General features: G+C 72.7%; 96 protein-coding genes, 2 pseudogenes and 1 riboswitch (1 of these 99 running past the window's edge). Of the genes and pseudogenes, 59 read left to right on the top strand and 39 right to left on the bottom strand.

Annotated elements, in window-relative coordinates; translation table 11 throughout:
* Positions 1 to 95: 95 nt before the first annotated feature.
* Positions 96 to 758, bottom strand: a complete 663-nt coding sequence (locus tag ACIA8L_RS08110) for a GntR family transcriptional regulator (protein ID WP_395901820.1) — start codon at positions 756 to 758, stop codon at positions 96 to 98.
* On the opposite strand from ACIA8L_RS08110, the gene atzF reads away from it, so the two are divergent.
* Together atzF and ACIA8L_RS08120 are read left to right on the top strand one after the other, a co-directional pair.
* Positions 708 to 2450: an allophanate hydrolase gene (atzF, locus tag ACIA8L_RS08115; RefSeq protein WP_395901822.1), complete on the top strand. Its 1743-nt coding sequence runs from the start codon at positions 708 to 710 to the stop codon at positions 2448 to 2450. The genes ACIA8L_RS08110 and atzF overlap by 51 nt on opposite strands.
* Before the next feature lie 96 nt (positions 2451 to 2546).
* Entirely contained in the window at positions 2547 to 2684 is a 138-nt protein-coding gene (locus tag ACIA8L_RS08120; protein WP_395901824.1) for a hypothetical protein, read from the top strand.
* Here ACIA8L_RS08120 and ACIA8L_RS08125 read toward each other — a convergent pair.
* From ACIA8L_RS08125 to ACIA8L_RS08135, 3 genes are all read right to left on the bottom strand, one after another.
* Positions 2651 to 4129: an ankyrin repeat domain-containing protein gene (locus ACIA8L_RS08125; protein ID WP_395904139.1), complete on the bottom strand. Its 1479-nt coding sequence runs from the start codon at positions 4127 to 4129 to the stop codon at positions 2651 to 2653. The two genes, ACIA8L_RS08120 and ACIA8L_RS08125, sit on opposite strands and share 34 nt — an antisense overlap.
* A 135-nt stretch (positions 4130 to 4264) precedes the next feature.
* The gene (locus ACIA8L_RS08130) at positions 4265 to 4822 is read right to left on the bottom strand and encodes a hypothetical protein (RefSeq protein WP_395901825.1); all 558 of its coding nucleotides are present in this window, start codon (positions 4820 to 4822) and stop codon (positions 4265 to 4267) included.
* A gap of 4 nt (positions 4823 to 4826) precedes the next feature.
* Positions 4827 to 6170, bottom strand: a complete 1344-nt coding sequence (locus tag ACIA8L_RS08135) for a condensation domain-containing protein (RefSeq protein ID WP_395901827.1) — start codon at positions 6168 to 6170, stop codon at positions 4827 to 4829.
* A 124-nt stretch (positions 6171 to 6294) separates the two neighbouring features.
* On the opposite strand from ACIA8L_RS08135, the gene ACIA8L_RS08140 reads away from it, so the two are divergent.
* From ACIA8L_RS08140 to ACIA8L_RS08180, 9 genes are all read left to right on the top strand, one after another.
* Positions 6295 to 7008, top strand: coding sequence for a hypothetical protein (locus tag ACIA8L_RS08140; RefSeq protein WP_395901829.1), 714 nt, complete (start codon positions 6295 to 6297; stop codon positions 7006 to 7008).
* On the top strand, positions 7005 to 9974 hold the full coding sequence (locus ACIA8L_RS08145) for an amino acid adenylation domain-containing protein (protein ID WP_395901831.1): 2970 nt from the start codon (positions 7005 to 7007) through the stop codon (positions 9972 to 9974). The genes ACIA8L_RS08140 and ACIA8L_RS08145 overlap by 4 nt, the downstream gene beginning before the upstream one ends.
* Positions 9971 to 11641, top strand: a complete 1671-nt coding sequence (locus ACIA8L_RS08150) for an AMP-binding protein (RefSeq protein WP_395901833.1) — start codon at positions 9971 to 9973, stop codon at positions 11639 to 11641. The genes ACIA8L_RS08145 and ACIA8L_RS08150 overlap by 4 nt, the downstream gene beginning before the upstream one ends.
* Positions 11638 to 12138: a phosphopantetheine-binding protein gene (locus ACIA8L_RS08155; RefSeq protein ID WP_395901834.1), complete on the top strand. Its 501-nt coding sequence runs from the start codon at positions 11638 to 11640 to the stop codon at positions 12136 to 12138. The genes ACIA8L_RS08150 and ACIA8L_RS08155 overlap by 4 nt, the downstream gene beginning before the upstream one ends.
* A 34-nt stretch (positions 12139 to 12172) precedes the next feature.
* Complete coding sequence (locus tag ACIA8L_RS08160) at positions 12173 to 13384, top strand: AMP-binding protein (RefSeq protein ID WP_395901836.1); 1212 nt, start codon at positions 12173 to 12175, stop codon at positions 13382 to 13384.
* The gene (locus tag ACIA8L_RS08165) at positions 13365 to 14498 is read left to right on the top strand and encodes an iron-containing alcohol dehydrogenase (RefSeq protein ID WP_395901838.1); all 1134 of its coding nucleotides are present in this window, start codon (positions 13365 to 13367) and stop codon (positions 14496 to 14498) included. The genes ACIA8L_RS08160 and ACIA8L_RS08165 overlap by 20 nt, the downstream gene beginning before the upstream one ends.
* Entirely contained in the window at positions 14495 to 15562 is a 1068-nt protein-coding gene (locus tag ACIA8L_RS08170) for a glycosyltransferase family 2 protein (protein WP_395901840.1), read from the top strand. Before ACIA8L_RS08165 ends, ACIA8L_RS08170 begins: the two co-directional genes overlap by 4 nt.
* Positions 15562 to 16542: an LLM class flavin-dependent oxidoreductase gene (locus ACIA8L_RS08175; RefSeq protein ID WP_395901842.1), complete on the top strand. Its 981-nt coding sequence runs from the start codon at positions 15562 to 15564 to the stop codon at positions 16540 to 16542. Before ACIA8L_RS08170 ends, ACIA8L_RS08175 begins: the two co-directional genes overlap by 1 nt.
* 65 nt (positions 16543 to 16607) lie before the next feature.
* A complete protein-coding gene (locus ACIA8L_RS08180; protein WP_395901843.1) occupies positions 16608 to 17411 on the top strand; it encodes an SGNH/GDSL hydrolase family protein in 804 nt (267 codons plus the stop codon).
* On the opposite strand, the gene ACIA8L_RS08185 is transcribed toward ACIA8L_RS08180, so the two are convergent.
* From ACIA8L_RS08185 to ACIA8L_RS08195, 3 genes are all read right to left on the bottom strand, one after another.
* The gene (locus ACIA8L_RS08185) at positions 17381 to 18427 is read right to left on the bottom strand and encodes a cytochrome P450 (RefSeq protein ID WP_395901845.1); all 1047 of its coding nucleotides are present in this window, start codon (positions 18425 to 18427) and stop codon (positions 17381 to 17383) included. The genes ACIA8L_RS08180 and ACIA8L_RS08185 overlap by 31 nt on opposite strands.
* Complete coding sequence (locus ACIA8L_RS08190; RefSeq protein ID WP_395901847.1) at positions 18424 to 19518, bottom strand: AAA family ATPase; 1095 nt, start codon at positions 19516 to 19518, stop codon at positions 18424 to 18426. Before ACIA8L_RS08190 ends, ACIA8L_RS08185 begins: the two co-directional genes overlap by 4 nt.
* A 79-nt stretch (positions 19519 to 19597) precedes the next feature.
* The gene (locus tag ACIA8L_RS08195; protein WP_395901849.1) at positions 19598 to 20191 is read right to left on the bottom strand and encodes an NADPH-dependent FMN reductase; all 594 of its coding nucleotides are present in this window, start codon (positions 20189 to 20191) and stop codon (positions 19598 to 19600) included.
* A 114-nt stretch (positions 20192 to 20305) separates the two neighbouring features.
* A riboswitch (SAM riboswitch) is annotated at positions 20306 to 20421 on the top strand.
* Positions 20422 to 20436: 15 nt separating this feature from the next.
* On the opposite strand from ACIA8L_RS08195, the gene ACIA8L_RS08200 reads away from it, so the two are divergent.
* The 5 genes from ACIA8L_RS08200 (at position 20437) to ACIA8L_RS08220 (ending at position 24136) form a co-directional block, all read left to right on the top strand.
* Positions 20437 to 21009 (top strand): GNAT family N-acetyltransferase, encoded by a 573-nt coding sequence (locus ACIA8L_RS08200; protein ID WP_395901851.1) that lies wholly within the window; start codon positions 20437 to 20439, stop codon positions 21007 to 21009.
* 225 nt (positions 21010 to 21234) lie between these two features.
* Positions 21235 to 21936 carry a sensor histidine kinase gene (locus ACIA8L_RS08205; RefSeq protein WP_395901853.1) on the top strand — a complete coding sequence of 234 codons (702 nt, stop codon included), beginning with the start codon at positions 21235 to 21237 and terminating at the stop codon, positions 21934 to 21936.
* A 14-nt stretch (positions 21937 to 21950) separates the two neighbouring features.
* Positions 21951 to 22625 (top strand): response regulator, encoded by a 675-nt coding sequence (locus ACIA8L_RS08210; RefSeq protein WP_395904141.1) that lies wholly within the window; start codon positions 21951 to 21953, stop codon positions 22623 to 22625.
* A gap of 39 nt (positions 22626 to 22664) precedes the next feature.
* On the top strand, positions 22665 to 23378 hold the full coding sequence (locus ACIA8L_RS08215; protein ID WP_395901855.1) for an ABC transporter ATP-binding protein: 714 nt from the start codon (positions 22665 to 22667) through the stop codon (positions 23376 to 23378).
* Entirely contained in the window at positions 23375 to 24136 is a 762-nt protein-coding gene (locus ACIA8L_RS08220) for an ABC transporter permease (RefSeq protein WP_395901857.1), read from the top strand. Before ACIA8L_RS08215 ends, ACIA8L_RS08220 begins: the two co-directional genes overlap by 4 nt.
* On the opposite strand, the gene ACIA8L_RS08225 is transcribed toward ACIA8L_RS08220, so the two are convergent.
* The gene (locus ACIA8L_RS08225) at positions 24126 to 24668 is read right to left on the bottom strand and encodes a hypothetical protein (protein WP_395901859.1); all 543 of its coding nucleotides are present in this window, start codon (positions 24666 to 24668) and stop codon (positions 24126 to 24128) included. The two genes, ACIA8L_RS08220 and ACIA8L_RS08225, sit on opposite strands and share 11 nt — an antisense overlap.
* 306 nt (positions 24669 to 24974) lie before the next feature.
* On the opposite strand from ACIA8L_RS08225, the pseudogene ACIA8L_RS08230 reads away from it, so the two are divergent.
* From ACIA8L_RS08230 to ACIA8L_RS08255, 6 genes and pseudogenes are all read left to right on the top strand, one after another.
* Positions 24975 to 25268 (top strand): annotated as a pseudogene (locus ACIA8L_RS08230) (GAF domain-containing protein); the annotation flags it as partial.
* A gap of 124 nt (positions 25269 to 25392) precedes the next feature.
* Positions 25393 to 27231 carry a PAS domain-containing protein gene (locus ACIA8L_RS08235; RefSeq protein ID WP_395904143.1) on the top strand — a complete coding sequence of 613 codons (1839 nt, stop codon included), beginning with the start codon at positions 25393 to 25395 and terminating at the stop codon, positions 27229 to 27231.
* Between the two features lie 180 nt (positions 27232 to 27411).
* Positions 27412 to 28455, top strand: coding sequence for a hypothetical protein (locus ACIA8L_RS08240; RefSeq protein ID WP_395901861.1), 1044 nt, complete (start codon positions 27412 to 27414; stop codon positions 28453 to 28455).
* A complete protein-coding gene (locus ACIA8L_RS08245; protein WP_395901863.1) occupies positions 28452 to 31277 on the top strand; it encodes an ATP-binding protein in 2826 nt (941 codons plus the stop codon). Before ACIA8L_RS08240 ends, ACIA8L_RS08245 begins: the two co-directional genes overlap by 4 nt.
* Positions 31270 to 31701, top strand: coding sequence for a hypothetical protein (locus ACIA8L_RS08250; RefSeq protein WP_395901865.1), 432 nt, complete (start codon positions 31270 to 31272; stop codon positions 31699 to 31701). The genes ACIA8L_RS08245 and ACIA8L_RS08250 overlap by 8 nt, the downstream gene beginning before the upstream one ends.
* Positions 31702 to 31725: 24 nt before the next feature.
* Positions 31726 to 31896, top strand: a pseudogene (locus ACIA8L_RS08255) (DUF1905 domain-containing protein); the annotation flags it as partial.
* Positions 31897 to 32070: 174 nt separating this feature from the next.
* Here ACIA8L_RS08255 and ACIA8L_RS08260 read toward each other — a convergent pair.
* From ACIA8L_RS08260 to ACIA8L_RS08275, 4 genes are all read right to left on the bottom strand, one after another.
* Complete coding sequence (locus tag ACIA8L_RS08260) at positions 32071 to 36948, bottom strand: diguanylate cyclase (protein WP_395901867.1); 4878 nt, start codon at positions 36946 to 36948, stop codon at positions 32071 to 32073.
* A 113-nt stretch (positions 36949 to 37061) separates the two neighbouring features.
* The gene (locus ACIA8L_RS08265) at positions 37062 to 37877 is read right to left on the bottom strand and encodes an SDR family NAD(P)-dependent oxidoreductase (RefSeq protein ID WP_395901869.1); all 816 of its coding nucleotides are present in this window, start codon (positions 37875 to 37877) and stop codon (positions 37062 to 37064) included.
* On the bottom strand, positions 37868 to 39172 hold the full coding sequence (locus ACIA8L_RS08270; RefSeq protein WP_395901871.1) for a flavin-containing monooxygenase: 1305 nt from the start codon (positions 39170 to 39172) through the stop codon (positions 37868 to 37870). Before ACIA8L_RS08270 ends, ACIA8L_RS08265 begins: the two co-directional genes overlap by 10 nt.
* Before the next feature lie 33 nt (positions 39173 to 39205).
* Positions 39206 to 39856, bottom strand: coding sequence for a TetR/AcrR family transcriptional regulator (locus tag ACIA8L_RS08275; RefSeq protein ID WP_395901873.1), 651 nt, complete (start codon positions 39854 to 39856; stop codon positions 39206 to 39208).
* Positions 39857 to 39899: 43 nt separating this feature from the next.
* Here ACIA8L_RS08275 and ACIA8L_RS08280 point away from each other — a divergent pair, with 43 nt between their 5' ends.
* Positions 39900 to 41207 (top strand): MFS transporter, encoded by a 1308-nt coding sequence (locus ACIA8L_RS08280; RefSeq protein WP_395901875.1) that lies wholly within the window; start codon positions 39900 to 39902, stop codon positions 41205 to 41207.
* On the opposite strand, the gene ACIA8L_RS08285 is transcribed toward ACIA8L_RS08280, so the two are convergent.
* Positions 41188 to 42030 carry an alpha/beta fold hydrolase gene (locus ACIA8L_RS08285; RefSeq protein WP_395901877.1) on the bottom strand — a complete coding sequence of 281 codons (843 nt, stop codon included), beginning with the start codon at positions 42028 to 42030 and terminating at the stop codon, positions 41188 to 41190. The two genes, ACIA8L_RS08280 and ACIA8L_RS08285, sit on opposite strands and share 20 nt — an antisense overlap.
* A 99-nt stretch (positions 42031 to 42129) precedes the next feature.
* Positions 42130 to 44334, bottom strand: coding sequence for a catalase/peroxidase HPI (katG, locus tag ACIA8L_RS08290; protein WP_395901879.1), 2205 nt, complete (start codon positions 44332 to 44334; stop codon positions 42130 to 42132).
* A 296-nt stretch (positions 44335 to 44630) separates the two neighbouring features.
* Here katG and ACIA8L_RS08295 point away from each other — a divergent pair, with 296 nt between their 5' ends.
* On the top strand, positions 44631 to 45035 hold the full coding sequence (locus ACIA8L_RS08295; protein ID WP_395904145.1) for a nitroreductase family deazaflavin-dependent oxidoreductase: 405 nt from the start codon (positions 44631 to 44633) through the stop codon (positions 45033 to 45035).
* Between the two features lies 1 nt (position 45036).
* On the opposite strand, the gene ACIA8L_RS08300 is transcribed toward ACIA8L_RS08295, so the two are convergent.
* A complete protein-coding gene (locus ACIA8L_RS08300; protein ID WP_395901881.1) occupies positions 45037 to 45729 on the bottom strand; it encodes a hypothetical protein in 693 nt (230 codons plus the stop codon).
* 203 nt (positions 45730 to 45932) lie between these two features.
* On the opposite strand from ACIA8L_RS08300, the gene ACIA8L_RS08305 reads away from it, so the two are divergent.
* Entirely contained in the window at positions 45933 to 48764 is a 2832-nt protein-coding gene (locus tag ACIA8L_RS08305) for a GH92 family glycosyl hydrolase (protein ID WP_395901883.1), read from the top strand.
* Positions 48765 to 48771: 7 nt separating this feature from the next.
* Here the strand turns inward: ACIA8L_RS08305 and ACIA8L_RS08310 are convergent, their stop codons facing one another.
* On the bottom strand, positions 48772 to 49296 hold the full coding sequence (locus ACIA8L_RS08310) for a restriction endonuclease (protein WP_395901885.1): 525 nt from the start codon (positions 49294 to 49296) through the stop codon (positions 48772 to 48774).
* 24 nt (positions 49297 to 49320) lie between these two features.
* Here ACIA8L_RS08310 and ACIA8L_RS08315 point away from each other — a divergent pair, with 24 nt between their 5' ends.
* The 6 genes from ACIA8L_RS08315 to ACIA8L_RS08340 are packed head-to-tail and all read left to right on the top strand — an operon-like array spanning position 49321 to position 56739.
* A complete protein-coding gene (locus ACIA8L_RS08315) occupies positions 49321 to 52299 on the top strand; it encodes a CHAT domain-containing protein (protein WP_395901887.1) in 2979 nt (992 codons plus the stop codon).
* 15 nt (positions 52300 to 52314) lie between these two features.
* On the top strand, positions 52315 to 52881 hold the full coding sequence (gene pdxH / locus ACIA8L_RS08320) for a pyridoxamine 5'-phosphate oxidase (protein WP_395901889.1): 567 nt from the start codon (positions 52315 to 52317) through the stop codon (positions 52879 to 52881).
* 33 nt (positions 52882 to 52914) lie between these two features.
* The gene (locus tag ACIA8L_RS08325; RefSeq protein ID WP_395901891.1) at positions 52915 to 53208 is read left to right on the top strand and encodes a hypothetical protein; all 294 of its coding nucleotides are present in this window, start codon (positions 52915 to 52917) and stop codon (positions 53206 to 53208) included.
* Positions 53190 to 53606: a hypothetical protein gene (locus ACIA8L_RS08330; RefSeq protein WP_395901893.1), complete on the top strand. Its 417-nt coding sequence runs from the start codon at positions 53190 to 53192 to the stop codon at positions 53604 to 53606. Before ACIA8L_RS08325 ends, ACIA8L_RS08330 begins: the two co-directional genes overlap by 19 nt.
* Positions 53607 to 53661: 55 nt before the next feature.
* Positions 53662 to 56070, top strand: coding sequence for a SpoIIE family protein phosphatase (locus tag ACIA8L_RS08335; protein ID WP_395901895.1), 2409 nt, complete (start codon positions 53662 to 53664; stop codon positions 56068 to 56070).
* A 54-nt stretch (positions 56071 to 56124) separates the two neighbouring features.
* Positions 56125 to 56739, top strand: a complete 615-nt coding sequence (locus ACIA8L_RS08340) for a hypothetical protein (protein WP_395901897.1) — start codon at positions 56125 to 56127, stop codon at positions 56737 to 56739.
* Here the strand turns inward: ACIA8L_RS08340 and ACIA8L_RS08345 are convergent.
* Positions 56721 to 57230: a sigma factor-like helix-turn-helix DNA-binding protein gene (locus tag ACIA8L_RS08345; RefSeq protein WP_395901899.1), complete on the bottom strand. Its 510-nt coding sequence runs from the start codon at positions 57228 to 57230 to the stop codon at positions 56721 to 56723. The genes ACIA8L_RS08340 and ACIA8L_RS08345 overlap by 19 nt on opposite strands.
* Positions 57231 to 57313: 83 nt before the next feature.
* On the opposite strand from ACIA8L_RS08345, the gene ACIA8L_RS08350 reads away from it, so the two are divergent.
* Positions 57314 to 57568 (top strand): hypothetical protein, encoded by a 255-nt coding sequence (locus ACIA8L_RS08350; RefSeq protein WP_395901901.1) that lies wholly within the window; start codon positions 57314 to 57316, stop codon positions 57566 to 57568.
* Here ACIA8L_RS08350 and ACIA8L_RS08355 read toward each other — a convergent pair.
* The gene (locus ACIA8L_RS08355; protein ID WP_395901903.1) at positions 57529 to 58878 is read right to left on the bottom strand and encodes an FAD-dependent monooxygenase; all 1350 of its coding nucleotides are present in this window, start codon (positions 58876 to 58878) and stop codon (positions 57529 to 57531) included. The genes ACIA8L_RS08350 and ACIA8L_RS08355 overlap by 40 nt on opposite strands.
* 77 nt (positions 58879 to 58955) lie before the next feature.
* Here ACIA8L_RS08355 and ACIA8L_RS08360 point away from each other — a divergent pair, with 77 nt between their 5' ends.
* Genes ACIA8L_RS08360 through ACIA8L_RS08370 form a run of 3 tightly spaced genes read left to right on the top strand, consistent with a single transcriptional unit; the run spans position 58956 to position 60722 of the window.
* Positions 58956 to 59627 carry a TetR/AcrR family transcriptional regulator C-terminal domain-containing protein gene (locus tag ACIA8L_RS08360; protein ID WP_395901905.1) on the top strand — a complete coding sequence of 224 codons (672 nt, stop codon included), beginning with the start codon at positions 58956 to 58958 and terminating at the stop codon, positions 59625 to 59627.
* 34 nt (positions 59628 to 59661) lie between these two features.
* Positions 59662 to 60477: an SAM-dependent methyltransferase gene (locus ACIA8L_RS08365; protein ID WP_395901907.1), complete on the top strand. Its 816-nt coding sequence runs from the start codon at positions 59662 to 59664 to the stop codon at positions 60475 to 60477.
* 29 nt (positions 60478 to 60506) lie between these two features.
* A complete protein-coding gene (locus ACIA8L_RS08370) occupies positions 60507 to 60722 on the top strand; it encodes a hypothetical protein (protein WP_395901909.1) in 216 nt (71 codons plus the stop codon).
* A 28-nt stretch (positions 60723 to 60750) separates the two neighbouring features.
* On the opposite strand, the gene ACIA8L_RS08375 is transcribed toward ACIA8L_RS08370, so the two are convergent.
* A complete protein-coding gene (locus ACIA8L_RS08375; RefSeq protein ID WP_395901911.1) occupies positions 60751 to 61653 on the bottom strand; it encodes a Ppx/GppA phosphatase family protein in 903 nt (300 codons plus the stop codon).
* Positions 61654 to 61718: 65 nt separating this feature from the next.
* Positions 61719 to 63656 (bottom strand): elongation factor G, encoded by a 1938-nt coding sequence (locus ACIA8L_RS08380; RefSeq protein WP_395901913.1) that lies wholly within the window; start codon positions 63654 to 63656, stop codon positions 61719 to 61721.
* A 219-nt stretch (positions 63657 to 63875) separates the two neighbouring features.
* Here ACIA8L_RS08380 and ACIA8L_RS08385 point away from each other — a divergent pair, with 219 nt between their 5' ends.
* A complete protein-coding gene (locus tag ACIA8L_RS08385) occupies positions 63876 to 64547 on the top strand; it encodes an SDR family NAD(P)-dependent oxidoreductase (protein ID WP_395901915.1) in 672 nt (223 codons plus the stop codon).
* Here the strand turns inward: ACIA8L_RS08385 and ACIA8L_RS08390 are convergent.
* Entirely contained in the window at positions 64534 to 65094 is a 561-nt protein-coding gene (locus tag ACIA8L_RS08390) for a class I SAM-dependent methyltransferase (RefSeq protein ID WP_395901917.1), read from the bottom strand. The genes ACIA8L_RS08385 and ACIA8L_RS08390 overlap by 14 nt on opposite strands.
* 75 nt (positions 65095 to 65169) lie before the next feature.
* Here ACIA8L_RS08390 and ACIA8L_RS08395 point away from each other — a divergent pair, with 75 nt between their 5' ends.
* From ACIA8L_RS08395 to ACIA8L_RS08405, 3 genes are read left to right on the top strand one after another with little or no spacing between them, the layout of a single operon-like run.
* Positions 65170 to 65877, top strand: coding sequence for an AraC family transcriptional regulator (locus ACIA8L_RS08395; protein ID WP_395901919.1), 708 nt, complete (start codon positions 65170 to 65172; stop codon positions 65875 to 65877).
* Positions 65878 to 65916: 39 nt separating this feature from the next.
* A complete protein-coding gene (locus tag ACIA8L_RS08400) occupies positions 65917 to 67125 on the top strand; it encodes an LLM class flavin-dependent oxidoreductase (protein ID WP_395901921.1) in 1209 nt (402 codons plus the stop codon).
* Positions 67109 to 68746, top strand: a complete 1638-nt coding sequence (locus ACIA8L_RS08405) for an NAD(P)/FAD-dependent oxidoreductase (protein ID WP_395901923.1) — start codon at positions 67109 to 67111, stop codon at positions 68744 to 68746. Before ACIA8L_RS08400 ends, ACIA8L_RS08405 begins: the two co-directional genes overlap by 17 nt.
* Here ACIA8L_RS08405 and ACIA8L_RS08410 read toward each other — a convergent pair.
* Positions 68743 to 70620, bottom strand: coding sequence for a ricin-type beta-trefoil lectin domain protein (locus ACIA8L_RS08410; RefSeq protein ID WP_395901925.1), 1878 nt, complete (start codon positions 70618 to 70620; stop codon positions 68743 to 68745). The genes ACIA8L_RS08405 and ACIA8L_RS08410 overlap by 4 nt on opposite strands.
* 106 nt (positions 70621 to 70726) lie before the next feature.
* Here ACIA8L_RS08410 and ACIA8L_RS08415 point away from each other — a divergent pair, with 106 nt between their 5' ends.
* The 6 genes from ACIA8L_RS08415 (at position 70727) to ACIA8L_RS08440 (ending at position 80040) form a co-directional block, all read left to right on the top strand.
* The gene (locus ACIA8L_RS08415; protein ID WP_395901927.1) at positions 70727 to 71566 is read left to right on the top strand and encodes a DMT family transporter; all 840 of its coding nucleotides are present in this window, start codon (positions 70727 to 70729) and stop codon (positions 71564 to 71566) included.
* Complete coding sequence (locus tag ACIA8L_RS08420; RefSeq protein ID WP_395901929.1) at positions 71563 to 72141, top strand: hypothetical protein; 579 nt, start codon at positions 71563 to 71565, stop codon at positions 72139 to 72141. The genes ACIA8L_RS08415 and ACIA8L_RS08420 overlap by 4 nt, the downstream gene beginning before the upstream one ends.
* Positions 72142 to 72208: 67 nt before the next feature.
* Entirely contained in the window at positions 72209 to 74515 is a 2307-nt protein-coding gene (locus ACIA8L_RS08425) for a hypothetical protein (RefSeq protein WP_395901931.1), read from the top strand.
* Complete coding sequence (locus tag ACIA8L_RS08430) at positions 74515 to 76803, top strand: hypothetical protein (RefSeq protein WP_395901933.1); 2289 nt, start codon at positions 74515 to 74517, stop codon at positions 76801 to 76803. Before ACIA8L_RS08425 ends, ACIA8L_RS08430 begins: the two co-directional genes overlap by 1 nt.
* A gap of 85 nt (positions 76804 to 76888) precedes the next feature.
* Positions 76889 to 78253 carry a hypothetical protein gene (locus ACIA8L_RS08435; RefSeq protein ID WP_395901935.1) on the top strand — a complete coding sequence of 455 codons (1365 nt, stop codon included), beginning with the start codon at positions 76889 to 76891 and terminating at the stop codon, positions 78251 to 78253.
* Positions 78254 to 78255: 2 nt separating this feature from the next.
* Complete coding sequence (locus tag ACIA8L_RS08440) at positions 78256 to 80040, top strand: AAA family ATPase (protein ID WP_395901937.1); 1785 nt, start codon at positions 78256 to 78258, stop codon at positions 80038 to 80040.
* A gap of 157 nt (positions 80041 to 80197) precedes the next feature.
* On the opposite strand, the gene fliL is transcribed toward ACIA8L_RS08440, so the two are convergent.
* From fliL to ACIA8L_RS08455, 3 genes are all read right to left on the bottom strand, one after another.
* Positions 80198 to 80653 (bottom strand): flagellar basal body-associated protein FliL, encoded by a 456-nt coding sequence (gene fliL / locus ACIA8L_RS08445; RefSeq protein WP_395901939.1) that lies wholly within the window; start codon positions 80651 to 80653, stop codon positions 80198 to 80200.
* 10 nt (positions 80654 to 80663) lie between these two features.
* Positions 80664 to 81566 (bottom strand): flagellar motor protein MotB, encoded by a 903-nt coding sequence (locus ACIA8L_RS08450; protein WP_395901941.1) that lies wholly within the window; start codon positions 81564 to 81566, stop codon positions 80664 to 80666.
* A gap of 459 nt (positions 81567 to 82025) precedes the next feature.
* A complete protein-coding gene (locus tag ACIA8L_RS08455; protein ID WP_395901943.1) occupies positions 82026 to 83255 on the bottom strand; it encodes an MFS transporter in 1230 nt (409 codons plus the stop codon).
* Positions 83256 to 83412: 157 nt separating this feature from the next.
* On the opposite strand from ACIA8L_RS08455, the gene ACIA8L_RS08460 reads away from it, so the two are divergent.
* On the top strand, positions 83413 to 84720 hold the full coding sequence (locus tag ACIA8L_RS08460; RefSeq protein ID WP_395901945.1) for a polysaccharide lyase family 1 protein: 1308 nt from the start codon (positions 83413 to 83415) through the stop codon (positions 84718 to 84720).
* 32 nt (positions 84721 to 84752) lie between these two features.
* Here ACIA8L_RS08460 and ACIA8L_RS08465 read toward each other — a convergent pair whose 3' ends face one another.
* Positions 84753 to 85319 carry a TetR/AcrR family transcriptional regulator gene (locus tag ACIA8L_RS08465; RefSeq protein WP_395901947.1) on the bottom strand — a complete coding sequence of 189 codons (567 nt, stop codon included), beginning with the start codon at positions 85317 to 85319 and terminating at the stop codon, positions 84753 to 84755.
* Between the two features lie 332 nt (positions 85320 to 85651).
* Positions 85652 to 86365: an SDR family oxidoreductase gene (locus ACIA8L_RS08470; RefSeq protein WP_395901949.1), complete on the bottom strand. Its 714-nt coding sequence runs from the start codon at positions 86363 to 86365 to the stop codon at positions 85652 to 85654.
* Between the two features lie 64 nt (positions 86366 to 86429).
* On the opposite strand from ACIA8L_RS08470, the gene ACIA8L_RS08475 reads away from it, so the two are divergent.
* From ACIA8L_RS08475 to ACIA8L_RS08490, 4 genes are all read left to right on the top strand, one after another.
* Positions 86430 to 87116, top strand: a complete 687-nt coding sequence (locus ACIA8L_RS08475; RefSeq protein ID WP_395901951.1) for a TetR/AcrR family transcriptional regulator — start codon at positions 86430 to 86432, stop codon at positions 87114 to 87116.
* The gene (locus ACIA8L_RS08480) at positions 87113 to 87838 is read left to right on the top strand and encodes an aminoglycoside adenylyltransferase domain-containing protein (RefSeq protein WP_395901953.1); all 726 of its coding nucleotides are present in this window, start codon (positions 87113 to 87115) and stop codon (positions 87836 to 87838) included. Before ACIA8L_RS08475 ends, ACIA8L_RS08480 begins: the two co-directional genes overlap by 4 nt.
* 9 nt (positions 87839 to 87847) lie before the next feature.
* Positions 87848 to 90130, top strand: a complete 2283-nt coding sequence (locus ACIA8L_RS08485) for an ATP-binding cassette domain-containing protein (RefSeq protein WP_395901955.1) — start codon at positions 87848 to 87850, stop codon at positions 90128 to 90130.
* A 431-nt stretch (positions 90131 to 90561) separates the two neighbouring features.
* The gene (locus ACIA8L_RS08490; protein ID WP_395901957.1) at positions 90562 to 91323 is read left to right on the top strand and encodes a class I SAM-dependent methyltransferase; all 762 of its coding nucleotides are present in this window, start codon (positions 90562 to 90564) and stop codon (positions 91321 to 91323) included.
* A gap of 722 nt (positions 91324 to 92045) precedes the next feature.
* Here the strand turns inward: ACIA8L_RS08490 and ACIA8L_RS08495 are convergent.
* Positions 92046 to 93167: a sensor histidine kinase gene (locus ACIA8L_RS08495; protein ID WP_395901959.1), complete on the bottom strand. Its 1122-nt coding sequence runs from the start codon at positions 93165 to 93167 to the stop codon at positions 92046 to 92048.
* Positions 93164 to 93826, bottom strand: coding sequence for a response regulator transcription factor (locus ACIA8L_RS08500; RefSeq protein ID WP_395901961.1), 663 nt, complete (start codon positions 93824 to 93826; stop codon positions 93164 to 93166). Before ACIA8L_RS08500 ends, ACIA8L_RS08495 begins: the two co-directional genes overlap by 4 nt.
* Before the next feature lie 86 nt (positions 93827 to 93912).
* On the opposite strand from ACIA8L_RS08500, the gene ACIA8L_RS08505 reads away from it, so the two are divergent.
* The 3 genes from ACIA8L_RS08505 (at position 93913) to ACIA8L_RS08515 (ending at position 97611) form a co-directional block, all read left to right on the top strand.
* A complete protein-coding gene (locus tag ACIA8L_RS08505; protein ID WP_395901963.1) occupies positions 93913 to 94848 on the top strand; it encodes an ATP-binding cassette domain-containing protein in 936 nt (311 codons plus the stop codon).
* On the top strand, positions 94845 to 96389 hold the full coding sequence (locus ACIA8L_RS08510; RefSeq protein WP_395901965.1) for an ABC transporter permease subunit: 1545 nt from the start codon (positions 94845 to 94847) through the stop codon (positions 96387 to 96389). Before ACIA8L_RS08505 ends, ACIA8L_RS08510 begins: the two co-directional genes overlap by 4 nt.
* 493 nt (positions 96390 to 96882) lie before the next feature.
* A complete protein-coding gene (locus ACIA8L_RS08515) occupies positions 96883 to 97611 on the top strand; it encodes an ABC transporter permease (RefSeq protein ID WP_395901967.1) in 729 nt (242 codons plus the stop codon).
* An 80-nt stretch (positions 97612 to 97691) separates the two neighbouring features.
* Here ACIA8L_RS08515 and ACIA8L_RS08520 read toward each other — a convergent pair whose 3' ends face one another.
* Complete coding sequence (locus ACIA8L_RS08520; protein WP_395901969.1) at positions 97692 to 98528, bottom strand: helix-turn-helix transcriptional regulator; 837 nt, start codon at positions 98526 to 98528, stop codon at positions 97692 to 97694.
* A gap of 85 nt (positions 98529 to 98613) precedes the next feature.
* Between ACIA8L_RS08520 and ACIA8L_RS08525 the strand changes: the two genes are divergently transcribed.
* Both ACIA8L_RS08525 and ACIA8L_RS08530 read left to right on the top strand, forming a co-directional pair.
* Entirely contained in the window at positions 98614 to 99312 is a 699-nt protein-coding gene (locus ACIA8L_RS08525; RefSeq protein WP_395901971.1) for an SDR family NAD(P)-dependent oxidoreductase, read from the top strand.
* Positions 99313 to 99484: 172 nt separating this feature from the next.
* Positions 99485 to 100042, top strand: a complete 558-nt coding sequence (locus tag ACIA8L_RS08530; protein ID WP_395901973.1) for a GNAT family N-acetyltransferase — start codon at positions 99485 to 99487, stop codon at positions 100040 to 100042.
* Positions 100043 to 100203: 161 nt separating this feature from the next.
* Here the strand turns inward: ACIA8L_RS08530 and ACIA8L_RS08535 are convergent, their stop codons facing one another.
* Positions 100204 to 101085 carry an alpha/beta hydrolase gene (locus ACIA8L_RS08535; protein WP_395901975.1) on the bottom strand — a complete coding sequence of 294 codons (882 nt, stop codon included), beginning with the start codon at positions 101083 to 101085 and terminating at the stop codon, positions 100204 to 100206.
* A gap of 73 nt (positions 101086 to 101158) precedes the next feature.
* Between ACIA8L_RS08535 and ACIA8L_RS08540 the strand changes: the two genes are divergently transcribed.
* Positions 101159 to 101503 carry a winged helix-turn-helix transcriptional regulator gene (locus tag ACIA8L_RS08540; protein WP_395901977.1) on the top strand — a complete coding sequence of 115 codons (345 nt, stop codon included), beginning with the start codon at positions 101159 to 101161 and terminating at the stop codon, positions 101501 to 101503.
* Positions 101504 to 101571: 68 nt separating this feature from the next.
* Positions 101572 to 103992 carry a glycoside hydrolase family 3 N-terminal domain-containing protein gene (locus ACIA8L_RS08545; RefSeq protein WP_395901979.1) on the top strand — a complete coding sequence of 807 codons (2421 nt, stop codon included), beginning with the start codon at positions 101572 to 101574 and terminating at the stop codon, positions 103990 to 103992.
* A 158-nt stretch (positions 103993 to 104150) separates the two neighbouring features.
* On the opposite strand, the gene ACIA8L_RS08550 is transcribed toward ACIA8L_RS08545, so the two are convergent.
* Together ACIA8L_RS08550 and ACIA8L_RS08555 are read right to left on the bottom strand one after the other, a co-directional pair.
* The gene (locus tag ACIA8L_RS08550; RefSeq protein WP_395901981.1) at positions 104151 to 104684 is read right to left on the bottom strand and encodes a GNAT family N-acetyltransferase; all 534 of its coding nucleotides are present in this window, start codon (positions 104682 to 104684) and stop codon (positions 104151 to 104153) included.
* A gap of 144 nt (positions 104685 to 104828) precedes the next feature.
* Complete coding sequence (locus ACIA8L_RS08555) at positions 104829 to 105605, bottom strand: helix-turn-helix domain-containing protein (RefSeq protein ID WP_395901983.1); 777 nt, start codon at positions 105603 to 105605, stop codon at positions 104829 to 104831.
* 63 nt (positions 105606 to 105668) lie between these two features.
* Between ACIA8L_RS08555 and ACIA8L_RS08560 the strand changes: the two genes are divergently transcribed.
* Positions 105669 to 106490 (top strand): SDR family NAD(P)-dependent oxidoreductase, encoded by an 822-nt coding sequence (locus ACIA8L_RS08560; protein WP_395901985.1) that lies wholly within the window; start codon positions 105669 to 105671, stop codon positions 106488 to 106490.
* Between the two features lie 36 nt (positions 106491 to 106526).
* On the opposite strand, the gene ACIA8L_RS08565 is transcribed toward ACIA8L_RS08560, so the two are convergent.
* On the bottom strand, positions 106527 to 107372 hold the full coding sequence (locus ACIA8L_RS08565) for a tyrosine-protein phosphatase (RefSeq protein ID WP_395901987.1): 846 nt from the start codon (positions 107370 to 107372) through the stop codon (positions 106527 to 106529).
* Between the two features lie 305 nt (positions 107373 to 107677).
* On the opposite strand from ACIA8L_RS08565, the gene ACIA8L_RS08570 reads away from it, so the two are divergent.
* The gene (locus tag ACIA8L_RS08570; RefSeq protein WP_395904147.1) at positions 107678 to 108064 is read left to right on the top strand and encodes a VOC family protein; all 387 of its coding nucleotides are present in this window, start codon (positions 107678 to 107680) and stop codon (positions 108062 to 108064) included.
* Positions 108065 to 108147: 83 nt separating this feature from the next.
* On the opposite strand, the gene ACIA8L_RS08575 is transcribed toward ACIA8L_RS08570, so the two are convergent.
* The 5 genes in view from ACIA8L_RS08575 to ACIA8L_RS08595 are tightly spaced (at most 9 nt apart) and all read right to left on the bottom strand, a layout consistent with a single transcriptional unit that may run on beyond the window.
* Positions 108148 to 109845 (bottom strand): hypothetical protein, encoded by a 1698-nt coding sequence (locus tag ACIA8L_RS08575; protein WP_395901989.1) that lies wholly within the window; start codon positions 109843 to 109845, stop codon positions 108148 to 108150.
* 4 nt (positions 109846 to 109849) lie between these two features.
* Positions 109850 to 111748 (bottom strand): glycoside hydrolase family 127 protein, encoded by a 1899-nt coding sequence (locus tag ACIA8L_RS08580; protein WP_395901991.1) that lies wholly within the window; start codon positions 111746 to 111748, stop codon positions 109850 to 109852.
* Between the two features lie 9 nt (positions 111749 to 111757).
* Positions 111758 to 112561 carry a carbohydrate ABC transporter permease gene (locus tag ACIA8L_RS08585; RefSeq protein WP_395901993.1) on the bottom strand — a complete coding sequence of 268 codons (804 nt, stop codon included), beginning with the start codon at positions 112559 to 112561 and terminating at the stop codon, positions 111758 to 111760.
* A complete protein-coding gene (locus ACIA8L_RS08590; RefSeq protein WP_395901995.1) occupies positions 112558 to 113424 on the bottom strand; it encodes a carbohydrate ABC transporter permease in 867 nt (288 codons plus the stop codon). The genes ACIA8L_RS08585 and ACIA8L_RS08590 overlap by 4 nt, the downstream gene beginning before the upstream one ends.
* A gap of 2 nt (positions 113425 to 113426) precedes the next feature.
* Positions 113427 to 114197, bottom strand: partial view of an extracellular solute-binding protein gene (locus ACIA8L_RS08595; protein ID WP_395901997.1) — the 3' portion only. 480 nt of this gene lie beyond the right edge of the window; only the last 771 of its 1251 coding nucleotides appear in the window; its start codon lies beyond the right edge, outside the window; the stop codon is at positions 113427 to 113429.

Genomic DNA, 114197 nt, shown 5'->3' on the forward strand with positions numbered 1-114197 from the left:
GTTCAACCCGGCATCCCACGACCCGACCAGCTCAACATCGACCACAACCAGTCAACGAGCCAGCACGAGCGGAGCCACGACCTGCCGTTGCAGTATTAGCCGCGGAGCGCCTTCAGGACGTGGGTGCCGGTGCTGGTGACGTGGGCGCGGGCGATGCGGGTGGCGGCCGGGGCGTCGCGGCGGCGGATGGCGTCGACGAGGGCGGTGTGTTCGCGCAGCGACGGGTCGGCGCGGTCGGGGGCCACGGCGGAGCAGTAGAAGCGGGCCCGCAGGCTCAGGGTGCGCACGAAGCCGGTCATCAGGGCGTTCTGCGAGCACTCGGCGACCTGCACATGGAAGCGGGCGTCGAGCCGGGCCAGGGTCAGGGGGTCGGACGTGGCGGCCTGCTCGGCCAGGACCGCGTCGAGGGCGGCCAGTTGGGCGGCGGTGCGGCGGTCGGCGGCCAGCGCGGCCGACCGGGATTCGAGCAGCTGCCTGGCCTCGAACAGGTCGGCGAGCTCCTGCTCGTCGCGGGGGCGGACGAACGCGCCGGCGTGCGGGCGCAGCTCGATCCAGCCGTCGGCGGCCAGGGAGCGCAGCGCCTCGCGGACCGGGATGTGGCTGACGCCGAGCCGCTTGGCGAGGCTGTCGGCGTTGAGGTGGGTGCCGGGCGGGAGCAGCGACTCCAGGATCGCCTCCTGCAGCACGTGGCGGACGCGGTCGCCGGTGTGGCCGGTGCGCTCGCTGCGGGGCAGGGCCGGCAGGGCCTCGATCGTCACGGCGGCGATCCTATACGGACCTGGCGGCCGCGACCGTTACGAGCGATTCACACATGTGAAACAACGGAGTTATCCTATAGGACCATGATCTGGATCAGCCGGTTCGACGGGGACGAGGTCGCCGCGCGGCAGCGGGCGGCCGCCGACGGGCCGCTGCACGGGCGGGTCTTCGCCGTCAAGGACAACATCGACGTCGCCGGGCTGCCCACCACCGCCGCCTGCCCCGCCCTCGAAGGCCGGGTCGCGACCCGCTCGGCCACGGCCGTCCGGCTGCTGGAGGCGGCGGGTTCGGTACCGCTCGGCAAGACCAACATGGACCAGTTCGCGACCGGGCTCGTGGGGACCCGCAGCCCCTACGGCGCCTGCCACAGCGTCTTCAGCGACGAGCACGTCAGCGGCGGCAGCAGCTCCGGCAGCGCCGTCGCCGTCGCCGCCGGGCTCGTCCCGCTCGCCCTCGGCACCGACACCGCCGGCTCGGGCCGGGTGCCGGCCGCGTTCAACGGGATCGTCGGGCTCAAGCCGACCCGCGGCCTCGTCTCCACCGCGGGCGTCCTGCCGGCGTGCCGCTCGCTGGACTGCGTCACGGCTTTCACGCGGACCGTCGCCGAAGCCGCGACCGCCCTGGACATCCTCGCGGTGTTCGACCCGGCCGACCCGTGGTCGCGCCCGGCCCCGCCGCGGCCGCCGGCGCACGTCGCGGCCCGGCCCCGGGTCATCGGCGTCCCCGACGGCCCGCTCGACCTCGACCCGGAGCACGCCGTGGCCTGGAAGGCGGCCGTCGAGCACGCGGCCCGCCTCGGCCCCGTCGTACCCGTCCCGGTCGAGGACTTCCTGGCCGCGGCGGCGCTGCTCTACGGCGGCCCGTGGCTGGCCGAGCGGTGGGCCGGGTTCGGCGCGCTGCTCGACGCGGCCGGTCCGCACGCCGACCCGACGGTCCGGGCCGTGGTCACCCCGGGCCGGGACATCACCGGGGCGGAGGTGTTCGCGGGCCTGGACCGGCTGGCCGCGCTCCGGCGGACGACCGAACCGGTGTGGCTCGACATCGACGCGCTGCTGCTGCCGACGACGCCGGGGCACCCGCGGCTGGCCGACGTGGCGGCGGAGCCGGTCGTGGTGAATGCGCGGCTGGGGCAGTACACCAACTTCGTGAATCTTCTGGATTTGTGCGCGGTCGCCGTCCCGGCCGGTTTCCGGGCCGACGGGCTGCCGTTCGGGGTGCAGCTCATCGGGCCGGCGTTCGCGGACCACGCGCTGCTGGACCTGGCCGCACGCTGGACGGGCGAGGCGGCGGCCGCGGCGGACCCGGCGGGCACGACACTGCTCGCGGTGGCCGGGGCGCACCTGTCGGGCCTGCCGCTCAACGGCGAGCTCGTCCGGCTCGGGGCGGCGCTGGAGTTCCGGGCCCGGACCGCCGCCGGCTATCGGCTCTACCGGCTGCCGGGGCCGGGGGTGCCACGCCCCGGGCTGGTCGACACCGGCGACGGGCCGGCCGGCGGGATCGCGGTCGAGGTGTGGCGGCTGCCGCAGCACGCCGTGGGCGCACTGCTCGGCACCGTCCCGGCCCCGCTGGGGATGGGCCGGGTCCGCCTCGACGACGGCACCGAAGTCCTCGGTTTCCTCGCCGAGGCGCACCGGGTCCGCGACGCGACCGACGTCAGCTCGGCCGGCGGCTGGCGCCACGCGGCCGGCTGACCTGAGCCCATGCGCAGGATGCTGGTGACCGCGGCCTAGGTCTCCGCGGCATGAGACGACATCTCGGGCTGTGGCTCGCGGCCGTTCGTCGTGGTGGTGGAGGGTCTTGGCCTGGCCGACTGGGTGCCGTGGCCGGTGGCGCTGCTGGCCGGGGCCGGGTGGGCGGTGCTGATCGGGCCGGTGGCGTTCCGGCCCCGGTTTCAGGAGTCCAGCAGGGCCGCCGTCTCGGTTTGACCGAAGTGGTGGGCCCAGTCGAGCGGGGTGGCGTCGAAGCGGTGGTCGCGGAGGGTACGGTCGGCGCCGAGCGACAGCAGCAGCCGGGTCAGTTCGGTGTGGCCGTTCGCGGCCGCGTGGTGCAGCGCGGTCTCCCAGGGTGCTTCGACGGGGGCGTCGGTGCGGCCGTAGGCGTTGACGTCGAAGCCCACCTCGGCCAGCAGCGCGACCGTGGTGATCGGGGCGCGGGCGGCGGCCCATACGATGAGGCCGGGGCGGCGGCGCCGGGCCTCGGCGACCGTCTCCGCCGGGGTGGCACGCACGGCGTCGGCGTCGGCGCGGAAGGCGGCCGCGATGAAGTCGTCGACCGGGTCCGGGGCCGGTGGTTCGGCGCCGGCCGCCAGGAGGACGCCGGCGATCTCGGTGTCGCCGTTGAGCTGGGCGATCTCGATCGGGGTGCGGCCGTCGCGGGGGCTCCAGGCCGGGCCGTCGGCGGTGAACGGGGAGCGGAAGTCGACGCCGTGCTCGACCAGGAGCCGGACCCTGGCCGTCTGCTGGTGCTCGACCGCCCACCGCAGCAGCGTCCGCAGGGCCTGGGCCGGGTCGGGGAGGGTTTCGATCCGGCGCCGCCACGGGCCGCCGTCGCCGGTGCCGAGGCCGTATTCGAACAGCAGCTCCAGGTGGGAGTCGTCGGGTTCGAACATGCGGTTGTAGAGGGTCTGGGCGTCGTTCGGGTCGGCGCCCCGGTCGAGCAGGAGGCGGCCGAGGGCCCGCCAGTGCGGGTGGGGCGGCTGGCGGTGGCGGCCGAGTTCGCCGAGGCCGAACACGCCGGTGAGGAGCGTGAACGGGGACGGGAGGGCGTCGAAGAGGTAGCCGTCATCGGGGTCGGCGCCGGCGTCGAGGAGGAGGCGGGCGGAGTCCAGGACGCGGTCCTCGGGGATGTCGGGGTCGTAGCGGGAGTACACCAGGTAGAACAGCGGCCGCCAGCGCAGCGGGCCGCCCGGGTCCTGGGGCTGGGTGGCCAGGAGGTCGCGCACGTCGTCGGGGCGGGCGGCGGCCGCGGCCGCCCAGAGGCCGGCCTTCGTCAGGTCGGGGTGGCGGGCGAGCAGGTCGCGGGCCCGGGCCCAGCGGTCGGGGCCGTCGTCGCGGCCGTAGGACAGGCACGCCAGGCGGCAGAACTCGGCCGCCGGGTCCTGGGCCGCGACGGTGGCCAGGCCGGTGTCCCACTCGTGCTCGGCGATCGTGTTGACGTAGCGGACGAGCCGGGGCCAGCTGGCGAACCCGTATTCGCGGGCGACGACGAGCTGGGCCTCGTTGAGGCGGAGGTCGGCCTCGTCGGGGACCGGGCCGGGGTGGTCGCGGCGGATGCGCGCGAGGGCCTCGGGCTCGCCGGCGCGGGCGGCCCGCTGGAGGGCTCGGGCCTGGCGGCGGAGCTGGTCGAGGTCGGGACGGTCGGGCAGGCGCATGGTCGGCACGGCGGCCTCCTTTCGTGTGCCTGTGTCCGCGTCGCAGGCCGAAAGGAGAGCAGTGGTCGCGCATGGTGCCACCCCAGGTGGGCTGCGCCCATTCCCGCGGACCGGTGGCCGTCCTGGTGGCCGCGGTCAGTCTACCGCGAAGACGGCGGCGGCGATGGCCCCGGCGGTGCGGGTCCCGTCGACGGTGATGACCCGGTAGCCGAGGTCCCGGGCCTGGGCGGCCACGAGGCGGGCGAAGGTGGCGTCGCGGCGCATCCAGCGGTCGAAGGACCGCTCCGGCTCCGGGGTCTGCGCGACCAGGGCCTGAGCCCAGGGGCGGGTCGCGTACCAGTGGCGCTGGAACTGCTCGGTCGGGACCAGCCACACCGCGCGGTCGGCGGGGACGGCGATGCTGTGCAGGAGTTGCGGGAGCAGGGCGGCGCCCTCGGCCACGCCGTACGCGCCGGTGGCGAGGTCGGCGCGGATCAGCGGGAACTCCTCGCGGTAGAGCTCGAAGACGTCCTCGACCTGGACGTCGATCGGCTGGGCCAGGCGGTCGGCGACGCTCATCGCGGTCACTTTGCGCAGCGTCGGGCCGGCGTCGGCGTGGCGGTCGAAGGCATCGTCGCAGGAGTAGACCGCGACACCGAGCGCGGCCGCGACGGTGCTCTTGCCGGAGCAGGGCGAGCCGCCGATCCACCACACCCGATCAGGGTAGCTTCAAGTCACCCAGGCGCTGGTCGGGGTCGTCCAGGAGGGCGTGCAGGACGGCGGTGTAGCCGTCCAGGGTGTCCAGCATCGTCTGGCGTGGATAGATCGTCGGGTTGTAGTTCATGGAGGCGCCGCGGCGGTCGTGGCGGACGACGAGGCCGGGTTCGCCGCGTTTGGCCCACAGTTGGGTCGTGTGCTCGTCGAGGACCGTGCCGGCGGGTTTGCGGGCGCGGGAGCGGTGCTCGCGGCGGTCCGGGGGTGGGTCGTTGGTGGGGGCGGCGGACTGGAACCAGGAGTGGTACAGCAGCAGGAACGGCCACGGGCGCATCGTGTCGAAGGCGGGGTTCACGGCGCGGGCGATCTCCTGGAACGACGCCGTGTGCCGGACCGCCTCGTACATCGCCGAGCGGACCAGGCCGACGGCGTCGATGAGGCTGGTCGCCGGGTCGATGGTGGTGGCGATGTACACGTTGTGCGTGAACTGCCCCACGAGCTCCTCGGCGCCGGGCTCGTCCCGCCCGGCCGTCGCGGTGCCGAGGACGAGGCGGGGCCATCCGGTCCGGGCGCCGAGCAGGATCCGATACGCGGAGAGGTACACCAGGAACGGTGTGATGCGCTTCGACCGGGCGAAGGCGTGCAGCCGGCCGGCGAGGTCGCCGGTCATCGGCCGGCCCAGGGTCGCCTCCGCGGTCACGTCGGGGCGGGCCGGTGCCTGGTCGAACGGCCACCGCTGCGGCAGCGGGGTGAGGGTGCGCCGCCAGAACTCGTCCCGGCGGCGCCGATCCGCCGGGGCGAGGTCCGGGTCCGCCGTCGCCGCCGCGTAGGACAGCGGCAGCGGCGGCAGTGCCGGGCCGGTGCCGATCCGGGCCCGGTACGCGGCCCGCAGGTCGCGCAGCAGCACGCCGGTCGACCAGCCGTCGGCGATCAGGTGGAACAGGCTGACCGCGACGGTGTGCCGGTCCGCCGCCTCCCGCAGCAGCACGACACTCCACAGTGGACCGGTGCCGAGGTCGAAGGAGCGGCCGCGTTCGTACCCGAGGATGCTGCCCCGCAGCAGATCGCGCCGGGCCTGCGGGTGGGCCGTCAGGTCGGTGAATGCCAGCGGTGGCTCGAAATCGTCGGAAAAGCGAATCGACGGATCGTTCGCGACCGAATCAAATACGATTCTCAGTGCGTCGTGGCGCGCGCCGACATCCGCCACGGCATCGCGAAACACATTGACGTCAATGGACTCGTGCCACGTATTGGTTTCGAAAACGTTGTAGCCGAGCGCGCCCGGATCGGTTGGCGCGAAGCAGGTCACGAACTCCCAGAGCGTCTCCTGGCTGCGCGCCAGCCTCATGGGGAGTGAGGATCGTCGCGCCCGCCGCGCATTGTCAACCCCCGGCCCGAACATAGACGTTTCGAAAAACTTGGCTTCTCGGCAGCCCTCGACGATCACGGAAGAGTGAATTACCGTCGGCCCCGTGGCGATCGGGGGATGGCGCCTGCTGAGCAGCAGTGCGTCCAATGCACGGGCCGTGGTGGCGGTCGACTTCACGCTGGCCAAGGTCCGGGCCCAGGCCAACTTCGGGGACCTGGCCACGCACCTCCCGGCCGCCGTGACGCTGTGGGCGAGCGACGAAACCGGGTGGCCCGCGGAGCCCGGCGATCCCCGCGCGCACCTCGCCGCGTGGCGATCCCGGGCGGCCGCGCTGGGAAACTTTCACGCCGCCCTCGGATTCTGCGCCGGCGGTGCGCTCGCCGGCGCCCTCGCCCCGGCGGGCGCGCGGCTGGTCCTCTTCGACCCGGTCCTCGTCAGTGCCCGAACGATCGTCGAGCACTACGCCGACGCCGTGCGCCGCACCGGCGCCGAGCCCGACCCGGTCCCGGACGGTGACGCGGACGCCGACGACCTGGCCGCCCGCTACGCCGTCGTGGCCCGCAAGTTCCTCGCCGGGCAGGGCATCCCGGACGCCATCGTGGACCAGCTGTGCGGGCGGGTCGCGGTCAACCTGCGATACCTGGCGATGAGCAGGGCCGCCGGCCTCGAGGGACTGCGCCCCGACCGGCTCGTCGTGTCCCGCGACCACGAGGTCCCCGCACCCTTGGCGGACGTGCCGTGCGTGCGGCTCGACGTGTCCCAGGACGAGCTTCTCGCCACCCCGGCGGCCGCGGACGCCGTGGTGTCCGGGTCATGACCGCGCTGAGCCGCAAGGAGGAGGCGTTATGGCTGTTCCAGCGCCTCGCACCGGGCGTCGCCGTCGACAACCAGCCCCTCGCCGTGCGGACTTCGGCACCCCTCGACCCGGCCGCGCTGGAGTCCGCGACCGCTGAGATCCTGCGCCGGTACCCCACGCTGCGCACCCGATTCCCCGAGCGCGCCGGCCTTCCCCATCGCGAGACCGCCGAACCGGACGCGGCAACGGCCCTGGTCACCGTGCTCACCGCGCCCGCCGCGAAGCTCGGGACCGTCCTCACCGAGCTCGCCCTGCGCCCGTTCGACCTGACCACCGAGCTGCCGCTGCGCGTCTACGGCATCGCCCTCGACGAGGGCGGCAGCGTTATCTGCCTCGTCTCGCACCACATCGTCTTCGACGGCGCGTCCGGCGGCGTGGTCCTGCCCGGCCTCGCCACCGCCTACCACCGCATCATCCACGGGCTCCCGCTCGAGGCCCCGGCGGTGACGACGGTGTTCGAGGAGCCGCCGCCGACCGAGACGAGCCGGCGGTACTGGCTGCGGCGCCTCGACGGCGTCGACCCCACCCGCCTCGCGCTGCCGTCGGCCCGCCCGGAGCCGGCCCGGCCCACATTCGCCGGGGCCCGCTTCGAACGCGACCTCGACCCGGCCCCCGTGGCCCGGCTGCGGACCCGGCTGCGGGTCACCGACAACATGGTGCTCCTCGCCGCCTACGCGGCCCTGCTCGCCCGCCACGGCGCCGGCCCCGACCTCGTCATCGGCGTCCCCGCCAACCGCCGCCGCCCCGGCGCCCCGGCCGCCGTCGGCTACCACATCAGCACTCTGCCGCTGCGCCTCACCGTCGAGCTGACCCGCGGCTTCGCCGACCTCGCGGCCCAGGTCCGGGACCGCCTGGTCGAAGCCCTCGAACACGCCGACGTGTCGTTCGAGCACCTCCTCGGCGACCTGCCGAACGGCAGCTGGCGCTCGCCGCTGTTCCGGCACATGTTCAACTTCCTGCCCCCGGCCCAGAACGCCGCCCCCGGTGAGCTGCCCGACGCCGAGTGGGTGACCGTCGACCTGGGTGCCGACCGGCACGACGTGCAGTTCGTCGTGCTGCCCGCCCCGGGCCGGGTCGCGCTGCAGGCCGTGTACAGCACCGAGGTCCACGACGAGGACACGGTTCGCGCCCTCGCCGACCGGTTCGAGCTGCTCCTGGCGGCGGCCGCGGCGGACCCTTCGCAGCCCCTCGCCGAGCTTCCCTTGTGGACCGAGGCCGAGCGGCGGGTGATGTTCACTGCCGTTTCGATGGTACCGTCGCCGCCGGTCGCCGGTGTCATCGCCGAGCGCCACGAGGAGTCCCCGGACGCCCCCGCCCTCATCGACCCCGACGGCACCGTCCACACGCGACGGTCCCTGGCCGGCCGCGCGGCCGCCGTCCGGGCTCGGCTCGTCGCCGGCGGTGTCGGCCGCGGCGACGTGGTCGCGGTGGCCCGGCCGCGCGGGCTCGACCTGGCCGCGGCCGTCCTCGCCGTCTGGTCGCTCGGCGCCGCCTACCTGCCGATCGACCCCGGCCAGCCGGCCGCCCGGATCGCCGACCAGCTCGCCCGGGCCGGTGCGAAAGCGACAGTGGACCACGTCGAGGAGTCCACAGTGGACCCGGCCGGGCTGACCGCGGGTCTCCGGGCGGTCGAGCCGGACGACCTCGCCTACGTCATCTTCACCTCCGGCTCCACCGGGCGGCCCAAGGGCGTCGAGATCCCGCACCGGGCCCTGGCCAACCTGGTCCGGCACTTCGCGGACGCCCTCGACGTGCGGGCGACGGACCGGGTGCTCTGGCTGACGACGTTCGGGTTCGACATCTCCGCCCTCGAGGTGTTCCTGCCCCTCGCGCACGGCGGTGGTGCGGTCGTCGCACCCGACGCCGCCCAGACCCGCCCGGCGCTGATGCTCGACCTCGTCGCCCGCCACGACGTGGCCGTCGTCCAGGCCACCCCGACGATCTGGCGCCTCGCCGCCGGGGCGGTCGACGGGGAGCTGCGCGGCCGGCGCGTGCTGTGCGGCGGGGAGCCGCTCAACGCCGCCCTCGCCGAGCGGCTGCTGCGGAGCGGGTGCCGGCTGTACAACGTCTACGGCCCGACCGAGACCACGATCTGGTCCAGCTGCGCGCCGATCGCGGCCGGGGTCGCCGACCCGGTGGGCATCGGCACCCCGATCGCCGGGACCGTCTTGCACATCATCGACGAGCACGGCCAGGACGCCCTGCCGGGCCTGGTCGGTGAGCTGTGCATCGGCGGCACCGGCCTGGCCCGCGGCTACACCGGCGCCCCCGACCTGACCGCGCGGCGCTTCCCCGAGGACCCGGTCCGGGGCCGCCTGTACCGCACCGGCGACCTCGCCACCTGGCGCGCCGACGGCACCGTGACCCTCCTCGGCCGGGCCGACCGCCAGGTGAAGCTCCGCGGCCGCCGGATCGAGCCCGGCGAGGTCGAGGCCGTCCTGGAGCGCCACCCGCGGGTCACCGCCGCGGCCGTGGTCCTCGCCGGTGACCCGCAGGGCGACGGCCGGCTCGTCGGCTACCTGCAGGGCACCGGGGCCGACCCGGCCGAGGTGCGCCGGTTCGCGGCCGAGCACCTGCCGTACTACCTGGTCCCGGCCGACCTGATCGTCCTCGACGCGCTGCCGCGCAACGCCAACGGCAAGGTCGACCACCGGGCCCTGCCCGCACCACCGGCCCCGGACGTCCCCGAAGCCGCGCCGGATGCCACCGCGGGACCGGTCACGGCCCTGTTCAACGAGGTCCTCGGCCGCACCGACCTCGGCCCGGGCAGCAACTTCTTCACCAGCGGCGGGCACTCCCTCCTCGCGGCCATCCTGGCCGCCCGCCTCGGCGACGCCCTCGGCCGCGAGGTGTCGCTCCTGGACGTGTTCGACGCGCCGACCCCGGCGGAGCTGGCGGCCCGGCTGTCCTTGGAGGTGGACGCATGAGAACCGTCCCGGACCTGCTGCGGCAGGCGGCCCGGCTGGTCCCGGACCGGCCCGCCGTCGTCCTCGACGGCGGCGAACGGCTGACCTTCGCCGAGCTCGACGCCCGCTCCGACGCGTTCGCCCACGGCCTGCGCGAGCACGGGGTCGGCCACGGCGACCGGGTCGCGCTCGCGCTCGGCGGGGAGGCCTGGCCGCAGTACGCCGTCGCCTACTTCGGGACCCTGAAGCTCGGCGCCGTCGCGCTGCTCGTCGGCACCCGGTTCGGCCCCGACGAGCTGCGGCGGATCGTGGCCGGCTACAACGTGGCCCGTGTCGTGCGGGCCGGGGACGGCCTCGGCGCCGGCCACCCGCGCGAGCCGCTCCTCGCGGCCGTCGCCCCCGGTGACGCGGCCGAGGTGGTGTTCACCTCCGGCACCACCGACCGGCCCCGCGGCGTCGTGGCCACCCACGCCAACCTGCTGCGGGCCCAGGTCGCCTGGCCGAGCGCGGCCCGGGCCAACCAGCCGTGCGCGCACGCCCTGCCGGTCGGGTCGGTCGCGGCCCAGGCCGTGCTCCTCAACTGCGTCGGCGGCCAGCACACGCTCCTGGCCGCGCCCACGTTCACCGTCGCCGGGTTCACCGCCATGGCCGCGCGGGAGCGGGCCGTCACCGTCTGCCTGGTCCCGGCGATGGGGCACTGGCTGGTCCGGGCCGCGCCGGGGGAGACGACACCGATGCCGTCGGTCAAGGGCGTCAGCTTCTCCGGGGCGCCGCTGCCGGTGTCCATCATGGCCGACCTCACCGCCGTGTTCCCCAACGCGGCGTTCCACAACTTCTACACGTCCACCGAGACCTACCCGGCCCGCGTCGCCACCCGCTTCGACCCGGCCCGCCCGGACGCCGTCGGCCGCCCCGTCGGCTCCAGCGCCGTCCGCGTCACCGGCCCCGACGGCGCCGAGGTCCCGGCCGGGGCGAGCGGTGACGTGTGGCTGCGCGCCGGCGGAGCACCGCCCCGCCGCCTCCTCGACGCCGGGGAGGTCGACGTCCGCGACGGCTGGACCCGCACCGGCGACCTCGGCTACGTCGACGCCGGCGGCACCCTGTTCCTCACCGGCCGGGCCAGCGACATCGTCATCGTCGGCGGGTTCAACGTCTCCACCGCCCGCGTCGAACAGGTCCTGACCCGCCACCCGGCCGTCGCCGAGGCCGCCGTCTGCGGGGCCGACCACCCGGTGCTGGGCGAGATCGTCGCCGCGTTCGTCGTGCGCAAACGGGGCCACGACGAGGCCACGGCCCGGGACCTGCGCCGGCACGCCGCCGCCGAGCTGACGCGGGCCGAGGTGCCGGCCGTCGTCCGGCTCGTCGACGACCTGCCCCGCAACGAGGCCGGCAAGGTCGTCAAACGGGACCTGCCGGCCCTGCTCGACACCCCCGGCGCGGCCGCGTTCGTCGCGCCCGGCACCGACCTGGAGCGGGACCTGGCCGCCGTCTGGTCGGAAGTGCTGGAGACCGGCGCGGTCGGCGCGGCCGACAACTTCTTCGAGATCGGCGGCGACTCCCTCGCGGCCACCCGTATCGCCGCCACCGTCCGCGACCGGCTCGGCGTCGACGTCGACACCATCGCCGTCCTCGAAGCCCCGAGCGTGGCCGAGCTGGCGCAGTACATCCTGGAAAGGGACCACCGATGAGCGCACCACTTGCCGACCTCGACACCGCCGTCAAGGTGCTGCGGGAGCACCCCGGCGCGACCGGCGTCGCCGCGCTGCCCGCCCCGGACGGCCGCCGCGTCCTCGCCGTCGTGCCCGACCTGGCCACCGCCCCCGTCGACCTGCGCGACCACCTGTGGGAGGCCCTGGACCCGGCCGACCGCCCCGACGTCCTCGTCGCCGTCGACGCGCTGCCGGCCGGCACCACCGGCCTGGACCTCGAGGGCCCGGGCAGCCACACGTTCCGGGCCCCGTCCACCCCGACCGAGCAGGACCTGGCCGAGATCTGGGCCGAGACCCTCGGCCGGCCCCGGATCGCCGCCGACGACAACTTCCTCGACCTCGGCGGCGACTCGATGACGGCCGCGCTGCTGCTGGACCTGACGAACGAGCGCCTCGACGCCGACCTGACCCTCGGCGACCTCCTGTCGGCCCCGTCCCTGGCCGCGATCGCCACCCTGATTGACGAACGCCGGTGACCGAGCGGCGCCGGTGGCGTGCGGTGGCGGGGCCATGACCGAGCTCATCGGGCCGGGTGCGCGGATCGTCGACGCGGTCACCGGTGAGACGTGGAGCGGTGACCGGCTCGCCGCGGTCGTGGCGGGGTCCGGCGTCCAGGTCGTGCCGCTGCGGGCGGACGGCCGGTCGGTGCGCGGTTATCTCGGGGCCCTCGCGGCCGGGCGGCCCGCGCTGGTGTGCGACCCGGCCGCCGCCGCCGACCTCGCCGCCCGGTTCGGCGCCGCGCCGGACGTCCACCCCGACCTCGCGCTGCTGCTGGCCACGTCCGGATCGACCGGGCGGCCCCGGCTCGTGCGGCACTCCCGGGCCGGCGTCGTGGCGGCGGCCACCGCCATCGTCAAGGCCCTGCACATCGGCGCCGACGACGTCGCCATCACCAGCCTGCCGCTGTTTCACATCCTCGGGCTCAGCGTGCTGCACAGCCACCTGCTGGCCGGGGCCACCGTCGTCCTGGAGCCGCGGGGTGTGCTCGACCCGGGGTTCTGGGCCAGCGTCGAGCGGTACCGGGTCACCGCCATCACGGGCGTCCCGCACACCTTCGAGCTGCTCGCCCGCCTGCCGTGGACGCCCGCGGCCAGCCCGAGCGTCCGCAGCCTCGCGGTCTCCGGCGGCCGGCTCCGCGACGAGCTCGTGACCCGCTTCGCCGCCGGGGCGGCCTTCTACCCGATGTACGGCCAGACCGAGGCCGGGTCCCGGATCTGCGTCCTGCCGCCCGAGCACCTCCCGGCCAAGGTCGGCTGCGTCGGCCCGCCCGTCGACGGCATGGACCTGGAGATCGGAGCCGCCGGTGAGGTCGTCTGCCGGTCGGGGGCGGTGATGCTCGGCTACGCCGAGACCGCGGCCGACCTCGCCCGCGGCGACGACCTCGGCGGGGTCCTGCCCACCGGTGACCGGGGCCGGCTCGACGCCGACGGGCACCTGTGGCTGTCGGGGCGGCTCAACCGGATCGGCAAGGCCTACGGCGTGCGGGTCGACCTCGACGCGGTCGAGCTGGTCGCCGGCGCCGTGGCCCCCGCGGCCGCCGTGGCCGGGGACGACCGGGTGCTCGTCTGGTGCGAGGGCCTGGCCGCCGCCCAGGCCGGCGAGGTCGTCCGGCGCATCGCAGACCAGCTCGGCATTCACCGCACCGCGGTGCGGGTCACGGCGGTCGAGCGGCTGCCGCGCCGGGCCAACGGGAAGGTGGACTATGACGCGCTGCCCGTATGAGGAGCTGAGCCTCGCGTTCGGCGACGCCGCGGTACCGTACCTCTACGGCTCCGGCTGCACCCCCGCGCTCGCCGACGCGATCGTCGACCGGCTCGCCGCGGGGCCGGGCGGCGTCGACGCGGTGCTGCTCGTCGCCGATGCCGGGGTGCGCGGGCCCGCCGCCGTGGTCGCCGCCGAGCTCGGGCGCAACGTGCGGGTGGCGACGGTACCCCTGCAGCCCGAAGAGCGGCACAAGACGCTCCCGACGGTGCAGCACCTGCTCGAGACCGCGGTCGCGGAAGGGCTCACCCGGCGCTCGGCGATCGTGGCCATGGGCGGCGGCACCGTCGGCAACATCGCCGGCCTCGCCGCGGCCCTGCTGTTCCGCGGCACCCGGCTCGTCCACCTGCCGACGACCCCGGTCGCGGCGTTCGACGCGACCGTCTCCCTCAAACAGGGCGTCAACCTCAGCGCCGGGAAGAACCTGGCCGGGACGTACTTCGTGCCCGCCCTCATCGCCTGCGACCTGGCCTGGCTGGCGACGGTGCCGCGGCACGACCTGCTCACCGGGCTGGCCGAGATGGTGAAGAACGTCCTCGTCGCCGCCCCCGAGCTGGAGAAGAAGCTGGTCGTCGCCCTGGACGGGGTGCCGGCCGACCTGCGGGCGCTGCTCGAGGTCGGCGTGGAGGCGAAGGCCCCGTTCGTCGCCGCCGACCCGCGGGAGCGCGGCGGGGCCCTCATCTTCGAGTACGGGCACACCGCCGGGCACGCCATCGAGTTCGTCAGCGGCGGGGCGATCCGCCACGGCGAGGCCGTCGCCTGGGGCATGCTCATCGCGGCCGAGGTCGCCCGGCGCCGGCACGGCCTGTCGGCCGAGGACGTGGCCATGCACCACCGGCTCATCGCCCACCTGGACCTGCCCGACGCGGCCGGCCGGCTGCGGGGGCTGGACCGCGGCGCGATCCGGGCCGCGCTCGCCGCCGACAACAAGCGCGGCTACGGGCCGTGCGCCCCCGGCGAGGTGCTGATGGTGCTCCTCGACGGCATCGGCCGCCCGCTACCGGGCCCGGCCGGGGGACCGCCGCTGGTCCCGGTCCCCGTCTCGGTGGTCATGGACGCGTTGGAGGCGCTGTGAGCGACAAGGGCTTGTCCGTCGTCATCCCGGTCAAGGGCAGGGTGGCGGCGATGCGCAGACTCCTCGCCAGCCTCCGGGAGTCGGCGCTCGCGTGCGAGGAGCCGGTCGAGATCCTGGTCGTGGACGACTCCGGACCCGACGACACCCGGGCCCACACCGAGAGCTGCGCCACCTACGACGCCCGGTACCTGCGCGGGCCGAAGCACGTCGGGGCCAAGCGCAACGCCGGGGTCCGGGCCGCCGCCTACGACCTGGTCCTGTTCATCGACTCCGACTGCCTGGCCACCCCGCAGCTGCTGCAGCGGCACACGAAGACCCTCCGCGACGCCGGCGACGAGGTCGGCGCCGTCGCCGGGCCGACATTCGTCCAGGGCGTCGACAACGCCATGTTCCGCATCATGGCCCGCTCGAAGCTGCTCAACTCGGCGTTCGAGTGGCCGGCGCAGGCGAGCCGGGTCGGCTGGGCGACGACGTCCAACCTGGCCGTGCGCCGGGCCGCGTTCGAGGCCGTCGGCGGGTTCGCGCCGCGGCCGCTGACCGTCGTCGGCGGCGAGGACGTCGACCTCGGGCTGCGGCTCACCGCGGCCGGCCACGCGATCGTCTGTGACGCCGAGGCCGTCGTCGTGCACGACAAGAGCAGCATCGAGTCCCTGGGTACCGTCTGCCGGCGCCTGGTCACCTACGGCCGGTCGGGCCAGTGGCTCCTCGACGTCCACCCGGACCGGGGCCGGCCGAAGCTCAACCGGGTCAGCGCCCTGTCCGCGACCGCCGCCGCCGGTGCCGCGGCCGCACCCGTCACGGCGGGCGCCGGGCTGCTCCTCCTGCCGGCCGTCGCCGCCGTCCTGCTCACCGTCGACACCAAGGAGCGCCTCGGCGACGACGCCCCGACAGTCGCGGCCCTGACCGAGTCGATCGCCTGCGCCGGGCTCGACTGGTGCTTCGACCTCGGCGAGTTCCTCGCGGCCTGGCAGCTGGGCCGGCCCGACCGGCTGTTCACCGGGTTCGGCTGGACCGACGAGGGGTTCGTCTGGGACCGCGAACCCGAGAAGCGGTACGGGTCCTGATGGTCGAGGTCTACACCACCGCGCCGGCGTCGGCGCAGCTGGACGGGGCCGGGTTCCGGCGGCGGCTGGCCGACGTCACCCGGTGGACCGAGGCGGCCGGGCACACGGGGCTGCTCGTGTACTCCGACAACACGCTGATCGACCCGTGGCTGGTCGCGCAGCTCATCCTGGCCGGCAGTGAACGGGTCGCGCCGCTGGTCGCGGTGCAGCCGGTCTACGTGTCCCCGTACGCCGCGGCCCGGGCGGCGGCCACGCTTACCTTCCTGCACGGGCGGGCGGTGCACCTGAACCTGGTCACCGGGGGTTCCCGGCCGCAGCTGGAGGCGCTGGGCGACGGTGAGACCGGGCACGACGAGCGATATGCGCGGATCAGGGAGTACACCCGAATCGTCAGGCAGTTGCTCGAAAGCCCGCGCCCGGTGACCTTCGCGGGGCGGTTCTTCCAGGTCCAGGCGGCATCGCTGCCGCATCGGCCGCCGGGCCCGCTGCGACCGCGGCTGGTCCTGTCCGGGTCGAGCGACGCCGCGGTGTCGTGCGCCGATGAGCTCGGGATATTGCGGTTCGCGTACCCATTGCCGGTGAGCGAGTATCCGGGTGGGCGCAGCGGCATCCGGCTCGGGGTCATCGCCCGGGACAGCGCGCAGGACGCCTGGCGGGCGGCGCAGGCGCGGTTCCCGGGCGATCCGATGGGGGAGCGGCGGCACCGGGTCGTGCGGGGGCTGTCGGACTCGCACTGGTATGCGGCGCTGTCCGCGGTGGAGTCGGCCGGGTGCTACTGGCTGCATCCGTTCCGCACCTACCGGACGTTCTGCCCGTACCTCGTCGGCTCCTACGCGGAGGTCGGCGCCTACCTGGCCGGCTACTTCGCCCGCGGCGTCGAGTCGGTCATCCTCGACATCCCGGCCGGCGAGGACGACCTGCACCACGCCCGGATCGCGTTCGATCGTGCGCCGGTCGCCGAAAGTACAGCGGATCTATAGCCGACCTTAAGGATCGTTTGATATCAATCTCCGGACCATACTCCCCGTCACCCCCGGAGTACCCCGTGCGGAGATCCCGTCTCGTCACCCTCGCCCTGAGCGTGACCGCCGCCCTCGGCGTCACGTTCGCCGCCGGCACCCCCGCCCTCGCCGCCGCCACGGACCGCTACGTCGCGCTCGGCGACTCCTACGCCTCCGGCGTCGGCGCCGAGAGCTACACGTCCGAGAGCGGCTCGTGCCTGCGCAGCACCAACGCCTACCCGGCCCTGTACAACGCCAACGTCAAACCGGCCGCCTACCGCTCGGTCGCCTGCTCGGGCGCCTCCACCGCCGACGTCGTCAACAGCCAGCTGGCCGCCCTGTCGTCGAACACGTCCCTGGTCAGCGTGACCGTCGGCGGCAACGACATCGGCTTCACCAGCGTCATGACCACCTGCGTGCTGTCCGGCGAGTCGGACTGCGTCGCCGCCATCAACACCGCCGAAGGCAAGATCCGCACCGAGCTGCCGGCCAAGCTCGCCGGCGTCTACGGCGGCATCAAGGGCCGGGCCCCGTCGGCCCGGGTCGTGGTCGTCGGCTACCCGGTCTTCTACCAGCTCGGCACGTTCTGCGTCGGGCTGAGCGCCAACTCCCGGGCGAAGATCAACGAGGGCATCAACCTGCTCGACGACACCATCAAGGCCGCCGCGGCCGCCGCCGGCGTCACGTTCGCCGACGTCCGGTCGAGCTTCGTCGGCCACCAGCTGTGCGGCTACGGCGACAAGTGGCTGCACGCGCTGAACTTCCTGACCCTGAACGTCTCCTACCACCCGACCGCGGCCGGCCAGTCCGGCGGCTACTACCCGGTCTTCCGCGCCGCCGCGGGCTGAGCGGTCGGTCCATCGTGCACGGTCAGGGTCACCGGGCCGTGCACGATCGGGTCGTGGTCGCGCCATCGGGGTTGCGGTCCGGTCAGCCGGAGGCCCGGGAAGGTTGTTCGCAGCGCGGTGAGGGCGGCGGCGGTCGTGCGGCGGGTCAGTTCGGCGCCCGGGCAGTAGTGGCGGCCGAGGCCGAACGTCAGGTGGCGGTTCGGGCTCCTGGTGATGTCGAACCGGTCCGGATCCGCGAACGCTGCCGGGTCGCGGTTGGCGGCCGCGGTCATCGCCACCAGCTCGGCGCCGGCCGGGATCGGCACATCGGCGAGGGTGACCGCGCGGGTGGTGCGGCGCAGGACGCCGAGGACCGGCGGGGCGAACCGGGCCCCCTCCTCGACCGCGCCCGGGATCCGCTCCGGGGTCAGGGCTCGCCACCGGCCCGGCTCGGTGAGCAGGGCGTGCAGGGTGTTGGCGATGAGGTTCTGGGTCGTCTCGATGCCGGCGAACATGAGCATGAGGCTGTGCGGGCCGTCGGCGGTGGCTCGCAGGGCGGTCACCGCGGCGGCGATCGCCTCGAGGCCGGCCCGCCTGGCCGCCGGGTCGCGGGCGTGCGCGCTGGCGTGCTCCATGGCGCGGGCCCTGGCGAAGAAGCCGTCGTCGGTCGTACCCAGCAGATCGGCCATGACCCGGGCGGCCAACGGGTGTGCGTAGTCGGCTACGACGTCGAACCGCCTGGGCAGGCCGGCGACCAGCGCGGTGGCGTGGTCTGCGACCGGTGGCAGCGACCGTGGGGCCAGGGCCCGCGCGACCGGGGCGCGGCGGGGCGTGTGCTCGGGCGGGTCCAGGAAGAACAGCCAGCGCTGCGACCACTCGGTGAAGCCGGCCAGGAGCTCGCGGTCGGCCGCCGGGACCCGCGGGGCGACGGCCGAGGAGTAGGTCACCGGGTCCTGCAGGACGGCCACCACCTCGGCGTGGCCGGTGAGGACGTATCGCTGGAGCCGGGTGTCCCACCGTACCGGCGGATCGGTCATCCCCAGAGCTGCCGGCTCAGGTCGTCGACCGCCTCGACGGCCCGGGCGAAGCGCTGCTCCTCGTCGCCTTCGAGGGTCACGTACGGGCGGCCGAGCCGGACCAGCTCCGCCTCGATCGTCTCGTGGAAGGCGCGGCGTTCGGCCGGAGTGTTGCGCTGGTCGTCGCCGGAGAAGGGGTGGTCCGGTGCGCACAGGAGGTACACATGCGGGCTCTTCGGTTGTTCGAGCCAGGCCGGGGCCGACCCGAACCGGCGCTCGCTCCACAGCCGCACCGCGAGCAGGTCCGTGTCGGCGAACAGCAGCCGGTGCGCCCGGCGGGCCAGCAGCTCCTCGGCCGCGCCCTGCCCCTGCGCGGCGAGCGCGAGCGTGGCCGGGCTGATGTCCGGCCCGAGCTCCCGCAGCCGCTCCGGCACCCAGACGGTGCCGTAATGCCGGGCGAGCCGCTCCGCGAGGGACGTCTTCCCGGTCGACTCCGCCCCGATGAGGCAGACGCGGCCCACGTACCACGCCCGGACCGGCGGCGGCAGGAACCCCTCGAAGTCCCACGGGCTCTTGCGGACCCCGGTCCCGGAGACCGGCAGCACGTGCCGGTCGACGGGCACGAGTGTCGCCCCGAGCCGCGCCGCCATCCCCGGGCCGCTGGGGTCGCCGCTGACCAGGTAGTCGGGCTTGACCTCGGCGGTGATCCGGTCGGCCCAGCGCTCCGGCTCGTCGTCGATCGCGGTGGCGACCACGTCCGGGAACAGCTCGGCCAGCCACCCCCGCCGCACCTCCCACGGGATCGGATCGTCGCCGCCGACCCGCACGAACACGTGCACGCGGCCGGCGTGCGCCCGGGCGAACTCGATGAGATACCGATGCCCGTCGTGCACCGGCAGGAACCGCCCCAGCACCACCGCGGTCCGCGACTCCCCGCCGGGCCCGTCCCCGAACTGCTCGGCCGCGAAACCTTCCAGGCGCTCGTGCCGCGCCCGCTCGGCCGCGGCGTCGAGCTCCTCGGCACTCGGCGCCGGCGGCGTGGCGTCTTCGTCGTAGTAGGCGAAGCTGCCGCCGTACCAGGCGATCGGCGGTGGGGTGATGGCGGCGGTCACACCGGCCAGGATACGGCCGCGCCGCCCCGGCGGGCCGGTACGTATGGAACGTGACAGTCCGCCCCGGGCCCGGGTGGGCCTATGCCGGGTACGGGGCGGTCGCGCGGGCGGTGCGCAGGGCGGCGGCCCACCACGACAGCTGGTCCAGCAGTGCCTTCGCGTAGCCGGCGGCCTCCGGGTCGAGCGGGCGGCCGTCCTGCCAGGTGTTGTAGTACGCCGGGAACGCCAGGCCGTCGCGGATCGTCACCGCGTGCAGCTCGGTCAGGACGTTCTCGAGGTGGAGGACGGCGTGGCGGCCACCGGCGGCGCCGCCGTAGCTGACGAACGCCACCGGCTTCGCGGTCCAGTGGGTGAAGTGCCAGTCGATGGCGGCCTTCAGGGCGGCCGGGTAGCTGTGGTTGTACTCCGGGGTCACGATCACGAACGCGTCGGCCGCCTCGAGGGCGGCGGTCAGCGGCCCCATGCCGGCCGGGCGGGGGTAGTGCTCGCCCGCATACTTCGGGGGTACCGCCGGCAGCTCGAGCGGCAGCGTGACGTCGGCCAGGTCGGCGACGTCGACGTCGAACGCGCCGTAGGTGCGGGCCTGGGCCGCGAACCAGCCGGCGACCGTCGGGCCGAAGCGCCCTTCGCGGACGCTGCCGACGATGACGAGCAGGCGATGCTTGGTTTCCATACGGCGTAGATTCGCCGGTTTCGCGGGCACCAGCCAGGCCGCCGTGATGGTGGTAGTGGCGGTGCCCCGCTCAGCCGCCGGTCAGGGCGGTCGGGTGGTACGTTGGGCGGCATTGGTCATGAGTGCCAGCGTCAAGCCCCGGCTCGCTGGTCGGCAACCCTCCGTTCGCGGGCGGGGTGCTCCGGGTGAGGACCAGGTCCGCGCCGACGGGGTGCGGGCAAGCCGCGAATGACAGGAGCACGCCTTTGAGTGCGCCGCGCTACCGGCCGGCCACGGCCGCCGACGCTGCTGCGATCGGGGATCTGCACGCCGACAGTTGGCGGCGGCACTATCGGGGGGCCTACGCCGACGCTTACCTGGACGGCGATGTGGTCACTGAGCGGCGGGCGGTGTGGTCCTCCCGGCTGGCGGCGTCCGTGGGCGCGGACGCGGACGCGGGCGTTGGGCCTTCCGGGACGCACACGGTCGTTGCTGAGTGCGACGGCCGGCTTGTCGGGTTTGTGCACGTGGTCCTCGGCGACGATCCGGTGTGGGGCAGCCTCGTCGACAACCTGCACGTCGCGCGCTCGCAGCACCGCAGCGGCATCGGCACGCAGCTGCTGGCGCGGGCGGCGTTGGCGGTGGACGGGCCGATGTACCTGTGGGTGCTCCGCCAGAACACCGCGGCGCAGCAGTTCTACCTCGCCGTTGGTGGCGAGTGCGTGGGCTCCGCGACGGTGTCGGCGCCCGGCGGGGACCCGGCGCGCCTTGTCGGTACGCCCGAGAAGCTGCGCATGGCCTGGAGCGACGTCACCGGCCTAGATATGCGCCGCCGTTGACGCGGGCGGTCGGCCCGGTGATGTGGCGGGTGGGCGCGCTGTCGCTGTCTCGGTCACGGACGGTCCGCCGAAGTCGGTGTTGCCGCCGGCGTTGTTGACCCTCCGTGAAGGCATGGCGGCGTGCAAACCGGCATTCGGTGTGGGGTCGGTGTACGCCGCTGGGCGTATATCGATGTCAGCCTCACGCGGGTGTGCTGGAGCGGGGACAGTCCGTAGCATCGGCGCGTGGAACGGTGGGATCGATGGCTGGCGCTGCGGGTGGCGGCCGTGCAGCTCGTCGCCGTGGTGGTCGCCACCCAGCGGGACTCGCCGCGGCTGGGCCTTGACGCCGTGGCGATCGGGTTGCTGCTGGCCGGGCCCGGGCTGCTGGCGTTGCGGCATCGGGCGCCGGTGTTGACCCTCGCCGGCAACTTTGTGCCGGCGGCGTTGTACTTCGCGCTCGGGTACCGCTACGGGCCCGCGGTCATCGCGCTCGGAGTGGCGCTCTTCTCGGCCGTGCTGCGGGGGCGGCGCCTGGCCGCCTGGATCACCAGTGCGGCCGGGCTTGGCGGGTACCTCGTGCTGAGCATGGTGCTCGGGCGACAGGACGGGCCTGGACTGGTGGCGGCGACCACGATCGGCGCGGTGCTCGCGCTGGTGCTCACCGCGGGAGAGGCGGCCCGCGGCGCCCGGCTGCGGCGGCTGGAGCAGCGGCGGGCCCGGGTCGCGGAGGAGCGGCTGCAGGTGGCCCGGGAGCTGCACGACGTGCTCGGGCACCAGGTCTCGCTGGTCACCGTGCACGCCAACCTGGCCCTGCGCATCCTCGAACGCGACCCCGCCGACCTCGAACGGGTCCGGGCGTCGCTCGGCGCGATCAAGGACGTCAGCCGGTCGACGATGGGGGAGCTGCGGGCCGTCCTGCACGAATTGCGCGGGACGGGGCCGTGAGCACCGGCAATGGCGTGATCAGCGTCGTGCTGGCCGAGGACCAGGCCATGATGCGGGCCGGGCTGCGGGCCCTGCTCGAGGAGAGCGACGACATCCGGGTCGTCGGGGAGGCCGCGGACGGGCGGGAGGCGGTGCGGCGGGCGGCTGAGCTGCGGCCGCACGTCGTCGTCATGGATGTGCGGATGCCGGTGCTCGACGGGATCGCGGCGACCCGGGTCATCCGGCGGGCCAACCCGGACGTGCGGGTGCTCATCGTGACGACGTTCGAGGTGGACGAGTACATTTTCGCGGCGCTGCGGGCCGGGGCCGGTGGGTTCGTCGTCAAGGACAACGAGCCCGACGACCTGCTGCGCGCGGTCCGGGCGGTGGCCGGCGGGGCGTCGATGCTGGCGCCGAGCGTCACCGGGCGGGTCGTGCGGGAGTTCGCGGCCCGGTCCCGGGAGCTCCCGCCGTCCGCGCTGCTCGACCGGCTGACCCTGCGGGAGCGGGAGATCATGGGCCTGGCCGGGCAGGGGTTGAGCAACGACCAGATCGCCGGGCGGCTGTTTCTGAGTGTCGCGACCGTGAAGACGCACCTGTCCCGGCTGATGGTCAAGATCGATGCGCGGGACCGGTCGCAGGTGGTGGTGCTCGCGTACGAAACGGGGCTCGTGCGGCCTGGTTGGAGTACCCCCGAAGCCAACTCCTGAGGGATGTCCGGAAACCCTTTCCGGCGCAGAGTTTCCGCCATGGAAACGCAGGAAACCACGGAACCAGCAGTCATGGTCGACGGGCTCACGAAACGCTACGGCGGCCGCGCCGTCGCCGACGGGCTCGACTTCGCAGTCCCGCGCGGCGCGGTCGCCGGGCTCGTCGGGCCCAACGGTGCCGGCAAGACCACCGTCCTGCGCATGCTCCTCGGCCTCGTGCGGCCCGACGCCGGCTTCGGCAGCGTGAACGGCATCTCCTTGCTGGAGCCGGAGCGGTACCTGCCGACGGTCGGCGCGCTCGTCGAGTCCCCGGCGTTCTACCCGGGCCTGACCGGCGAACGGAACCTGGCCGTCCACACCACCCTCGCCGGCCTCGACCCGGCCCGCATCCCGGCCGTGCTCGACCGGCTCGGCCTCACAAGACAGGCGCGGCAGGTGTACCGCACCTACTCCCTCGGCCAGCGCCAGCGCCTCGCCATCGCCGCCGCCCTGCTCGGCGACCCGGCCCTGGTCGTGCTGGACGAGCCGACGAACGGCCTCGACCCGGCCGGCATCCGCGACATGCGCGGCATCATCCGGGCCATCGGCGCCGAGGGCCGCACCGTCCTGGTCACGTCGCACCTGCTGGCCGAGCTCGAACAGGTCTGCGACTGGCTGATCGTCCTCAACGAGGGCCGCGTCCGCTACTCGGGCCGGCTCCTGCCCGACCTCGAGGAGTCGTACTTCCAGATGCTGCAGGAGGACCCCCGATGATCCGCGCCTTCCGGTCCGACCTTCTGAAACTGCGCCGGCCCCGGGTCCTGTACGGCACCCTCGCCGCCCTGTTCGGCTTCACCGTCCTGGTCACGGTCCTCAGCGTCGGCACCGCCACGGACCACCCGGCCGGGCGCGGCGTCGCCACCGCCGCGTTGACGGCGACGACCGGCGCGACGGTCGGCTTCGCCAACTCGGCCCGCCTGGTCGGCCTGGTCATCGTGGTGCTGTTCCTGACGGCGGTGACGACGGAGTACTCCCTTGGCACGATCCGCACGCTGCTCACCCGCCAGCCCCGCCGCCCGCTGCTGCTCCTGGGCAAGTTCGCGGCCCTGCTGCTGTCCACGGCCACGGCTCTGCTGGCCGCGCTGGTCCTGAGCGTCGCGGCGGCCACGACCACCATGCGGTCCCGCGGGCTGCCGGTGGCCGCCTGGTTCACCGGCGACGGGGTCTGGGACATCGGGGCGTCCTATGTGGACGCGCTGGTGGCCGGGCTCGCGTACGGGGCGCTCGGGCTCGCGCTCGGCGTGCTGGTGCGGGGGACGGTCGCGGCGGTCGGGGTCGCGCTGGTGTGGTTCTTCATGGCGGAGAACATCGCCGCGAACCTGTGGGCCGACGCGGACCGCTGGTTCCCGGGGCTCCTCGCCGGCGCCGCCATGGCGGGGGAGACCCGAGGCCTGGCCGGGGCGCCGATCGTCGCGGCCGTGGCGCTGGCGGTCGCCGTGGCGGTGTTCACCCGCCGCGACGTCAGGACCTGACGCCGTGCGGGGCGTGGCGCAGGGCGCGGACGTAGCGATCCGGCCAGGAACAGCACGGCGATCCGGAGGCCCGGTGCGGTAATGCCCCAGGCCAGCCCGCCGATCGCAATCCACACCGGCACCGACGATGCGGACCAGAGCAGCCGGGCGCGGCGTCGACGCGGCCCAGCGGGGACAGGATGCGGCTGCGGCGCCAGTAACGGACCCGCACCTGACGGTCGTCGTCGACCATCGCGGCGTCGACGATGAACAGGGGCAACCAGGCGAACGCGGCCACGCACGCCCAGGCCTGCCACGCGGCTCCGGACGGCACCAGCGGCACCACGGCCAGGGCCAGCAGGGCACCGGACACGACGGCGGCGACGGGCATGAAGCGCTCCTGCTTGCTCACCAGACCCAGCCGCCGGGCCTCGAAGCGCGCCTCCCGAGCCAGCCAACCGGTCCACCGCCGACCGCCGCCGGCATGCCGTTGCCGGAGCGCCTCCATCGGTACCGTCGAATCGCCCGCGACCCGCACCACCCGCTCGAACACTCGTCGTTCGTGCGCGGCGAGACCGGGCGGCTGCGGTCCCCGGACCCGCAGCCGCAGCGTGTCACCGGCCGTGAAGAGCTCCCGTCAGCGTAGGACGCCGCGTCGAGCGCCCGAGGTCTGAGGTTTGCGAAAGTTTTGCGCAAATCGGGCCGGGTAGGTGGGCGTCCTGTGCCGACAGTTGATGATGTTGTGCTGCGTGATCCGGGGCGGCTCGCGGCCGTCGCGCGGGCCCGGAGGGTGACGCCGGCCCGGCCCATGCCCCTCGACGCGGTCGCCGGGCTGGCCGCGCGGCTCACCGGGGCGGCCATGGGGGTGCTGACGTTCGTCGGGGCCGACGAGGAGCACTTCGCCGGCGCGTACCACCTGCCGATGTCGCTCGTCGGGGACGGGCACGCGCCGCTGTCGCTGTCGCTGTCGGTGTGCAAGTACGTCGTGTCCCAGGACAGTGTCATGTGCAGCGCCGACATGGCCGCCGAGGACGACTTCGACCTGCGCGGCCATCCGCTCGCGGTCCGCTACGGCGTCCGGGCGTTCCTCAGCGTGCCGGTGCGTGACAGCGACGACCGGGCCGTCGGGGCGCTCACCGTGCTCGACCGGTGCGCGCGGGCGTGGACGCCGGAGCATCTGACGGCCCTCGTCGAGATCGCGCACCTGGTCAACCTCCCGCCGGTGGCCGAACCCGCCCGGGACCGGGCCCGTCGCCGACCTCGACAGCGCGACGCTGCTGGACAGTGTCCAGGAGGCGTTCGTCGCCGTCGGGCCGGACGGGGTCGTCACCGCGTGGAACCGGGCCGCCGGGGAGCTGCTCGGGTGGGCGGCGGCGGAGGTGTGCGGGCGGTCCCTGGCCGACACCGTGCTGCCGGCCCACGACGGGCGGCCCATCAGTGCGGCCCTCGAATGCCTGTTCGACGAGATGGCGACGCCGGACGCGCAGCCGGTGCAGCGGGCGGCGATCGTGCGGCACCGCGACGGGCGGGACGTGCCGGTGCAGCTGTCGCTGTCGCTGCTGCGCGGGCCGGGCGGGGCCCTCGCGTGCGCGTTCATCACCGACCGGACCGGCGAGGAGCGCCAGCACGCGTTCCTGGCGGCGCTGCTGGACAGCCTGCAGGTCGGCGTCGTCGCCTGGGACACCGACGGACGGGTGGCGCGCTGCAACCGGACCGTCCGCGAGCTGTTCGGGCTGCCCTCGACGCTCCCGGTCGGGCAGTTGCTGGAAGAAGTGCATCGGCGGTTGTACCGCCCTGACGGCGAACCGGTCGCGCCCGGCGAGTTCGGGCGGCAGGCGCGGCTCGGTGAGGCGGTCCGCGACGTCGAGCTCGTGGTCGGGGTACCGGGGGCGCCCGTGCGGTATCTGTCGGTCAACGCGCAGCCGATCCGCGGCACCGACGGGCGGCCGATCGGGGCGGTCGCCGCGGTCAGCGACGTCAGCCAGCAGCGGCGCACCGAACGGTTCCGCACCTGCCAGCTCGCGGTGGCCCGGATCCTGGTCGGGGCGGCCGACCTGGCCGAGGCCGGGCCGCCCGTGCTGGAGGCGGTCGCGGCCGCGCTCGGCTGGCCGGTCGCCGAGCTGGCCCTGGTCGACGAGGTCAGCGGCACGCTGCGCCCGCTCGCCCGCCACTGCGGCGTGCGGGCCGAGCCCGACCCGGGGCCTGGCGATCCGCTGCGGCCCGGCGAGGGCCTCGGCGGCACCGTCTGGGCGACCGCGCAGCCGGTCTGGGTGCCCGGTGAGCACGCGGCCCTGGCCGTGCCGATCGACGACGGCGCGAAGGTCGTCGGGGTCCTGGCCGGCGTCTCCGACCGCCGCGAGCACGACGGGCCGCTGATCACCGGCCTGCTCACCGCGGTCGCGGCGCAGCTGGGGCGGTTCCTGTCCCGGCGGCGGGCCGACGAGCTCGGCGGGGAGCTGGCCCGGACCCGCAACGACTTCATCGCGCTGGTGGGCCACGACATGCGCACACCCCTGACCACGATCGCCGCCTACTCGCGGCTGCTGCTCGACGACCCGGCCGGCCGGGCACCGCTGGACCTGGAGCTGCTCGACGGCATCGACCGCAACGCCGCCCGGCTGCGGGCGCTCGTCACCGACCTGCTCGACCTGGCCGCCCTCGAGGCCGGGCACCTGGCGCTCGACGCCCGCGACGCCGACCTGACCGCGGCCGTCACCGCGGCCCGGGACAGCGCCTGGGACGCCGCCGCCGGCGCGGGCGTCACCGTGCACTCCGACCTGGCCGCGGCCGTGCGGGTGCCCGGCGACCCCGACCGCCTGCGCCAGCTCGCGGCCCGGCTCATCGCCCACGCGATCGGGCGCAGCCCGGACGGCGGCGCGGTCCGGATCGCCCTGGACACCGCCGACGGCGTCGCCCGGCTGACCGTCCGCGACGACGGCGCCCCGGCCCGCGGCGACGTCTTCGAGCGGTTCTCGGCCGCGAACACGACCGGGATCGGCGACTCGACCGGCGGTGTCAGCCTGGCCATCGCCCGCATCATCATCGAGCGCCACCGCGGCACCATCACGGTCGACGCCGGCAACACGGTCACCGTTCGCCTGCCGCTGGACGGCTGAGCGAGCCGGGCCGACCGGCAGGACCAGGGGAAGCCGACCGGATGAGGGCCCGCCCCCGAACGGAGCGAAGATCACGTCGAACGGAATAACGGTCTTGTGACAGCGCCCGTGGTTTCCATAGATTGACGCCTGACCGTGGCTGTCCCACGGAGCGTCACGACGGCAACGACGGGGAGTCTGATGAGCACGCAGGGCTGGGGCGGTTCGGGCGGCGAGCCCTGGGACCAGGCGATGCAGAACGTGCAGGCGGCCTACCGCAGCGCGCGGGTGACCTACCGCGACCCGGACGAGTTCGCCGACGACAGCGTCACCTGGAAGCAGCTGCGCCCGCACACCGTGCGCGCCGGCAACGTGGCCCTGGTCCTGACCCTGACCGCGTTCGTCCTGACCTGCTGCATCTGCGGGGTGTTCTTCAACGTCGGGGCGCCGCAGGGCAGCGGCGACAACGCCGACATCACGCTCGCGGCGCTGACCGGGTCGCTGCTCACGCCGCTGATCATCGCCGGGCTGGCGGTCGTCGCCTGGTGCGTGTCGCTGTTCTTCCCGATCAAGGAGCCGGTCGCGGAGTACGCGCTGCTGGTCGAGAACCGGGCCCCGGCCGCGCCCGCCGTCTACGGGTACATGCTGCAGTCCGCGGCCCAGCGGGCCATCCCGTTCCCGATGGCGCCGGTGCGCATCGCCGGGCAGTACCTGCTGTCCTTCGGTGACACCCGGCTGCAGTCGCTCATCGCCGTGCAGACCTACGGCACCGACCTGTACTTCGGCTGGACGATGTGGCGGTCCCGCTCGACCGTGCTGCTGATCGCCCACGCGCTGCGCGACGGTTTCCGGGCCATGGCCGGTGGCGCGTCGTACCGCTCGGCCATCAACGGCGGGCGGACCCGGGCCCTGCGCGAGATCACGCACAGCATCACCCGCCTCGGCGTGCAGTCGGCGATCGCCGGGCTGGCCGCGACCGAGGAGACCAACCGGCTCGTCGCCACGACGCCCGAGGCCCCGATGCCGCCCGGTGTCGCGCCGATCGCCCCGCCGAGCATCCCCCCGGCGGCCGTCTACCCGACGGCACCGGCCGCGACCTATCAACAGCCGGTGACGGGCGCCTGGCCGCAGGTGAGCGCACCCCCGGCGTCCGCACCCCCGGCGTCCGCACCCCCGGCGTCCGGGCCCCCGGCGTCCGGGCCGCCGTACTACAACCCGCAGTACCAACAGCCGCCGACGCAGTGACCGACCTGGTTCCCGCCCCCTACCTGGTCAACGGGCCCGGCCGGGTCTGGGGATGGGTCGCGCTGCGGGTCACCGCGGCCGTCGACCTGTCGCGCCGCTCGGAGCACGCCCGCCTGGACGTCTCCGAGCGGCTCCGCCGCGCCGTCGGTGAGCAGGCCGCCTACCTCGGGCAGTTCCTCAGCCTGCCCGAGTCCGAGGCGGTCGGCCTGCGCCTGCTGCACCTCGAGCCCGGCCGGATCGAGGTGTACCTCCTGGGCCGGGTCGAGCAGCCGACCGCCGACCTCGCGCTGCGTTCGGCCGGCACGCTCGCCGCGACCCTGTCGAGGGTCCCCGACCACGTCCGGGTGGAGCCGCTGCACGACGCCGAACAGGTCCGCGCGGTGCTCAGCCCGTTCGTGCCCGGGCCCGGCGGCATCGCCCAGGTCCACAAGCGCATCCGGCTGGCCCGGCCCGAGCGGGTCGACGCCGGGGTCCCCGCCTATGTGGCGGTCGAGCCCTTCGGGCGTCAGCCGCACTCGTGGGAGGGATTCCTCGAGGCGCTTCGGTTGTACCCGCACCCGCTCGCGGTCTCGGTGGAGCTGACGGCGGGCACGGTACCCCCGCAGCTGCGTCGCCTGCTCGAGACGGAGACGACCCGCTATCGCCGCCTCGCCCAGCCCAACGAGATCCCGGCCGACGTCGGCGGGCAGATCCACATGCCGGCCGACGCCGGAGCCGTGGTCATCGAGCCCTACTACCTGGATGCGCTGCGACGGTACGACGGACGAGCGTTCCGCTTTTCCGTGACGTTGGCCGCCCCGGAACCGCTGCCGGAGAGTCTGGCCGGGCATCTGGCCGCGACCGTCAGCCCGGCGCCGCAGGCCCAGCCGGACCGCGACGACCCGCAGTCCGTCCTCAGCGGCCACACCGTGGCCCGGCCCGCGAACCAGGCCGAGCACGACGCGCTCGTGCGCGGCTTCACCACGCTGCAGCCGGTCGACTGGGGCGGCGCCGACCTCGAGGCGCTGCTGCGGGCCGAGTCCGCGCCCGGGCGGGTGTCGGCCCGCCAGCCGCTGCGGTCGCTGCGACTGCTCGTCGACCGGGACGAGGCGGCCAGCCTGTTCCGGCTCCCGCTCGCCCTCGAGGGCCACGTCCCCGGCATCCCCGTCGTCGCGCCGCGCGACCAGGTCCGGGTCGTCGCCGCGCCCACCGGCCCGGCCCTGCTGCTCGGCCGCCAGCCCGGCGCCGGGGCCGAGGGCGAGGTCGGTTTCGCGGTCACGGACCTGCCGCGGCACGGCTTCATCGTCGGCACCCCCGGCTCCGGCAAGACCAACACCGCCCTGCACCTGTGCCGGCAGCTGCGCGGGCACGGTGTCCCGTTCGCCGTCATCGAACCCGTCAACGCGGCCCTCGACGACTACCGGTGGCTGGCCACCCTCGAGGACTTCGAAGACCTGCTCATCTTCACCGTCGGCGACGACGAGGTGGCCCCGTTCCGGCTCAACCCGTTCCAGGTCCCGGACGGCGCCACCGTCACCTCCCACGTGTCGAACCTCCTCGCCTGCTTCGAGGCCGCGTTCGGGCTGTGGGACCCGCTGCCGTTCCTGTACCGCCGCGCGCTCGTCGAGACCTACCGGCGCCGCGGCTTCCACGCCACGCACCGCGCCCGCCCCGCCGACGGCGAACGCTGGCCGGTGCTGCCCGAGTTCGCCGGTGTCCTTGCCGAGGTCGTCGAGCAGCTCGGCTACCAGGGCGAGACCCACGCGAACATCGACGCCGCCGCCCGCCTGCGGGCCGAGGCGCTCGTCGAGGGCGCCTGCGGCACGACGCTGAACTGCCGCCGCTCGTACGACATCGGCGCCCTCATGCACCGTCCCGTCGTCTTCGAGCTGGCGGGTGTCGGCGACAACGCCAAGGAGCAGTCGCTGATCACGCTGCTGCTCGTCACCGCCATGCGCGGCTGGTATCGCCAGCACCGCCGCTCGACGGACACCCCGCACGTCGTGCTCCTCGAGGAGGCCCACCGCGTCTTCCCGCGCGCGGCCCCGCAGACCGGCGGCGGCGACCAGAAGGAGGGCAACGCGCAGGCCCTCGCGGCCGAACGGATCGCGCAGGGCCTCGCCGAGGACCGCAAGTACCGCCAGTCGTACCTCCTCATCGACCAGCAGGTGGGGAAGGTCGCCGAGGACGCGTACAAGATCACGAACTTGAAAATCATGCACCGGACCGCCGCCGCCGAGGACCGGGAACTGCTCGGCTCCACCATGGCGATGCACGACGACCAGATCCAGGCCGCCGCCGCACTGCGGCCGTTCGAGGCGATCGTGTCGCACAACGCTTTGGATCAAGCGGTCTTCTTGGCGGTACCGGATGTGCGGCGCGACGACGCCAGGCGCCGGAACCTGCCGGAGGCCCCGCTCGCCGACGACACCGCGGTCCGGGCCCGGTTCACGGCCTGGCAGGCCTCCGACGCCACCGTGCAGGACGCCCTGGCACCGTTCGCGGAGTGCTTCGAGTGCCGCCACCGCTGCGCGTTGCGCCCGCGGGCCGAAGCCGTGCTCGGCGGCGCGGCCGGCGTGGAGGCGGCCGGGAGACTGCTCGGCGGCATGGGCACGTCATCGTGGTTCGAGACCCTGCCGGCACGGCTCGACGTCCTCGGCGGGACGGTGCCACCGACGCCGGACGGGGTTGATCCGGCGCGGTGGCGGCAGGACTATCGGGTGTGCGTGTTCGTGCACGCGTTCCGCCGCAAGTACCCGCCGGCGGTGTGGACCGACAACGACCGGCGCTCCTCGGTGAACTGGGCCCGCGACGTACGGAAGGCGGTGGACGGCCATGGGTGACCGGCACAACGACCTGGCTCCGGTGCAGCCGGAGTCGATTGCGAAGGTCGCCGGCGGCGATACCGTGCCGCAGCGGGGCGACACCACGCCTTCGCCCGAGCCCCTGGAAGGCACCGCCGGTCTGGAACAGGTCACCGACGCCGCGCCGGGCGGCCGCGACACCGTGCCGTTCCGCGGCGATTCGGACTCCGTGCCCGACGCTGCCGACCTGGGCGCGCCGCTGCCCGACGCCGCCCCGGCCACCGCCGCGCTCGACGGAGGCGCCGGTCAGACCCTGGCCGAGGCGGTGCAGTCGCTCGAACGGACGCCGGCCGACGGTGCCGAACCGGATCGCGGCGCGCTCATCGAGGCGGCCGCGCCGGCCTGGGACGCGATCAGGCCCGCGGACGCCTTGGAGGACGGACGCCCGCCGCCGCGCCGGTGACCGCCGCTGTGTGATGCTCGACGGGTGATTGTCGAGTTCGAGTCCCGGCTCTGGCAGTGGGACGCCCGCCAGGGCGACAGCTGGATCTTCGTCTCCCTGCCGGAGGACCGCTCCGAGGAGATCCGCGAACTGACCGCCGGCACCCGCCGCGGCTTCGGCTCCGTCCGCGTCCGCGCGCGGATCGGCGCCACGATCTGGACGACGTCGATCTTCCCGAGCGCCGACGGCCCGTACGTCCTGCCGATGAAGAAGCCGTCCGCAAGGCCCAGCGCCTCGAGGTCGACGACCTGGCCGCGGTCACCGTCGAGGTGCTGGACCTGTAGGCCCACCCGGGCGGTCGCGCGACGCCGGAGTCCCGGGCATCTCGGATCAGGCCGGGTCGGCGGCGCAGGTGCGGTTGCGGCCGTTGTGTTTGGCATCGTAGAGGGCGTGGTCGGCCCGCTCGACGAGGGTGTTGTAGTCGGTGTCGGAGGACGGGACGGCGGAGGCTACGCCGAGGCTGACGGTCACCAGGCCGGTTGGCGTTGCCGGGTGCTCGATCCTGCGCGCCACGATGCCGAGGCGGACGCGTTCGGCGTAGGACATCGCGCCGTGGGTGTCGGTCTCCGGCAGGATCGCGGCGAACTCCTCGCCGCCGTAGCGGCAGACCACGTCGGCGGAGCGGACGTCGCCGCCGAGGACCGATGCCACCTGCCGCAGGCATTCGTCGCCCCGCGGATGGCCCAGCGCGTCGTTGTAGCCCTTGAAGTGGTCCACATCGATCAGGACGACGGCCAGGGGGCACTTGGACCGGGTCGCGCGGCGCCACTCCTGCTCGAGCGCGGTGGCGAACCGCCGGCGGTTGAACAGGCCGGTCAAAGGGTCGGTGGTGCTGAGGATCTCGAGCCGGCGGTTCGCCTGCGCCAGGGCCTCGGTGCGGGCGGCGACCCGCTGCTCCAGGGCTTCGTACGCGAGTGCGTTGCCGATCGACACGACGAGCTGGCCGGCGAGCAGGCGCACCGTGTCGAGCCGCGCCCCGGTGAACCAGCCGGCGCTGCCGCGGTGGGCCAGGACGAGCACGGCGCGGGTCGTGCCCTGCGACAGCGGTGCCGCCAGGATCGAGCAGTGCGGGAGCCCGGCTACGAACGGGTCCTGGGCGAAGCGGCCGTCGCCGACCGCGTCGTGGATGAGCAGCGTCTCCCCGGTGCGCTCGGCGTAGCGGAACGCCGTGACCGGCAGCCGGCCCTGCCCGCCGGCCGCCTCGACACCCATCGGCTCGAGACCGTCCTCGCAGAACGGTACCGACCAGCTGCCGTCCTGGGCGTTGTACGTCACCACGAGCGCATCCGTGGCCCCGGTGAGACCGGTCAGCTGCTCCACGACCGCCGCGTGGAGGTCCGGCAGCCGCGTGACCCGGCTCATGAGCCTGGACGCGTCGAGGATGGCCAGCATGTCCACGACGTCATCGGCACTGTTGCGGGCGTTGCCACCGCGCGGGAACGCGTGGGCGGCGTCGAGCTGCGCCACCTTCGCGTCGGCGCCCCAGGACGCGTAGGCCGACCGTGCGTCCATCAGCGCCAGGCGAGCCAGCCGTCGCATGGCGGTGGCCTCGTAGAACGCGGCGGCGCGCTCACCGATGACGCCGTGCTGCCAGCGGCGCTGGACGGCCGAGACCGCCTCCAGCGCCAGATCGTAGGCGTTCATGGCGGCCGCCCGGTCCCCGGCCGCCCAGGCCCGCTCGGCGCTGAGCAGCCAGTGCAGGTGGGCGAAGTTCGCCGGAGCATCCTGCGCCCGGGCGCCCATCCAGTCGCGGCACCGGTCCAGCTCCGCGGCCGCGGCCGCGTCGTGCGGATCGCGCCGCAGCCGGGTGGCCATGGCCAGCCCGTGCAGCAGGTGGATCAGCGCGATGGGGTATCCGGGCACGAACTGCACCGACCGGGCCGCCGCGCCGGCGTGGCGCTCGAGCGCGTCATGGTCGCCGAAGACGGCCGCGGCGACCGCCCGGCACACGTGGTAGATGCTGATCACCGGTGCGTTGGCGGCGTGCGCGCCGAGAAAGGCCGCCTCGCTGAACTCCGCGTCGTCGAGTCCTCCGACCGCCGCCGTCTCGCCGCGCAGGGCCCGCAGCAGCTGCCGGTAGCCGGTCGCGAGGTCGGTGACGTGGTCGGTGCCGGTCCGGTCGGCCAGCGCAAGCGTCGCGGCGATCTCCTCGGCCAGCGCGGCGACGTTGCCGCCGGTGTCCAGGACCGCCGGCAGCAGCTCGTTGCCGGTGTTGCAGGCCATCTGCAGGTCACCGCTGCGCAGCAGGCCCTCGCGGGCCGTCTCGGCGTGCACGATGGTGTTCTCCAGCGGCTCCGCCCACGGCAGCAGGTGCAGGGCGTAACGGTGGCGCAGGACGGGGGTGTCGGTGTGGAACCCGCGGGCCTCGGCCACCGACAGGACGTGCCGGCCGACGATGTACCCGGTCCGGTAGTCGCCGAGCGCGGCCATGGTGATGAGGCCGGCGCAGCCGAGGTTGGCGGCCAGGCTGCCCGACGGGCCGTTGCCGACCCACATCTGCCAGCTCTCCAGCACCAGCCAGGCCACGACGGCGCGGTCGCCGCAGAAGAACGACGCCGGCAGGAGCCGGTTGCACAGCCGTTCGATCGCCACGTCGCCCGGGTCGGTCGAGGACGGCCGGGCGACGTCGGCCGCCACGTCCAGCGTCGCGGCCCAGGCGACCAGGGCGGGCAGCCGGGCCGCGATGTCGCCGGGTAGGTCGTCGGGGCGCGGCCGGCCGAGGCGGGCCAGCAGCGCCAGGCCGAGTGCCACGGCGCGCTGGTGCTCGCCGCGTTGGGTGAGGCTGCTGACCTGCAGGCTGGTGGCCGGCGCGAGCTCGATCGGGTCGGTGACGGCGGCCCGCAGGCGGCCGAACACGCCGTCGGCGTCGGCGAGCCGGCCCAGGGCGTAGAGCACGGCGTGCCACGAGGTCAGCAGCGCCGGGCCGGGCGGGACACCGTGCGGCCCGGCGCCGATGGTCACGGCCTGGCGCAGGTATCGCTCGGCCACGACATGGTTGCCGCTGCGGGCCGCCTGCCGGCCGGCGACCTGGTACAGCTGGCCGACCCGCCGCCGCTCCGCCGGGTCGGTGACCGGCGCGTCGGTCCCGGAGTACTGCTCGGCGGCCTCGATCTCGTACCCCGGCGCGGCGGCCAGGCGGCGGGCCAGCTCGAGCCGGAATCCCGGACGCGTGCCCGCACCGGTCGCCGCGCGGGCCGCCTCCTGGACCCGGTCGTGCCGGAACCGGACCCGCTCGCGGTCGCGCCCGGCGCTGGTGTCGAGGATCATCAACCCGTCCTCGAGCGCGGGCGTCAGCCGCAGCAGGACCGCCGGCGCGTCCAGACCGGTGGCGACGGCGAGGCCGGGGACGCTGACGTCGCCGCCGAGGGCCACGGCGGCATCCAGCATCTCCCGCGTCGGGCCGGGCAGCCGCGCGATCCGTTCGACGAGCAGGTCGATCACGTCGTCCTGGTCGAGATGCCGGCGGATCGCGCCCGCGTTCCAGCGCCAGCCTTCGTCCCCGAGCACCAGCACCGCATCACGGCGCAAAGCGTTGAGCAGCTCCAGCGTGTCGAACGGGTTGCCGGCGGTCCTGGCCGCCAGCGCGTCGGCCAGATCCCGGGCGGTCGGCGGCGCCAGCCGCAGCACCTGTTCGAGCAGCCCGGACAGCGCTTCGGTGGACAGGTTGGCCAGCCGGATCAGCGCGTCGACGTGCCCGTCGCGCTCCCACCGGGCCAGCAGCGGCGTCAACGGATGGGCCGCGTCGACCTCCCGGGCCCGGTACGCGCCGACGAGCAGCAGCCCCCGGACCTCCCGCGCGGTGAGCAACGAGTCGAGCAGGTCCAGGGTGACCGTATCCGCCCACTGCAGGTCGTCGAGCACCAGCACCATCGGGTGCTCCGGCGTGACGACGGCCGCCAGCATGTCCAGCACCGCCTGGCGCAGCCGCGCCGCCCGCTCGTCGGGAGGCAGGCCGTCGCCCGGACCGGCCGGGTTGTCGAGGCCGGGCAGCAGCAGTGCGAGTTCGGGTACGGCGTCGACGAGGACGGCCGCCCCCGACGCCAGCGCGGCGGCCAGGTCGGCCCGCAGCGTCGCGAGCTCCGCGTCCGGCCGGGCCAGCATGATGCGTGCGGTGGTGCGCAGCGCCTGGGTCACCGCGCCGGCCGCCGCGTCCGGGCGGAACTGGTCGCACTTGCCGGTGACGAACCACGCGCCGGCGGCGTTGCCGACCGGCCGGAGCTGGTCGATCAGGGTCGACTTGCCGACGCCCGGGGCTCCGGCCACGAAGACGCCGCTGGTCGATCCGGCCACCGCGCCGTCGAACGCCGCCCGTAGGGTCGCGAGCTCCGCATCGCGCCCGACCGGCCGGGACGGCGCGGACAGTCGCGGCGGAAAGTCCCAGCGCCCGACCGTGAAGTGCCGCTCCGGCGCGGCGCGGACGAGCTCGAGGTCGCGCACGACACCGTCCGCGCTCTGGTAGCGGTGCCCGGGGTCCTTCTCCAGCAGGCGCATCACGATGCCGTCCAGCGCCGGCGGGACGGCGTCCGCGACCCGGCTCAGCGGTTCCGGCGTGCGGACCAGGACGGCGCGCAGCATCTGCACCGGGTCGGCGTGGCGGAACGGCGGCTCCCCGGCGAACAGTTCGTAGATCACCGCGCCGAGGCCGTACAGGTCGGCGCGCTGGTCGACGACCAGGCCGGTCCGGCCGGTCCGCTCCGGGGGCATGTACGCCAGCGACGGCGTCAGCTCGGCCCCGTCGGCCCGGCCGGTGCGGTCCTCGGCGAAGGTGCCGGCCAGGTCGAAGTCGATGAGGACGGGCCGGGCGGCGGTTCCGGGGGATTCGGACACGAGGATGTTGTCCGGGCAGATGTCCTTGTGGATCACGCCGCGGGCGTGCACGGCCGCGACGGCCCGGGCCAGCCGGACGGCGAGCTCGACCGCCTCCGCGGCCGGGTACGAGCGGTCCCGCAGCACCTGCGACAGGGGACGGCCGCCGACGTCGTCGAGGACGAGCGCCCCGGCGCGGGTGTGCGACGCCAGGCGCACGACCCCGGTGACGCCCTTGAGCCGGTTGAGCATGCCCTGCTCATGGCCGAGCCGGACGGCGCAGCCGGGCCCGAGCGGCTCCTTGCAGATGACCGGCCCGGCCCCGGCCGGCAGCCAGATCCGCCGGACGCGGGTCGACTCGCTGCGGTACAGCTCCTCCTCGTGCACGTCGGCCCGCGCCACCTCGTGAGTGCTCAGTACGGTTCACCACCCTCACGTGACCACGCCGACGCCCGGCAGCCTCCGACCACTCGATCGGCAGTGCAGTCCAGCGCATGAGGCGATCGCGGCGGGGGTCAGCGGGCGCGGCGGAGCATGCCTTCGGCCAGTGGGGCGTCGTTGAGGGCGCCCGCCGCGATGCGGTCGCGGACGGTGCGGGTCACCAGGCCCGCGGCCAGGGACGGGAAGTGGCGGGCCATGGCCAGCTCGACGCGGCCGCGGGTGGTTGTGGCCACGTCGCGGGGCGCGCGGGTGGCGGTGGCGGCGTGGACGATGGCGGCCACGACGCCGGAGACCGGTTCGTAGCGGCTCACGCCGTCGAGGGAGAGGCCCGCGGTCGTGGTCGGGTCGTGGATGGGGGAGGCGACCATGCTCGGGTACACCACGCTCACACCGATGTGGGAGCCGACCTCCAGGCGCAGCGCGTCGGCGTAGGCGGTCAGGGCCCGTTTGCTGACACCGTACGCGGCGGCCAGCGGCAGGGGGAGCACGGCCATCCGGCTCGCGACGAACACGATCCGGCCGCGGGAGCGCTCCAGGTATGGGATCGCGGCGGCGGTCGTGCGCCAGGCCGCGAGGAGGTTGACCTCGAGCTGGCGGCGGACCTCGGCGCCCGGTGGGAGTTCGGCGGGGGCCGGGCCGCCGATGCCGGCGTTGTTGACCAGGAGGTCGAGGCCGCCGAGGAGGTCGGCGGCGGCGTCGACGGCCGGGGGTACCGCCGCGTCGTCGGTCAGATCGCACCGCAGGATCGGCGCCGGGGCGGTGGCGGCGGGGACCAGGTCCAGGCCGACCACGTGGGCGCCGAGGGCCAGGAAGCGGTCGGTCAGGGCGCGGCCGAACGTTCCGGACGCGCCGGTGAGCAGGATGCGGCGGCCGCGCAGGGTCAGTGCCACGTCACGTTCCCCTCTCGGGTTGCGGCGGCGGCTCGGCGCTGACCGGCTCGCAGCTCGGTGGCGGCTTCGGCGAGGTACCCGTCGAAGTCGATGCGCATCGCGGGCCGGCGATCGCCCCAGCGTTCGCGGGCCCGGCGGAGGTGGCGGTCGACGGCCGCGCGCTGGGTCGCGGGCGGGGGCAGGGCGTAGCGGCCGGACAGGAACGCGGCGACCAGCCGGGCCTGCGCCTCGACGATGGGGAGGGCGGCGCCGGTGGACTGCATGAGGCCGACGTAGAACAGGCCGGGCGTGTCGAGGGGGAACACCCGCTGGTACAGGGGGAGTGCCTCGGCGGGCGCGCCGAGCACCTCGACGCGGTAGCCGGTGCACCAGACGACCAGGTCGACGGCGTCGTGGCGGCCGTCGGTGAAGACGACCTCGCCGCCCTCGAAGCGGTCGATGCCGGGCCGCACGGCGATCTCACCGTGCGTGATCCGGGGCAGCAGAGCGTCGGACAGGGTCGGGTGGTCCTGCAGAAAACCATGCGTCGGTACCGGCAGCCCGTAGCGCTGCGGCGAGCCGACCGCGATGCGCAGGATCGCCTGGCTGATGCGCTGCCGCAGCCGCCACGGGAGCCGCTTGGCCAAGGCGCCGTTGAGGGTGTCGGACGGGCGGCCGAGGAGGTACTTCGGCACCACCCACACGCCGCGGCGCAGCGAGAGCAGTGTGCTCGCGGCCGCGTGGGAGGCGTCGACGGCGATGTCCATCGCGGAGTTGCCGCCCCCGACGACGAGGACGCGGCGGCCTTCGAGCTGCTCGGGGCCGCGGTAGTCATGGCTGTGCATGGTCGTGCCGGTGAACTCGCCCGGGTACATGGGCTCGGGGCGGCGCGGGACCGAGTTGTGGCCGGTGGCGACGACGACCGCGGGCGTGGTGAGTGCGGTGCCCTCGTCGGTGGTGACCGTCCAGCCGTCGGCGGCCGGCTCGACCTTCGTGACCCGGCGGCCGTGCTGGACGGCGCTCGCCAGGTCGTACTCCTTGGCGTAGTCGGCCAGGTACTGCGCGATGCGGGTGTGGTCCGGGTAGTCGGGCCAGGCCGGCGGCATCGGGAAGTCGGCGAACTCGGTGCGGGTGCGGCTGGTGTTGAGGTGCAGGGTCCGATACGCGGACGAGCCGGGGGCGTCGAGCACCCACAGGCCGCCCGGGCGGTCGCCGGCGTCCAGGCCCACGGCGGGGACGTGCCGGTCGCGCAGGGCCTTCAGGGTGGCCAGCCCGGCGGGGCCGGCGCCGATCACGACGACCGGTTTATCCAACACGTGATGGATAATGCGCCCGGCTCCGCGACACCGTCAAGCGGTCTCGTACATCCGGCGCAGCCATCGATGCGCGAACGCCCGCGCCTCGCGCTGCCGGTCGGCGTCCGGGCCCTCGTGCAGCACGTGGACGGCGTGCGCGTGCAGGGCCCAGATGAGGCTGCGCACGGCGGTGCGCGGGGCCGGCTCGTGCAGGACGCCGGCCGCGTCTGCCGCCGCGAGAATGTCGGCGACCTCGCCGTACAGCGGGGCCGAGTAGCGCTCGTCGAGACCCTCGTGGCCGGCCGGGTCGAGCCAGCGGCGCAGCCACAGGCCGGTGTTCTCCGGGTGCGCCTCCAGGAAGTCGACGAACGTGTCGACGAGGCGGTGCAGCACCGGCAGCACGGCGTCGGGCCCGCCGGGCAGGGCCAGGCGGGCGTCGATGAGCACCGGGGCCAGGGCGTCGCGCTCGGCCGCGAAGACCAGCCCGAAGCAGGCCTCGTAGAGCGCCGCCTTCCCGCCGGTGTGGTGGTGCACGGTGGCCACGTCGACCCCGGCCGCCTCGGCCACCTGCCGCAGGCTCACGGCCGCGAACCCGTGCCGGGCGAACAGTCCCACGGCCACCGCCAGGATCGACTCGCTGGTCGCGGCCCGCTCGTCCCGCCGGGGGCGGCCGGGGCCGCGGCGGGGGGTTTCCTGGTGCTCCATCGCCGTCTATTATCCATCAACCGTTGAATATTTTGGGAGCGGTATGGCCGACGTGCGTCTACCCCGGGCCGGGCTGGCCGCGTTCGCGACCGGATCGTTCGGCATGGGCGTCTGGGTCACGGTGCCGGGCCTGCTGCTGCTGTACTTCCTCACCGACATCCTCGCCGTGCCGCCCCTGCTCGCCGGGGCCACCCTGCTCATCCCGAAGATCGCCGACGTGGTGCTGCACCCGTGGGTCGGCACCGTCTCCGACGCCGATCTGGCCCGCCACGGCCGCCGGCGCCGGCTGCTGCTGGCCGGGTGCGCGCTCGTCGTCGCGTTCGTGGCCCTGTTCACGGTACCGGCCGGGCTGACCGGGCCCGCGGCGGCCGGCTGGGTCGCGGTCGCGTTCGTCGCCGGCAACCTGCTGTTCGCCGCGTACCAGGTGCCGTACCTGTCCACGCCGGCCGACCTCGCGATCGGCTACCACGAGCGGACCCGGCTGATGGGCTTCCGCATGGTGGTGCTGACGATCGGCATCCTGGCCAGCGGCCTGGCCGCGCCGCTGCTGGCCCGCGACGCCGGCTACGGGACCATGGCGATGGCGCTCGGCGGCCTGATGCTCGCCGCGATGCTGGTCGGCGTGGCCGGCGTCGGCCGCCTCGCGCGGGCCGCCCCGCTGGACCGGCCCCGCTCCGGGCACAGCCTGCTGATCGCGCTGCGGGACCGGCAGTTCCGCCGGCTTGTCGGTGCCTACCTAACCATGTCGACCACCTCGCACCTGGTCCTCGCGGCCGTGCCCTACTACACCAAGTACGAGCTCGGCCGGCCGAGCCTCACGACCGTCCTCGTCGCCGCGTTCCTGGCCCCGGCGCTGATCGCCACGCCGGTGTGGGTGCGGGTGGCCCGGCGCTACGGCAAGCAGCGCGGCCTGCTGGTCGCCCAGGCCGCGTTCGTCGCCGGCTGCCTCGTCCTCGCCGCCGGCTCCGCGGCCGGCCGGCCGGTCCTGATCGCCGCCGTCGCCGTCCTCGGGGTCGCGTTCGCCGCCCTGCAGCTGCTGCCGTTCTCGATGCTGCCCGACGTCGTCGCGGCGTCGGGGCGGCCGGAGAGCGCCGGCGGCTACACCGGGGTGTGGACGGCGGCCGACTCGCTCGGCGGGGCGCTCGGCCCGTACGTCTACTCGGCCTGCCTGGCCGCCGGCGGCTTCGTCGCGAGCACCGGAGACGAGGTCACCGTGCAGCCGGACTCGGCGGTCATCTGGATCCGGCTCGGCTTCGGGGCCGTACCGGCGGCGCTCATGCTGGTGGCGGTGTTCGCGCAGCGCGCCTACACCCTCGACGGGCGGGTCGCGCTCAGCGCTCCGCCGCGGTGATGACCTCGGCCGCGACCAGCTCCGGCTCGGTGAACATGACCAGGTGCCCGGACGCCTCGGCGGGCACGAGCCGGCCGTTGGGCAGCGACTCGGCGGCGCGGCGGTGGGCGTCGAGGACGGCCTCGCGGACCGCCCTGTCGTACTTCGCCGGGGCCGTGCCGGAGATCACCGTGACCGGCAGGTCGCCCAGCTGCGGCGGCTCGTCGCGCAGCTGGCGCAGGTCGTCGAGGAAGCACTCGAGCTCGGCCGCCATCGTGCGGGCGGCCCGGACCGTGAAGTCCTCGGCCCGGTGCTCGGCGGCGACGTCGGCCGGCTGGACCATGCCGGGGCGGCTGCCGAGTCGGTACAGGCCGGTCCGGGCCATGGCCGGGGCCAGGCGCTTCGTCACGGCGAAGCGGCGGCGGGCGGACCGGGCGAAGTACCGGTCACAGCGCTCGTCGGTCGGGTCGACCAGGACGAGGCCCTTGATCCGGCCCGGCTCGGCGGCCGCGGCGGCCCGCGCGAGGGGCGCGCCCCAACTGTGCCCGACCAGCACGTACGGGCCGTCGCCGAGGTCGCGCAGCAGCGCGTCGAGGTCGGAGGCCATCCGGCCGAGGGTGAGCGGCTCGGGGTCGTCGTCGCTGCGGCCGGTCCCGGCCCGGTCGTAGACGACGGCCCGGGTGCGCTCGGCGACGAGCGGCTGGACCAGGCCCCACACGGAGCGGGACAGGCCCATCCCGGAGACGAAGACGACCGTGGTCTCACCGGCCCCGGCGCTCATGTAGTGCAGCCGCCGGCCGTCGCCGGTCCCCGCCCAGCCGCTGACCCCGTATGAGTGCTCCACTGGCGGGCCCTTCCCTCGTCCGCTTGGGAAGGTCAGCCTAACCAAACAGTCCCCGGGCCGGTGGACCGGCCCGGGGACTGGGATCGCTGCGGCTGGGTTTTAGACCAGGTCGTAGCGGTCGTTGTTCATGACCTTCGTCCACGCCGCCGCGAAGTCCCGAACGAACCGGTCCTGGCCGTCGGCGGAGGCGTAGACCTCGGCGATCGCCCGCAGCTGCGAGTGGGCGCCGAAGACCAGGTCGACGGCGGTCGCGGTCCACGTGACCGAGCCGTCGGCGGCCTTGCCCTCGTAGACGTTCTCGTCTGTCTTCGACGCCGACCACTCCGTGCCCGCGCGGAGCAGGTTGACGAAGAAGTCGTTGCTCAGTGTGCCCGGCTTGTCGGTGAGGACGCCGTGCGCGGTGCCGCCGTAGTTGATGTTCAGCGTGCGCAGGCCGCCGAGCAGCACCGTCATCTCCGGGGCGGAGAGGTTGAGCAGGTAGGCCCGGTCGACCAGGAGCACCTCGGCCGGCAGCTTGTCGCCGGAGCGCGTGTAGTTGCGGAAGCCGTCCGCGCGCGGCTCCAGGAACCGGAACGAGTCGACGTCCGTCTGCTCCTGCGTCGCGTCGGTGCGGCCCGGCGCGAACGACACGGTCACGTCGACGCCGGCCGCCTTCGCCGCCTGCTCGACCGCCGCGGTGCCGCCGAGCACGATGAGGTCGGCGAGCGAGACGGTCTTGCCCCCGGCGCTGAAGTCCTTCTGGATCTGCTCGAGGACGGGCAGTACCACCGCGAGACTGGCCGGGTCGTTGACCTCCCAGTCCTTCTGCGGCGCCAGGCGCAGGCGGGCACCGTTGGCCCCGCCGCGCTTGTCGGTGCCGCGGTAGCTGGCCGCCGCCGCCCACGCGGTCGCGATCAGCTGGGTGCCGGACAGGCCCGAGTCGAGGAGCTTCGCCTTGAGGGCGGCGACGTCCGACTCGTCGATCAGCTCGCCGTCGACGGCCGGGACCGGGTCCTGCCACAGCTGCTGCTCGGGGATCCACGGCCCGCGGTAGCGCGAGACGGGTCCCAGGTCGCGGTGCAGGAGCTTGAACCAGGCCTTCGCGAACGCGGCCTCGAGCTCCTCGGGGTGCTCGTGCCAGCGCTTGGTGATCGGCCCGTAGATCGGGTCGAAGCGCAGCGCGAGGTCCGACGTCAGCATCACCGGCGCGTGGCGCTTCGACGGGTCGTGCGCATCGGGCACCGTGTCGGCCCCGGCGCCGTCCTTCGGCTTCCACTGCTTGGCGCCGGCCGGGCTCTCGGTGAGCTCCCAGTCGTAGCCGTAGAGGTTGTCGAGGAACCCGTTGTCCCACGTGGTCGGCGCGTTGGTCCACGCACCTTCGAGGCCGGAGGTGATCGTGTCGGCACCCTTGCCGGTGCCGGCCTGGTTCTTCCAGCCGAGGCCGAGCTGCTCGATCGGCGCGCCCTCCGGCTCCGGCCCGAGGTTGTCGGCGGAGTGGGCCCCGTGCGCCTTGCCGACGGTGTGCCCGCCGATGATCAGCGCCGCGGTCTCCTCGTCGTTCATCGCCATGCGGCCGAACGTGTCGCGGATGTCACGGGCCGACGCGAGCGCGTCCGGCACGCCGGCCGGGCCCTCCGGGTTGACGTAGATCAGGCCCATCTGCACCGCGCCGAGCGGCTCGGCCAGGTCCCGCTCGCCGCTGTAGCGCTCGTCGCCGAGCCAGGTGTCCTCGGGACCCCAGAAGATCTCCTCCGGCTCCCAGATGTCCGGGCGGCCGAACGCGAAGCCGAAGGTCTTGAAGCCCATCGTCTCGTAGGCGACGTTGCCGGCGAAGACCAGCAGGTCGGCCCAGGAGACGCTCTGCCCGTACTTCTGCTTGATCGGCCACAGCAGCCGGCGGGCCTTGTCCAGGCTCGCGTTGTCGGGCCAGCTGTTGAGCGGGGCGAAGCGCTGCGCGCCGCTGCCACCGCCTCCGCGGCCGTCGTAGGTGCGGTAGGTGCCGGCCGCGTGCCAGCTCATGCGGATGAACAGCGGGCCGTAGTGGCCGTAGTCGGCGGGCCACCACTCCTGCGAGTCGGTCATCAGCGCGGCGAGGTCGCGGCGCAGGGCCTCGACGTCGAGCTGCTTGAGTGCCTCGTGGTAGGCGAAGTCCACACCCAGCGGGTTGGACCGGGGCGAGTGCCGGTGCAGTACCGAGAGGTCCAGCTGATTGGGCCACCAGTCCCGGTTGGTGTGCGGCCGCCCGTCGGTCTTGGCGGTCGGCGCGGGGATGGCGGGGTTTTCGCTTTCGCTGGTGCTCGCGGTCGCGTCCTTGTGGTCAGACACGTCGGTCCTTCTTCCTAATCATCTCCGGTCGCACCCGAGTCTTGTCCCTTTTCTGGAACAGATCAAGTCTGACGCGCGACCGGTTGCGGTGCGTCACCCTCGGCGGGCGGCTCGGACGCGGGATATCAGGGGCTTTGTGCCTGCTGTCGGCATTGTCGGGACTATCCATCGTACCGATGCGATGTGAGCCCGGTCACGCTTCCGGCATACGCCGGAGTGCCACCGGTCATCGGCCGAGCCGCCGCCCATCGGTGCGGTGATCGACACCGGTCGCTGGTGGTGGTCTGATGGAGGTCGTGAGTGACTGGAACACGAAGATCATCGAGGAGTTCCGCGCCAACGGTGGGCAGGTGGGCGGGCCGTTCGCGGGCGGCACGCTGCTGCTCATCCACCACCACGGCGCCCGCACCGGCACCGAGCGGGTCAATCCCGTCGCCTACCTGCCCGACGGGGACCGCATGGTGATCGTCGCCTCGGCCGGTGGCGCCGACAAGAACCCGGACTGGTACCACAATCTCAAAGCCAACCCCGACACGACCGCCGAGGTCGGCACCGAACACGTCGACGTCCACGCCGAGGAGGTCCTGGGCGACGACTACGCGGCCACCTGGGAGCGCCTGGTCGCCAGGATGCCCGGCTTCGCCGACTACAAGACGAAGACCGCCCGCCGGATCCCGCTCATCGCCCTGACCCGCCGCTGATTCAGGCCGTGCCGGCGGCGGCCGTGACCTGGGCCAGGCGCTGCGTCCAGGCCTGGGTGAACACGTCCGCCGCCGGCACCTCGCCCCGCACCGACGCCGTGTAGCGCACGACCAGCACGGCGTTGCTCGACGACAGCACGGCCACCGCGGTGTCGCCGGCCGCCGGCTGGGCCGCGGGGTACGTCTGGTGGCGCCGCACCACGAACCCCGTCCAGCCGTGGTGCGCGGCGTCCGTGACCTCGACCGTCTCCGTGTACGGGGCCGGCTGCTCGCCGGTGTCGGTCGCCGGGGCGACCACGGACACGGACGGCCGGCAGGCGTCGGCGGCGGCCCGGGCCCCGTCGCGGAACCGCACGGCCGCCTCGTCGTCGGCGAACACCAGCGCGTACTGCGTCAGGAACTGCGGCGGTGCCCCGCCCGGCGGCGCGAAGTCCTTCGACGCGGCCACCACGGCGACCTCCGCCCCGCTGATCGGCGGCCCCGGCACGTCCCCACCCGCGCACAGCGCCGGCAGACGCTTGCCGTCCACCGGCAGCGCGATCGCCGACCAGCCGTCGCCGAGCCGCGCCGGCGCGATCAGCCGGGCCTGCAGCTGCGCCAGCCCGAACCCGCCCGCGGCGACCGGCGCGGGAGCGGCGCACGCGGTCGCGAGCAGCGGAAGCGATAGCAGCCAGTAGCGAAGCGGCGTCGACATGCGGCGATCGTCGCAGCCCGCCGTTGTCTTTTCGTAAAACCACCCCGTGCGCAAAATTTTTACAAAACCCTCTTGATGTCGATGGACGTGATTGTTAGCTTTCCTTAGGGATCGACATAGGTCGTTGAGCGGACCCGGGCGCTCCCGCCATTGGGCGTGCGGGTCCGCGTTGCCTGACCAACCCCCTCAGGAGGCGTATTCACGTGCGTCCACATCCAACGAAGCGTGCCCTGGCGGCCGCGGCGGCGCTGGCCGTCGCGGTCGCGGCTGTGCAGGTCAGCGCGGTCGCCCCGGCGAACGCGGCGGTCGCTGATCCGGCCGCAACCGTCAACACGCTCATCGGGTCCGCCAACTCCGGTGAGACGTTCCCGGGGGCCGATGCGCCCTACGGCATGGTCCAGTGGAGCCCGGAGAACACCCGCGGCGATCAGACCCGCACGCCGCAGCCCGGCGGCTACGACTACAACGTCACGCGGATCCGCGGGTTCAGCCTGACCCACATGTCCGGGACCGGCTGCGCCGGCGGGTCCGGGGACGTGCCGTTCCTGCCCTATCCGGGCGCGGTGAGCTCGTCGCCGTCGGCCGACAGTACCGATGCGACGTTCGCCAGTAACTTCCAGCACGCGAACGAGTCCGGCACGGCCGGGTACTACCGCGTCGGCCTGGACTCCGGCGTCAACGTCGAGCTGTCCGCGACCGCGCGCACCGGTGCCGCCCGGCTCACGTATCCGACCGGGAAGGCCGCGTCCCTGCTGGTGCGCACCTCCAACTCGGAGGTCGGCAGCAGCGCGGCCACGACCACAGTGGACAGTGCGAACCGGGTCATCAGCGGTTCGGTGACGAGCGGCAACTTCTGCGGGTACATCAACACCGAGGACCGGCGCAGCTACTACACGCTGTACTTCTACGCCGCCTTCGACAAACCGTTCGCGAGCACCGGCACCTGGACCGACGGCACCCTGGCGGCCGGCTCCACCAGCTCCAGCGGCGGCACCACCTACGGCACCGCCGGCTGGCCGCCGGCCGGGAAGGGCTCCGGCGCCTACGTCAGCTTCGACACCAGCTCCGGCCCGGCGGTCGGGGTGCGGGTCGGCATCTCCTACGTCAGCGCGGCCAACGCCAAGGCCAACCTGGACGCCGAGAACCCGGCCGGGACGTCGTTCGACACCGTGCGGACGCGGGCCCACGACGCCTGGAACGCCGAGCTGAACCGGGTCGCCATCACCGGCGGGACGGCCGCGCAGCAGAGCACGTTCTACACGGCGCTGTACCACTCCCTGCTGCACCCGAACGTCTTCAGCGACGTCAACGGGCAGTACCGCGGCATGGACCAGGCCGTGCACACCGTGTCCGGGGCGCAGAAGGCGCAGTACGCGAACTTCTCCGGCTGGGACGTGTACCGCGACCAGCTCCAGCTCGTCACCCTGCTCAGACCCGACGTCGGCGCGGACATCGCGCAGTCGCTGTACAACCAGGCCAACCAGAACGGCGGCGTCTGGGACCGCTGGACCCACAACCAGGGCGGCACCCACGTCATGACCGGCGACCCGGCCCACGCGGCGGTGCCGAGCATCTACGCGTTCGGCGGCACCACGTTCGACGCGGCCGGTGCGCTCACGTCGATGGTGCACGCGGCGACGACCGTGACGGCCGCGGACCTGAGCCGGACCGGCTGGAACGTGATGGTGGTCGGCGAGCGGCCGTCCCTCGACAAGTACCTGTCCATCGGCTACGTCCCGTCCGACGGCAACGCCTGGGGCGGTGCGGGGGAGACCCTCGAGGACGTCTCCGCCGACTTCGGCATCAGCCAGCTCGCCGGGCGCCTCGGCGACACCGGCAACGCGACGCAGTTCCTGAACCGGGCGCAGAACTGGAAGAACGTGTTCAACCCGGCCAACGGCTACATCCAGGAGCGCAATTCGGCCGGGGTCTGGCAGTCGTTCGACCCGGCGAGCTCCAACGGGTTCGCCGAGGGCAGCAGCGCGCAGTACACCTGGATGGTTCCCTTCAACGTGAACGGCCTGTTCGCGAAGATGGGCGGCAGCGCCGCCGCGGCCTCCCGGCTCGACACGTTCTTCCACAACAGCGACGGCAGCTGGGCACTGTCCAAGGCCGGCGGAGCCAAGTCGGATCTCGCGAATGAGCCTTCCATCGGTACTCCCTGGCTGTACAACTTCGCCGGCCAGCCGTACAAGACGCAGCAGACGGTGCGGCAGGTCGTCAACACGCTGTGGTCGAACGGCCCCGGCGGTATCCCGGGGCAGGACGACCTCGGCGCGATGTCGGCGTGGTACGTCTTCGCCGCGATCGGCCTCTACCCCCTGGCGCCGGGCCGGGGCGAGCTCCTGCTGAGCAGCCCGCTGTTCAGCCAGGTCGTCATCAGCCGCGGCAACGGCGCCACCATCACGATCAACGGCTCGGGGGCGGCGACGAACTCGCCGTACATCCAGAGCGCTCGTCTGAACGGCGCCACGACCACCAAGTCGTGGCTGCCGGAGAGCATCCTCAGCGCGGGCGGCACCGTCGAGCTCACGCTCGGCTCGACGGCCAGCACGACGTGGGGCAGCGCCACTGCCGACCTCCCGCCGTCCTGGGACACCGCCCCGCCGACGTCGGCGAACCTGGCCCTCAACAAGCCCGCGACCGCCGACTCGTCCTGCAACACCAACGAGTCCCCGGCCAAGGCCGTCAACGGCAGCGTCTCCGGCGGCACCAGCGACAAGTGGTGCTCGACCAGCACCGGCAAGTGGTGGCGCGTCGACCTGGGCGGCAACGCCACGCTCAGGTCGGTCACGATCCGCCACGCCGGCGCGGGCGGCGAGTCGACGTCGTGGAACACCCGCGACTACGACGTGCAGTCCTCGACCGACGGCACGACGTGGACCACGATCGTCCAGGCCCGCGGCAACACGGCCAGCGTGACCACCCACACCGTCAACACCACGGCCCGCTACCTCCGCCTGAACGTCATCGCCGCCGAACAGTCCGGCACCGGCGGCGCGGCCCGGATCTACGAGTTCGAGGCCTACAGCTGAGTCGCGGTCAGCCCAGCAGGTCGCGGCGGACGGGGGCGTAGCTGAAGTCGTCCCCGTCCGCCGTGAGCGCGAACGCCGTGTACGTCCCCCGGGGCCCCGCCGCGGAGCCGGGGGCCCCGACCGGCGCGTCGCGGACCACGTGGACCCAGGCGTCGTCGACGAGGCGGACACAGGCGATCCCGTGCGCCCGCGCGTATTGCAGCGCGCCGCTCTGGAATCCGGAGGCGGCCACGACCACGCCCTTGTGCGCGCCGGTCGCGGCCAGCTTCGCGTGCAGGACCTGGACGTGCTCGCGCTTCACCGGGGTCGCGTGCCGCTTGCACTCGAACAGCACCAGGAAGTCCAGCCCGGCCACCCGGAACCGGGCCGTCACGTCGATGACGTAGGTGCCGTCGAGCCCGTCGACGGCGTCCAGGTGCCGCACCTGCCAGCCCGAGACCTCCGGGCCGATCGTCTCGGCGATCCGGGCGACGGCCCGCTCGTACTCCGCCGGGGTCAGCGCCGCGGCGGGCCAGTGGTCGGCGGCATCCATCGCCGGGAGTATAAGGTGACGCAGATGCGACCGGCGCTGCTCGCCGCGGTCCGCCAGCGGACCGCGCAGACGCTCGACACCGGTGACCCGGAGCCCGTCCTGGAGCCCGACGCGACCGCCGAGGCCGAGGCCCTGATCGAGCTCGGGCCGATCGACCTGGAGCTGCGCCACACCGTCGGCTGGTTCTACTGGGTCCGCCACGAGCGCAGTCCCGACGAGGACGACTACCGCTCGGCGATGGCCGCGCTGATCCCGGTGTACCGCGCCGACCCGGGCGCGGTCCCGGCCGGGGCGCGGGCCGTCCTGGACCGCGGGAACGACCCGGCCGAGTGGAACGACGCCGGCTGCGAGCGGATGGCCGAGTTCGAGGACACCGGCGACCTGGACACGCTGCGGACGGCCGCGGCCATGTTCCGCCAGAGCGCCGACCTGGTGCCGGAGGGGCACGAGCGGTACACCATGGTCCTGGAGAACCTGTACACGGCGACCGCGAAGCTCGCCGTGGGCACCGGCGAGCTCGACCCAGCGCGGGAGGCGGTCCGCGTCGGCCGGCTCCTGCTGGCGAGCACCCCGGACGGCTACGGCGACATCGCGGCCGACGTCGCCCGGCGCCTGCTGACCGTGTACGAGTACACCGGCGATCCGGCCGCGCTGCGGGACGCGGCGCAGACGGCCTGGGACGGGGTCGAGCGGACGCGCGAGGACGACGAGGGGGACGCGGACGAACTGGCCGCGAGCCTGTCCGACTTCAGCACCTGCGCGCAGATGCTGTTCTCCGCGACCGGCGAGGAGACGGCCCTGGCCGAGGCGATCGGCGCGGCCCGGCTCGCGGTCGAGACCATCAGCGCGGAGCATCCCGGCTGGGCGGTGTGCCGGTCCAACCTCTCCCAGACGCTGCGGATCGCCTACGCCCACACCGGGGACACGGACCTCCTCGACGAGGCGGTCGAGTTCGCCCGGGCCGGCGACAACCCCGCGGCGCTGGCGGCCGTCCTGCAGAGCGCCTACGAGCACCGTGGCGACGTCGAGCTGCTCCACGAGGCGGTGGCCGCGGGCCGCGCCGCAGGCGGGTCCGCCCTGGTGCAGGCCAACCTCGGCGTGTCGCTGCGGGAGCTCTACGAGCGGACCGGCGACACCGGCCTGCTGCGGGAGGCGGTCGCCGCACACCGGGCGGCGGTCGCCGCGACGGCACCGGAGCACGCCAAGCGCGCGAGCCGGATGACGAACCTGGGCAACACGCTGCGCGTGCTGTTCCAGCGCACCGGCGACCGGGCGGCCCTGGCCGAGGCGCTGACGGCACTGGAGGAAGCGGGCTCGGCGGAGAACCTGGCCATCGCCTACCTCGCCGCGGACCGGCTCGAGGACGCGGCGTCGGCCGCCCGCGCCGCCCTCGCCGGGGCCCCGCCCGGCCACCCGTTGCACGCCCGGTTCCAGGGCAACCTCGGCGCGATCCTGCACCAGGCGGGCGACGTGCCCGGCGCGCTCACCGCGGCCCGGGCCGCCGTGGCCGCGGTCGCGCCCGATCACGCGGAGCGGCCCGGCCACCTGGTCCACCTCGGCAGTGTCCTGATCAGCGGATTCGAGCAATCCGGCGACCCGGCCGCGCTCGCGGAGGCCCGGGAGGTGCTCGAGGAGTCCGCCGCCCTGGCGGTCGCGACCGTCACCGACCGGATCGCGGCGCTGCGCCGGCGGGCCCGGGCCGACCTGCACGCCGGCCACCCGGACGCCGCCCTGGCCGCGATGGAGACCGTTGTCGCGTTGCTGCCGCAGGTCGCGCCGGCCGAGCTGTACCGGGCCGACCGCGCGCACCGGCTCGGCGCGGAGGCCGGCGTCGGGTCCGCGGCCGCCGCGGCCGCCCTCGCCGCCGGCCGCCCCGACCGGGCCGCGGACCTCCTCGAACGGGCCCGCGGGGTGCTGCTGGCCGAGAGCATCACGGCCCGCTCCGGCCCGGTGGACCACCTCGGCGCCGGACCGCTGGTCTTCGTCACCACCACCCCGGCCCGCTGCGACGCGCTCATCCTCACCGGTGACGGGCCGCCACAGCCGGTACCGTTGCCGGCTCTGCACCACACCGAGGCGCACGAGCGGGCGGCCGTGTTCCTCCACGCCCGCCGCCACGGCGACGAGCCCGAAATCCTCGCGGTGCTGACCTGGCTGTGGGACGCCGTCGCCGAGCCGGTCCTGGCCGCGCTCGGCCTCGACGCCGCACCGGCCGCCGGGGAGCCGTGGCCGCGGCTGTGGTGGTGCCCGGCCGGTGTCCTGGCGTTCCTGCCCCTGCACGCCGCCGGCCACCACGACCGGCCCGGCCGCAGCGTCCTGGACCGGGCCGTCTCCTCCTACACGCCGACCGCCCGCGCCCTCGCCTTCGCCCGCCGCCCGGCCCCGCCCGCGCCGGGACCGCGGCCGTCGCTCGTCGTCGCCCTGCCGGAGACCCCGGACGCGGCGCCGCTGCCGGGCGTCGCCTACGAGTCGCGCCGAGTCGCCAAACTGCTGCATCCGGCATCGGTACTGCACGCAGCCGCCGCCACCCGCGAATCCGTCCTGGCCGCCCTGCCGGCCCACCCGGTCGTGCACTTCGCCTGCCACGGCATCAGCGACTGGAACGCGCCCGAAACCAGCCGCCTCCTGCTGCACGACCACGCCACCGCCCCGCTCACCGTGGCCGCCCTCGCCGAGCTCGACCTGCCGGCCGCCGAGCTGGCGTACCTGTCGGCCTGCCGCACCGGCGAGACCCACCCGAACCTGACCGACGAGGCCGTGCACATCACCGGCGCGTTCCAGCTCGCCGGCTTCCGCAGCGTGATCGGCACCCTGTGGTCGGTGCCGGACGAACCCGCGAGCCGGATCGCGATCGACGTGTACACCCACCTGACCGCCGGCGGCACCCGCCCACCGGCCACCGCGCAGTCGGCCCTGGCGCTGCACCACGCGGTCCGCCGCCGCCGGGAGGAGGAGCCGACGTCCCCGTCCCGCTGGGCCGCCCACGTCCACACCGGCGCCTGACGTACCGTGGCCAGGATGGACGACCCGATGGAGCGGCTGCGGGCGTGGCACGACGCGGCCGTCGCGAGCGGCATCACCCTGCCCAACGCGGTGAGCCTGGCCACCGCCGACGCCACCGGCCACCCGTCGTGCCGCACGGTCCTCATCCAGCACCTGCGCCCCGACGGCCTGATCTTCGGCACCCACACCGTCAGCCGCAAGGGCCGCGACCTGGCCGCCCGCCCCTACGCCCAGGTCACGTACTTCTGGCGGGAGACCCTCCAGCAGATCCACCTCGCCGGCCGGGTCCATCAACTGCCCGCCGCCGAGTCCGACGCCCTCTTCGCCGAGCGGGCCCCGCTCGCCCGCGCCATGGCCGCCGCCTCCCACCAGAGCGACCCCCTGCTGGACGAGCCCGCCCTGCGCGCCCGCGCGGCCGAACTCGGCGCCGACGGCCCCGCCACCCGCCCGCCGTTCTGGTCCGGCTACCGCCTCGAACCCGAGTCAGCCGAGTTCTGGCAGGACCGCCCCGACCGCCTGCACGACCGCCTCCGCTACGACCGCACCCCCACCGGCTGGACCACGACACGCCTGCAGCCCTGACCATGATGTTCATACTGGGGTAGCCTGTTCGGTATGACGACCTTCCGGTTCACCGTCTCGCTGCCCGAGGACGTCGCCGGGCCGCTGCGGGATCTGCCGCCCGGGCAGGTGTCGGCCTACGTGGCGGACGCGCTGCGGCGCCGCCAGCTGGTCGAGCGGATGCAGGACACGCTGAGCAGAGCCGGCCATCGGCGGTTCACCGCCGACCCGGCGAAGGCCGCCGCGCTGCGTGAGGAGCTGCAGGTGTCCACCGATGTGCGCGACGAGGCCCTCGCCCGTCTGCGGGCCGAAGGGGTGCTGCCGGGCGAATGGCAGCCCCGGCGGTGATCGTCGAAGCGGTCCTCGACAGCGGTGCGCTGATGGCCTACGTGCGCGGCGTCGACCGGGTCGGCGAGCTGTTGTTCCGGGCCGCGGAGGACAACTTCGCGGTCGCCGTCCCCAGCACCTGTTTCATCGAGGCGTATGCGGGGCTGCACTCCGACGATGAGCGCGACATGCTGCGCCCCCTGCGGCTCCTGCCGGTTGTCCTGGTCGATGAGCCGCATACCGACGTGAACGGGCCGGACGATCTCCCCATCATCGGTGGGATGGCGGCGCGGGCGGGACGTTCCGGAGCCGGGCACGCGGCACTCGTGGCGGCCAGTCATTCGGCCGCCGTCTACACCGCGCTCCCGCAGCAGATCGAGGCCGTGCTCGGCAAGCGGTGGTCGATCGTCGAGGTCTGAGCCGGTCATCCGGCGGGGTTTGGCGGCGACGAGGGTGGGACGGGATGATGGCGGCATGGTCGACGCCTCGGATGTGTTGCCCTCCGGCGACGTGCTGGCGTTGCTCGACGCGGACCCGCAGGGGTGGGCGTTCGCCCGTGCGGTGCGGGTGGGCGGGGAGATCGTGGACTTCCGGCTCGAGTACCTCAACGACGCCGGGGCCCGGTATCTCGGGCGGGCGCGGGGTGAGCTGGTCGGGCGGACCTACCGCGAGCTGTGGCCCGAGACCGTCAACGACGACACGCTGCCGCTGTATCGCGGCGTGGTGGTGACCCGGGAGGCCGTCACCCGGACCGTCTACTACGACCGGCCCTCCGTGTCCGGGCACTTCGAGCTGTGGGTCGGGCCCAGCGGCGACGGGTTCGCGGCCCGCTTCGTCGACCTGCGGACCGTCACGCTCGGGCCGCAGTCGACCGGCGGGACCCGGCTCTACGAGGTCCTCGACGCCGCCTTCGACGGGTTCACGCTGCTGCGGGCCGTGCGCGACGCGGACGGGGTGGTGCGGGACTTCGTGTGCGAGTACGTCAACGCGCCCGGGGCCGCGCTCACCGGGCGCGACGTCGAGGAGACCATCGGGCGGCGGTGGAGTGAGCTGGCGGCACCGGGCGGGGCGGCCCACGGCCTGCTCGAACGGTGGAAGGACGTTGCCGAGACCGGGCGGCCGTGGCGGGAGCAGCTCCGCTACGAGCACATCGGGCAGGTGTGGGAGATCGGGGCCGCGCCCGCCGGAGCGGACGCCGTCGCCGTGTCGTTCCGCGACGTCAGCGCGTTCGTCGGGCAGCAGGAGCGGCTGGAGCAGGCGGTGGCCGCGGCGCGGCGGGCGGCCGGGCGCAACGCGGCCCTGCAGGCGGTGACGTCGGCGCTGGTGGCCGCCAGCACGACGGCCGACGTCTACGCGGCGATCGGGGCCGTCCTGCGACCCTCCGCCGGCGGGCAGGGCCTCGCCGTGCTGCTGCGCCGGGACGACGAGCTCGTGCTGCGATACCACGCCGGCTATGAACCCCTGGTGGTCGAGCGGCTTCAGGCTGTACCACTGCGGCATTTGTATCCGGCCACGACCGTGGCGCGCACCGGGCGGCCACGGTTCTTGAGCACGTTGCGGGAGTTCGTCGCGGCGCAGGCCGGCGACCCGGCGCCGATGCCGAGCGGCGGGCGGCAGGCGTGGGCGTTCCTGCCCCTGGCCGCCGGTGGGGACGTCCTGGGGACGTTGGTGATCGGCTACGGTACCCCGCACGAGTTCGACGACGACGAACGCGCGAACCTCGCCGTCTTCGCGGGCGTGTGCGCGCAGGCGATGCAGCGGGCCCTGCTGTTCGAGGCGAAGCTGTCCATCGCCGGTGAGCTCCAGCGGGCCCTCCTGCCGGCCGACCTGCCGCAGGTCAACGGGCTGCGCCACGCCGCGCGCTACCTGCCGTGGACGCACGGCGCCGACGTCGGCGGCGACTGGTACGACGTCATCCCCCTCGGCGAGGACGTGGTCGCGGTCGTCATCGGCGACGTCGTCGGCCACAACGCCACCGCGGCCGCCGTGATGGGGCAGGTGCGCAACGCGCTGCGGGCCTACGCGGCCGAGCGGCACAGCCCGTCGGTCGTCATGCAGCGGGTCAACCGGCTCCTGCTCGACCTGCAGCCCGACGCCGTCGCCACCTGCTGCTATCTGGAGCTGCACCTGGCCGAGGGCACCGCGACCGCGGTCCTGGCCGGGCACCCGCCGCCCGTCATGCGCGCCGGCACCACCGCCGACACCCTCGTCCTGCGGGCCGGCCCGCCGCTCGGCGTCGCCGCCGAGATCGCCTACAGCGAGACCACGTTCCTCGTCCCCGGCGGGGCCAACCTGCTGCTCTACACCGACGGCCTCGTCGAGGACCGCCGCTACCACCTCGACGACGGCCTCGCCGACCTGCGCAAAGCCGTGCAGGCGGCCCCGTCCGCGGACCCGCGGGACATGCTCGAATACGTGCTCACCGCCGGCGTCGGCCCCCAACCCCGCACCGACGACGTCGCGGTCGTCTGCCTCGCTGTTGATGCTTCGGCGGTACTGCCGGAAAGCCCGACCGCACAGCGACGATTCCGCGGCGACGCCGTCAGTGCCTCCGCGGCCCGCCGGTTCGCCGCCGACGTCCTCGGCGCCTGGGGTGAGCACCGCCTCGCCGACGACACCCTGCTGCTGCTCGACGAGGTCATCACCAACGCCATCCAGCACACCGTCGGCGCCGTCGTCGTGCGCCTGGAGCTGCGCCCCGCCCGCCTGCGCGTCACCGTCGCCGACCGCAGCGAACGCCTGCCCAACCCGCGCCGCGCCGGCGCCGACAGCGAGAACGGTCGCGGCCTGCTGATCGTCGCCTCCGTCGCGGCCGCCTGGGGCACCGAAGCGATCCCGGCCGGCGGCAAGGAGGTCTGGTTCGAGGTCGCGCGGACCCCCTGACCGGGACTACGATTCCGCTGCGTAGGCAATCGACCACGGGGGATGGTCTCTTTGGTGCGACGCGGGCGGCCCCGTGCGCAGCTGGCCCAGGATCACGGGTGGCGGTATGCGCGGCGCGGGTCGGCGCCCGGGTTCGGGACCGTCGAAGGCCGCTGGCGGGCCGCCGGGGCGCACGTGGCCGACCTCGATCCGGCCGAGGAGCTCACCGGGGCCATCGCGCCGACGGGGCGACCGTTCACGCTGTTCGACACGACGGTGCTGGGCGGCGCCAGGGGATACCGGACGATCTGCCTCCTGCACTTGACCGTGGTGCTGCCGCCGGTCGCCGTCGTGCCCGACCCGGACAGTGGCGAGCCCAGTCCCGAAGGGCGCGTCGGTCCGGTCCCGCCGTGGGCCGCGCTCGCGTTCCAGCGCCCGCCCGAGCTCGACGGGGCGCCGCCGGCCGAGCATCCCGCGTTCGCCGACGCGATCGTCACCGGCGAGGTCCTCGACGTGACCCGCCGGGCCGGCCTGCTCGGGTGGCGGATCGCCGGCCGGGACCTGATCTGGGTGACCCGGCCCGGTGACCGGCTCGCCCCCGAGCGGATCGTGCCGGTGCTGCAGGGCCTCGCGGAGGTCGCCCTGGCCCTGCCGCGCGGAGTCGTGGCCGCCTACGCCCGGCCGGTGTAGACGGCGATGGCCCGGATGCGGCCCGCCCGCACCGTGAAGGCGAGCAGCGCCCGGCCGGGGTCGACCCGCAGTCCGGCGGAGCCGTTGACCAGTACCGGCTGGGCCGCCCCGGCGTGGGCCGCGAACCGGGCCGCCTGCCGGGCCACCGTTTCGGCACCGCGCAGCGTGATGTCCGGGTGGGCCAGCAAGGCAACATCCGGATCCAGTACTGCCAGCAGGCCCGCGAAATCCCCGTCGCGGGCGGCGGCCAGGAACGCCTGGACCACCGTGCGCTGCCGGCGCAGATCCGAGTCGGGGACCGGTGCCGCCCGCGCCCGCCGCCGGCCCCGGCTGGCCAGCTGCCGCGCCGCCGCGGGGGTCCGCCCGAGGATCGCGGCGAGCTCGTCGAACGGCACCCCGAACGCGTCGTGCAGCACGAACGCCACCCGCTCGCCCGGCTTCAGGGTGTCGAGCACGATCAGCAGCGCCAGCCCGACCGCGTCGGCTTCCACGGTCGCCCGCTCCGGGTCGTCGGCAGGTCCACCCGGACGGCCGCTTCACCACCGTCCGCCGGATCGCCGGCGTCGACCGGGGCATGCTGCAGCAGGTCACCGAGGACGTGGCCCCGTCGCGCTGGGCGGCCGCGGCCGTCGCGGGCCCGGTCCGCCCGGCCGCGACCGTGTCGATCGAGCCACTCGACGGCGGCCGCCGCTCGAGGGTCACGTTCACCCTCGACTTCACCGCCCGCGGCCCGGCCGATCTGCTGGTCCCGCTGATCCGAAGGATGTCGGCCCGGGTCGCGCCGCGCAGCTACGCCCGGCTCAAGGCGCTCCTCGAGGGCGCCGGCTGACCGAACCAGGTCGCCAGCGCGTCGGTCCGGCCGGGACCGCCGGACCAGGCGACGTACCCGTCCGGGCGCACCAGCAGCGCCCGCTCACCCGGGAGCGCGTCGACCCGGTCGGCCCATCCGTCCGGGACGTCCCCGGCCCCGACGAGGGCACCCCGTCCGTCGGTCAGCGGAACGTCGGGTGCGCGCTCGCCCTGGTCGAGCCCGGCGACCATCGCGGCCAGCCGATCGTTGACGGCGGGGATCGTGAGCAGGTCGGCGGTGGTGGCGCGGAGCGCGTCGACGTGCGGGCCGGGGCGGCACAGGGCCGTCTGCGCCCGGGTGTTGGCCAGGACCCGCTCGGCGACCGGGCGCCGCTCGGCCTCGTAGGTGTCCAGGAGCGTGGTGCTGTGGCCGCGGAGGGTCAGGGCCAGCTTCCAGCCGAGGTCGGTGGCGTCCTGCAGGCCGGTGTTGAGGCCCTGCCCGCCCGCCGGCCAGTGGATGTGGGCGGCGTCGCCGGCCAGGAGGACGCGGCCGTCGCGGTACCGGGCGGCCAGCCGGGCGGCGTCGTGATAGCGCGACGTCCACTGGGGGCTGTGCAGGCCGAAGTCGGTGCCGGCCATCGCGACGAACGCTTCCCGGAACTCGCCGAGGTCCAGCGGCGCGCCGCGGTCGGTCGCGGGCTCGTAGTGGTTGGTCATCAGGCGGTGGCAGCCCGGCTGGAGCTGCAGGACGCTGAAGTCGCCGAGCGGGGTCCGCTGCTGGAAGATCGGGCCCGCCGGCGGGTCGGCCAGGACGACGTCGGCCAGCATGGAGCTGACGGTCGCGTCCGTCCCCTCGAACGCGATGCCGAGCAGCCGGCGCACGGTGCTGCGGCCGCCGTCGCCGGCGACCACGTAGTCGGCCCGGAGCCGCTCACCGTCGGCCGTCGTGACCTCGGCGTGGTCGGCGGTCTGGCTGACGCCGGTGACCTCGGTGTTCCAGCGCACGTCGGGGCCGAGTTCGCGGAGGTGCTCGGCCAGCAGCGCCTCGATCCGCGACTGGACCAGCCCGAGCACGTACGGGAACTCGGTGCTCAGCCGCGACATGTCGAGCCACAGCCCCGCGAAGTGCGCCGCCGGCACCCGCCGCCCCTCGGCCAGGAACGGCCCGTCGACCCCGCGCGACCGCAGGATCTCCAGGCTGCGCGCGTGCAGCCCACCCGCCCGCGACTCACCGACCCCGGCCGACCGCCGGTCCAGCACGATCGCGTCGACACCGCACCGGCGCAGCTCACACGCCAGCCAAAGCCCCGTAGGCCCACCACCGACGACCAGAACCTGGGTGGTATTCATCCCGAACATCCCTTCTCGAACAACGTTAGAGGCGCGTCGGGTGTAAGCATGTCTCTAACGTTGTTAGAGTGTCAAGGGTGGCGATCAACCCCGAAGTCGTAGCCCGGACCGGCCTGGACCTGCTGGCCGAGGTGGGCCTCGACGGCCTCACGATGCGGGTCGTGGCCGACCGCCTGGGTGTGCGCGCCCCGACCCTCTACTGGCACGTCAAGAACAAACAGCATTTGCTCGACGCGATGGCCGCCGTCATGTTCACCGAGGCCACCGCCGGCCTGACCCCGCCCGGCGACGTGCGAGACTGGCCGGAGTGGGTGGCGACCAGAGCCAGAACAATGCGAACAATCCTGCTGCGGTACCGTGATGGCGCCCGCGTCTTCGCCGGCACCAACCTCACCGGCCCGGAAATGCCGCGAGCGATGGAGACAACGCTCCGCCTCCTGGTCGACGCCGGCTTCGACCTGCCGACAGCCGCCAGAGGCTTCGCCGCCGTCCTGCACTACACCGTCGGCTACACCATCGAAGAACAGGCGAGACAGGCAACCGCGTACGACGAAAACCCGTACACCCCGACCGCCCTGGAAAAAGCCTTCGAACCAAACCGCTACCCGCTGGCGACAAAGGCCGCGGTGGAAGTCTTCTTCGGCCCGGACCCGGACACCGACTTCAACGGCGGCCTAGCGATCATCATCGCCGGTCTGCACAGCATGCCGAAGGCCCGCGCCCCGGAACCCCCGAACAGCGGGTCGTAGACTGCGCGGCGGGTCTACATGGATGGAGATCGCGGTGGGTGGAGCTTCGGAGTGGGTTGAGCGGGTGGACACGTCGGTGGCGCATCCGGCTCGGCGGTATGACTACTGGCTGGGGGGCAAGGACAACTTTGCCGCCGACCGGGAGTCCGGGGATGCCATCGCGGCGGCGTTTCCGGCCATCCGGACGGCTGTGGTCGAGAACCGGGCGTTCATGCGGCGGGTGGTTCGGGTCCTGGCGGGGGAGCACGGGATTCGGCAGTTTCTTGACATCGGGACCGGGATTCCTACCAGCCCCAACGTCCACGAAGTCGCGCAGGGCGTGGCGGCTGACTCGCGGGTCGTGTACGTCGACAACGATCCGATCGTGCTGGCCCACGCCCGGGCGTTGCTGACCAGTTCGCCGCAGGGGGCCACCGCCTACGTCGACGCCGATCTGCGGGACCCCGAGCGGATTCTGGCCGACCCGTCGCTGCGGGCCACCATCGATCTTGCCCGGCCGGTGGCGTTGATCCTGGTCGCGGTCGTGCACTTCCTGCCCGACGACGATCGGCCCTACGACATTGTGCGGACGCTGCTCGGTGCGCTCGCGCCCGGGAGTTTTCTGGTCATGTCGCATGCCACGACCGATGGGCTGGCGCCGGAGCTGGCGGCGCAGATCCAGTCGGGGCGGCACGGGCCCGGGAAGCTGCGCGACAAGGCGGAGTTCACCGCGTTCCTCGACGGGCTCGACGTGCTGGAGCCGGGCGTCGTGTCGGTGTCGGACTGGCGGGCGCAGGACGAGCTCGACCCGCGGCCCGGGTTCGACGAGGTGGCCGTCTGGGGTGCGGTGGGGCGCAAGACCTCCGGTTGAGGGCGAGGCCAGCGGGTAATCCGGCCCGTATGAGTGAAACCATGGGCACCACCGGCACGCCCGGCGGCGACGGGGCGTCGCGGATCGACGAAGAGGACAAGCCCAACGGCTCGGACCAGGGAGTCGGGACGCCCACGCTCGGCGGTGAGGTCGACGATCCGCTGATGCCGTTCGACGACAAGCACACGCTCGACCCGGACAAGAAGCTGCACCTGCCCCGCAACTCGGAGTCGCAGCGAGGCTAGGAGCAGCGGGGCCAGGAGCGCAGTCTGGTCAGTGGCGGCGCAGCTCGTAGTAGCGGCGCAGCAGCAGGCCCTCGCGCAGCGCCCACGGGCACACGCCCAGCGTGCGCAGGTCCAAGGCCTCCATCGCGGTCACCGCGGTCACCGCGCCGGCCAGGAGCTGGCGGGCGCGGGCCGGGGCGACACCCGGCAGTTTGCCGCGCTCGCGCGGGGTCATCGCGGCCAGGCGCGGCACCCACCGGCGCAGAGCCCGCCGCTCCAGCCGCTCACCGTCGCCGGTCAGCTCGGCCAGCTGCTTGAACGTCTTCGACGTGCCGACGACCAGGTCGGGGCGGGGGGTACGGGCGAGGTCGCGGGCGACCGGCTTGAGGACGCCGCGGACGTGGCGGCGCAGGCGTTCGACGTCCGCGCGGCCGGCCGGGTGGTCGGGCAGGAGCCGGCGGGTCAGGAGCCCGGCCCCGAGGGGCAGGGTGACGGCCAGGTCGGGCTGGTCACCGGCGCCGGCCGCGACCTCCATCGACATGCCGCCGATGTCCAGCAGCCACAGCCGCGACGACGGCGCGTGCCAGCGGCGGACCGCCGCGAACGTCACCCGGGCCTCGTCCTCGCCGCTGAGCGAGCGCAGCTGCACACCGGTCTCGTCGAGGACCCGGCGGTAGATCTCGGCACTGTTCGTCGCGTCGCGGATGGTGGCCGTCGCGAGGGGGATCAGGTCGTCGACCTTGTGGCGGCGGTACGCCTCCACGGTGCACGCCACCGCCCGCACGACCCGCTCCACGCCGGCCGGTGACAGCGCACCGTCGGCCGTGACCTCCTCGGCGAGCAGGGTCGGGGCCTTGAGGCGGTACACCGGCAGTGGTGGCTTCCGCGGGCGCGGCTGCACGATCTGCAGATGCGCGGAGTTGGACCCGACGTCGAGTACGGCCAGCAGCAACGGGCGCCCCCTTTCCCAGAAGACGCCCGTTACCCTAATCGCCGTATGTGAAACGGGTGTGACGGTTATCGGACCGGCACTCCGGACGGCACCAGTGCGTAGCCGGCCGGGGTCGCGGTGAAGACCCCGCGGCCCTGGGTGCGGCTGCGCAGCCGGGTCGCATATCCGAAGAGCTCAGCGAGGGGTACCGTCGCCGTCACGACGACCGTCCCGCCCCGGGGAGCGGTCCCGCTGACCTGTCCCCGCCGGGCCATGAGGTCACCGAGCACCGCACCCACCAGGTCCTCCGGCACCGTCACGGCGACGTCGGCCACCGGCTCCAGCAGCGCCATCCGCGACTCGCGCAGGGCGAGCCGCAGCGCCTCCCGCCCGGCCAGGCGGAACGCGAGCTCCGAGGAGTCGTGGTCGTGCATCTTGCCGTCGGTGATGGTGACCTTCACGCCGGTGACCGGGTAGCCCGCGACCGGCCCGGCCGCGAGGGCGTCCCGGCAGCCGGCCTCGACCGCCCGCACAAACTCCTTCGTCACGTGCCCGCCGACCACAGTGGACTCGAACACGAACTCCTGACCGTCCACCGGTGACACGTCGATGGACACGTGGGCGTACAGGCCGGACCCGCCGTCCTGTTTGACCAGGCGGTGGTAGAAGCCGGTGACGCCCCGGACCAGGGTCTCGCGGTAGGCGACCTGGGGACGGCCGACGGCGATCTCCAGGCCCGGCCCTTGACCGGCGCTGCCGGCCAGGCGCATCTTCTCCACCGCCACCTCCAGGTGCAGTTCGCCCATGCCGCTGAGCAGGGTCTGGCCCGTCTCCGGGTCGGTGCGCACGACCAGCGACGGGTCCTCCTCGACCAGCCGCGCGAGCGCGGTGGCGAGCTTGCCGGAGTCGGTCCGGCGCTTCGCCTCGATCGCGACGGACACGACGGGCGCGGCCCGGTTCGGCGGTTCGAGGACGACCGGGTGGGCCGGGTCGCACAGCGTCTCGCCGACGCGGGCGTCGCGCAGGCCGATCAGGGCGACGATGTCACCGGCGACGGCCTGGTCGACGTCGGTGTAGCGGTCGGCCTGGACGTGCAGGATGCGCGAGACCCGCTCCTTGTTGTCCACGTTGGACTCGCGCACCTCCGCTCCTTTGCGCAGTGTGCCGGAGTAGACGCGGGCGTACGCGTACCGCCCGGTCGTCGTCGCCTGGACCTTGAACACCAGGGCCGCGAACGGCGCCCCCGGATCGGCGGGCGGGTCCACGTCCAGCGGCGACGGCAGGTACGCCACCACCGCGTCGAGCAGCTCCGCGATGCCGATGTCGCGGTACGCGGCGCCGCACAGCACGACGACGCCGGTGCCGGCCAGCGTGATGTCGCGCAGCGCCGCCCGCAGCGTCGCCGTGGTCAGCGTGCCCGTCTCCACGTACTGCTCGAACGCGCCCGCGTGCAGCTCGGCGACCTGTTCGACCAGGGCCGCGCTCGGGGGCGAGGTCAGGTCGGTGACGCCGGCGAAGCCGGACTCGCGGCCGATCGGGGCCTGCACGACGAGAGGGGTGACGCCGAGCCGGTCGCGGATCGAGGCCACCGCCGCGTCGAGGTCGGCCCCGGCCCGGTCGAGCTTGTTGACGAACGCGATCCGGGGCACGCCGTAGCGGTCCGCCTGCCGCCACACCGACTCGCTCTGCGGCTCGACGCCGGCGACGCCGTCGAACACGGCGACCGCCCCGTCGAGGACGCGCAGGGCCCGCTCGACCTCGTCGGCGAAGTCGACGTGGCCGGGCGTGTCGATGAGGTTGATGCGGTGGCCGGCCCAGTCGACGCTGACCGCGGCGGAGAAGATGGTGATGCCGCGGTTGCGCTCCTGCACGTCGAAGTCGGTGACGGTGGTGCCGTCGTGGACTTCGCCCTGTTTGTAGGTGGCGCCGGTGGAAAACAGGATCCGTTCGGTGGTGGTGGTCTTGCCCGCGTCCACGTGGGCGAGGATGCCGATGTTGCGGACGCGCTGCAGTTCGTTACGCACTGTTGCCCCTCGGGCTGGTCATTTTCGACAGGACAGCGCGCGATTGGGCCCCGCTCCGGCTCAGCGGAGGGCGGGACCACCCGATGCCGCCGCGCGAGCGGGCACCGGGAGGACCGAAGACACGCGAATCACCTCGTGTTGCACGGCCGGCCTCCCTCCACACTCGACTGGCACGGCTACGCCAAGAGTAGCGTCGAAGGTCAAGTTATTATTCCGGGTGTGCCCCGTGCTCTGATCGTCGGCAACACCGATGGGATCGGCCTGGCTCTCACCCGGCGGCTCCTGGACACCGGCTGGGACGTCGTCGGGGTGTCCCGCCGACCGTCCGAACTGGACAGTCCCGCGTACGAGCACGTGGTCGCCGACGTCACCGCCGCCGACTACGCCCGACAAATCGGTAATTTCGGAACCGGCGGCACCGTTGATCTGGCCGTCTACGCGGCCGGGATCGGTGAGCCGCTGGACCTCGCCAACCTGGGGGAGCAGACCGACGCGATCCGGGTCAACCTGCTCGGCGCCGCGCTGACCGCCGACGCCGTGCTGCCCGCGATGGTGGAGGCGGGCCGCGGGCACTTCGTCGGGCTGTCCAGCCTGGCCGACATCCTCGTCACGCCGGACGCGCCCGGATACGCGGCCTCCAAGGCCGGCCTCACGTCATACCTGCTGAGCCTGGGCAAGGCGGTGCGCAAGCACGGCGTCGCGGTCACCGCGGTCCGGTTCGGGTTCGTCGACACGAAGATGGCGAAGTCCCCGGTCGCCCCGTTCAAGATCAGCGTGGACGAGGCCGTCGACGTCCTCGTCCGGGTCATCGCGAACAAGCCGAGCCTCATCTCGTACCCCCGGAAAATGGCTCTTGCCGCCCGTGCCCTGCGGACCTTCAGCCGGCCGTAGCTCGAAACCGCAGGCGATCGGTCCTCGCCTCGACCTTGATGCCGGTGAACCCGGCCCGTTCCAGGCGGGACGGCAGCGTCGCCGGGTCGAGCGGCACCATGATGTCGCCGATGTGCAGCAGGCGGAATCGGGGCGTCGGCAGGCTGTCGCTGCCCGCGAACACGCCGCCCGGGGTCAGGACCCGCCGCGCCTCCGCGAACAGCTCGTCCTGCCGCGCGGCCGAGGGCACGTGGTGCAGCATCGTGAAGCAGACGACGGATTCGAAGCCGGCGTCCGGCAGGGGCATGGCCGCGCCGTCGCCCTCGAGCACTGTCACGTTGGCGGGCACCTTGTCACGCAATCGCGCGGCCAGCTTCGGGTTGACCTCGACAACCGTCATCGCGCCGGCATCGCGCGCGAGGACCCGCGTCGTCGCCCCGAAACCCGGCCCGATCTCCAGCAGATTTCCGCCCAGCGGCACCCCGTCGAGGGCCCACGGCAGCAGGTGCCGCTCGACCTTCTCGAACCACTTCGCCGACTTGCAGATCCGGTTGTGCAGCAGGTTCATGCCCCGACGGTATCGACGGCGACGCATGGCGGCGAGATGCTATCGTGCCACGTGATATCGAATTCCGGACATCCCGTGGTCTTCGTCGGCGACCGCGCCATGGCCAACGGGTCCGGCTTCGCCCCGCACGTCCACCCGGTGCACCAGCTCTCCTGGGCCGCCGCCGGGGCCGTGTCGGTCTCCACCGAGGACGGTGCCTGGGTGCTGCCCGCCACCCGCGCGCTGTGGGTGCCGGCCGGCGTGCCGCACGCCGTCGACGTCACCACCCCGGCCGTCTTCCGCAGCGTCCACCTCGACCGGAACCCGCACCGCTGGACCCGGCCCACCGTCGTCGCCGTCACCCCGCTGCTCGATGAGCTCGCGGGCTACCTCGCCGGGGCACTGCCGGACGGGCCGCGCCGCCGGGCCGAGGCCGTCCTGCTCGACCTGCTCCGGCCCGTCACCGCGGCCTCACTGCGGATTCCGCTGCCCCGCGACGAGCGCGCCCTCGCCGTGGCCCGGGCCCTGCTCGCGGACCCGGCCGACGCCCGCGACCTCGACGCGTGGGGCAGAACGGTCGGCGCCAGCGGCCGCACCCTCGCGCGCGCCTTCACCGCCGAGACCGGACTGAGCTTCGGCCGGTGGCGGGTCAACGCCCGGCTCCGCGCCGCGCTGTTCCTGCTCGCCACGGACACGTCGGTGGCCTTGGTGGCGAAGCGGGTCGGGTACAGTACCCCCTCCGCATTTATCGCCGCATTTAAATCCGCACTCGGTGTGAGTCCCGGTGCGTACTTCGCGTCGTAGCGGTTGGCGGTGTCGCGGTCACTCGTTAGGGTGAATGTCATGAGCCGCATCGGGTTCGGGGTCCTGATGTTTCCCATTCACCGGCCGACGCACAATCCGACGCTGCAGCTCGAAGGCGATCTCGAGCTCGCCGAGCTGTGCGACAAGCTGGGCTTCGACGAGTTCTGGTTCGGCGAGCACCACTCCGGCGGCTGGCAGATCATCGGCGCCCCCGAGCTCATGATCGCCGCGGCCGCCCAGCGCACCAAGCGGATCCGGCTCGGCACCGGCGTCAGCACCCTGTCCTACCACCACCCGCTGACCCTCCTGGACCGCATCATCCAGCTCGACCATCTCACCCGCGGCCGGCTCATCTTCGGCGTCGGCGCCGGTGCTCTGGCACTGGACTCCACGATGCTCGGCCACGACCCGATGGAGGCGCGGCGGATGATGGAGGAGTCCCTGGAGACGATGACCGAGCTGCTGCGCTACGCCGGCCCGGTCAGCCGCACCACCGACTGGTTCGAACTCCGCGACGGGTACCTCCACCTGGCCCCCTACAACGAGCGGCTCGACATCCGCGTCGCCGTCTTCCGCTCCCCGTCCGGCCCTCGCCTCGCCGGCCGCTTCGGCGCCGGGATGCTCTCGTTCGGTGCGTCCGCCGCCGTCGGGCTCGGCTCGGAGAATCCGATGACGACCGCGTGGGACACCTACAGCGAGCGCGCCGCCCAGTTCGGCCGGGCCGCCGACCGGCGCCGCTGGTCGGTGATGAGCCCGATGCATCTCGCCGAGACGGAGAGCCAGGCGCGGCGCGAGGTCCGTTGGGGACTGCCGTCCTACATCGGCTACATCCGCCAGATCCTGCCGATGAACGTGCCCGTCGACCTCGACGACACCGATGCCGTCGTCGACGTCCTGCACACCGTCGGCCACGCCGTCGTCGGCACGCCCGAGATGGCCATCGCCCACATCGAGCGCATGCTGCGGATCAGCGGCGGCTTCGGCACGTTCGTCATCGAGCACGCCGACCTCGCCGACCCGGAGGCGACCCGGCGCTCCTACGAACTGTTCGCCCGCCGCGTCATCCCGCACTTCACCGGCGCGCTGCGGCCCCGCCTGGCCGCCTACGCGCGCGAACTCGAACACGACGGCCTGACCCGGCGCACCATGGCCGCCGCGCAGGCCAAGGCCGGCGTCGAGCACTCGCGGGAGCGGGCGGCGCTGCGCATCCCCAAGCAACGAGAGGGTGGGCATGACGACGCACGTTGAAGTGATGGTGCTCGGCAGTGGGATCGGTGGCAGTACCGTCGCGGCGATCCTCGCTCGTCAGGGGGTGTCCGTCGGCATCGTCGACGCCGCGAAGCACCCGCGGTTCGCCCTCGGCGAGTCGACGATCGGGGAGACGTCGTTCCTGCTGCGGATGCTGGCCGCCCGCTGGGACGTGCCGGAGCTGGCCCAGGTCTCCACCAGCGGCGGCATCCGGGAGCACGCCAGCAAGCGGTGCGGGATCAAGACGAACTTCGGGTTCGTCTACCACCGCGAGGGCGTCGACCATGACCCCTACGAGGTCACGCAGTGCTCGGTGTCGGAGGGGCCGTTCGGCCCGGAGTCGCACCTGATGCGGGCCGACATCGACCAGTACCTGTTCGAGGCGTCGGTCCGTCACGGCGCCGTGGCCCGCGAAGGCGTGCGGGTGCGGGACATCGACTTCCGGCCCGACGGTGTCACGATCGGGCTGGACAACGACGAGGTGTTCACGGCCGACTACGTCATCGACGCCACCGGCCGCACCTCCGTGCTGGCCGACGAGTTCGGGCTGCGCGACGAGCCGTGCCGGTTCAGGACGGACTCCCGGACCATCTTCACCCACATGCGCGGGGTGCGGCCGTTCGACGCCGTCGAGGCGTCCAGCGGCCAGCCCAACCTGTGGCACGAAGGCACGCTGCACCACCTGTTCGACGGCGGCTGGCTGTGGGTCATCCCGTTCGACAACCACAGCGGCTCCGAGTCCGACCTGGTCAGCGTCGGGCTGAGCCTGGACACCAAGCGGTTCCCGAAGGTCGACGGGGTCACGCCGGAGCAGGAGTGGGCCGACTTCCTGTCCCGCTACCCGGCGATCGCCCGGCAGTTCGAGGGCGCCGAGTCGGCGTTCCGCTGGATCTCCACCGGCCGCACCCAGTTCTCGTCGAAGCGGACCGTCGGCGACCGCTGGGTCCTGATGAGCCACGCCGCCGGCGCGATCGACGCCCTGTTCAGCCGGGGCATGGCCAACACGATGGCGGTCATCGAGGCGTTCGTGCCCCGCTACCTCGCCGCCCGCCGGGACCGCGACTTCAGCGCCGAGCGGTTCGCCTACCTGGAGACGCTGAACCAGAACATCCTGGAGAACAACGACAAGCTCATCGCCGGCTCCTACATCGCCTTCCGCGACTTCGACCTGTGGCGGGCCTGGTCGAAGATGTGGTACCTGGCCTGGAACCTCGGCGTCATCCGGATCGCCGGCACCTACTACCGCTACCTCGAGACCGGCGACGAGCGGCTCTTCGACCGGCTGCACGGCGGCGCTGTCCCCGGCTCGTTCGCACCCGACCTGCCGGTCGCGCAGGTGCAGTTCGAGGCCTGCTTCGCGGTGATGCAACAGGTCGAGCAAGGTTCGCTGACGCCGGAGGCGGCGGTCACCCAGCTCGCCTACCTCCTCGGCGACGGCGAGGCGTCCCCGTCCCCGCTCAACCTGCACGACGTGCTGCGCCGCTGGCACGACGGCTCGATGGAGACGCAGCGGCTGATCTATCAGTGGGGCAGGACCGCCGGCCCGGCCGCACTCAAGCAGTTCTTCGAGTACGACCGGGCCACGATCCCCGTCGCGGCGGAGAAAGTCCTGACTGCCTAAGGCAGGACCCACTGCTGGTTGGCGGCCCCGGTGCAGTCCCAGAGCTGCAGCTGGGTGCCGTCGGCCGAGCTCGGGCCGGTGGCGTCCAGGCACTTGCCGAGGGACCGCAGGCTGCTGCCGGCGCCCGCGGTCCACTGCTGGGCGGCGGTGCCGTTGCAGTCGTACAGCTGCACCTTCGTCCCGTTCGCGGAGCTGGCCGCGGCCACGTCCAGGCACTTGCCGAGGGCGCGCACGGTGCCGTCCGAGGCGACCGTCCAGGTCTGGGCGGCCGTCGCGTTGCACGAGTACAGCTGAATCTTCGTGCCGTTGGTCGTCGATGCGCCCGCCACGTCGACGCATTTGCCGCCGTAGCCGGTGATGCGGCCGGTCCGGGCGGTCGGGGTGCCGCTGTCCGCGCCCGCCCACAGGTAGGTGCCGACCGTCTTCGCCGGCAGCGTGCTGCTCACCTGCTGGGTGCCGACGCGCAGGGTGAACGGCTGGCTCGCCGCCGTCTGGTTGATCACGACCGTGACCAGCGTGCCGTCCGGGTTGCGGAACGCGACGTCGGTGACGGTGCCGGTCGATCCGTAGCCGGTGGCGACGCGCTGGGCACCGGCCGGCACGAACTTGGAGTACTGGGCGATCATGTTGTAGTCGGGCAGAGCCCAGAACGTGTCCCGGTTGGCCGTGCTCTGCACCAGCATCGTCGGGTCGGGTGAGCCGGACCAGCGCTCGGGCGAGCGGTTCTGGTCCAGCATGCTCACCCACCCCTCGTACAGGGTCGAGTTGTTGCGGAAGTACTGCGCGATGCGGTCGGCGCCGGCGGTACCCCAGACGGAGCGCTCGGTCATGAGCACGTCCTTGTCCGGGTAGGCGGCCTTGACCTGCGCCATCGCCGATGGGTCGCCCGCGTAGTCGTGGAACGCGATCCCGTCGACGGCGCCGTAGCCGTCGCCGCTGAGGACCCCGGCGGCATAGGAGACGCCCTCACTGAAGTTGTGGTCAAAGGCCCAGATCTTGGTGGTACCGAGGGCCGCGTTCGACAGCTCCGTGCGCAGGGCCTTCGCCAGCTGCCGCTCCTGGTCGGCGCTGACCAGCATGCCGGGGTAGTCGGCGGGGGAGAACAGCGGCTCGTTCTGCAGCGTCAGCGCGTAGATCGGGATGCCCTGGGCGGCGTAGGCCTGCACCGCCTTGCGGTAGTACGTGGCGAGGGCCGGGATGTAGGTGCTGTTGAGGCTGCCGCCGATGATGTTGTTGCTGGTCTTCATCCACGGCGGGGCCGACCAGGCGCTCGCGAAGATCTTCAGGCCGGGGTTGATGGCGAGGGCCTGCTTGATGGTGCTGATGATGTTGTAGTCGAGGTCGCGCTGGATGGAGAACCGCGAGAGGCTCGGGTCGGCCGCCCCGTCGTCGTAGGTGTAGAAGTCGTGCGAGGTGAAGTCGCTGGTCCCGAACGTGATCCGGGCGACGTTGAACCCGGCGCCGGACGCGGGGTCGACGAGTGCGCGCAGCGCCCGGTCACGGCCGGCCGCGCTCATCTTGGACAGGTTCGCGATCGTCGACTCCTCCAGGGAGGAGCCGATGCCCAGGATGGTCTGGTACCGCGTGTGCGTATCGACGGTGATCGTGGCGCTCCCGGACGCGGCGGTGATCGGGAGGTCGGCCTGGCGGGACAGCTGATACGGGGTGCCGGCGAGGCCGGTGGCGGGGCTCGTGTACCAGTTGGCGTTCTTCGGCTCGTAACCCGCGGTGCGGGACTCGGAGCTCCAGTAGACCTGGACGCTGGTGGCCGCGGCGGATGCGGGCACCTGGGCGTAGGTGAGCAGGGCGGCGGCGGTGGCCACCGTGGCGGCGGCTGCCACGAGCGACGCGACCAGTGATCGGGTTGGATTCACGACTTATATTAAGCCTCGTCCAAATACGACTGTCAATGTTCCTAACAGTTGTTGTCGGTTGCGGGCTTTCCCGAAAGCCGGCGCTGTTTTTTGGAAAGCTCGTCTCATGCTCGCGCTGTCGATCTGCCTCGCGCTGGCCGCGGCCGTCGGCTACGGCGTGGCGACCGCGCTGGAACACCTGGCCGTCTCGGCCGGCGCCGGCGGCTGGCGCGACCCGCGGTGGCGGTCGGGGATTCTGCTGGACGGCGTCGCCGTGCTCCTGCAGGCCGCCGCGCTGGCCACGGGCCCGGTCATCCTCGTCCAGCCGTGTCTGGTCCTCGCGCTGCCGGTGGCGCTGCTGACCGCGTGGCGGCTCGGCGCGGCCCGGCCGACGGGGGTGCAGTACGGCGCCTGCGGGCTCATCGTCGCCGGCCTCGCCGCGTTCTTCGTGCTCGTCGGCGACCCGGGCGACAACGACCCGCTCCGCCTGCGCACGACCTTGGTCACGGCGGCCGTGCTGCTGGCCGCCGGGACCGCCGTGCTGACCTACGCCCGCCGCTGGCCGCCCCGGGCCCGGGCGACCGCGCTCGGCCTGGTCGCCGGTTGCTGCGCCGGCCTGGCAGCGGTGCTCCTGGATGCGGTCGCGGCCGCCGCTCATCAGCTCGGCCGCGACGTGCTGACCGATCCGGACGCCGTCGTGGCCGCGGTCCTGCTGGTCCCGTCCGCCGCCGCGAGCTTCGTCCTGCTGCAGCTGGCGTTCGCCGCCGACGGGCTCGGCGTCGGCTATCCCGCGGACCTGATCGCCGACCCGATCACCGCCGTCCTGCTCGGCGCCCTCCTGCTGCACGAGGACATCCCCCACACCCCGCGCGACTACGCCGTCTTCGGCCTCAGCCTCCTCGTCATCGTCGCGGGCGTGACCCGGGTATCGTCCGGAGTCACATCGATGGATCGGGGGATCTCGTGATCAACAACGCGGACTGGTACGCCGCCTGCCGCCGGGTCATCCGCTTCACCGTGGCCTACGCCGTGATCGCGGTCGTCTCGGCCGTCTACATCCAGATCCTCGCCGGCCGCCCGACCGGTCTCCTGGCCGGCTGGATGGTCGTCTTCGGCCTGGCGATCAGCCTCATCGGGCTCGGCGTGACCCTCGGCGTGGTCCTGACCGTGGTGTTCTGGGGCGTGCAGGCGGCGAAGCTGGCCAACCGGCACGGCTCGCCGGCCCTGGGCCCGCTCGGGTTCTGGGGCGCGGGCGCGTTCGTGGTCCTCTTCGCCCTCAGCTACCTCGTGGCCGCCTGGCCGCTGCTGTACGGCATCGTCCGGGTCATGGCCGCCGTCGTGCTGATCGCCGCCATCGTCCACGACCGCAAGTGGTACGCCGGGAAGATCGGCGCCGAGCAGCCCTACTCGATGGTCACCGGCGGTGACGCCCGGTCACCCCTCGCGGCCCAGCCGACCGCCGACGACTGGAACGCGGGCCTGTGGGACCCGGACGTCCAGCACGACATCGACCGCCGCCGGGACCGCTCCCAGGACCGCTGATTGCACCAGTCGGTAGTTGATCATGTGCGGGCGGTTTTTGTCGTAGGTGGTTGGTAGTGTCCCGGCCGTGAGATCGAACGCGGTGTTCGCCCTGATCGAGGCGGCGGCCGGGATCGCCGGCGAGTCCGTCGACTGGCCCCGCCTCGTCAGCGGCGCGGGCGACGCGCTGCCGCCGCTGCTGCGGGTGCACGGCCGGCTGCCGCTGCCGTTCGTCGAGGCCGCGCTCGCCCTCGGCGACCCCGTGCTGTTCCAGGGCCTGGCCCAAAACGATCAGCTCCTCGAGGCCCACCCCGTGCTCCGCGAGCGGGTCGCCCGCAGCGGCCACCCCAACATCGCCCAGCGGGCGATGCTCCGCTGGGACCTGCGCCACCAACGCCTGGCCCTGGCCGCGCACCCGGCCGACGCCCAGGATGTGACGCCGTGGATCAACCGGCAGCGGGCCGGAGTCGTCGGGCCCACCGGCGCCGCCGTCCGCGACGCGTGGCGCAACGTCCGGTCCAACCTCACCGTCGCCGAGCACTGGCGGGCCCTGGCCACCCTGAGCCGGGTCGAGCACCCCGGCGCGACCGTGCCCGCGGAGACCCTCCACCCGGAGGTCCGGGCCTGCCTGCCGCTGCCGCCCGAGGCCATCGAGGCCAAGGCCCGCGAGTGGGAGGGCACCACCGGCGCCATCGACGAGCTGCGCCGGGGCTTCACCGATCACCTCGTCCTGCGCGACGAGCTCGACTGGCCCGCGATCACGGCCGCGCACACCGCCGTGCGGTTCGGCGGCCCGGCCGCGGCCGCCCTGGCCGCCCGGGCCGACTGCCCGGAGGAGCTGCGGGCCGCGCTCTACGCGGCCGAGCCGGCGGCGGTGGCGCCGGTCGTGCCGCGGTTCACCGAGGCGATGGCCCTGGCCCCGGTCCCGAAGAAGGCGGCCCGGTTCGTCGCCAGGCGGGCGGTCGCCGAGGGCTTCGACCCGGCGCTGCTGCTGGATCGGCTCCGCCCGGCCGCCGCCGTCCTCGAGTGGGTCCGCCTCGAGCAGCTCGCCGACCTGGTGCAGAAGTATCTCGGCGACGACCCCGGCAAGTGGTCGTGGGTGCGGGCCAAGCTCAACACGTTCCCCGGCTCGGTGACCGAGCTGCTGGAGTCGGCCGGCAGCGCCCCGTGGCCGGCGAAGGCACCGACCGGGCGGACCGCGTTCGTCACGCTCCTCGAGCACGCCCCGGCCGCGGCGCACCTGGCCCTGTTCGACCGGATGGACGACAAGACCATCGCCGAGCTGTTCGCGAAGGGCACCTGGCGCCCCGAGTGGCTCGACCGGGCCGTCACCGACCCCCGCCGCGACCTGCGCCTCGCCCTGGCCGCCCGGCCGTCGCTGGACGCGGCCGCCGCCGAGCGCCTCGCCGCCCTCGACGACCCGGAGGTCAACGGCCTGGTCTTCCGCCGCACCGGCACCTCCTACCGGCTGCGCATGGAGCTCCTCGCCGGGCGACCGTTCGACCCCGACGTCCGCGCCCAGCTGCTGCAGCAGACCGCCGGCTGGCACGGCACCGACGCCCTCGACTGCGCCGACGTCGAGCTGCAGCGGCACATCCTGCGCCACGTGCGCCTGCGCGGGAAGACGGCCCAGCTGCGGCTCCTGCTCAACCTGTGGCACCGGCACGGCCCGGCCGCCGTCGCCGACCTGCTCGCCGCCGACCTGAAGGGCGCCAACTTCAGCGCCGCGGTCATCACGCCCGCGGTGCGCCGCAAGTTCGAGCAGCTCCTGGCCGTCGCCGACGCAGCAGGCCAGGACGCGCAGATCGCCGCGCTGGAGGCCGAGGTCGCCGCCGAGGAGAGCCCGGAGGGCCAGTTCGCGCTGCTGCGGGCCGAGCGCACCGACCACACCAACCTGTTCAAGGAGACCCGCCTCTGGCACTGGGCCGCGATCGCCGCCGAGCACCGCCGCGAGCCGCTGCCCGACCCGATCCTGGCCGTCATCGCCACCGGCCGCGAGGTCCCGGCCGAGCTGGTCGAGGCCGGCCGGACGAAGCTGCGCCCGTGGGACAGCGACCAGGCCGCCGAGCACGCCGCGGGCCGCCCGGTCGAGGAGATCCTGGCCGCGCCGCGGGACGGGCAGCAGCAGTTCGGCGGCTGGGTCGGCGCGTTCATCGCCGCGGGCGTCGCCACCTGGCCGCAGATGCTGCAGCACACCGTCCCGGCCGCCCTACCCCTGGACAACATCGGCGGCAGCGTCGAGCACCCCGAGGGCCGGGCCGCCCTCGCCGCGCTGCTCGCCGAGTCCTGGGACGGCAACCTCGACGCGATCGCCCTCGCCGCCGCGATGGTGAGCGACTTCCCGGGGACGGCGGCCGAGCTGATCGCGGTGGCGACGGCGACGGTGAGCACCTGATGTTCGAGAAGACCGCCGGGCCGTGGGCGCTGATGGAGGCCGCGGCGAGCACATCCGGGCCGCCGTTCGACTGGCCACGCCTCGTCAGCGGGTGCCGCGACCTGCTGCAGCGGATCGCCTACGCCCAGCAGCGGCTGCCGGAGCCGTTCCTCGACGCGATCCTGGAGCTCGGCGACGGCATGGTTCTCGGGTCCCTCGCCGCGAACGCGGACGCGCTCGAGGCCCACCCGGGGCTGCGGGCCCGGCTGGCCGCGACCGGCGCGCGGCAGATCGCCGCCGTCGCCGAATACCAGCCCTACAAGCCGGATCCGTGGGGCATCGGGCTGCGCCGGACCGTCTTCGCCCGGCTCGTCGAGCCGCCGGTCAGCAACCCGTCCAGTGACCGGGCCGCGGTCGCCGCGCCCTACCCGGCCGTCGTGCGGGCCGTGCTCAACACAGTCCGGTCCAAGCTCACCCCGGCCGAGCAACTGCGCGGCATCCTCACCCTGCGGCGGATGGAAGGATTGGACACGCCGCTGCCCCACGGTTTGGTCGCGGTGCCGGACGGGCCGATCGAAGGGCTCGAGGCACTCCTGGCCGCGTCCGAGGGCACGTCCGGGGCAATTGAAGAGCTGCGGTCCGGGTTCACCGGCAACCTGCCGCTCCGCGAGGAGCTCGACTGGGCCGCGGTTGCCGCCGCGACGCCGTTCGGGGCGGCCGCGGCGGCAGCGCTCGCGGGGCGCACCGACTGCCCGGAGGAGCTGCGCCACGCGCTGTTCCTGGCCGAGCCAGCCGCGGTCGCCCCGGCCGTGCCGCGGCTGACCGAGGCGATGGCCCTTGCCGCGGTGCCGAAGAAGGTGCTGCGGGTCGTGGCCAAGCGGGCCGTCGCCGACGGGCTCGACCCCGAGCTGCTCCTCGAACGGATGCGCCCGGCCGCCGCGGTGCTCGAGTTCGTGCGCCTCGACGAGCTCGCGAAGCTGGTCGACACCCACCTCGGGGCCGACCCATGGCGGTGGGGGTGGGTGCGCTCGAAGGTCGGCAGCTTTCCCGGATCCGTCACCGCCCTGCTGACCGCCGCCGGCCGGGTCGCCTTCCTGGCCAAGGCGACCGGCGGGAGACCGGCGTTCCTCGGGCTGCTCAACCACGCCACCACCGAGACCCAGCTGGCGCTGCTCGAGCACCTCGACGACGGCACCGTCACCGACCTGTTCACCCAGGGCGACTGGCGCGCCGAATGGGTCGAGCGGGCCCTGACCGACCCGCGGCCCGCGCTGCGCCTCGCCCTCGCCTCCCGGCCCTCCCTCGACGCCGCCTCCGCCGAGCGTCTCGCCACCCTCGACGACCCGGTGGTGAACGGCAAGCTGTTCCGGCGCACCGGCACCTCCCACCGGCTGCGGATGGAGCTGCTCGACGGGCGGCCGTTCGACCCCGCGGCCCGCCAGGAGCTGTTCAAGCTCAACGCCGGCTTCCACGGCACCGACCCGCTCAAGTGCGCCGACCTGGCCCTGCAGCGGCACCTGTTGCGGCACGTCCGGGTCCGCGGCAAGACGGCCCAGTTCCGCCTGCTGCTCAACCTCTGGCACCGGCACGGCCCGGCCGCCGTCACCGGCCTGCTCGAGGCCGAGCTCAAACCGGTCGGCTTCAGCGCCGCCGTCATCGCGGTCCCGGTCCGCAGCCGCATGACCAAACTCCTGGCGGTCCCCGACGAGACCGCCCGGCAGGAGCGCTTCGACGCCCTCGAAGCCGAAGTGGCCTTGGCGGAGTCCGCCGAGGGACAGCTGGCGCTGCTGCGGTCCGACACCGTCGACGCCGACACCCTCGGCCGCGACACCCGGCTCTGGCACTGGGACGCCATCCTCGCCGCCCACCGCCGCGACCCCCTGCCCGGGCGCGGTCTCGTCGCGATCCGCGAGCAGCGCGGCTGCCCGGCCGAGCTCGTCGCGGCGGGCGCCGGCATCCTGCGGCCGTGGGCGAGCGCGGTCGACGCCGAGCTCGCTGCCGGCCGGCCCCCGGAGGAGGTCCTGGCCGCACCGCGGACCGGGCACTACGACGGGTGGCTGTGGCGCGCGACCGAGTCCGGGGCCGTCACCTGGGAGCAGGTCCTGTGGCACGCGCGGCCGGTGGACAAGGTCCTCGAGCTCATCGGCGGCGACTCGTCGTCCCCGGCCGCGCGGGCCGCGCTCGCGCGGCTGCTGGGCGAGGTGTGGGACGGCAACGTCGACGCGATCGTCCTCGCCGTCCGGATGGCCGGCGACTTCCCGGGATCCGTTGCCGAGCTGCTCCAAGTGGCCACCGCGGCGGCCGCATGAGCGGTACGGAGCGCAGCGGAGAGGCCGTGAATCATCAGCGCGGGGTGGAGCTCAGGTCGGCGCCGGAGCCTGCGGAGGTGTCGGCATGAGCGTCGATCTGCGGGATCGTAGGGTGCTGGCCGCGATGGTGCATCCGGACCCGGCCGTGACCGAGCGGGCGTTGCGGTTGAAGGAGGCGGCGCTGCTCGACTTCGGGGTGCGGGACAGCGTCGCCGGGTCGTGGATCTACGCCAAGTGCCGGCACCAGATCGCGACCATGGCCGTGCCGACGGCGGCCGTCGTCGCGGGCGGGGACGGGGTGTGCAGCCTGCTGTACAACCCCGAGTTCTTCGCCGCCCTCGGGCCGTCCGGGGTCAAGTTCGTGCTGTTCCACGAGGCCCGGCACCTCATGCAGCGGCACCTGCACACCGACCCCGACCTGCAGGCCGACCCGCTGTTCCGGCTGGCGACCGAGGTGAGCGTCAACCACGTGGCGATGCGCCGGCTCGGGATGGCGATGCCGCGGGCCGACGGGGAGACGGTCGGCGTCGACCCGGCCGCCGTCCACGCCGGCTACCGCGACGACCTGCGCGAGCAGGGGCTCACGCCGCTGGACTACGCCGCGTTCGTCGAGACCGACCTCGGGGTCTACCGGGAGCTGCGGCGCATGGCCCGCCCGCCCGTCGCGGCGCTGTGCGTGCACATGGGCGAGGGCGGGGTACCCCTCGACCCGGAAACGGTCGAACGCGTCGGCGCGGCCGTCCTCGAATCGCTGATGCGCCAGGCCCGGGCCGGCAACGCCGCGGCCAAGGCCGAGCTGCTGGAGCTGGCCGCGCGGACCGGGGACGGCGGCGAGCGGCTGGCGCGGATGTGGGGCGACCTCGGCCTCGGGGCGCTGCGCGGGGTCACGCCGAAGACCCGGCGGGTCGAGTGGTGGCGGCGCTGGCTCGCCGACGTGCTCGCGGCGAAGCTGCGGCCGGGGGAGCGGCTCGTCTACCCCAAGAAGCTCGGGGCGGTGCTGCTCGCCCTCGGGCACGAGCCCATGCTGCATCGTCGGGGTGACGAGCGGTACAAAACCGTGCTCATCGCCTTTGACACCTCCGGATCGATGCCCGGCTCGGTCGTCGACTGGCTGACCACCCTGGTCGGGCAGATCGACGGGGTGCGGGCGCACTGGCTCAGCTTCGACGGCGAGGTGATGCCGTTCGCGCCGGGGGAGCGGGTCCTCGGCGGCGGCGGGACCAGCTTCCAGGGCGTCGTCGACTACGCCGAGGGGCGCCTGGAGGTGCGCGGGAAGCGGCTCGAGGACGAGGTCGACGCCGTGATCGTGGTGACCGACGGGCACGCGCCCGCGGTCCGGCCGGCCGAGCCCGGCAAGTGGATCTGGCTCATCACCGACGGCGGCGACACGTGGCCAGAGCGGCAGGAGCCGCCGATGGCCTGCCATCGGGTGCGGACGGGGGAGGACTGACCGTGGGCGTGTCGCGGCTCGAGCACTTCATCGACGGCATGATCGCCACCGGGATCACCGGGCAGATCTTCGGCGAGCACGGGATCGGCAAGACCTCGACATTCCTGTCATACGTGCCGCGCGCCCACGACCTCGACGTCGTGCTCGTGCCCGCGGCCAACCTCACCCCGGACGACCTGCTCGTCAACGCCCCGGTCCGCGACGCCGTCACCGGCGAGCTGGCCCTGCACCAGCTGATCATGAAACAGCTCAACCCCGGCCGCCGGTTCGTGCTGCTCATCGACGACTCGCTGCAGGCCGGCGACACGATCCAGTCGCAGCTCATGCAGATCGCCTGCAACTGGACGCTCGGCGAGCACGATCTGCGCAAGCTCGGCTGCGTCGGGGTGTTCCTGACCGACAACGAGTCGGCCGCGGAGACCTCGGCCCGGCGCACCGACCTCGCGGTCCTGGACCGGATGGCGACCCTGACCATCGGCGCCAACGACACGTCCTGGCGCTCCAGCCTGACCTCGCGGTTCCCCGGCTGGGACCTGGACGGCGTGTTCCGGGTCTGGGCCGCGCAGACGCCCGAGGTGCGCCGCCTTTTCGCGCCCCGCACGCTGCAGCACATGCTGGACCTGGCCGAGGCCGGTCTGCCGATGCGGTGGGGCTTGCCGCTCGTGCACGGCGCTCGATTGGAGTTTCTGGACAAAACGGATGAAATTCTCACGCAGCTGGCTGTGGCCCTCGGTGTCGCCGATCCCGTGACCGTGGCCGACCCGGTGCGGCGGCTGCTGCGCACGGCGATCGCCCGGCGCTGGGCGGTGCTGCTGCAGGGGCCGCCCGGCTGCGGCAAGACCGAGGTCGCCAAGCAGATCGTGCGGGAGGAGACCGGGCGCGATCCGGTGTACTTCTCCCTGCCCGTCACCAACGTCGAGGACCTCTGCGTGCCGGTGCCCGCGCCCGACGGCACCCTCGACACCCTCCTGACCCGCGCCCTGCTCGGCCCGCAGGCCAAGGTGATCATCTGGGACGAGTACAACCGGCCGAAGGACCGCGCGGCCTTCGCCCGGCTGATGGAGATCACGCAGGAGTGGTCCCTCGCCGGGCGGCCGATCGAGGCGCTGCGGGCCCAGTTCGCGCTGCAGAACCCGCCCTACCACGTCGGCCGCAAGCTCCAGGTCACGCCCAACAACCTGGCCCAGGCCAGCCGGTTCACCGCCAGCCTGGAGGTCGGCCGCGACGACATCCCGGCCGGCCAGTGGCTCATCGACACCTACGGCCGCCCGGCCGAGGCGGCCCTGGACTGGTGGAAGTTCGACATCGACGAGGAGGGCCGCGACTGGGTCAGCAAACGCACCCTGGAGCGGCTCATCAAACTGCACCTGCACGACCAGCCGCTGCAGGCCGGGCTGATCTACCTCGGCGACGGCGAGTACGCGCCGATCCCCCTCGCCGGGCTGGAGGCCCGGCTGGCCGGCGAGCGCCGCCTCGGCCTGCCCGAGCTCGCCGCCGACCCCGACGGGTGGGAGGCCCGGCTGACCGCGGGCCGTGCCGCCGGCGACGAGGGCAGCGACGACACCGACCTCGTCCACCAGGTCTTCGCCAACGCCGAGGTCTCCCAGCTGCGCGAGCACGTCGACGTCGTCGTCCGGCTGCTGCGCCACCTGCCGCCGAAGCTGCGGGCCACCTACCTGGTCGGGCAGACACCGGAGCGGCAGCGCTTCTGGATCGACGCCGTCAAGGCCATGGCCGGCAACGCCGAGCGGCCGCCCGTGGGGGTGGCTTCGGGCGCTGCTCGCTGACCACGGCGAGAGCCGCCGGCTGGGCGGCCTCGGGCGTGCTGCTGGCCGGCAACGGCGGGAGGCCGCCTTCTGAGGCGGCCACGGGCGTTCTGCTGGCTGGCAACGGCGAGAGGCCGCCTTTGGGGGGCGGCCTCTCGCACTGCTTGTGGGGTGACGGCTACTGGATGACGAACGTCGTGAAGTAGATGTCCATGATCTCCTTCTTGCCGTCCTTGGTGTAGGCCTTGACGACCTTGGCGATGAGCTCCTTCTTCGTCCGGTCGCGCTCTGCGTTGGACATGAGCTCGTCCATCTTGCGGCCGCTGTACTCGTCGATCGCGATGTCGAGCGCCTCGGAGCCGTCGGGGGCCTCGGCGGCGTCGGTGGTGGCCTGCAGCGTCATCTTGAGCTTGAGGTAGTGCCCGTCGGCCAGGTTGATGGTGATCGCGTCCAGCACGGCGACGACGCCCGGTGTCGGCTCGGGCTCGGCCTCGACCTTCTTGGGGGAGAACATCTTGTAGCCGGCGAACCCGCCGCCGAGCAGGGCGACCAGCGCGATCGCCACGATGATGATCAGCTTCTTCTTCCCGCCCTTGGCCGGGGTCTCCTCAGCGGTCTTCTCTTCCTTCGCCATTGCTCTCTCCTCAGTTCGTTGAGGCCGAGGGCAGCAGCGCCCGGGTGTCGGCCGGCAGGTTCGACAGGACGATGACCTCGACGCGGCGGTTCAGGTCCGCGGCGCGGGCGTCGGTGGTCGGGTACAGGGGTTTGGTGTCGGCGAAGCCGACGGCTTGCAGGCGGTTGTCGGGGATGGCGGCGTCGGTGTGCAGCATGCGTACGACGGCGGAGGCGCGGGCGGAGGACAGTTCCCAGCCGGAGGGGTAGTTGCCGGTGCCGCCGGAGAGCTGGTTGGTGTGTCCGTCGACCTCGAGCTTGTTGGGCAGTTTCGCGATGGCCGGGCCGACGCTGTCGATGATCTTCTGGCCGGCGGGGAGGAGGTTGGCTTCGTTGCCGTTGAACACGATGCCGGTGGTGACGATGGTGACGACCAGGCCGCGTTCGTCGATGGAGTATTTGACCTGGTCCTGTAGGCCCTGTTTGGTCAGTTCGGCGGTGATCTCGGCTTTGATCTTCTCGTAGTCCTTGACCTCCTGGGCGGCGGCGGCCTGGCGCTGGGAGGCGGTGGCGCGTTCTTTGCTCTGGACGGCTTCCTGCACGGCGGTGGCGTCGGAGGTGGTGCCGCCGATGCCGGAGGAGAGGTCCATGGGGCTGTTGGAGTCGGAGGACTCCATGAGGCTGGCCTCGCCGCCGTCGAAGGCCACGGAGGGGTTGCCGAAGCCGACGGCGAGGCCGTTCTTGAGTTCGGCGAACTTCTTCTGGTCGACCTGGGAGATCGCGAACAGCACGATGAACAGGACCATGAGCAGGGTCATCATGTCGGCGTAGGAGACCAGCCAGCGCTCGTGGTTCTCGTGCTCCTCCTCGTCGTGGCCGCCCTTCTTGTGCTTCGTGTGCGCGCCGGCCTTCGCCGCGTGTCCACCACCAGACATCGTGGCGGCCCCCCCTCCAAGTCGTTGTAACGCTGACGGGGTTCACATCGGTCCAACCAGGGGACACCCGAGTTCCGCGCCGGTGCGCGGTGGTAGCACGACGGTTGACCGCCTGCTTGGGGCGGCGTACGTCTCGTGAGGTGCTCGGCGTAACCGTGCGGAGGCGGGGTTTCTTTGCCGCGGGGCCGATACACCGTCCACTGGGCCGCGACGCACGGGTCAGGCGGGAGGTTGCTCGCAGTTACGGCGTCTCCTCGACACCGTCGCCGCCCCGTGCCGACGCCTCACGAAGTCCTCAGCGCGGCGAGTTGGACGCACGGCGACAGCACGGTGGTGGGCGGAACTTGGGCGGTTTACGGTGAAAAGCGACAAATCCCCCGCCGGGCGATAAATCCGATATGTCGAGCGGAGCGTGGCACGGAGTGCCCGACATATCGCCGTAAAATAAGACATATCGGCTTAAGTCGGTCGCCCTCGGCGGGTGTAGAGGGCGGCCAGCAGGGTGCCGACGCACAGGGCGGCCGAGCTCAGGCCCAAGGACCAGTGGACGCCGATCGCCTGGCCCAGGACGCCGACCGTCACGCCGCTGCCCGCGCGCAGGCCCGCGGAGGAGACGTTGTAGACGCCGATCACGCGGCCCCGTTCGGCCGGCGGGGCCAGGAGCTGGGTGACGGTCTGGCCGATCGACATCGCGGCCAGGCTGGCCACGCCGCCGATGAACAGGAGGACCACCGCGATCCACAGGTTGCCGGCGATCGCGAACAGGCCGCTGCTCGCGCCGTAGACCAGGGTGGTGATCACGGCCCACCGGACGGTCGGGCGCATCCAGCCGGTCGCTTCCAGCAGCAGGCCGCCGACCACGCCGCCCGCTCCGGCGGCGAAGAGGAGGATGCCGTAGACGTCGGTGCTGCCGGGGCTCAGGTCTTCGGCGAACGTGGGCATGGTCGCCTGCATCGCGGTACCCACGAAGAACGAGGCGAGACCGGCCAAGATGATCATGCTGATCAGGGTGTGGTCGGCGGCCACGCGGCGCAGGACCTTGAAGGTGTCGAGGAGGCCGACGCGCGGGGCCGCGGGGCCCGTGTGGCGGGTGTGGCCGGTGAACCTGGTGCGGAACAGGAACAGGGTCAGCGGCAGGTAGAACGCGATGTTGGCGAAGACTCCCGCGGTCGGGCCGAGCCACAGCAGCAGGGCGGAGCCGACGGCCGGGCCGAAGAGCACGCCGAGGCTGCGGAACGTGGCGTTGAGGCGGACGGCCGAGACGAGGTCCTGGTCGCCGACGAAGTCGTGCAGCATCAGCTGTTCACCGGGGCCCCAGAGGGAGCCGGCCATCCCGTGCAGCACCAGCAGCACGCAGGCCTGCCAGATCTGCAGGGAGTCGGTGACGAACAGGATGCCCCAGAGCAGCGAGACCAGCATGAACAGCGCCTGGGCGGCCTGGATGACCCGGCGGCAGTCGTAGCGGTCGGCCAGCCCGCCGAACCACACCGAGAACAGCAGGAACGGCACCCAGTGGCTGATCACCTGGAAGCCGGCCAGGGCCTCGGAGTGGAACTTCTGCCACAGCACCCAGTACGTGATCACGTGCTCGACGTTGTCGGCCATCATCGACAGCGCCGCCCCGAAGAGGTACGGGCGGCAGTCGGGGTTGCGTAACGCGGCGAAACGGCGGGCGGCCGGGGCGGTCATGTGATCACTTTCTACGGCCTCGCAAGATAACCGCAGGCAAGGCTGCTGGAAGTGACGACTGCAACAAACCTGCAAACGCCACGCGTTGACTGCCCAGCGTCACCGGTGCCATGTTGGTCGGCGGGAATGCGCTTTCCTGGAGCAACTGGAGGACTGCATGCACAGAGGGATCCGCGCCGGCCTCACCGCCGCCACGGTGGCCGGGCTGGTCGCGGCCGGAGTGGTCTTAGCCAACACGGCCAGCGCCGGCTCGGTGGCGGTGCCGGCCGCGGCGCGCCAGGCGCTCGCCGCGAACGACGGCTGGGGCTCGGCGGGCAGCGGCACCACGGGTGGCTCCGCCGCCGACGACGCGCACGTGTTCGTGGTGCGCACCCGCGACGAGCTCGCCGCGGCCGTGGCCGGCAGCACGCCGAAGATCGTGCTGGTCGCCGGCACGATCGACGCCAACGAGGGGCGCACCTGCGCCGATTACGCGGACCCCGCGTATGACCTGCAGGCGTACCTGACCGCGTACGACCCGGCGACGTGGGGCAGGGTGGCGCCGAGCGGGCCGCTGGAGAACGCCCGCGTGCAGTCGGCGAAGAACCAGGGCCTCAAGGTCAAGATCGAGGTCGGGGCCAACACGACGGTCTACGGGCTGCGCAACGCCCGGATCAAGGGCGGCAACCTGCTGGTCACGAACCAGAGCAACGTGATCATCCGGAACATCGCGTTCGAGGACGCGTATGACTGCTTCCCGGTGTGGTCGCCGACCGACGGTGCCGAGGGCAACTGGAACTCGCTGTACGACAGCGTCACGCTGAGCGGGGCCACGAACGTGTGGCTGGATCACAACTCGTTCACCGACGGCGCCAACCAGGACGTCAACCAGCCGATCTACCTCGGCCGGCCCTACCAGGTGCACGACGGTGCGGCCGACATGATCCGGGGCTCGGACTACGTCACGTTCTCCTACAACAACCTGTTCGAGCACGACAAGACGATGCTGATCGGCTCGACGAACACCCCGGGCGTGGACGTGGGCAAGCTGCGCATCACGCTGCACCACAACCGGTTCGCCAACGTGGGCCAGCGCGTGCCGCGGGTCCGCTTCGGCCAGGTGGACGTCTACAACAACTACTACTACGCCACCGACGAGGACACGTTCGTCTACGCGATCGGCGTCGGCGTGCAGTCGCAGATCTACGCGGAGAACAACTTCGTGCTGCGCAGCGCCGACACCCCGCTCAACGCGTTCGTCTACAACTGGGGCGGCGTGCGGATGACGGAGAAGGGCACCCTGGCCCGGGTCGGCACCGGCCCGATCGTCGCGGTGAACCTGCTCGACGAATACAACGCGGCGTTCGACCCGGACATCGCGACCGACGCCGGCTGGACCCCCACGCTGCGTGCGGGCCTCGACCCGGCGGCGAACGTGCCGGCCCTGGTCACGGCCAATGCGGGCACGGGCAAACTGCCGAGCTGATTTCGTGGGTACAGTGGCCGCCGTCTCCGATCTCAGGAGGCGGCGGTCACCGTCGTCTCGATCAGCTCGTCCAGCCAGGCCGCGAGCTTGGCCCGGCCCCAGCCGCGCTGCTCCACCAGCAGGGCCACGGTGTGCCAGGTGACGAGCGCCCACAGGGTGTCGGTGGCCCGGCCTACGGTCAGCCCGGGGCGCAGCCGGCCCGCCTCCGCGTAGGTGCGCACGAGCGCCTTGAGGCCGGCCCGGCGGACGCGTTCGTGCCGCCGCCACGCCTCGCGCAGCGCCGGTTCGGCGAGGGCCGCCTCTTCGAATGCCCTCTCGACAGGGTACCGCCGCAGCAGCGCCCCCGCGGTGTCTTCCGGCCCCGGTGCGGCCTCGGACCGGCGCACCGCGAGCAGCAGCAGGCCCGGTTTGTCGGCGAGCGCGTACACCGACTTCGGGGTGACGCCGGCCTCCTCCGCGACCGCCGCGATCGTCGTCCCGGCGTAGCCGTAGCGGGCGAACAGGCGGCCGGCGGCGGCCGCGATCGCCTCCTTGGTCGCCGTGGCCTGCGCCACTCGGCGCGGTGCGTAGTAATTTCTTGACGGGTTCGGTGCAGTCATGCTCACCTCATTTCACGATGACTGTACCGAACTCGAGTGACCTGCTCGCAGCGCGGGCACATGCTGTACCAATGCCGCCGGGGTCTTAAAATCTGTCCTTTATGGACGGTCTGAGCTTGTCGGAGGGCAACGGGAAATCTTCGGGAAACCCTTTGTTCACCCGACATTTGCCCGTAGTCTCGGACTCGTTGCCGAGCGGATGGAGGTGATTCCGATGGCGAAGAAGTCCAAGAAGTCGAAGAAGGACAAGAAGGGCAAGAAGAAGTAACTTCTGCCTTTGGATGGTGGCCCGGGCCCAGCCGTCACACTTCGAACGGCCTGACCGGTCGAACTCAGGCGGCTCCGCCGTTGACGAAGATGGTCTGACCATTGACCCATCGCGTCGCGCCGGCGAGCCCGGCCACCACCTCGGCAATGTCCTCCGGCTGACCCAGGCGCTCCATCGGGTTGAGCTTCGCGATGTGCTCGACCGTCGCGTCGTCCTTGCCGTCGAGGAAGAGATCCGTCGCCGTCGGGCCTGGCGCCACCGCGTTCACGGTGATGTCCCGGCCCCGCAGCTCCCGCGCGAGCACCAGGCTGAGCGCCTCGACCGCCGCCTTGCTGGCCGCGTAGCCCGCGTAGGTCGGCGACAGCAGCCGCGTCTGCGACGTCGAGAAGTTGATCAGGGCCCCGCCGCGCCGCAGCCGCCGGGCCGCCTCCCGCGACACCACGAACGTGCCGCGGATGTTCGTGCGGTGCATCCGGTCCAGGGCGTCGAGGTCGAACTCCGCCACCGGCTGCAGGACCATCAGGCCGGCCGCGTTGACGACCACGTCCACGCCGCCGAACTCGCGTTCGGCCAGGTCGAACAGCTCGCGCATGGCCGTCTCCTCGGCCACGTCGCCCTTGAACGCCCGCGCGTTGTCCAGGCCCTTGATCGTCTCCTCGGCGGCGGCGTCGTTCCCGGCGTAGCCGATGACGACCGCCATCCCGTCCCGGGCGAGGCGCTGCGCCACCGCGCGGCCGATCCCGCGAGAACCACCGGTGACAACGGCAACTCTGGTCATGTCGACTCCTTGTACGCAGTGCTAACGGATGTCTGTTAGCGACGATAGCGCTATCGTTGCTCGCATGCCAACGCCTACCCGCGAGCGGATCATCAACGCCGCATACGGCCTGCTGCGCGAGGGTGGCCGGGAAGCGGTCTCGACCCGGGCCGTCGGCGCCGCGGCCGGCGTACAGGCGCCGACGATCTACCGCACGTTCGGCGACAAGCAGGGCCTGCTCGACGCGGTGGCGATGCACGGCTTCTCGTCCTATCTCGCCGGGAAGACATCCCTGGTCGCGTCGGACGACCCCGTCGACGATCTGCGGGCCGGCTGGGACCTGCACGTCGGGTTCGGGGTGGCCAATCCGGCCTGCTACTGCCTGATCTACGGAGAACCCCGGCCGGGGGTACTGTCGCCGGCCGCCGCGGCCGCCGCCGAGATCCTCGCCGCGCAGGTGCACCGCATCGCGGTGGCCGGCCGGCTGCGGGTCTCGGAGTCGCAGGCCGCGTTCATGATTCACGCCGCCGGGTGTGGCACGACGCTGAGCCTGATCGCCCTCCCGCCCGACGAGCGCGACCCGCAGCTGTCGGTGCTGGCACGGGAAGCGGTGATCTCGGCCGTGAGTGCTCATGCTGTGTGGTCCGATGGGGACACGGCCGTTTCGAGCGCCGTTGCCCTACGGGCCGTCGTGCCGTCGGCGACCGTGCTCACCCCGGGTGAGCGCGCCCTGATGACGGAGTGGCTCGACCGGTTTACAACTGAGCGGTGACCACAGGACTCGACGGGTACCTCGGGGCGGTCGTCGGCCGCCTGCAGAGCATCTTCGGCGGGCGCCTGGTCGGGGTGTACCCGGCCGGGTCCGTCGCCCTGGACGCGTACATCCAGGGCCGCAGTGATGTCGACCTGGTGGCAGTGGCGTCCGGGTTCACCGTCGCCGAGGTCGAGGCGGTCGTCGCGGCCCTCGATCATGACGCGCTGCCGTGTCCGGCGCGCGGGCTCGAGTTCGTGCTCTACGACCGTTCCGTGCTGGCCGGGCTGACCACCGAGGCGGGGTTCGCGCTCAACCTGAACACGGGGGCCGGGTTGCCGTACAAGGCGGAGATCGGCTATTCAGGCGGCCCGGCCTTCTGGTATCCGATCGACCGGGACATCGTGCGGCAGCAGCGGCGGGCCCTGCTCGGACCGCCGTTCCCCGACCTGATGACCCGGGTCCGCTACCGGGAGCTGCTGCCCGTGGTGGCCGAGTCGGTGGCCTCGCATCGTGCGTTCATCGGCGATCATGGCGTGAACGCGGTGCTCAACGGCTGCCGGGCGCTGCGGTACTTCACCGAGCGCACCTGGTATCCGAAGCGCGCCGCCGCCGCGTGGGCGCTTGACCGTCTGCCGTCGGAAGCGCCCGTCGTCCAGGCCGCCCTCGACGACGTCGTCGACCGCTCGGCGGCCGCGGACTTCCTGGCCAAGGTACATGCGATCGTCACAACAAGTCGTTAATGTGGCTCGGTGCATGTTGCCGACAGTCACGACCTCATCCAGGTCCACGGGGCCCGCGAAAACAACCTGAAGAACGTCAGCGTCGAGATCCCCAAGCGGCGCCTGACCGTGTTCACCGGCGTCTCCGGCTCCGGGAAGAGCTCGCTGGTCTTCGGCACGATCGCGGCCGAGTCGCAGCGGCTCATCAACGAGACCTACAGCGCGTTCCTGCAGGGCTTCATGCCGAGCCAGACCCGGCCCGACGTCGACCTCCTCGAAGGCCTCACCACGGCGATCATCGTCGACCAGGAGCGGATGGGCGCCAACTCCCGCTCCACCGTCGGCACCGCCACCGACGCCAACGCCATGCTCCGCATCATCTTCAGCCGCCTCGGCGAGCCGAGCGCCGGCCCCGCGTTCCACTACAGCTTCAACGTCCCCGCCGGCGCCTGCCCCCGCTGCGAGGGCATGGGCAACGTCACCGACATCGACCTCGACGAACTGTTCGACAAGACCAAGTCCCTCAACGAGGGCGCGATCACCATCCCCGGCTACACCGTCGACGGCTGGCTCGTACGGATCTTCGCCGCGTCCGGCTTCGTCGACGCCGACAAGCCGATCAAGGACTTCACCGAGCAGGAGCGGCAGGACTTCCTGTACAAAGAGCCCGTCAAGGTCAAGGTCGAGAACATGAACCTGACCTACGAGGGCCTGGTGCCCCGGGTGCAGAAGTCGTTCCTGCAGAAGGACAAGGAGGCGCTGCAGCCCCACCTGCGCGCCTTCGTCGACCGGGCCGTCACGTTCACCGCCTGCCCCGAGTGCGGCGGCACCCGCCTCAACCAGGCCGCCCTCGCCTCCCGCATCGGCGGCGTCAACATCGCTGACGCGTGCGCCATGCAGATCAGCGACCTGGCCGCCTGGGTCCGCGGCATCTCCGACCGGTCCGTCGCACCGCTGCTCGGCACCCTGCAGCGGACCCTGGACTCGTTCGTCGAGATCGGCCTCGGCTACCTCTCCCTCGACCGCCCCTCCGGCACCCTGTCCGGCGGCGAGGCGCAGCGCACGAAGATGATCCGGCACCTCGGCTCGAGCCTGACCGACGTGTCGTACATCTTCGACGAGCCGACCGTCGGCCTGCACCCGCACGACATCGAGCGGATGAACGGCCTGCTCCAGCGCCTGCGGGACAAGGGCAACACGGTCCTCGTCGTGGAGCACAAGCCGGAGACGATCGCGATCGCCGACCACGTCGTGGACCTCGGCCCCGGCGCCGGTGGCTCCGGCGGCACGGTGTGCTTCGAGGGCACAGTTGCAGGACTACGCAGCAGTGATACTTTGACCGGCCGCCATTTGGACTATCGAGCCGGTCTTCGCAAGTCCGTTCGCTCGTTCAAGGACGTGCTGCCGATCCGCGGGGCCAGCACCCACAACCTGCGCGACGTCGACGTGGACATTCCCCTCGGTGTGCTGGTCGTCGTCACCGGCGTGGCCGGCTCCGGCAAGAGTTCCCTGATCCACGGCTCCATCCCGAAGGGCGCCGGCGTCGTGTCGGTCGACCAGGCCGCGATCCGCGGTTCCCGCCGCAGCAACCCCGCGACCTACACGGGCCTGCTGGAGCCGATCCGCAAAGCCTTCGGCAAGGCCAACGGCGTGAAACCGGCCCTGTTCAGCGCCAACTCGGAGGGCGCCTGCCCCAACTGCAACGGCAACGGCGTCGTCTACACCGACCTGGCGATGATGGCCGGGGTCGCGACGGTCTGCGAGGAGTGCGAGGGCCGGCGGTTCCAGTCGTCGGTGCTGCAGTACAAACTCGGCGACCGCAACATCTCCGAGGTCCTGGCGATGTCGGTCGCCGAGGCCCAGGAGTACTTCGCCTCCGGCGCCTCCCGCCTCCCCGCCGCCCACACGATCCTGTCCCGCCTGGCCGACGTGGGCCTGGGCTACATCAGCCTGGGCCAGCCCTTGACCACCCTGTCGGGCGGCGAACGGCAGCGCCTGAAGCTGGCCATCCACATGGCGGAGAAGGGCGGCATCTACGTCCTGGACGAGCCCACCACGGGCCTGCACCTGGCCGACGTGGAACAACTCCTGGGTTTGCTGGACCGCCTGGTGCAGTCCGGCAAGTCGGTGATCGTCATCGAACACCACCTGGCCGTCATGGCCTCCGCCGACTGGATCATCGACATCGGCCCCGGCGCCGGCCACGACGGCGGCACGGTAGTCTTCGAGGGCACCCCCGCCGACCTGGTAGCCACCCGCTCAACCTTGACCGGCGAACACCTGGCCACCTACGTCGCCGCGGCCAGCTCATAGCCCCTTCCCGCTCCGAGTCCGCCCACCTTCCCGGGCGGCCGCTCCGGAGCAGCCTTCTCCGGCCAGCCCTTGCTCGTCCAGCGTTTCCCCAGGCAGCGGTTGTCTGGGGAGCGCTTGTCCGGCCGGCAGTTCTCCGGCTGGCGGTTCCGCAGGCGGCAGCGCTTCCCCGAACGGCGGTTCTCCGGCTGACGGTTCGGCAGGCGGCAGCGCTTCCCCGAGCGGCGGTTCTCCGGCTGGCGGTTCCGCAGGCGGCAGCGCTTCCCCGAGCGGCAGTTCTCCGGCCAGAGCCTTCCCTGCTCGAGCGGCAGTTCCCCGGGCTTCGGTTGTCCAGCCGCGAAGCTTGCCCGAAGGCCGCGAGTTTTCCGGCGGCGGGTGCCGGCGCGGGGCTTTCGGGGCATTCGGGACGTCGTGGTGAGGTTTAGCCTGTCGGCATGACATCGCTAGACGCGGCGTACTTCGACCAGTGGTACGCCGACATGACCAGCTCGGAGACCCGCGACGCCCTCATCGCCGAATCCCTGGGCGTCCCGGCCGACCTCCGCCTCCCGGGCGTCCTGACCGGCGAGGGCCTGGACGAGCTGGCATCAACGCTGCGCCTGGGCCCGGACGACCTCCTCCTCGACATAGCCTGCGGCCGCGGCGGCTACGGCATCGAAATAGCCCGCCGCGCCAAGGCCTCCCTGATCGGCATCGACTTCTCAGCCGTGGCCCTGGACCAGGCCAGGATCCTGGCCGCCGAACGTCTACCGTCCCGCTTCTCCTTCCAGCTGGGCACCTTGACCGAAACCGGCCTACCGACAGCGGTAGCCGAAGCCATCATGTGCGTGGACGCGGTCCAGTTCGCCGCCCCACCCCTGACCGCTCTCCTGGAGTTCCGCCGCCTCCTCAAACCAGGCGGCCGCCTGGCCCTGACCTGCTGGGAACCCGCAGACCCGACCGACGACCGAGTCCCCGCCAGAATCCGCGCCGTGAACCTCCAACGAGACCTGACCAAGGCCGGCTTCGCCGACGTAACGTCCCAGGACCGCCCCACCTGGCGCCAAGCCGAGCGAACCCTATGGCAAGCCGCCGTGGCATCCAACGTGGACGACCCAGCAATGCAATCGCTCAAGGACGAAGGCAAAGCTTCCTTGGCCAACTTCAACCTCATGCACCGCGTCTACGCCACCGCCACCGCCCCGTTCGCGACCTGACCGCTGACCTGACCTGACCGCTAACCTGACCCAACCTGGCCGCTGACCTGACCTGGACCCCGCCGGGCGGGAACAACACCTCCGCTGCCGCGCCCCCGAGCAACCCGACGCAAAGCCGAACCGCCCGCCATCGAACCCGCAGACCCCAACCGCAGCGGGGTTCAACCGCGGCGTGGTTCAACCGCGGCGTGGTTCAACCGCGCGTACTGTCTCAGCCCCCGTCTCCGAGCACCGTTAGCACTGCCCGCCCATCTCGTCAGCGCAGCCCTCGAGTTCATCAACCCGCGGTCCCGAGGGCGCGTACGGTCTCAGCTCCCGTCTCCGGGCACCGTTAGCACTGCCCGCCCATCTCGTCAGCGCAGCCCTCGAGTTCATCAACCCGCGGTCCCGAGGGCGCGTACGGTCTCAGCCCCCGTCTCCGAGCACCGTTAATTAACACTGCCCACCCATCCCGTCAGCGCAGCCCTCGAGTTCACCAACCCGCGGTCCCGAGCAACCCCCGTCCGCCGCCGCCAACGCCATCGCGCGCGGTACCTCTCCCACAGCGGCAGCCGCAGCCGTTTCCGCAGCCTTTTCCCCTAGCCGCAGCCGTTTCCGCAGACACAGCCGCAGACGCGGCAGTTTCCGTTTCCGCAGCCGCAGTCCGGCCATGCGATTTCCCGCCGCCAGCAACGCCGTCGCGTGCGGTACCTCTCTCGCAGTCGTGGCCTTCACCGGCAGCCCTATCGGAATTTGACAGTCACCTTGAGGCCGCCTCCTTCCCGGGGTGCGACGGTGAGGTCGGCGTCGTGGGCGTTGGCGATCGCGCGCACGATGGCCAGCCCGAGTCCGTAGCCCTCGTCACCGGTACGCACCCGCGAGGCGCCGGCGCGCTGGAACGGCTGGAAGAGCCGCTCGACGTCCTCCGGCGGCACCACCGGCCCGTCGTTCTCCACCGTCACCGTCGGCCGCCCGTCGACGACGTCAGTCGCGATGAACAACAACCCGCCGCCGACGTTGTGTTTGATGGCGTTGTCGACCAGGTTCGCGATCATGCTCTCGATGAGATCGGCGTCGCCCGTGGTGGTCGCCGGCTCGAGCCTGAGCTTGACGTACAGCCAGTCCCGATCCTGCTCGTCGATCCGCCGCACGTCCAGAATCCACTGCGCGATCTCCGCCAGGTCCACCTCCTCCCGACGCTCCACCCCCTGCTCGCCGCTGGCCAGGTCGAGCAGCGAGTCGATGAGGCGAGCCTGCGACTCCCCGAGGGTCAGGACTTCCTGCGCGGCGGCTCGCAGCTCCTCTTGCGACGCTTTGCGGTCCAGCAGTGTCACCTGCAGCAGGGTGCGCTGGGCGGTCAGCGGCGTCCGCAGCTCGTGTGAGGCGTTGGCCACGAATCGCCGCTGTGCGGTGAAGCTCGCCTCGAGCCGCTCGAACAGGTCGTCGAGCGTCTCCGCCAGTTCGGCCAGCTCATCGCTGCGGCCGGTGGGCCCCAGCCGGCGGTGCAGGTTCGTGGCCGAGATGTCCCGCGCCGTGTCGACGATGAGCCGCAACGGCCGCAGGAACCGCCCGGCGACGACCCAGCCGAGCACGATCGCGACGATCGTCATGGCCAGCACCGAGAACACCATGAGCGGCACCATGTTGGATTGCACCTGCACCTCTGGCAGGTCCGGCGGGGCGAGGCCCTCCCCGGCGGGCACACTCCGGCTCGCGCCGAGCAGCGGAACGAACAGCAGCACGGTGCCCGACACCAGGAACGGCCCCGCGTAGAGCAGCGTGAGCCGCCGCCGCAGCGTCCACCGCCGCTTGATGCCGGGCCGATCGGCAGGGGTCCGGCGGTGCAGTGTCCAGCGGGCTTTCATGCCGGACCCACCCGGTAGCCGGCCTCACGAACGGTATGAATCACGGGCGGGTTCCCGAGTCGGGCCCGCAGCCGGCGGATGGTGGTCTTCACCGCTGTCGTGAGCGGGTCCGTGGCCTCGTCCCACACGCGGTCCAGCAGATCCTCCGCCGACACCGGCCGGCCTTCGGCGGCCATCAGGCACTCCAGCACACCGAACTCCTTCGGGCTCAGGTCCAGCCGATGCCCGTTCCGGTCGGCGGTGCGGCGCGCCGGGTCGAGCGTGAGGTCGCCGATCCTCAGGACCGGCGGCAGGATGTTGGTCGGGCGGCGGGCCAGCGCACGGATGCGGGCGACCAGCTCGTCGAAGTCGAACGGTTTGGGAAGGTAGTCGTCGGCACCGAGCCCGAGCCCCTCGATGCGGTCGCGGACCGTGCCCGACGCGGTCAGCATGAGCACGCGGCTGGCCGGATGCGCGGTGACGATGTGGCGGCACACGTCATCGCCGCTGAGGCCGGGCAGATCGCGGTCGAGGACCACCACGTCGTACGGTGTCACCACAAGCCGCTCCAGCGCCTCACCGCCGTCCAGGACCACGTCGACGGCCAGGCCCTCACGACGCAGCCCGGTACCGATGGTCTGGGCCAGGATCTCGAAATCCTCGACGACGAGCACTCGCATGCCTCCACCTTGCCAGGCCGTAGGTGTCAACCAGGTGTCAGCCGTTGACACCTGGTTGACACCAGCCGCCGCGTACAACCGTCCTCATGCATGACGCCACGATCACCGTCGAAGACCTTCGCAAGCGGTTCGGCCCCAGCCTCGCGCTGGACGGCATGACGTTCACGGTCCGGCCCGGGCACGTCACGGGCTTCATCGGGCCGAACGGGGCCGGCAAATCCACAACCATGCGCGTTGTCCTGGGGCTGGACGCCGCCGACGCCGGCCGTGCTCTGGTCGGCGGCCGCCCATACCGAAGCCTTGCCAAGCCACTCTGCCACCTCGGCTCGCTCCTCGACGCGTCCGCGCTGCAGCCCGGCCGGACCGCCCGCAACCACCTGCTCTGGCTCGCACACTCCCAAGGGCTCCCGTCCCGCCGCGCCGACGAGGTGCTCGAGCTGGCCGGTCTCGGTGGCGTCGGGCGGCGCCGCGCCGGCGGCTACAGCCTCGGCATGCGCCAGCGGCTCGGCATCGCCGCAGCCCTGCTCGGCGACCCGCCGGCTCTGATGCTCGACGAGCCGTTCAACGGCATGGACCCCGAAGGCATCATCTGGATGCGCACGTTCCTGCGCGAACTGGCCGACGAAGGCCGGGCGGTGCTGGTCTCCAGCCACCTCATGAGCGAGCTGCAGGGGACCGCCGACCACATCGTCGTGGTCGGGCGTGGGCGGGTCATCGCCGACGCGGGAGTGGCGCAGCTGCTGGCCGACGCCGCCAACGGGCGGATCATCGTGCGCTCTTCGGCGATTGATCAAGCTTCGGGGGTACTGCGGCGGAAAGCGAAATCCGTCGCCCCCAACAGCGACGGCACGCTCACGGTCACCGGCTTGGCCGCCGAGGACGTGATCGCGCTGCTCAGCGTCGCCCAGGTGCCGTTCTCCGAGGTCGCCGGGCACCGGGCGACCCTCGAGGAGGCCTATCTGGAGCTGACCCGCGACGCCGTCGAGTTCCGGGCCACCGCAGCCGGGGAGGCACGGCGATGAGCTTCCTGCGGACACTGCACGCCGAGTGGACGAAACTGCGCACCGTGCGCGGCTGGGTGATCGGCCTGCTCGCCGCGGCCGCGGTCATCATCGCGCTCGGCCTCACCCCGAGCCGGGCGGGTTCGTGCGGCCAGAACGGGCCCGGGTCGGAGTGCGCCACGCTGCACGGACCGGAAGGGCAGGAGGTCACGGACAGCTCCACCTACGTGCACCGGACCCTCACCGGCGACGGCAGCATCACGGTCCGGCTGGCCGGCCTGACCGGGCAGCTGCCCACGTTCGACGGGCCGGAGACCCGCGACGGGCTGGCCCCGTGGGCGAAGGCCGGCTTGATGGTCAGGGACGGCACGAAGGCGGGCTCGGCCTACGCGGCCGTCATGCTGACCGGCGAGCATGGCGTACGGATGCAGTACAACTACGTTCACGACAAGGGCGGGCCCGCCGGCGCGAAGGTCAAAGCGCAGCCGGTGTGGCTGCGACTGACCCGCACCGGCGACACCATCAAGGCCGAACAGTCGGCGGACGGCACCGCGTGGGCGGAGGTCGGGACCGCGCGGCTGCCGGGCCTGCCGGCGACCGTCACGGCCGGGATGTTCGCCACGTCGCCGCAGTATTCCGAGCAGGTCAACGAGTCGGTCGTGCTCAGCGGGGTCTCCGGCGGGCCGAGCACCGCCACCGGCTCGTTCGAACGGCCCACGACCACCGGCTCCTGGTCATCGGCGTGGGAGAGCAATGCCACCGCGGAGCAGCCGGACGCGACGGAGCCGTCGCGGCCGACCGGGACGACCGCGCGGGCGGACGGACCGCGGACCGGTTCTCAGCAGACCGCGGACGGATGGTCGGTGACCGGCTCCGGTGACATCGGGCCGGCGGTGTCCGGCGCGACCGGCGGCGGGGTGACGATCAGCCAGACGCTCATCGGCACGTTCCTGGGTCTGATGGTGGTCGTCGTCATCGGGGCGATGTTCGCGGCGGCGGAGTACCGCCGGGGGCTGATCCGCACCACGCTCGCGGCGGTACCGCGCCGCGGACGCCTGCTCGCCGCGAAGGCCCTGGTCCTGGGGGCCGTCACGTTCGCACTCGGCCTGGCCGCCGCGGCGCTCGTGGTGACCTTCGGGCAGGACGTGCTGCGGGACAACGGGGTCTACGTGAAACCGGCCTCGACCCTGACCGAGCTGCGGGTCGCGGCGGGCACCGCGGTGCTGCTCGCCGGCTGCGCGGCCCTCGCGACCGGACTGGGCGTGCTGCTGCGCCGCGGCGTCACCGCCGTCACGGCGGCGATCGTCGTGGTCGTGCTGCCCTACCTGCTGTCGATCACGGTACTGCCGCTGCGGGCCAGCGCCTGGCTGCTGAGCGTTACCCCGGCCGCGGCCTTCTCGCTGCAGCAGAGCGAGCCGCGCTACGACCAGGTCGACAACATCTACTCGCCGGCCGACGGATACTTCCCCCTCAGCGCGTGGGGCGGCCTGGCCGTGCTCGCCGTGTGGGTCGCGGTGGTGCTCGGCGGAGCCGGATACGTGCTGCGCCGGAGGGACGCATGACAACCGCCGAGATGGGCGCCGCGCGGGTGAAGTTCGGTGCTCCGCCCGAGGGATGCGTGCCGGCGGTCGCGACGAACACCGTCTGCGTCGAGCTCGGCACGTCGCCGGAGAGGCGTAGGACGGCGGGCAGGACAAGCGCCGTGCGGGTGAAGCCCGCATCCTTGCCGGAAGAGCGTGTGACGGCGGCCGCGACCAACGCCGCGCGGGTGGAGCTCGGTGCGTCGCCGGAGGGATGTAGGACGGCGGCCGGGACGAGCGCATTGCGGGTGGAGCTGGGTGCGTCTTCGCAGGAGTGCGTGGCGGGGGTCGCGACGAACGCCGTCCGGGTCGAGCTTGGTGTACCGCCGAGTTTTCGGAAGGTGCCGGTCGGCTGTGCAGAAGCTGCCCGGCGTACGAGGGCCATGGCGAACGCTGCATGGACGCGGTTCCGCTCACCGATGGGTCGCAGCGGTCCGGTCAGTGCGCCGAGACCTGGGCTGAGCGGGAGGGATCTATGAAGGCCGCGGTGCACGCTGAGTGGACGAAGCTGCGCACCTCGGCGGGGAACTGGTGGCTGCTGCTCGGCGTCGTCGCGGCGACGATCGGGCTGAGTGCGTTCGTGTCCGGTGCGATCTCGTGCGCGACGGGCTGCACGGCGGACCTGCCGAAGGTCTCCCTCGCCGGGGTGCAGCTCGGGCAGGCCGTGATCGCGATTCTGGCGGCGCTGGTCATCGGCAACGAGTACGCGACGGGGATGGTGCGGGTCAGTCTGGCCGCTGTGCCGGGGCGGACGCGGCTGCTCCTGGCGAAGGCGGTCGTGTTGCTCGCAACGACCTCGGTCGCGTCGGTGGCCGGGGTCGCTGGTTCGGTGCTCGTGGGGCGGGTGTTGCTGCCGGCGCACGCATTCTGGTGGCGGCCGGCGGCCGGGTCGGTGCTGTACCTCGAGCTGATCGCGCTGCTGAGCCTCGGGCTGGCCACGGCGGTGCGCAGTCCGGCGGCCGCGGCCGGGATCGTGCTGGGCCTGATGTACGCGTGGCCGATCGTGACCCTCGCCGTGTCCGACAAAGCGTGGTCCCGGCGGCTCGACCAGATCGGGCCGATGTCCGCCGGGTCCGCCATCCAGGCGACGAAGGATCTGGCGACGCTGCCGATCGGGCCGTGGGCCGGGCTGGGCGTCCTCGCCCTGTGGGCCCTCGCCGCGCTGCTCGCCGGCTGGTTCCTGCTGGCCCGGCGGGACGCTTGACCGCAGCTCGTCGTCGGTCGCGGCTGCGCAGACTATGGCCGGTGGCGCCTGGTCGACCATCCTCGGATCATCTGCATATCTCAGCTCTCGATCAGTCGATGGCCGGCCAGGGTGGCGAGGCGTAGCTTTGTCTCGTCCTCCGAACCGAGGATGGTGCTCATCACGACGATCTTCAGATCGGCCTCGCCGTCGGTGAGGACGTCGCAGTCGACGGTGATCGGCCCGACCTCCGGATGGTCGATGACCTTGTGCCCGGTGTGGTGGGCGCCGACCGCGCCGGTCGCCCACAGCCCGGCGAAGCGCTCGCTGGCCGCCGTCAGCTCGTCGATCAGCGCGGCCAGACGGCGGCTGGCCGGGAAGCGGCCGGTCGCCCGGCGCAGGTCGGCCACCAGCGCGGCGTCCTGCCAGCCAGCGGAAAGCACCGAGCGGTGGTTGTACCGCAGGCCGTCGGCGAGGAAGGTGTCGCGGGCGAAGTTGCGCCGGTGTGGCGGCACGACGCTCGGATCGCCGCACAGCGCGGCCCAGCCACGGTTCCACCAGATGAGCTGCCAGTCGGCGGCGAAGACGGCCACCGCCGCGTCGCCGAGGCGCCGGATCACCCGTTGCACGCTGGGGGAGATGTGGTCGGTGATCTCGTCGGGGCCCGGGGGGCGAAGGCCGGCGAGCCGGTACAGGTGGTCACGCTCGTCGTCATCCAGCTGCAGCGCCCGGCCGAGTGCCGCCACGACCTGCGCCGACGGGTTGGTGAAGCGGCCCTGCTCAAGGCGTACGAGATAGTCCACCGAGATGCCGGTCAACTCGGCCAGCTCCTCGCGGCGCAGGCCCTTCGCGCGACGGCCGCGGCCGGCGGGCAGCCCCACCGCGGCCGGCGAGATCCGGTCGCGCCAGGTGCGCAGGGTGGTGCCGAGCTCGTTCATGAACCCATTCTGACGCGCCGGGCGGGGACCAGGGTGGTAGTCGTCTTGCCTGGCTGCCCGGCCGGCCACGGCGCAGGCTGGGTGCATGACGATCACTTTCATCACCGGGGCGAACCGCGGCCTCGGCTTCGAGACGGCCAGCCGTTTGGTCGCGGCGGGTCACACCGTGCTGCTGGGGGCCCGCGACGAGGAGACCGGCCGGTCGGCGGCGGACCGGCTCGGCGCGCGCTTCGTGCCGATCGACGTCACCGACGACGCGTCGGTGGCGGCAGCGGCCGCGGATGTCGAGGCTCACGAGGGCACGGTCGACGTCCTGATCAACAACGCCGGCGTGCACGGCCCGGCCGGTGACCCGAGCGGGCTGACCGGCGCCGACGTGCTCAGCGTCATGGACGTGAACGTGGCCGGCGTCGTCCGTACGACAACGGCGTTCCTGCCCCTGCTGCGCCGCTCGGCCGACCCGGTCATCATCAACGTGAGCAGCGGCATGGGCTCGCTCGAGGCCACCCATGACCCCTCCCGCCCGGAGTCGTCCTACATCGCCCCGGTCTACACGGCGTCGAAGGCCGCGCTGACCATGCTGACCACCCAGTACGCGAAAGCACTGCCCGCCATCCGAATCAACGCGGCCGACCCGGGCTACACCGCCACCGACTTCAACGGCCACTCCGGCCCGCAGACGGTCACCGAGGGCACTGACGCGATCGTGGCTTTGGCCACCGAGGGCCCAGGCCACAAGTCCGGCCGGTTCGTCGACCGACACCAGGAGAGCTCCTGGTCCTGACCGACCCAGCCCTTCTCCTCAACGTCGTACCGATGCGCCGCCTCGCCCCACGGCCGGGCGGCTCGGGAACTGGCATGCCCGCTCCGCCGACCGCTGTCACCGAGGTAGCGACGGCCAGCCGGCCGCCCGAAATTCGCGGGATTCCTTCGGCGTGTCGTGGCAGGGTCTTCGGATGACCTCAGCGGAACGGATCGATCCCCCTGAACGGCGTGCTGTGCAGCAGGTGCGCATTGTGCCGCTGACCGGGCCGGTGTTCCAGGCTCTGGCCGATGGCGACCTGACCGCGGCGAACGCGATGAGCCCGGTGCTTCTCCCGCCGCTGTTCGTCGACCCCGCGTCGAGGTACGTGTGGCGGATGCGGGTCAGGCAGCTCGCGGAGGATCCCGCCAACGCGGAATGGGTCAATGGCGTTATCTGGTGTGAACGGCAGCAGGTAGCCGTTGGCCACGCCGGCTACCACGGTCCGCCCGACCCGTCAGGGATGGTGGAGATCGGATACACGGTCGACCCGGCATTCCGGCGCCGCGGCTATGCCCGTGCGGCGCTGGAGGCCCTGCTCCAGCGAGCCGCCCGGGAGGCGCAGGTACGCACCGCGCGGGTGAGCATCCGTCCGGACAACGTCGCCTCTTACCGGCTGGCATCCCAGTACGGCTTCGTCAAGGTCGGCGAGGAGTGGGACGACGAGGACGGTCTGGAGATCGTCTACGAGGTCACGGTCCAACACCCGTAGCAGCGCCCCTGACGGTTTGTGCGGAGCCAGGTATTCGCGTCTTCGCCGACGTACTGCTCTGTACGTCAACGCGTACCTGGCTCTGCACTGGCATCCGTACGCCGACAGAACACCGACCGACTCATCTCCGGTCATCTACATAACGAACCCGGGCTGCCGTACTAGGTCTGCAGGTGCTCCTTGAAGAACGTGGCGGCTGCCGTGGCGGCCTGGGTTACGTACGGCTCGTTGTCGTACAGGTCGACGTGGAGGTCGCAATCGAGCCACTCGAGGTGCTTCGGGCCGGTTGCCTGGTCGTACAGTTGCGCGGCCAGGTCCGGGGAGCAGTACGCGTCGACCTTGCCGTGGACCACCAGGAGCGGGGTGCGCGACAGCAGTGGAGCGGCGGACAGGGCGTCGAACGTCAGGAGGCTGTGCAGGGAGCCGCGGGTCACCCGGTTCTCCCAGGTCTCGGCGGCCGAGCGGGCGGTGCCGTAGTAGGACCACGGCTCCTCGCCCGACATCGCGGCCTCGCCGCCGTCCGGGGCCACGGCCGGCATGAATTCGTCGTAGCGGGCGATGAAGCCGGCCAGTCCCGCGTGGTAGCCGTCCGGGTCGGCGGCGAAGAACCGGGGGCTGTTGTAGCCGCCGGCGATGCCGGCCACGGCGCGGACGCGTGGGTCCTGGGCGGCGGCGCGGACCGCGTAGCCGCCGCCGAGGCAGATGCCGGTCAGGCCGATCCGGTGCGGGTCGACCGCCGGGTGGGCGGCGAGGGTCGTCACGGCGGCGCGCAGGTCGGTCAGCTTGCCCTGGGTGTCCTCGTGGGCCCGGCGGCCGCCGCTGGCGCCGAAGCCGCGGTGGTCGAACGCCAAGGTGACGAAGCCGGCCTCGGTCAGCCGCTCGGCGTAGTCGCCGGCGACCTGCTCCTTGACGCCGGTGAACGGGCCGGTGACGGCCAGGGCCGGGTAGCCGCCGTCCGGTGCCGGGGTGGTGGGGGTGCGCAGGTGTCCGCTGAGCGTTATGCCGTCGGTTACAAATGCAAGTGCTTCGAGGTGTACCGCCATGTGGCGAGGTTAGGCTTTCAGGCAGTACACGAGAAGAAGGCACTTCGCGGTGCCCTTGGCGGCGGGAGAGTCTGTGGCGCTGGTGGTTCCCGATGTGCTTGACGAGTCGTGCGTGACCCGTCAGGCGCTGGAGCGGCTCGCGGCGAAATGGCGGGTGCTGCTGATCTACGCGTTGGCGGCCGGGCCGCAGCGGCATGCGGAGCTGCGGCGGCGGGTGCCCGGGATCACGCAGAAGGTGCTCACGGAGACGCTGCGCGGTATGGAGGCCGACGGGCTCGTCGAACGGCGGGTGTTGAAGGAGGCCGCGCCCCAGCATGTCGAGTATGGGCTGACGGCGCTCGGCAAGACCCTTGAAGGGCCGCTGCAGGCCATCTGCGACTGGGCCTCGATGAATGTTACACCGTCACCAACGGCCTGACCTGCACCTTCACCCCACCCGGGATCGACCGCCCCAAAACTGTCGTACCCCCTGCCTACCCTCCAACCATGCGCCGCCCCCTGCTCCTCACCGCCGTCGTCGCCCTCTCCGTCGCCGCCGCGACGCTGGTCGGGGTGCTGCCCGCCGCGGCCGCCGAGCCATACCTGGACCCGACGCTGCCCGTGCCGCAGCGGGTCGCGGACCTCATGGCGCGGATGAGCCTCGACGAGAAGATCGGGCAGATGACGCAGGCCGAGCGCGGGTCGGTGTCGGCGGCCGAGGTGACGCAGTATCGGCTGGGGTCGATCCTCTCGGGTGGTGGGTCGGCGCCGTCGCCGAACACGGCGAGCTCGTGGGCCGACATGACCGACAACTTCCAGCGCGGTGCCCTGGCGACGCCGTTGAAGATCCCGCTGGTGTACGGGTCCGACGCCGTCCATGGCCATAACAACGTGGTCGGCGCGACCCTGTTCCCGCACAACATCGGCCTCGGTGCCACCCGGGACCCGGCGCTGGTGCAGCAGATCGGGCGCGTGACGGCGGACGAGGTGCGCGGGACCGGGGTGCAGTGGACGTTCTCGCCTTGCCTCTGCGTGGTGCGTAACGACCGGTGGGGGCGCACCTACGAGTCGTTCGGTGAGCAGCCCGAGCTGCCGGTGTCGATGGCGACGATCATCGACGGCTACCAGTCGGGCGGGGTCATGGCCACGGCCAAGCATTACGTCGGCGACGGTGGCACCACCGGCGGCGTCGACCAGGGGGACACCCAGATCTCCGAGTCGGAGCTGCGCGCGATCCACCTTCCGCCGTTCCAGGAGGCGATCCGCCGCCACGTCGCGTCGGTGATGGTGTCGTTCTCGTCGTTCAACGGGCAGAAGCTGCACGGCAGCGACTACCTGATCAACGGGGTGCTCAAGGGCGAGCTCGGCTTCGACGGGTTCGTGGTGTCGGACTGGAACGGCATCGACCAGATCGAGGGCGGCGTGGGCTTCACCGCCTCCGAGGTCCGCCGGGCCGTCAACGCCGGTATCGACATGGTGATGGTGCCGACCGCGTGGAAGCAGTTCATCGACACGCTGCGCAGCGAGGTGCAGGCCGGGCGGGTGACGACGGCCCGGATCGACGACGCGGTGCGGCGGATCCTGACGAAGAAGTTCGAGTACGGGCTGTTCGAGAAGCCGTACGCGGACCGGACGCTCACCGGGACCGTCGGCAACGCCGCCCACCGCACCGTCGCTCGGCAGGCCGTCCGCGAGTCGCAGGTCCTGCTGAAGAACACCGGTGTCCTGCCGCTCGCCAAGAGCGGCAAGATCTTCGTCGCCGGCAAGAGCGCCGACAACATCGGCCTGCAGAGCGGCGGCTGGACCGTCAGCTGGCAGGGCGCCGCCGGCAACACCACGTCGGGCACGACGATCCTGCAGGGCATCCGGGCCGCGGCCGGGTCGGCCTCGGTGACCTACAACGCGGCCGGCTCGGGCATCGACCGCAGCTACAACGTAGCCGTCGCGGTCGTCGGCGAGACGCCGTACGCGGAGGGGCAGGGGGACCGGCCCTCGTCGCTCGGCCTCGACGCGACGGACCTGCAGACGCTGAACACGCTGAAGGCCGCGGGCGTGCCCGTCGTCGTGGTCCTCGTCTCCGGGCGGCCGCTCGACATCGCGGCCCAGCTGCCCGACTGGAGCGGCCTGATCGCCGCGTGGCTGCCCGGGACCGAGGGCGCCGGCGTCGCCGACGTGCTGTTCGGGGACTACGCGCCGACCGGGAAGCTGCCGGTCACGTGGATGCAGTCGGCGTCCCAGGAGCCGATCAACGACGGAGACGGCAAGACCGGGCTGTTCGCGTACGGGTTCGGGCTCACCTACACCACGACACCCCCGCCGAGCGCGCCCGGGCAGCCGGGCACGCCGACGGTCTCGGCGGTGACGAGCACGTCCGCGAGCCTCAGCTGGACGGCGCCGACGACCGGCACCACGGCCGCCTCCTACCGCGTCTACCGTGGCGACACGCTCGTCGCGACCGTGACCGGGACGACTTACCAGCTGACCGGGCTGACGCCGAACACGACCACCTCCTACACCGTCGTCGCCGTGGACTCGGCCGGGCGGACCGGGCCCGCGTCCGGCTCGGCGACGGTCACGACCCCGCCGACGACCACGACCCCGCCGCCGGCCGCGGGGTGCGCGGTGACCTACGCCGTCAACGACTGGGGCGGCGGGTTCACCGGCACGGTGACCGTCAAGAACACCGGCTCGACGACGATCAACGGCTGGACCCTCGCCTTCACGTTCCCGGGCAACCAGAAGGTGTCGCAGGGCTGGTCGGCGACGTGGTCGCAGTCCGGGGCGGCGGTGACGGCCAAGAGCGACACCTGGAACGGCACCCTGGCCCCGGGGGCGTCCCAGTCGGCCGGGTTCAACGGCACCTACTCGGGCTCCAACCCGCGCCCGACCGCATTCACCGTGAACGGAGCCACCTGCACGGTCACGTGATACCGCGCCGACGTCCATCGTCGTAGCAGGGCCGTGCTGCCGGCGTCCTGGGAGTCCGGCGGGGCCAAGTACAGCCGGCCACCGCCGCGGCGGCGGTTCGGTGGGCCACGATCGACACATCGGTGGCCGAGGGCGTCGTGCGCGGCCGCTTCGAGCGGTCACGGCACACGCGACAGATAGTGCAGGACGCCCTTCCGATCCGTCTCGCTGCGGTTCAGCGCCATGTTGAGATGCTCGAGGACGCGCAGCGAAGCGGTGTTGGCCGGCCTGACCGTCGCCCAAACCCGTGGCAGGCCGACCCGGGCGCACTCGGCGACGACGGCGACGGCCGCTTCCGTGGCGTAGCCAACGCCGCGGAAGGCGTGGCTGATCTCGTACCCGACCTCCGGTTCGTCCGGTCCGGTGCGCCCGGCGAAGACACCGCAGTTGCCGACCAGGCGGCGGGATGCCCGTTCGCGCAACGCGTACCAGCACAGGCCGAGTTCCCGCCGGCAAGCCTGCCGACGGCTGATCCAGCTCTGGGTCTCCCGGATGTCGAGCAACGGTCCGTCGCCGATCGTGTGGGTCTGCGGATCGCTGAAGAGTTCGTGCAGTGCTTCGGCGTCGTCGGGTTCGACAGCGTGCAGGTCCAGACGCGCCGTGGTCAACGATCCGCGCATGCCACGACGGTGAACCATGGCCCGATCGTTCACGGTGACGGCCGCCTCGGCAAGTCCGCGGGCTGGAACAGCCCCGAAGCCGGCCGGAGCGCCGTTTCCGCCACGGGCGCCGACGCCGACGGCTTGGGTGCTGATCGAGCGCGGGGTCCGGTCAGCGCGGGTCCCGGGTGAGACGGTTCAGATGAGGCGGGTCAGGACGTCGGAGCCCGGAGGTGGGCGGTAGGCGATGATGACCTGGCCGTCGGAGCCGGCAATGTGGAGCACGTGGCGGCACAGCTGGAAAGTGCCGATCCTCGGGTGGCGGAACAGCTTGTGCTCGTCGCGGGTCGGCTGGACGTCGTGGCGGGACCACAGGTCGCGGAAATCCTCGCTGGCTTCCCGCAGTTCGGCGACGAGTGTCATCAGGACTTCGTCGGCCGGGTTGGTGCCGGCTGCGTTGCGGACGGCGGCGACCGTTGAGCGGGCCACCGTTGGCCAGTCGGCGTAGAAGTCGCGCATCGACGGGTCCAGGAAGACGTCGCGGACCAGGTTGCGGCCGGGGCGGTGCGCCGGTACCAGAGCCTGGGCCAGTTCGTTGGCGGCCAGGACGTCGAAGCGGCGGCCGCGGACGTATGCGGGGATGCCGGTCCAAGCGTCCAAGAGGTCCTGTGCGCCTTCGGCTGGGAGTTCCAACCGGGGTGACGGCGCCGAGGAGATCGGTGCGGCCAGGTGATCCAGGTGCGCTCGGGCGTCGGCGTCCAGGTGCAGGGCGCGGGCCAATGCGGTCAGGACCTGGGCCGAGGGGTTTCGGTCCACGCCCTGTTCGAGGCGCATGAGGTACTGCTCGCTGATGCCCGCCGCGGCCGCCAGTTCGGCCCGGCGCAGGCCCGGCACCCGGCGGCGGCCGCCGGGGGTTGCGGGACGGACCTGGGCGCGGCGGGCCTTCAAGTATTCGCCCAGGCGGTTGTCGTCCACGCCCAGAACCCTATCCCTCGCGGGGTGCTGGCTACCGGGCCAGGCGAGACGCAGGATCGGGGCATGACGAAGATCTGGTTCATCACCGGCACGTCGCGCGGGTTGGGGCGGGTGTGGGCGGAGGCGGCCCTCGAGCGCGGTGACCGGGTCGTGGCGACCGCCCGGGACGTCAAGTCGCTGGACGAGTTGGTGCGGCGGTTTCCCGATGCGGTACACCCGGTGGCGCTTGACGTCAGGGACCGTGCTGCCGCATTCGCTGCGGTCGCGGCCGGGTGGGAGCGGTTCGGGCGGCTCGACGTCGTGGTGAACAACGCCGGCTACGGACTGTTCGGGGCGGTCGAGGAACTGGCGGAGGAGCAGGTGCGGGCGCAGCTGGACACGAATCTCCTCGGGCCGCTGTGGGTGACGCAGGCCGCGCTGCCGATGTTGCGGGCGCAGGGATCGGGGCACCTGCTGCAGGTGTCGAGCATCGGGGGAGTGGCGGCGTTTGCGCTGCTCGGGGCGTACAACGCGAGCAAATGGGGGCTTGAGGCGCTCTCCGAGGCTCTCGCACAGGAGGTCGCGCCGGCGGGGGTGCGCGTCACCATCGTCGAACCGGGGCCGTACGGCACGGATTGGAGCGGAGACTCGGCGGTGTGGGCCGAGCCCGACCCGGCGTACGACGAGTTTCGGCAGGCGCGGCGGGCGGCCGCGGCCGGGCACGTGCCGATCGATCCGCGGGCCACTGCGAAGGCGGTCCGGGACCTGGTCGACCTGGCCGAGCCGCCGCTGCGGTTGTTCCTGGGGACCTACCCCTACGCCGTCGCCGAGCGGGTCTACGCCGACCGCCTCAAGACCTGGCGCGACTGGCACGAGCTGGCCGCCACCGCCGACGCTGATAGCTGACGTTGTAAACACATGCTGTCAGCGTGGCGGCCCGCGTCAGACGAGCAGGCGGGACTTGATGGCGGCGATCTCGGTGTCGGTCAGCATCAGGCCCGTGTGCAAGTACGCGCTGAACGTGCCGTAGATGTGGTTCAGCTCCGCGAACGCCGCGTGCAGCCACGCCACCTGCACCGCGTCGGAGCGGGCCAGGTATGTGTTGCTCAGCAGGAAGTCCTGCTCGACCGTTGCCATCGGGACGCCCAGCAGCGTCAGCAGCACCGCGGTGGCCCAGCCGGTGCGGTCCTTGCCGGCCGAGCAGTGGTACACGACGCCGCCGGACGTGTTCGTGGCGATCGCGCGCAGCGTGTCGCGGAACGCGTAGTCGGCGCCCACGAAGTTGACCATGAACGGGTAGCCGATGGACTGGCCCAGGTCCGAGGAGCCGGAGAGCAGGCCGGCGGCGAGGGCGGCGAGCAGGGTGACGCCCGCGCTGTCGTGGAAGCGGATGCCGTGGCTGAAGGAGGCGACGTCGGCGACCTGGTACGCGACACCCGCCGGGGCGTGGTCGGGCTCGTCGCTGCGCTCCTGGATGTTGCGCAGGTCCACGTCGCGGTTGATCCCGTGCGCGGTGACGACCTGCCACTCGGCGGCGGTGAGGTTGGACAGCTTGTTGGACCGGAACACCACGCCGCTGCGGACGGTGTGGCCGTCGGTGGTGGTGTAGCGCCCACGTCGCGGAAGTTGGTCGCGTTGGCCAGCCCCAGTGACCGCTCCCAGGAAGCCTGGGCGGGGGTGGCCACGGCGAAACCGGCGAGCAGTGCCGCCGCGAGGGCCAGCGCGGCCCGTCGTGTGATCGTCATGCGGCCGACCCTCGACCCGGACATTGACCGCTGTCTTGGCCACGCCCTACATCAAGATGACGTTCACACGACGCGGAGAACCCGGCCGGCGGGGCGGCCCGACCCGGCCCGCTGCCCCGCCCGGGTGATCCGGCGCCCGGTCCAGTCCGGCCCGGTTCGGCGGCCCGGCGCGGTGCAGTGCGGCCCAGCTCAGCCCGGCGCGGCCCGGTGCGGCTCAGCCCGGCCTGGGGTCGTGGTCGAGACACCAGAGCGCCGGGAAAGCGTTGCCGAACGTCGGCGTGAACACAATCGGCGGTGTGGCGGGGTTGATAGGCAAGCCGTGACTTGCCTATGCTGGCGGGTGTGACGATTCGAATCAACGTGACCAGCGTGTTTGTCAGCGACCAGCAGAAGGCTCTGGAGTTCTACACGAACATCCTGGGCTTCGTGAAGAAGCACGACATCCCGCTCGGCGGCGAGCACCGCTGGCTGACCGTCGTCGGTGCGGGCGAGCCGGACGGGGTCGAGCTGCTCCTCGAACCATCCGACCACCCGGCGGTCAAGCCGTTCCGGGACGCGCTCGTCGACGACGGCATCCCGGCGACGTCGTTCGCGGTCGAGGACGTCCAGCAGGAGTACGAGCGGCTCGTCGCGGCCGGTGTCGTCTTCACCCAGCCGCCGACCCAGATGGGGCCCGTGACCACGGCGGTGTTCGACGACACCTGCGGCAACCTGATCCAGATCGCCGCGCAGTAAGCGAGCACAGCAACGCGCAGCAGGCGAGCAACGGGAAAAGGGGCGCCCCCGCACGGGAGCGCCCCAAGAAGACCCGCGCCGGACTAGGACAACGTTATGGCGTCCAGCTCGGCGTAGCCCGTGCCGCCGGCGAAGAACGGTGCGCCCTTCGCCAGACGGATCGTGTTGTATCCGGCGTTCAGCGAGACGGACACATTCACCGACGAACCGAACGAACCCCAAGCACCGGTCGGCGGGTACGTGACCGTCGACCACCCGCCCCCGTTGTAGGCGAGACCCTGCGTCGCGTTCGCACCCGTCGCATTGGCGTAGCGGATGTTCATCGTGTACGCCCGGGTCTGCGGCACGTTCACGATGAAGTCCACGAACGCGTCGTTGCGGCTGTTCGCCGAGCCGTCGATCTGCCCGACATACCCGCCGTTGGAGGCCGACGACGACGAGAACCGGTTGGCGTTCACGACCGCGGCGTTCTCCGCTTCGTACCGTGACTGCCAGGTCGCGATCCCGGACGTCGGCGTGATCAGCAGCTGGTAGGCGGCCAGCGCGTCCATCCCGCTGACCGGCACGCTGATCGCGCCACCGGACACCGTGTAGGTCGCGGTGGAGACGGTTGCGGGCGCGCTCTGGTTCGTGGTCCGGCCCGTCGTGCCGGTCCGCGACAGCGTGACCCGGACCTGCGAGCCGAGCGCGCCCAGGCCGGTGACCCGCACCGTGTTGTTGCCGCTGTCGCCGCCGAACACGACGTTGACGAACTTGCGGGTCGGGTCGTAGGCGGCGACCCCCTCCAGCCACGAACCCGGCACGGTCTGCACGACGTTGCCGGCCATGTCGCCGTACCACTTGTACGCCCAGTACGAGGCCGTCGGCGCGTTGTTGTACAGCAGCCCGTTGAGCGTCCCGGCCTCATACCAGTACGCCCGCTCGGCGTCGCGGATCCCGTACCGCTCGAACACCGCCATGTAGTGCACGGCCACGCTCGGAATGTCGACCTGCGACGGCGACGCGTACTCGTTGATCGAGATCGGCCGCGGCGAGATCCCCAGCGACGACTCGACCGCCCGGTAGTCAGCCACATGCGCACCGACGTTCAGGTAGTCGTCGTTGCCCAGCTCGTGCCACACGATGACGTCCGGCACCGTCCCGGTGTTCTTGGCGTTGGTCAGAAAATCAACCATCCAGCTGTGGTTGTACACCGAGTGGCTCGGACCGACGATCGGCGTTACCGAGTCGAGGGACCGGACCAGGTTGAACGTGCGCGTCCAGCCGGCGTTGAACGACCCCGCCGACGCCGTGTTCCAGGTCCAGTCGGGCTCGTTCCACAGCTCGTAGCCGTCGACGTTCGTCACCGACGCCGAGTTGACCCGGGCCGAGATCATCGTGCGGACCTTCGACTCCCAATCCGCCCAGCTGACCCAGCGGTACGGGAAGTTCGGGTAGATGTCGGGGAGCCGGTAGAACTGGCGCGCGCCGGCGCTGGTGACCTTTCCGGCAACCTGCAAACCGTCGCAACAGGGGGTGGTGGCGCCGTTGCCGAGCTGTTGCCCGCCCGGCGGGGGCTGGGTGAAGTGGTTCATCCTCAGCGGGTACAACTGGGAAAGCGGTGGTTTGTTGCCCGTGTCGACTCCGTAGAGTCCGCCGGACGCCACCTGCGTGACGGGCCGGACGGTGGTGCCGACGTTGACGGTGAGGGTGTTGCCGGCGGCGTGGGCCGGCCCGGCGAAGACGCCGGTGGTGACGAGGGTGGTGAGGATCGCCGTAGCGGCGGCGGTTCGGATGCGCACTGCATCACCTCGGTGAGTAAGGGAGGAGCGGAATCCAGACCCTCATTGGTCCGGGGCCGCGGTTGGCCCAAAGGAAATAGGGGATCGCCGGGACGGAACGTTTCCCGGCCATGACGGCCAGCGCGACCGGGGCGAGCGGGTGGTCACGCCTGACACCGATCGGAGCATCGCCGTCGAGGTAGATATCTTCGAAATACAATGCAGAACCGTCCGCCGATAAACCCACGTCGTGCGTCCCCGCGTCCGCGACCGCCGCATGCACGTCGGCGTGCTCGAGGCAGTAGACGACCGGGCCGCGGGTGAGGGCGGCGGTGCCCCGGACGGCGTCGATCCGGTGGTGCGGGGTGACCAGCCGGGGTGGCATGGGCAGGACGAGCTCGACGCGGTCGCCCACCTGCCAGACCCGCTCGATGCGCGCCCGGCCGTCCTCGACGAAGGCGACATCGCGGCCGTTGAGCCGGATCTGGACCCGCTCACCCGCGCACCAGGCCGGGACCCGCAACGTCAAGGCAAACGGTTCGCCGGTTGCCTCCGTGAAGGAAACAACGACCGCCTCGTCCCACGGGTAGTCGGTGGTGACGGAAACCGTGTGCCCGCCGGCGGAGAACGTGCCGGGCGTGTAGAGGTGCAGCTGCAGACCGGACGACGAGCCGGTGGCCGCGTAGGTGTGCAGCGACGCCATCAGACGGGCGAGGTTCGGCGGGCAGCAGGCGCACTTGTACCAGGGCAGGCGCTCGCCGGGCGCGTCCTCGTCCGAGCCGTCGTGGCCGGTGCGCAGCTGCAACGGGTTCGAGTAGAAGAACGACGTTCCGTCCAGAGCGATACCCGAAGCGATCCCGTTGTACAGCAACCGCTCCATCTCGTCCGCGTAGCGGGAGTCGCCCGTGGCCAGCAGCAGCCGCCACGCCCAGTGGAAGCTGCCGATCGCGGCGCACGTCTCGGCGTACGCCCGGTCCGGCGGCAGCTCGTAGGGGTCGCCGAAGGCCTCGTCGCGGTGCCGCGAACCCTGCCCGCCGGTGAGGTAGGTCTTCGACGCGAGCGCCGAGTCCCACAGCCGCTCGGCCGCCCGCAGCAGTTCCACGTCCCCGGTCTCGACGGCCACGTCGACGGCGCCGGCGAGGAGGTACACCTGGCGCACGACGTGGCCGGTGACCTCGGTGGCCGCGCGCACCGGCTTGTGGTCCTGGTAGTAGGCGCGCTGCCCGAACCGCCCCTCCGGGCCCAGCAGGCCGTGGCCGCGCAGTTCGATCAGGCGCGCGGCGAGGTCGAGGTAGGGGCGGTGCCCGGTCACCCGGAACAGTTCGACCAGCGCCGTCTCGATCTCCGGGTGCCCGTCGACGGCGTCGGTGCCGCCGGCGCCGAAGCGCTCGACGAGCAGGTCGGCGAAGCGCCGCGCGACCGCCAGGAGCTGCTGGGCGGCGGCATTGTCCGGCGGCGCGTTGCGGGCACCCGCGACGGCCGCCTGGATGAGGTGGCCGGCGGTGTACATCTCGTGGCTCGACGGCAGCTCCGCCCACTGCCGGTCCCGCGGCCCGGCCTGGAAGTAGGACACCAGGTAGCCGTCCGGGTCCTGGACCTTCTCCAGTAGCTGCACGGTGTCGCCGACGAACGACGGGAAGCCGCCGTCCCACAGCGCCGCCTCGAGGGTCTTGTGCACGTCGGTGTCGGCGAACCACCAGCCCACGAACGGCCCGTCGAAGTCGCCGGTGACCCGGTGCAGGTTGTCGAGGTTGCCGCGCGAGTGCAGCTGGCTGATGCAGTGCGGGATGGTCGCGGCGGTGTTGCGCTCCTGCCAGCCGCCGAGCAGGCCGCCCCGGTCGAGGCGGGCGGCGCCGGCGGCGAGCGGGCGCAGGGCCGAGATGGCGCGGTCGGTGGGCACGGCGGGGCCGAAGGGGTTGTGCATGGAGTTTCCTCAGTCCTTGACGGCGCCGGCGGTCACGCCGGCGGCCACGTACCGCTGCGCCACGATGAGCAGCAGCGTCGCGGGGATGGACGCGACCACGGCGGTGGCCATGATGGCGTTCCACTGCTGGTTGTTGTTGCCGATGTAGTGGTAGATGCCGAGCGTGATCGGCTGCTGGGTGCCGCCGCCGTCGAGGGTGGTGGCGAACATGAAGTCCGACCACGCCCACAGGAACGCGAACAGGCTCACGGTGACAATCGCGTTGCGGCTGACCGGCAGGATGACCGACCAGAACGTGCGGAACGGGCCGGCGCCGTCGACGGTGGCGGCCGCGGTGAGCTCGTCCGGGACGCCGGACATGAACGCGGTGAAGATCAGCACGCCGAACGGCACGGCGATCGTCGAGTCGGCCAGGATCAGCCCGGCCGTGCTGTTGAGCACGCCCAGGCGCAGGTAGATGGCGTAGAAGCCCATCGCCATGATGATGCTGGGGATCATCTGGGCGACGAGGAGCACGAAGCTGAGCCCGCCGCCGCCGCGCGGGCGCAGCTTGGCCAGGGAGTATCCGGCGGGCGCGGACAGCACGACCGTGAGCGCGACCGTGCCGAGGCCGATCAGCAGGCTGTTGATCAGGTACGGCAGCTGCTGGTCCAGGACCGCGCGGTACCCCTCGAAGGTGCCGTTGAGCGGGAACAGGTGCGGCGGGTCGGCGCGCATGTCCGTGTCCCGGGTCAGGGACACGTTCACCATCCAGTAGACGGGGAACAGCATGATCGCGGTGAGCAGCACGCCGATGACGGTTTTGAGTCTCATCGATGCTGCGTCCGGATGTAGACGAACCCGAAGACCATCGCGGCGATGATGAGCAGGTTGCCCACCGCCGCGCCGGGGCCGAAGGCGGGCAGGAGGTTGCCGAAGCTGAGCCGGTAGGACCAGGTCGCCAGCGTCGTGGAGGCGTCCGCGGGGCCGCCCTTGGTCATGATCCAGATGATGTCGAAGACCTTGAGCGTGTAGATGAGCCCGAGCAGGAGCGTGATCGCCGAGACGGGGCGCAGCAGCGGGAACGTGATGCGCCAGAACGTGTGCCAGGGCTTCGACCCGTCCAGCGCCGCCGCCTCGTAGATCTCGCCGGGGATGGCCTGCAGGCCGCTGTAGATGACGACCAGGTTGAACGGGATCCCGATCCAGATGTTGGCGATCGTCACCGACGCCAGGGACCACGCCGGTGAGGTCAGCCAGTTCACCGGGTCGACGCCGACCAGGCGCAGCGCGGCGTTGACGATCCCGGAGTCGCTGTTGAGCATCCACGACCACGTCGACGCCGACACGATCAGCGGCAGCAGCCACGGCACCAGAAACAGCGCGCGCAACGTTGCCGAGAGCGGGAAATGTTGCCGGAAGAAGACGGCCAGGGCCATGCCGATCGCGAACTGGAAGACCAGCGACACGCCCGTGAACACCGCGGTGTGCCACACGGCCGGCCAGAACGTCGGCTCGGCGAGCACCGTGCGGTAATTGCCGAGCCCGGTGAACGGCGCGTTGCCCTGGACGAAGGCGCGGACCGTGTAGTTGTGCAGACTGAGATCGAGGTTGCGGTACAGCGGGTAGGCGTAGAACGCACCGAGGTACACGACCACCGGCGCGAGGAACGCCCACCCGCTGACCTTGGAGCGCATGGTCACTTGGTGGCCGCGGCCGCGGTGGTCTGGGCCGCGGTGAACGCGTCCTGCGGTGACTTGCCGCCGCTCAGCGCGGCCTGGAAGCCGGTCCACAGCGGCTGGGAGATCTTCGGGTACTTCGTGCCGAGGTTGTCACTCGTGCGCCCCTTGGCCGCCTTGACCGCCTCGACCCAGACCTTCAGCTCGGCGTTGGCCGCGACCTGCTTGGTCTGCACGGCGTCGGTCGCCGCGATGTACGACAGCGTCGTGTCGGTCGTGTAGGCGTTGTCGGCGTTGGAGAGGCACGCGATGAGCTTCTGCGTCGTCGCGTAGCGCCCGCTGTCCTTCTGCACCGGCGCGGTCACGAACTCGCCGCCCGTCGGCGCCGGCGCGGTGCCGCCCGCCTTCGAGGGGATCGGGATGATCCCGTATTCGAAGCCGGCCTTCTTGGCGTTGCCGAGCTGCCAGGTGCCGTTCTCGGCGAAGGCGAACTGGCCGGTCGCGAACTCCTGCCAGCTCGTCGTCTGCGTGTTGCCGATGACGGAGTTGGGCGCCAGGCCCTGCTTGAGCCAGTCGGTCCACAGCGTCAGCGCGGCGACACCCTCGGGCGAGTCGAGCTTGGTGAGGTTCGCGCCGGAGCCCCAGAACCAGGGCAGGAACTGGAAGCTGCCTTCTTCGGTGCCGATGGCGGAGAACGTGATGCCCTTCTTGCCGGTCGCCTTCACCTTGCCCAGCGCGGCCGTCAGCGACGCCCAGTCCTTGACCGTGGCCGGGTCGACGCCGGCCGCGGT

The organism is Dactylosporangium sp. NPDC051541 (genome assembly GCF_044454505.1).
Lineage (GTDB): Bacteria > Actinomycetota > Actinomycetes > Mycobacteriales > Micromonosporaceae > Dactylosporangium.

Bases quoted from the DNA above. Each gene is read 5' to 3' on its own strand.
- ACIA8L_RS08125 (WP_395904139.1), bottom strand. From the start codon at position 4,129: ATGCGCCTGCCCGACCGTCCCGACCTCGACCAGCTCCGCCGCCAGGCC.
- ACIA8L_RS08135 (WP_395901827.1), bottom strand. From the start codon at position 6,170: ATGAGGCTGGCGCGCAGCCAGGAGACGCTCTGGGAGTTCGTGACCTGC.
- ACIA8L_RS08145 (WP_395901831.1), top strand. From the start codon at position 7,005: ATGACCGCGCTGAGCCGCAAGGAGGAGGCGTTATGGCTGTTCCAGCGC.
- ACIA8L_RS08150 (WP_395901833.1), top strand. From the start codon at position 9,971: ATGAGAACCGTCCCGGACCTGCTGCGGCAGGCGGCCCGGCTGGTCCCG.
- ACIA8L_RS08155 (WP_395901834.1), top strand. From the start codon at position 11,638: ATGAGCGCACCACTTGCCGACCTCGACACCGCCGTCAAGGTGCTGCGG.
- ACIA8L_RS08160 (WP_395901836.1), top strand. From the start codon at position 12,173: ATGACCGAGCTCATCGGGCCGGGTGCGCGGATCGTCGACGCGGTCACC.
- ACIA8L_RS08165 (WP_395901838.1), top strand. From the start codon at position 13,365: ATGACGCGCTGCCCGTATGAGGAGCTGAGCCTCGCGTTCGGCGACGCC.
- ACIA8L_RS08175 (WP_395901842.1), top strand. From the start codon at position 15,562: ATGGTCGAGGTCTACACCACCGCGCCGGCGTCGGCGCAGCTGGACGGG.
- ACIA8L_RS08185 (WP_395901845.1), bottom strand. From the start codon at position 18,427: ATGACCGATCCGCCGGTACGGTGGGACACCCGGCTCCAGCGATACGTC.
- ACIA8L_RS08195 (WP_395901849.1), bottom strand. From the start codon at position 20,191: ATGGAAACCAAGCATCGCCTGCTCGTCATCGTCGGCAGCGTCCGCGAA.
- ACIA8L_RS08215 (WP_395901855.1), top strand. From the start codon at position 22,665: ATGGAAACGCAGGAAACCACGGAACCAGCAGTCATGGTCGACGGGCTC.
- ACIA8L_RS08220 (WP_395901857.1), top strand. From the start codon at position 23,375: ATGATCCGCGCCTTCCGGTCCGACCTTCTGAAACTGCGCCGGCCCCGG.
- ACIA8L_RS08240 (WP_395901861.1), top strand. From the start codon at position 27,412: ATGAGCACGCAGGGCTGGGGCGGTTCGGGCGGCGAGCCCTGGGACCAG.
- ACIA8L_RS08250 (WP_395901865.1), top strand. From the start codon at position 31,270: ATGGGTGACCGGCACAACGACCTGGCTCCGGTGCAGCCGGAGTCGATT.
- ACIA8L_RS08275 (WP_395901873.1), bottom strand. From the start codon at position 39,856: ATGGAGCACCAGGAAACCCCCCGCCGCGGCCCCGGCCGCCCCCGGCGG.
- ACIA8L_RS08280 (WP_395901875.1), top strand. From the start codon at position 39,900: ATGGCCGACGTGCGTCTACCCCGGGCCGGGCTGGCCGCGTTCGCGACC.
- ACIA8L_RS08300 (WP_395901881.1), bottom strand. From the start codon at position 45,729: ATGTCGACGCCGCTTCGCTACTGGCTGCTATCGCTTCCGCTGCTCGCG.
- ACIA8L_RS08310 (WP_395901885.1), bottom strand. From the start codon at position 49,296: ATGGATGCCGCCGACCACTGGCCCGCCGCGGCGCTGACCCCGGCGGAG.
- ACIA8L_RS08315 (WP_395901887.1), top strand. From the start codon at position 49,321: ATGCGACCGGCGCTGCTCGCCGCGGTCCGCCAGCGGACCGCGCAGACG.
- pdxH (WP_395901889.1), top strand. From the start codon at position 52,315: ATGGACGACCCGATGGAGCGGCTGCGGGCGTGGCACGACGCGGCCGTC.
- ACIA8L_RS08325 (WP_395901891.1), top strand. From the start codon at position 52,915: ATGACGACCTTCCGGTTCACCGTCTCGCTGCCCGAGGACGTCGCCGGG.
- ACIA8L_RS08330 (WP_395901893.1), top strand. From the start codon at position 53,190: ATGGCAGCCCCGGCGGTGATCGTCGAAGCGGTCCTCGACAGCGGTGCG.
- ACIA8L_RS08335 (WP_395901895.1), top strand. From the start codon at position 53,662: ATGGTCGACGCCTCGGATGTGTTGCCCTCCGGCGACGTGCTGGCGTTG.
- ACIA8L_RS08350 (WP_395901901.1), top strand. From the start codon at position 57,314: ATGCTGCAGCAGGTCACCGAGGACGTGGCCCCGTCGCGCTGGGCGGCC.
- ACIA8L_RS08355 (WP_395901903.1), bottom strand. From the start codon at position 58,878: ATGAATACCACCCAGGTTCTGGTCGTCGGTGGTGGGCCTACGGGGCTT.
- ACIA8L_RS08370 (WP_395901909.1), top strand. From the start codon at position 60,507: ATGAGTGAAACCATGGGCACCACCGGCACGCCCGGCGGCGACGGGGCG.
- ACIA8L_RS08390 (WP_395901917.1), bottom strand. From the start codon at position 65,094: ATGAACCTGCTGCACAACCGGATCTGCAAGTCGGCGAAGTGGTTCGAG.
- ACIA8L_RS08400 (WP_395901921.1), top strand. From the start codon at position 65,917: ATGAGCCGCATCGGGTTCGGGGTCCTGATGTTTCCCATTCACCGGCCG.
- ACIA8L_RS08405 (WP_395901923.1), top strand. From the start codon at position 67,109: ATGACGACGCACGTTGAAGTGATGGTGCTCGGCAGTGGGATCGGTGGC.
- ACIA8L_RS08415 (WP_395901927.1), top strand. From the start codon at position 70,727: ATGCTCGCGCTGTCGATCTGCCTCGCGCTGGCCGCGGCCGTCGGCTAC.
- ACIA8L_RS08430 (WP_395901933.1), top strand. From the start codon at position 74,515: ATGTTCGAGAAGACCGCCGGGCCGTGGGCGCTGATGGAGGCCGCGGCG.
- ACIA8L_RS08435 (WP_395901935.1), top strand. From the start codon at position 76,889: ATGAGCGTCGATCTGCGGGATCGTAGGGTGCTGGCCGCGATGGTGCAT.
- fliL (WP_395901939.1), bottom strand. From the start codon at position 80,653: ATGGCGAAGGAAGAGAAGACCGCTGAGGAGACCCCGGCCAAGGGCGGG.
- ACIA8L_RS08450 (WP_395901941.1), bottom strand. From the start codon at position 81,566: ATGTCTGGTGGTGGACACGCGGCGAAGGCCGGCGCGCACACGAAGCAC.
- ACIA8L_RS08455 (WP_395901943.1), bottom strand. From the start codon at position 83,255: ATGACCGCCCCGGCCGCCCGCCGTTTCGCCGCGTTACGCAACCCCGAC.
- ACIA8L_RS08460 (WP_395901945.1), top strand. From the start codon at position 83,413: ATGCACAGAGGGATCCGCGCCGGCCTCACCGCCGCCACGGTGGCCGGG.
- ACIA8L_RS08465 (WP_395901947.1), bottom strand. From the start codon at position 85,319: ATGACTGCACCGAACCCGTCAAGAAATTACTACGCACCGCGCCGAGTG.
- ACIA8L_RS08470 (WP_395901949.1), bottom strand. From the start codon at position 86,365: ATGACCAGAGTTGCCGTTGTCACCGGTGGTTCTCGCGGGATCGGCCGC.
- ACIA8L_RS08475 (WP_395901951.1), top strand. From the start codon at position 86,430: ATGCCAACGCCTACCCGCGAGCGGATCATCAACGCCGCATACGGCCTG.
- ACIA8L_RS08490 (WP_395901957.1), top strand. From the start codon at position 90,562: ATGACATCGCTAGACGCGGCGTACTTCGACCAGTGGTACGCCGACATG.
- ACIA8L_RS08495 (WP_395901959.1), bottom strand. From the start codon at position 93,167: ATGAAAGCCCGCTGGACACTGCACCGCCGGACCCCTGCCGATCGGCCC.
- ACIA8L_RS08500 (WP_395901961.1), bottom strand. From the start codon at position 93,826: ATGCGAGTGCTCGTCGTCGAGGATTTCGAGATCCTGGCCCAGACCATC.
- ACIA8L_RS08505 (WP_395901963.1), top strand. From the start codon at position 93,913: ATGCATGACGCCACGATCACCGTCGAAGACCTTCGCAAGCGGTTCGGC.
- ACIA8L_RS08510 (WP_395901965.1), top strand. From the start codon at position 94,845: ATGAGCTTCCTGCGGACACTGCACGCCGAGTGGACGAAACTGCGCACC.
- ACIA8L_RS08515 (WP_395901967.1), top strand. From the start codon at position 96,883: ATGAAGGCCGCGGTGCACGCTGAGTGGACGAAGCTGCGCACCTCGGCG.
- ACIA8L_RS08520 (WP_395901969.1), bottom strand. From the start codon at position 98,528: ATGAACGAGCTCGGCACCACCCTGCGCACCTGGCGCGACCGGATCTCG.
- ACIA8L_RS08525 (WP_395901971.1), top strand. From the start codon at position 98,614: ATGACGATCACTTTCATCACCGGGGCGAACCGCGGCCTCGGCTTCGAG.
- ACIA8L_RS08530 (WP_395901973.1), top strand. From the start codon at position 99,485: ATGACCTCAGCGGAACGGATCGATCCCCCTGAACGGCGTGCTGTGCAG.
- ACIA8L_RS08535 (WP_395901975.1), bottom strand. From the start codon at position 101,085: ATGGCGGTACACCTCGAAGCACTTGCATTTGTAACCGACGGCATAACG.
- ACIA8L_RS08545 (WP_395901979.1), top strand. From the start codon at position 101,572: ATGCGCCGCCCCCTGCTCCTCACCGCCGTCGTCGCCCTCTCCGTCGCC.
- ACIA8L_RS08560 (WP_395901985.1), top strand. From the start codon at position 105,669: ATGACGAAGATCTGGTTCATCACCGGCACGTCGCGCGGGTTGGGGCGG.
- ACIA8L_RS08580 (WP_395901991.1), bottom strand. From the start codon at position 111,748: ATGCACAACCCCTTCGGCCCCGCCGTGCCCACCGACCGCGCCATCTCG.
- ACIA8L_RS08585 (WP_395901993.1), bottom strand. From the start codon at position 112,561: ATGAGACTCAAAACCGTCATCGGCGTGCTGCTCACCGCGATCATGCTG.
- ACIA8L_RS08590 (WP_395901995.1), bottom strand. From the start codon at position 113,424: ATGCGCTCCAAGGTCAGCGGGTGGGCGTTCCTCGCGCCGGTGGTCGTG.